Annotated in this window: 100 protein-coding genes, 1 tRNA gene and 1 pseudogene (2 of these 102 cut by a window edge); 54 read left to right on the top strand and 48 right to left on the bottom strand. The window is 65.4% G+C overall.

What is annotated here, in order from left to right:
* On the top strand, positions 1-2,542 hold the 3' portion of the coding sequence (locus X268_RS34255) for an efflux RND transporter permease subunit (RefSeq protein WP_128929039.1). Its footprint begins 608 nt before the window's first position; the window shows 2,542 of its 3,150 coding nt (coding positions 609-3,150); the start codon falls outside the window, past its left edge; the stop codon is at positions 2,540-2,542.
* A 94-nt stretch (positions 2,543-2,636) separates the two neighbouring features.
* Here the strand turns inward: X268_RS34255 and X268_RS34250 are convergent, their stop codons facing one another.
* A complete protein-coding gene (locus X268_RS34250; RefSeq protein WP_128929038.1) occupies positions 2,637-3,311 on the bottom strand; it encodes a Crp/Fnr family transcriptional regulator in 675 nt (224 codons plus the stop codon).
* Between the two features lie 237 nt (positions 3,312-3,548).
* Here X268_RS34250 and X268_RS34245 point away from each other — a divergent pair, with 237 nt between their 5' ends.
* From X268_RS34245 to X268_RS34200, 10 genes are all read left to right on the top strand, one after another.
* Positions 3,549-5,591: an AsmA family protein gene (locus X268_RS34245; RefSeq protein ID WP_128929037.1), complete on the top strand. Its 2,043-nt coding sequence runs from the start codon at positions 3,549-3,551 to the stop codon at positions 5,589-5,591.
* 249 nt (positions 5,592-5,840) lie between these two features.
* The gene (locus X268_RS34240) at positions 5,841-8,288 is read left to right on the top strand and encodes an adenylate/guanylate cyclase domain-containing protein (protein WP_128929036.1); all 2,448 of its coding nucleotides are present in this window, start codon (positions 5,841-5,843) and stop codon (positions 8,286-8,288) included.
* 180 nt (positions 8,289-8,468) lie between these two features.
* The gene (locus X268_RS34235) at positions 8,469-9,176 is read left to right on the top strand and encodes a GntR family transcriptional regulator (RefSeq protein ID WP_245477733.1); all 708 of its coding nucleotides are present in this window, start codon (positions 8,469-8,471) and stop codon (positions 9,174-9,176) included.
* Between the two features lie 48 nt (positions 9,177-9,224).
* Positions 9,225-10,187 (top strand): ABC transporter substrate-binding protein, encoded by a 963-nt coding sequence (locus tag X268_RS34230; protein ID WP_128929034.1) that lies wholly within the window; start codon positions 9,225-9,227, stop codon positions 10,185-10,187.
* Positions 10,188-10,192: 5 nt separating this feature from the next.
* Positions 10,193-10,948, top strand: coding sequence for an ABC transporter permease (locus tag X268_RS34225; protein WP_128929033.1), 756 nt, complete (start codon positions 10,193-10,195; stop codon positions 10,946-10,948).
* The gene (locus X268_RS34220) at positions 10,927-11,733 is read left to right on the top strand and encodes an ABC transporter ATP-binding protein (RefSeq protein WP_245477731.1); all 807 of its coding nucleotides are present in this window, start codon (positions 10,927-10,929) and stop codon (positions 11,731-11,733) included. Before X268_RS34225 ends, X268_RS34220 begins: the two co-directional genes overlap by 22 nt.
* Before the next feature lie 7 nt (positions 11,734-11,740).
* Positions 11,741-12,550, top strand: a complete 810-nt coding sequence (locus X268_RS34215) for an ABC transporter permease (RefSeq protein WP_128929031.1) — start codon at positions 11,741-11,743, stop codon at positions 12,548-12,550.
* Between the two features lie 12 nt (positions 12,551-12,562).
* Entirely contained in the window at positions 12,563-13,222 is a 660-nt protein-coding gene (locus X268_RS34210; protein WP_128929030.1) for a polysaccharide deacetylase family protein, read from the top strand.
* A gap of 3 nt (positions 13,223-13,225) precedes the next feature.
* Positions 13,226-14,095: a fumarylacetoacetate hydrolase family protein gene (locus X268_RS34205; protein WP_128929029.1), complete on the top strand. Its 870-nt coding sequence runs from the start codon at positions 13,226-13,228 to the stop codon at positions 14,093-14,095.
* 36 nt (positions 14,096-14,131) lie between these two features.
* On the top strand, positions 14,132-15,175 hold the full coding sequence (locus X268_RS34200; protein ID WP_208764408.1) for a uroporphyrinogen decarboxylase family protein: 1,044 nt from the start codon (positions 14,132-14,134) through the stop codon (positions 15,173-15,175).
* A 131-nt stretch (positions 15,176-15,306) separates the two neighbouring features.
* Here X268_RS34200 and X268_RS34195 read toward each other — a convergent pair whose 3' ends face one another.
* Together X268_RS34195 and X268_RS34190 are read right to left on the bottom strand one after the other, a co-directional pair.
* Positions 15,307-16,599 (bottom strand): Spy/CpxP family protein refolding chaperone, encoded by a 1,293-nt coding sequence (locus X268_RS34195; RefSeq protein WP_128929028.1) that lies wholly within the window; start codon positions 16,597-16,599, stop codon positions 15,307-15,309.
* A gap of 348 nt (positions 16,600-16,947) precedes the next feature.
* Positions 16,948-18,033, bottom strand: coding sequence for a LysM peptidoglycan-binding domain-containing protein (locus tag X268_RS34190; RefSeq protein WP_128929027.1), 1,086 nt, complete (start codon positions 18,031-18,033; stop codon positions 16,948-16,950).
* A gap of 181 nt (positions 18,034-18,214) precedes the next feature.
* On the opposite strand from X268_RS34190, the gene X268_RS34185 reads away from it, so the two are divergent.
* On the top strand, positions 18,215-18,922 hold the full coding sequence (locus X268_RS34185; RefSeq protein ID WP_430648245.1) for a hypothetical protein: 708 nt from the start codon (positions 18,215-18,217) through the stop codon (positions 18,920-18,922).
* A 149-nt stretch (positions 18,923-19,071) separates the two neighbouring features.
* Positions 19,072-21,735: a bifunctional diguanylate cyclase/phosphodiesterase gene (locus X268_RS34180; RefSeq protein ID WP_128929026.1), complete on the top strand. Its 2,664-nt coding sequence runs from the start codon at positions 19,072-19,074 to the stop codon at positions 21,733-21,735.
* 8 nt (positions 21,736-21,743) lie between these two features.
* Here X268_RS34180 and X268_RS34175 read toward each other — a convergent pair whose 3' ends face one another.
* Entirely contained in the window at positions 21,744-22,721 is a 978-nt protein-coding gene (locus X268_RS34175) for a phosphatase PAP2 family protein (RefSeq protein WP_128929025.1), read from the bottom strand.
* Positions 22,722-22,870: 149 nt separating this feature from the next.
* Between X268_RS34175 and X268_RS34170 the strand changes: the two are divergent.
* Positions 22,871-22,981: pseudogene (locus tag X268_RS34170) on the top strand (EAL domain-containing protein); the annotation flags it as partial.
* 244 nt (positions 22,982-23,225) lie between these two features.
* Positions 23,226-23,585 carry a hypothetical protein gene (locus X268_RS34165; RefSeq protein WP_128929023.1) on the top strand — a complete coding sequence of 120 codons (360 nt, stop codon included), beginning with the start codon at positions 23,226-23,228 and terminating at the stop codon, positions 23,583-23,585.
* A gap of 30 nt (positions 23,586-23,615) precedes the next feature.
* On the opposite strand, the gene X268_RS40600 is transcribed toward X268_RS34165, so the two are convergent.
* Both X268_RS40600 and X268_RS39720 read right to left on the bottom strand, forming a co-directional pair.
* Positions 23,616-23,738 (bottom strand): hypothetical protein, encoded by a 123-nt coding sequence (locus X268_RS40600; RefSeq protein WP_283818280.1) that lies wholly within the window; start codon positions 23,736-23,738, stop codon positions 23,616-23,618.
* A gap of 35 nt (positions 23,739-23,773) precedes the next feature.
* A complete protein-coding gene (locus X268_RS39720; RefSeq protein ID WP_164937441.1) occupies positions 23,774-23,950 on the bottom strand; it encodes a hypothetical protein in 177 nt (58 codons plus the stop codon).
* A gap of 290 nt (positions 23,951-24,240) precedes the next feature.
* On the opposite strand from X268_RS39720, the gene X268_RS34160 reads away from it, so the two are divergent.
* Complete coding sequence (locus X268_RS34160) at positions 24,241-25,368, top strand: lactonase family protein (protein ID WP_128929022.1); 1,128 nt, start codon at positions 24,241-24,243, stop codon at positions 25,366-25,368.
* Positions 25,369-25,710: 342 nt separating this feature from the next.
* Here the strand turns inward: X268_RS34160 and X268_RS34155 are convergent, their stop codons facing one another.
* Entirely contained in the window at positions 25,711-26,322 is a 612-nt protein-coding gene (locus X268_RS34155) for a PAS domain-containing protein (RefSeq protein ID WP_128929021.1), read from the bottom strand.
* Positions 26,323-26,609: 287 nt separating this feature from the next.
* Here X268_RS34155 and X268_RS34150 point away from each other — a divergent pair, with 287 nt between their 5' ends.
* Positions 26,610-27,500, top strand: coding sequence for an efflux RND transporter periplasmic adaptor subunit (locus tag X268_RS34150; RefSeq protein ID WP_164938070.1), 891 nt, complete (start codon positions 26,610-26,612; stop codon positions 27,498-27,500).
* A gap of 172 nt (positions 27,501-27,672) precedes the next feature.
* Here X268_RS34150 and X268_RS34145 read toward each other — a convergent pair whose 3' ends face one another.
* On the bottom strand, positions 27,673-28,521 hold the full coding sequence (locus tag X268_RS34145) for a caspase family protein (RefSeq protein ID WP_128929019.1): 849 nt from the start codon (positions 28,519-28,521) through the stop codon (positions 27,673-27,675).
* 445 nt (positions 28,522-28,966) lie between these two features.
* Between X268_RS34145 and X268_RS34140 the strand changes: the two genes are divergently transcribed.
* The 3 genes from X268_RS34140 (at position 28,967) to X268_RS34130 (ending at position 32,862) form a co-directional block, all read left to right on the top strand.
* Positions 28,967-30,694 (top strand): hypothetical protein, encoded by a 1,728-nt coding sequence (locus tag X268_RS34140; protein WP_128929018.1) that lies wholly within the window; start codon positions 28,967-28,969, stop codon positions 30,692-30,694.
* A 152-nt stretch (positions 30,695-30,846) separates the two neighbouring features.
* Positions 30,847-31,572, top strand: a complete 726-nt coding sequence (locus X268_RS34135) for a thermonuclease family protein (RefSeq protein WP_128929017.1) — start codon at positions 30,847-30,849, stop codon at positions 31,570-31,572.
* Between the two features lie 102 nt (positions 31,573-31,674).
* The gene (locus tag X268_RS34130) at positions 31,675-32,862 is read left to right on the top strand and encodes a pyridoxal-phosphate-dependent aminotransferase family protein (RefSeq protein ID WP_128929016.1); all 1,188 of its coding nucleotides are present in this window, start codon (positions 31,675-31,677) and stop codon (positions 32,860-32,862) included.
* A gap of 224 nt (positions 32,863-33,086) precedes the next feature.
* Here the strand turns inward: X268_RS34130 and X268_RS34125 are convergent, their stop codons facing one another.
* Positions 33,087-34,190, bottom strand: a complete 1,104-nt coding sequence (locus X268_RS34125) for a hypothetical protein (protein WP_128929015.1) — start codon at positions 34,188-34,190, stop codon at positions 33,087-33,089.
* Positions 34,190-35,626, bottom strand: a complete 1,437-nt coding sequence (locus X268_RS34120; protein ID WP_128929014.1) for an MBOAT family O-acyltransferase — start codon at positions 35,624-35,626, stop codon at positions 34,190-34,192. Before X268_RS34120 ends, X268_RS34125 begins: the two co-directional genes overlap by 1 nt.
* A 198-nt stretch (positions 35,627-35,824) precedes the next feature.
* Here X268_RS34120 and X268_RS34115 point away from each other — a divergent pair, with 198 nt between their 5' ends.
* The gene (locus tag X268_RS34115; RefSeq protein WP_128929013.1) at positions 35,825-37,924 is read left to right on the top strand and encodes a S9 family peptidase; all 2,100 of its coding nucleotides are present in this window, start codon (positions 35,825-35,827) and stop codon (positions 37,922-37,924) included.
* 88 nt (positions 37,925-38,012) lie between these two features.
* On the opposite strand, the gene X268_RS34110 is transcribed toward X268_RS34115, so the two are convergent.
* From X268_RS34110 to X268_RS34090, 5 genes are all read right to left on the bottom strand, one after another.
* Complete coding sequence (locus X268_RS34110) at positions 38,013-38,732, bottom strand: ribonuclease activity regulator RraA (protein WP_128929012.1); 720 nt, start codon at positions 38,730-38,732, stop codon at positions 38,013-38,015.
* Between the two features lie 97 nt (positions 38,733-38,829).
* Positions 38,830-40,566: an L-arabinonate dehydratase gene (gene araD, locus X268_RS34105; protein WP_164938069.1), complete on the bottom strand. Its 1,737-nt coding sequence runs from the start codon at positions 40,564-40,566 to the stop codon at positions 38,830-38,832.
* Positions 40,563-41,423, bottom strand: a complete 861-nt coding sequence (locus X268_RS34100; RefSeq protein WP_128929011.1) for an ABC transporter permease — start codon at positions 41,421-41,423, stop codon at positions 40,563-40,565. The genes araD and X268_RS34100 overlap by 4 nt, the downstream gene beginning before the upstream one ends.
* 11 nt (positions 41,424-41,434) lie before the next feature.
* Positions 41,435-42,196 (bottom strand): ABC transporter ATP-binding protein, encoded by a 762-nt coding sequence (locus X268_RS34095; RefSeq protein ID WP_128929010.1) that lies wholly within the window; start codon positions 42,194-42,196, stop codon positions 41,435-41,437.
* The gene (locus X268_RS34090) at positions 42,196-43,215 is read right to left on the bottom strand and encodes an ABC transporter substrate-binding protein (RefSeq protein ID WP_128929009.1); all 1,020 of its coding nucleotides are present in this window, start codon (positions 43,213-43,215) and stop codon (positions 42,196-42,198) included. The genes X268_RS34095 and X268_RS34090 overlap by 1 nt, the downstream gene beginning before the upstream one ends.
* A 94-nt stretch (positions 43,216-43,309) precedes the next feature.
* On the opposite strand from X268_RS34090, the gene X268_RS34085 reads away from it, so the two are divergent.
* On the top strand, positions 43,310-44,026 hold the full coding sequence (locus X268_RS34085; RefSeq protein WP_128929008.1) for a GntR family transcriptional regulator: 717 nt from the start codon (positions 43,310-43,312) through the stop codon (positions 44,024-44,026).
* Between the two features lie 65 nt (positions 44,027-44,091).
* Here the strand turns inward: X268_RS34085 and X268_RS34080 are convergent, their stop codons facing one another.
* Positions 44,092-46,272, bottom strand: coding sequence for a HAMP domain-containing methyl-accepting chemotaxis protein (locus X268_RS34080; protein WP_128929007.1), 2,181 nt, complete (start codon positions 46,270-46,272; stop codon positions 44,092-44,094).
* Between the two features lie 363 nt (positions 46,273-46,635).
* Between X268_RS34080 and X268_RS34075 the strand changes: the two genes are divergently transcribed.
* Together X268_RS34075 and X268_RS34070 are read left to right on the top strand one after the other, a co-directional pair.
* Positions 46,636-47,055: a response regulator gene (locus X268_RS34075; RefSeq protein ID WP_128929006.1), complete on the top strand. Its 420-nt coding sequence runs from the start codon at positions 46,636-46,638 to the stop codon at positions 47,053-47,055.
* Positions 47,033-50,626 carry a PAS domain S-box protein gene (locus X268_RS34070; RefSeq protein WP_128929005.1) on the top strand — a complete coding sequence of 1,198 codons (3,594 nt, stop codon included), beginning with the start codon at positions 47,033-47,035 and terminating at the stop codon, positions 50,624-50,626. Before X268_RS34075 ends, X268_RS34070 begins: the two co-directional genes overlap by 23 nt.
* A 153-nt stretch (positions 50,627-50,779) precedes the next feature.
* On the opposite strand, the gene X268_RS34065 is transcribed toward X268_RS34070, so the two are convergent.
* Positions 50,780-51,415, bottom strand: a complete 636-nt coding sequence (locus X268_RS34065) for a response regulator transcription factor (RefSeq protein WP_128929004.1) — start codon at positions 51,413-51,415, stop codon at positions 50,780-50,782.
* Positions 51,416-51,565: 150 nt separating this feature from the next.
* Here X268_RS34065 and X268_RS34060 point away from each other — a divergent pair, with 150 nt between their 5' ends.
* A complete protein-coding gene (locus X268_RS34060; RefSeq protein WP_128929003.1) occupies positions 51,566-51,877 on the top strand; it encodes a hypothetical protein in 312 nt (103 codons plus the stop codon).
* 156 nt (positions 51,878-52,033) lie between these two features.
* Here X268_RS34060 and X268_RS34055 read toward each other — a convergent pair whose 3' ends face one another.
* The 7 genes from X268_RS34055 to X268_RS34025 all read right to left on the bottom strand — a co-directional run bounded on the left by X268_RS34055 (position 52,034) and on the right by X268_RS34025 (position 58,619).
* Positions 52,034-52,537, bottom strand: coding sequence for a response regulator (locus X268_RS34055; RefSeq protein WP_128929002.1), 504 nt, complete (start codon positions 52,535-52,537; stop codon positions 52,034-52,036).
* Between the two features lie 142 nt (positions 52,538-52,679).
* Complete coding sequence (locus X268_RS34050; protein ID WP_128929001.1) at positions 52,680-52,997, bottom strand: PilZ domain-containing protein; 318 nt, start codon at positions 52,995-52,997, stop codon at positions 52,680-52,682.
* 2 nt (positions 52,998-52,999) lie between these two features.
* Positions 53,000-53,878, bottom strand: coding sequence for a CheR family methyltransferase (locus tag X268_RS34045; RefSeq protein ID WP_128929000.1), 879 nt, complete (start codon positions 53,876-53,878; stop codon positions 53,000-53,002).
* A gap of 60 nt (positions 53,879-53,938) precedes the next feature.
* A complete protein-coding gene (locus X268_RS34040) occupies positions 53,939-54,325 on the bottom strand; it encodes a response regulator (RefSeq protein WP_018321619.1) in 387 nt (128 codons plus the stop codon).
* A 31-nt stretch (positions 54,326-54,356) separates the two neighbouring features.
* Positions 54,357-54,830: a chemotaxis protein CheW gene (locus X268_RS34035; protein ID WP_128928999.1), complete on the bottom strand. Its 474-nt coding sequence runs from the start codon at positions 54,828-54,830 to the stop codon at positions 54,357-54,359.
* Positions 54,831-54,913: 83 nt separating this feature from the next.
* Complete coding sequence (locus X268_RS34030; RefSeq protein ID WP_128923795.1) at positions 54,914-57,709, bottom strand: hybrid sensor histidine kinase/response regulator; 2,796 nt, start codon at positions 57,707-57,709, stop codon at positions 54,914-54,916.
* Between the two features lie 427 nt (positions 57,710-58,136).
* Positions 58,137-58,619 carry a response regulator gene (locus tag X268_RS34025; RefSeq protein ID WP_128928998.1) on the bottom strand — a complete coding sequence of 161 codons (483 nt, stop codon included), beginning with the start codon at positions 58,617-58,619 and terminating at the stop codon, positions 58,137-58,139.
* Between the two features lie 436 nt (positions 58,620-59,055).
* On the opposite strand from X268_RS34025, the gene X268_RS34020 reads away from it, so the two are divergent.
* The 4 genes from X268_RS34020 (at position 59,056) to X268_RS34005 (ending at position 61,536) form a co-directional block, all read left to right on the top strand.
* Positions 59,056-59,766 carry a Crp/Fnr family transcriptional regulator gene (locus X268_RS34020; RefSeq protein WP_128928997.1) on the top strand — a complete coding sequence of 237 codons (711 nt, stop codon included), beginning with the start codon at positions 59,056-59,058 and terminating at the stop codon, positions 59,764-59,766.
* 189 nt (positions 59,767-59,955) lie between these two features.
* Complete coding sequence (locus tag X268_RS34015) at positions 59,956-60,654, top strand: Crp/Fnr family transcriptional regulator (RefSeq protein WP_208764407.1); 699 nt, start codon at positions 59,956-59,958, stop codon at positions 60,652-60,654.
* Between the two features lie 156 nt (positions 60,655-60,810).
* Complete coding sequence (locus X268_RS34010; protein WP_128928995.1) at positions 60,811-61,188, top strand: Hpt domain-containing protein; 378 nt, start codon at positions 60,811-60,813, stop codon at positions 61,186-61,188.
* 99 nt (positions 61,189-61,287) lie between these two features.
* Entirely contained in the window at positions 61,288-61,536 is a 249-nt protein-coding gene (locus X268_RS34005; protein ID WP_128928994.1) for a hypothetical protein, read from the top strand.
* Positions 61,537-61,616: 80 nt separating this feature from the next.
* Here X268_RS34005 and X268_RS34000 read toward each other — a convergent pair whose 3' ends face one another.
* Positions 61,617-62,240: a helix-turn-helix domain-containing protein gene (locus X268_RS34000; protein WP_128928993.1), complete on the bottom strand. Its 624-nt coding sequence runs from the start codon at positions 62,238-62,240 to the stop codon at positions 61,617-61,619.
* 336 nt (positions 62,241-62,576) lie between these two features.
* On the opposite strand from X268_RS34000, the gene X268_RS33995 reads away from it, so the two are divergent.
* Together X268_RS33995 and X268_RS33990 are read left to right on the top strand one after the other, a co-directional pair.
* Positions 62,577-63,740, top strand: coding sequence for a hypothetical protein (locus tag X268_RS33995; protein WP_128928992.1), 1,164 nt, complete (start codon positions 62,577-62,579; stop codon positions 63,738-63,740).
* 743 nt (positions 63,741-64,483) lie between these two features.
* On the top strand, positions 64,484-65,692 hold the full coding sequence (locus tag X268_RS33990; RefSeq protein WP_128928991.1) for an EAL domain-containing response regulator: 1,209 nt from the start codon (positions 64,484-64,486) through the stop codon (positions 65,690-65,692).
* Positions 65,693-65,733: 41 nt separating this feature from the next.
* On the opposite strand, the gene X268_RS33985 is transcribed toward X268_RS33990, so the two are convergent.
* Positions 65,734-66,615 (bottom strand): NAD(P)H-dependent oxidoreductase, encoded by an 882-nt coding sequence (locus tag X268_RS33985; protein WP_128929470.1) that lies wholly within the window; start codon positions 66,613-66,615, stop codon positions 65,734-65,736.
* Between the two features lie 90 nt (positions 66,616-66,705).
* On the opposite strand from X268_RS33985, the gene X268_RS33980 reads away from it, so the two are divergent.
* Complete coding sequence (locus X268_RS33980; RefSeq protein ID WP_128928990.1) at positions 66,706-67,647, top strand: LysR family transcriptional regulator; 942 nt, start codon at positions 66,706-66,708, stop codon at positions 67,645-67,647.
* Between the two features lie 12 nt (positions 67,648-67,659).
* Here the strand turns inward: X268_RS33980 and X268_RS33975 are convergent, their stop codons facing one another.
* Positions 67,660-68,520, bottom strand: a complete 861-nt coding sequence (locus X268_RS33975; protein ID WP_128928989.1) for a DMT family transporter — start codon at positions 68,518-68,520, stop codon at positions 67,660-67,662.
* 162 nt (positions 68,521-68,682) lie between these two features.
* Between X268_RS33975 and X268_RS33970 the strand changes: the two genes are divergently transcribed.
* Positions 68,683-70,044, top strand: a complete 1,362-nt coding sequence (locus tag X268_RS33970; protein WP_164938215.1) for an aminotransferase-like domain-containing protein — start codon at positions 68,683-68,685, stop codon at positions 70,042-70,044.
* 6 nt (positions 70,045-70,050) lie between these two features.
* Here the strand turns inward: X268_RS33970 and X268_RS33965 are convergent, their stop codons facing one another.
* From X268_RS33965 to X268_RS33950, 4 genes are all read right to left on the bottom strand, one after another.
* A complete protein-coding gene (locus tag X268_RS33965) occupies positions 70,051-70,653 on the bottom strand; it encodes a GDYXXLXY domain-containing protein (protein ID WP_430648244.1) in 603 nt (200 codons plus the stop codon).
* Entirely contained in the window at positions 70,653-71,924 is a 1,272-nt protein-coding gene (locus X268_RS33960; RefSeq protein ID WP_128928986.1) for a DUF2157 domain-containing protein, read from the bottom strand. The genes X268_RS33965 and X268_RS33960 overlap by 1 nt, the downstream gene beginning before the upstream one ends.
* Positions 71,925-72,096: 172 nt before the next feature.
* Positions 72,097-73,074 (bottom strand): Bug family tripartite tricarboxylate transporter substrate binding protein, encoded by a 978-nt coding sequence (locus X268_RS33955; protein WP_128928985.1) that lies wholly within the window; start codon positions 73,072-73,074, stop codon positions 72,097-72,099.
* Positions 73,075-73,153: 79 nt separating this feature from the next.
* Positions 73,154-74,794, bottom strand: coding sequence for an FAD-dependent oxidoreductase (locus tag X268_RS33950; RefSeq protein ID WP_128928984.1), 1,641 nt, complete (start codon positions 74,792-74,794; stop codon positions 73,154-73,156).
* A 108-nt stretch (positions 74,795-74,902) separates the two neighbouring features.
* Between X268_RS33950 and X268_RS33945 the strand changes: the two genes are divergently transcribed.
* On the top strand, positions 74,903-75,814 hold the full coding sequence (locus X268_RS33945; RefSeq protein WP_128928983.1) for a LysR family transcriptional regulator: 912 nt from the start codon (positions 74,903-74,905) through the stop codon (positions 75,812-75,814).
* 35 nt (positions 75,815-75,849) lie between these two features.
* Here the strand turns inward: X268_RS33945 and X268_RS33940 are convergent.
* Positions 75,850-75,939 (bottom strand) — tRNA-Ser (locus X268_RS33940).
* A 136-nt stretch (positions 75,940-76,075) separates the two neighbouring features.
* Here X268_RS33940 and X268_RS33935 point away from each other — a divergent pair.
* On the top strand, positions 76,076-76,939 hold the full coding sequence (locus X268_RS33935) for an alpha/beta fold hydrolase (RefSeq protein WP_128928982.1): 864 nt from the start codon (positions 76,076-76,078) through the stop codon (positions 76,937-76,939).
* Between the two features lie 170 nt (positions 76,940-77,109).
* Here the strand turns inward: X268_RS33935 and X268_RS33930 are convergent, their stop codons facing one another.
* Positions 77,110-78,237 carry an ROK family protein gene (locus X268_RS33930; protein WP_128928981.1) on the bottom strand — a complete coding sequence of 376 codons (1,128 nt, stop codon included), beginning with the start codon at positions 78,235-78,237 and terminating at the stop codon, positions 77,110-77,112.
* Positions 78,238-78,567: 330 nt separating this feature from the next.
* Here X268_RS33930 and rplU point away from each other — a divergent pair, with 330 nt between their 5' ends.
* The 3 genes from rplU (at position 78,568) to X268_RS33915 (ending at position 80,068) form a co-directional block, all read left to right on the top strand.
* A complete protein-coding gene (gene rplU, locus X268_RS33925; RefSeq protein ID WP_128928980.1) occupies positions 78,568-78,942 on the top strand; it encodes a 50S ribosomal protein L21 in 375 nt (124 codons plus the stop codon).
* 102 nt (positions 78,943-79,044) lie between these two features.
* Complete coding sequence (gene rpmA, locus X268_RS33920; RefSeq protein WP_008538809.1) at positions 79,045-79,314, top strand: 50S ribosomal protein L27; 270 nt, start codon at positions 79,045-79,047, stop codon at positions 79,312-79,314.
* Positions 79,315-79,474: 160 nt separating this feature from the next.
* Positions 79,475-80,068, top strand: a complete 594-nt coding sequence (locus X268_RS33915; RefSeq protein ID WP_164938068.1) for a GNAT family N-acetyltransferase — start codon at positions 79,475-79,477, stop codon at positions 80,066-80,068.
* Positions 80,069-80,110: 42 nt separating this feature from the next.
* On the opposite strand, the gene X268_RS33910 is transcribed toward X268_RS33915, so the two are convergent.
* Positions 80,111-81,025: a DMT family transporter gene (locus X268_RS33910; RefSeq protein WP_128928978.1), complete on the bottom strand. Its 915-nt coding sequence runs from the start codon at positions 81,023-81,025 to the stop codon at positions 80,111-80,113.
* A gap of 206 nt (positions 81,026-81,231) precedes the next feature.
* On the opposite strand from X268_RS33910, the gene X268_RS33905 reads away from it, so the two are divergent.
* Positions 81,232-81,711, top strand: a complete 480-nt coding sequence (locus X268_RS33905) for a MaoC family dehydratase (protein WP_128928977.1) — start codon at positions 81,232-81,234, stop codon at positions 81,709-81,711.
* A 3-nt stretch (positions 81,712-81,714) separates the two neighbouring features.
* On the opposite strand, the gene X268_RS33900 is transcribed toward X268_RS33905, so the two are convergent.
* Positions 81,715-82,689, bottom strand: coding sequence for an ABC transporter substrate-binding protein (locus X268_RS33900; protein ID WP_128928976.1), 975 nt, complete (start codon positions 82,687-82,689; stop codon positions 81,715-81,717).
* Positions 82,690-82,844: 155 nt separating this feature from the next.
* Here X268_RS33900 and obgE point away from each other — a divergent pair, with 155 nt between their 5' ends.
* Positions 82,845-83,885, top strand: a complete 1,041-nt coding sequence (gene obgE, locus X268_RS33895; RefSeq protein WP_128928975.1) for a GTPase ObgE — start codon at positions 82,845-82,847, stop codon at positions 83,883-83,885.
* Positions 83,886-84,110: 225 nt separating this feature from the next.
* Entirely contained in the window at positions 84,111-85,745 is a 1,635-nt protein-coding gene (locus X268_RS33890; RefSeq protein WP_128928974.1) for an alkaline phosphatase family protein, read from the top strand.
* A 140-nt stretch (positions 85,746-85,885) separates the two neighbouring features.
* Here the strand turns inward: X268_RS33890 and X268_RS33885 are convergent, their stop codons facing one another.
* The gene (locus X268_RS33885) at positions 85,886-86,851 is read right to left on the bottom strand and encodes a Bug family tripartite tricarboxylate transporter substrate binding protein (RefSeq protein WP_128928973.1); all 966 of its coding nucleotides are present in this window, start codon (positions 86,849-86,851) and stop codon (positions 85,886-85,888) included.
* Positions 86,852-87,051: 200 nt separating this feature from the next.
* On the opposite strand from X268_RS33885, the gene proB reads away from it, so the two are divergent.
* The 10 genes from proB to X268_RS33835 all read left to right on the top strand — a co-directional run bounded on the left by proB (position 87,052) and on the right by X268_RS33835 (position 96,715).
* Positions 87,052-88,173: a glutamate 5-kinase gene (gene proB, locus X268_RS33880; RefSeq protein ID WP_128928972.1), complete on the top strand. Its 1,122-nt coding sequence runs from the start codon at positions 87,052-87,054 to the stop codon at positions 88,171-88,173.
* Between the two features lie 135 nt (positions 88,174-88,308).
* On the top strand, positions 88,309-89,616 hold the full coding sequence (locus X268_RS33875) for a glutamate-5-semialdehyde dehydrogenase (RefSeq protein ID WP_128928971.1): 1,308 nt from the start codon (positions 88,309-88,311) through the stop codon (positions 89,614-89,616).
* 19 nt (positions 89,617-89,635) lie between these two features.
* On the top strand, positions 89,636-90,280 hold the full coding sequence (locus X268_RS33870) for a nicotinate-nucleotide adenylyltransferase (protein WP_164938067.1): 645 nt from the start codon (positions 89,636-89,638) through the stop codon (positions 90,278-90,280).
* 208 nt (positions 90,281-90,488) lie between these two features.
* On the top strand, positions 90,489-90,845 hold the full coding sequence (gene rsfS / locus X268_RS33865) for a ribosome silencing factor (protein ID WP_128928970.1): 357 nt from the start codon (positions 90,489-90,491) through the stop codon (positions 90,843-90,845).
* Positions 90,846-90,940: 95 nt separating this feature from the next.
* Complete coding sequence (gene rlmH, locus X268_RS33860) at positions 90,941-91,423, top strand: 23S rRNA (pseudouridine(1915)-N(3))-methyltransferase RlmH (protein ID WP_128928969.1); 483 nt, start codon at positions 90,941-90,943, stop codon at positions 91,421-91,423.
* 33 nt (positions 91,424-91,456) lie between these two features.
* Positions 91,457-92,782 (top strand): murein hydrolase activator EnvC family protein, encoded by a 1,326-nt coding sequence (locus X268_RS33855; protein WP_128928968.1) that lies wholly within the window; start codon positions 91,457-91,459, stop codon positions 92,780-92,782.
* Entirely contained in the window at positions 92,779-94,137 is a 1,359-nt protein-coding gene (locus X268_RS33850) for a S41 family peptidase (protein WP_128928967.1), read from the top strand. The genes X268_RS33855 and X268_RS33850 overlap by 4 nt, the downstream gene beginning before the upstream one ends.
* Positions 94,138-94,282: 145 nt before the next feature.
* Complete coding sequence (locus X268_RS33845; protein WP_128928966.1) at positions 94,283-95,506, top strand: divergent polysaccharide deacetylase family protein; 1,224 nt, start codon at positions 94,283-94,285, stop codon at positions 95,504-95,506.
* Between the two features lie 76 nt (positions 95,507-95,582).
* Complete coding sequence (locus X268_RS33840; protein WP_128928965.1) at positions 95,583-96,089, top strand: RNA pyrophosphohydrolase; 507 nt, start codon at positions 95,583-95,585, stop codon at positions 96,087-96,089.
* Positions 96,090-96,214: 125 nt separating this feature from the next.
* Positions 96,215-96,715, top strand: coding sequence for an RNA pyrophosphohydrolase (locus X268_RS33835; protein WP_128928964.1), 501 nt, complete (start codon positions 96,215-96,217; stop codon positions 96,713-96,715).
* 225 nt (positions 96,716-96,940) lie between these two features.
* Here X268_RS33835 and X268_RS33830 read toward each other — a convergent pair whose 3' ends face one another.
* The 6 genes from X268_RS33830 to X268_RS33805 form a co-directional block, all read right to left on the bottom strand.
* Positions 96,941-98,620, bottom strand: a complete 1,680-nt coding sequence (locus X268_RS33830) for an adenylate/guanylate cyclase domain-containing protein (protein WP_128928963.1) — start codon at positions 98,618-98,620, stop codon at positions 96,941-96,943.
* A 149-nt stretch (positions 98,621-98,769) separates the two neighbouring features.
* Positions 98,770-99,177, bottom strand: a complete 408-nt coding sequence (locus X268_RS33825; RefSeq protein ID WP_128928962.1) for a F0F1 ATP synthase subunit epsilon — start codon at positions 99,175-99,177, stop codon at positions 98,770-98,772.
* 137 nt (positions 99,178-99,314) lie between these two features.
* Positions 99,315-100,748, bottom strand: coding sequence for a F0F1 ATP synthase subunit beta (gene atpD, locus X268_RS33820; protein ID WP_027561880.1), 1,434 nt, complete (start codon positions 100,746-100,748; stop codon positions 99,315-99,317).
* 83 nt (positions 100,749-100,831) lie between these two features.
* A complete protein-coding gene (locus tag X268_RS33815; protein WP_128928961.1) occupies positions 100,832-101,704 on the bottom strand; it encodes a F0F1 ATP synthase subunit gamma in 873 nt (290 codons plus the stop codon).
* A gap of 146 nt (positions 101,705-101,850) precedes the next feature.
* Positions 101,851-103,380: a F0F1 ATP synthase subunit alpha gene (gene atpA, locus X268_RS33810; RefSeq protein ID WP_128928960.1), complete on the bottom strand. Its 1,530-nt coding sequence runs from the start codon at positions 103,378-103,380 to the stop codon at positions 101,851-101,853.
* Entirely contained in the window at positions 103,380-103,940 is a 561-nt protein-coding gene (locus X268_RS33805) for a F0F1 ATP synthase subunit delta (protein ID WP_128928959.1), read from the bottom strand. The genes atpA and X268_RS33805 overlap by 1 nt, the downstream gene beginning before the upstream one ends.
* 683 nt (positions 103,941-104,623) lie before the next feature.
* Between X268_RS33805 and X268_RS33800 the strand changes: the two genes are divergently transcribed.
* Entirely contained in the window at positions 104,624-105,121 is a 498-nt protein-coding gene (locus tag X268_RS33800) for a septal ring lytic transglycosylase RlpA family protein (protein ID WP_128928958.1), read from the top strand.
* A gap of 231 nt (positions 105,122-105,352) precedes the next feature.
* Here the strand turns inward: X268_RS33800 and X268_RS33795 are convergent, their stop codons facing one another.
* The gene (locus tag X268_RS33795) at positions 105,353-107,563 is read right to left on the bottom strand and encodes a primosomal protein N' (RefSeq protein ID WP_128928957.1); all 2,211 of its coding nucleotides are present in this window, start codon (positions 107,561-107,563) and stop codon (positions 105,353-105,355) included.
* 121 nt (positions 107,564-107,684) lie between these two features.
* Between X268_RS33795 and X268_RS33790 the strand changes: the two genes are divergently transcribed.
* Both X268_RS33790 and X268_RS33785 read left to right on the top strand, forming a co-directional pair.
* Entirely contained in the window at positions 107,685-108,650 is a 966-nt protein-coding gene (locus tag X268_RS33790) for a tyrosine recombinase XerC (protein ID WP_128928956.1), read from the top strand.
* A 100-nt stretch (positions 108,651-108,750) separates the two neighbouring features.
* Positions 108,751-109,341, top strand: coding sequence for a DUF4337 domain-containing protein (locus tag X268_RS33785; RefSeq protein ID WP_128928955.1), 591 nt, complete (start codon positions 108,751-108,753; stop codon positions 109,339-109,341).
* Between the two features lie 20 nt (positions 109,342-109,361).
* Here X268_RS33785 and X268_RS33780 read toward each other — a convergent pair whose 3' ends face one another.
* The 5 genes from X268_RS33780 to X268_RS33760 form a co-directional block, all read right to left on the bottom strand.
* Positions 109,362-109,892 carry a hypothetical protein gene (locus tag X268_RS33780; RefSeq protein ID WP_128928954.1) on the bottom strand — a complete coding sequence of 177 codons (531 nt, stop codon included), beginning with the start codon at positions 109,890-109,892 and terminating at the stop codon, positions 109,362-109,364.
* Positions 109,893-109,926: 34 nt separating this feature from the next.
* Complete coding sequence (gene lpdA, locus X268_RS33775; RefSeq protein WP_128928953.1) at positions 109,927-111,327, bottom strand: dihydrolipoyl dehydrogenase; 1,401 nt, start codon at positions 111,325-111,327, stop codon at positions 109,927-109,929.
* A 57-nt stretch (positions 111,328-111,384) separates the two neighbouring features.
* Entirely contained in the window at positions 111,385-112,146 is a 762-nt protein-coding gene (locus tag X268_RS33770; protein ID WP_128928952.1) for an SDR family oxidoreductase, read from the bottom strand.
* A gap of 52 nt (positions 112,147-112,198) precedes the next feature.
* Entirely contained in the window at positions 112,199-113,440 is a 1,242-nt protein-coding gene (gene odhB / locus X268_RS33765; protein WP_128928951.1) for a 2-oxoglutarate dehydrogenase complex dihydrolipoyllysine-residue succinyltransferase, read from the bottom strand.
* Between the two features lie 178 nt (positions 113,441-113,618).
* Positions 113,619-114,549 carry the 3' end of a 2-oxoglutarate dehydrogenase E1 component gene (locus X268_RS33760; protein ID WP_128928950.1) on the bottom strand. 2,027 nt of this gene lie beyond the right edge of the window, so 931 of the gene's 2,958 nt are visible here — the last part of the coding sequence; the start codon falls outside the window, past its right edge; the stop codon is at positions 113,619-113,621.

Below are 114,549 nucleotides of genomic sequence, written 5' to 3'. Positions count from 1 at the left end.
CAATGTCAGCCAGAGCCTGCGCGGCACCAATGTCGACGTTGCCGGCGGCCGCGCCGAGATCGGCAAGAACGATCAGGCGATCCGCACGCTCGCCGGCGCCAAGACGCTGGGTGACCTCGCCGGCACCATGATCCCGCTGTTCGGCGGCGGCGAGGTCCGGCTCGATGATCTCGGCACCGTCACCGACACCATCGCCGACCGCCGCACCTTTGCCCGCTTCAACGGTGAACCCGTGGTGGCGCTCGGCATCAAGCGTTCTAAGGGCGCCAGCGACGTGAAGGTGGCCGAGGCCGTGCAGAAGCGCATCGACGCGCTGAAAGCCGCCTATCCCGACGTCGACCTCAAGCTGATCGACACATCGGTCGAATACACCAAGGGCAATTACCACGCGGCGATCTCGACCTTGTTCGAAGGCGCCATCCTCGCCGTCGTCATCGTGCTGCTGTTCCTGCGGGACCTGCGCGCCACCATCATCGCCGCGATCTCGCTGCCGCTGTCAATCTTTCCGGCGTTCTGGGCGATGGACCTGCTCGGCTTTTCGCTGAACCTCGTCAGCTTCCTCGCCATCACGCTGTCGACAGGCATTCTCGTCGACGATGCCATCGTCGAGATCGAGAACATCGTCCGGCACATGAACATGGGCAAATCGCCCTATCGTGCCGCGCTCGAGGCCGCCGATGAGATCGGCCTCGCGGTGATCGCGATCTCGCTCACGATCATTGCGATCTTCGCGCCCGCCAGCTTCATGTCGGGCATCGCCGGACAGTTCTTCAAGCAGTTCGGCATCACCGTTTCGGTGCAGGTATTCTTCTCGCTGCTCGCGGCACGCTTCGTCACGCCGGTGCTGGCCGCCTATTTCCTCAAGCACGGCAATCACGCGGAGCCGCCGCCGGGGCGCATCTTGCGGTCCTATCATCGCATCGTGGCCTGGTCGGTGAGGCACCATTTCATCACGGTGCTGATCGGCCTCGGGGTGTTCGCCGCCTCGATCTGGAGCATCACGCTGCTGCCGCAGGGCTTCCTGCCGGCCCAGGACAGCGCCCGCTCGCTGCTTGCCCTCGAGCTGCCGCCGGGCACCCAGCTCGCCTACACCGAAAAGGTCACCGAGGACATCGTCGCGCGCCTGCGCAAGCGGCCCGAGGTGAAGAGCATCTTCGTCGACGGCGGGCGCGTCCCGCCGGGCACGCAGGAAGTCCGGCGCGCCGCCCTGATCATCAACTACACGCCCAAGGACAGCCGCGACATCACCCAGCGCGAGCTCGAATTCTCGATCAGCCAGGAGCTGGAGAACGTTCCGGACATCCGCTTCTGGTTCCTCGACGAGAACGGCCTGCGCGCGATCTCGCTGGTGGTGACCGGCATCGACCCCAACATCGTCAACAACGTCGCGAGCGAGCTTGCGACGCAGATGAAGCGGATCCCCACCATCTCCAACGTCATCTCGGAAACCTCGCTGGAGCGTCCCGAGCTGCGCATCGAACCGCGCGCGGATCTCGCCGCACGGCTCGGCGTCTCGACCGAAAGCCTGTCGCAAACCATCCGCGTCGCCACTATTGGCGACGTCGGACCCGCGCTCGCCAAATTCGACGTGGGCGATCGTTTGGTGCCGATCCGCGTGCAGCTCGAGGATGCCGCGCGCGGCAATCTGAAGACGCTGGAGCAGTTGCGCGTGCCGCTCGGCGAGCACGGCGAGAAGGGCGGCGTGCCGCTCTCCGTCATCGCCGACGTCAAGCTCGATCAGGGGCCGACCAGCATCAACCGCTACGATCGCGAGCGGCAGGCCACGGTTGCCGCCGATCTGGTCGGCTCGGCTGCGCTCGGCGATGCCACCAAGAAGATCTACGAGCTACCGGTGATGAAGAGCCTGCCGAAGGGCGTGAAGGTTTCCCCCTCCGGCGACGCCGAAAGCCTGAACGAATTGTCGGACGGCTTCGCCACCGCGATCACGGCGGGCCTGATGATGGTCTACGCCGTGCTTGTGCTGCTGTTCGGCACCTTCCTGCAGCCGATCACCATCCTGTTCTCGCTGCCGCTCTCGATCGGCGGCGCCATCGCGGCCCTGCTCGTCACCGGCAAGCAGCTCACCACGCCGGTGTGGATCGGCATCCTGATGCTGATGGGCATCGTCACCAAGAACGCGATCATGCTGGTGGAATTCGCCATCGAATCCATCCACGCCGGCAAGCCGCGCGAGGAGGCCATGATCGACGCCGGCATGAAGCGCGCCCGCCCGATCGTGATGACCACGATCGCGATGGCCGCGGGCATGATGCCGAGCGCGCTCGCGGTCGGCGCCGGCGGCGAGTTTCGCTCGCCGATGGCGCTCGCCGTGATCGGCGGCCTGATCTTTTCGACCATCCTGTCACTGGTGTTCGTGCCCGCGATGTTCATGGTGATGGACGATTTCGGCGCCCTGATCTGGCGCTTCGCCAAGCGGCTGATCGTCCACAGCGCGGATGCGGAGACGGACGGCCATCGCGGCGCGACGCCGGCGGAAGCGGGGCCGGTGCCGAAGAACGTCGTGCACCCCGCGGCGGAGTAGTAACGCTGGAGGCCGTCAAAGCATGAGTCTCCAGTTGGGGCTCTTCTGACGAGCTACCGCGCCCCGACACGATTGATGTGCGGAGATAGCGACCTCACTCGTTTCGCGCGATCGCCGTCAGCTTGGTCATGTTCCGCAGCAATATCCGGCCGCGCTGCAGATCGAGAATGGCTTCCTTGCGCCAGGCCTGCAGCTGGCGGTTGACGCTCTCGCGGGCGGCGCCGACGAACACGCCGAGCTGCTCCTGCGAGATGTGCACCTCGGAACCGAAATCGGCGGCGAGCGCGCAAAGCCGCCGCGCGAGGCGCACTGGCAGCGGCTGCAGCATGGATTCCTCCATGCGCTCGCTCTGCCAGCGGATGCGCTGGCACAGCAGCGCGATGATCTTGATCGCGACCTTCGGCTCGCGTTCGAGGAAGTTGAGGAAATCTTCCCGCCGCAGCACGAACAATTCACTGGCCTCGCCCGCGGTCGCATCCGCGGTGCGATTCTGGCCGTCCAGCACCGCGACTTCGCCGAACAGGTCGCCCGGTCCCATGAAATTCAGCGTCAGCCGGCTGCCGTCGGAGGCGCCGGTCTCGATGCGGACCTGGCCGCGGCGCACGCCAAACAGCGCGTCCCCGGGATCCCCCTTCTGGAACAGCACCTCGCCGTTCCTCAGATGCTGGGTGTGACAGAGATTGGACAGCCGCTGCAGCTCGTCTGCACCGAGATCCGCGAACATCGCGTTCATCTTCAGAATGACCGCAAATTCGGCCTGCTTGCTCATTTCAATGTCCTTGTGAACGTCTGGTCAGTCTTCTTGGAAAATCGCTTGAAACCATCAACATCAGGATCGCGTAAAACCGCGCCGGGGAAGTGTGTCATAAGTCACATAACTTTGCAGCACCCCCTGACTATTTTTACGCGCTTGGAGCCCCTTCCCGTCCGGGGATAAACTCGGCGCGCGCGAAGAATGGGTGGCCGGCGGGATTCGACGCCGACTGCCCGTCGTTGGAAAGTCGACATGAGAGCAGTGAAATTCGCCGGCGCGGCTTTAGTCGCCGTCATCATCGGGATCGCGGTCCTGTTGGTGATCGGGATCCCATCAGGCTTCCTGACCTCGATGATCGCCTCGCGCGTCGAGAGTGCCACCGGCTATCGGCTGTCGATCGACGGCACCACGAAGATCAGCCTGTGGCCGACGCTGAACGTCACCCTGAACGATCTCACGCTTGCCGACCCCCGGGATCGCAGCGGCATCACCCGCCTGACGGTTGACCGCGTGCAGGCCGACATGTCGCTCTCCAGCGTGTGGTCGGGCCGCCCTGAGATCAGCGAGCTCATCGTCACCCGTCCCGTGCTTTACCAACCGCTGCTGCGGGAGCGGCTGCCGAATGCGGGAGGCTCGTCGAAGCCGCCACTCGCGCTCGATGCCAATGGCGCGTCCATCGCCCGCGTCAAGGTCACCGACGGCGAAGTCGCATTCTCGCGCTTGCGCGACCGTGTCGAGGGCCGCATCAGCGCCATCAACGCCGACGCGATCGGTGGCCGCGATCGCAAGGTCAATGTCACCGGCACAGCGCGCGTCGGCGATCACCCGACCAAGTTCGACATCAAGGCGGCGACACCGGCTGCGCCAGGCGATCGGCCGACGATCCCGGTGGATTTCGCCATCGACATGCCCGATGTGCTGAAGTCTCAACTTACCGGCCAGGCCGAGATGCGCCTCAATGGCGACATCGTCATGATCAACAGCGTGAACGGCCGGCTTGGCGACGGCGCGTTCAACGGCTGGGCGTCGGTCGACATCGCGAGCAAGCCCCTGGTCAAGGTCGATCTCGACTTCCAGCGGCTGGCGATTCCGCTGGCAAAGACGCCGGAGGGCACGCCCGGACAGCCCTGGAGCAATGCGCCGATCGACGTCTCCGGGCTCAATTATGTCGACGCGCAGGTGCGGATCTCGGCGAACGAGGCCGTGATCGGCGATGCGCGTATCGCGCCGCTGGCGCTCGATGCCAAGCTCGCCGGCGGCGTGCTGAAGGCCGGCACGGCCAATCTCGGCGCCTATGACGGCCAGGTCTCCGGTGAGGTGATCCTGGACGCGACCACCGGCGCGCCGAGCTTTGCCATGCATTCCGATCTCGTCGGCGTGCGTGCGCTGCCGCTGCTGCAGGGCCTTGCCGAATTCGACCGCATCGACGGCAAGCTGCAGGCCAAGCTCGCTTTGCGCAGCGCCGGCACCAGCCAGCGCACGCTGATGGCGAACATGCAGGGCACGGCCTTCGTCAACTTCCAGGATGGCGCTATCCGCGGCATCAATGTCGCCCAGATGATCCGCTCGCTGACGACGGGTACGCTGTCCGGCTGGCAAGACAGCAAGGAGCAAAGCACCGACCTGTCGCAGCTCTCGGCCTCCTTCCGCATCGACAAGGGACAGGCGGTGACGACCGATCTCAACCTGATCGGGCCGCTGGTGCGGGTCACCGGCGCCGGTACCATCGCGCTCGACACCAAGATGATCGGCTTTCGCGTCGAGCCGAAGCTGGTGATGACGACCGAAGGCCAGGGCCGCACCAACGAGCCGGTCGGGTTTGGCATTCCCGTGATGATCCAGGGCTCCTGGTCGCAGCCGCGGATCTACCCTGACATGGCCGGTATGCTGGACAATCCCGATGCCGCCTACGCCAGGCTGCGCGAGATGGGCAAGGGCCTGTTCGGCCCCGACGGCGCCGGGCTCGGCAACATTCTGGGTAGCCTCGGTCTCGGCGGCACCGCCACACCGGGCGGCAATGCCAATCCGCAAGCCCAGCAGCCGGGCCAGAACAATCTGCTCGGCGGCCCGCTGGGGGAGGCGATCGGCAATTTGATTCAGCAGGGCCTGTCCAATGGCGCGGGAAGCAGCACGGGTGCCGCGCCGAGCACTGGGCGCAGCCGCAGCCTGCCGGCAACGCCCTCCACACCGGCACCGCAGGGCTCGCCCGCGGCCCCGGCCGTGGAGGACCCGCCGGTCGCGCAGCAGGACAGTCAGCCAATGAACGACGTGCTGCGACAACTCTTTAACCGGTGATTGGCGGATTGGCGGGCTGGTCTCCACGGCAATTCCCTTACATCAGCCCCCTCGCCCCCTGCTTCGTCCGAACGGATGAGGCTGCGGCAATTCATCCCGCCTTCCACCCGACCCGGCGTCCACAGAGGGTAACCACGCGCGTCGGTGCCCGGCCACGTGGCGATCCCTTGGCCCAAATTGTGATAGAACGGCTCCGCATGGGCCAACGGCCCGTAGCGCCGGCGTCGATGGCGGCGCGAGAGGATCGGGATGGCAGGAGCGAACGACAAGACACGGTTTCTGCGCGAGGGCCTATTCGCCAAATACGTCGTCTCCCTCGTCGGCCTCGTCGTGTTCGTCCTCGCCGTCAACGGCGCGATGGAGACCTGGATCTCCTACCGCGCCACCCGGACCCAGCTGACCGACGGCCTGGAGGACAAGGCGCAGGCAGCGGCCCGGCGCATCGAGCAGTCGATCTCCGAGCTCGATCGCCAGATCAGCTGGGTGACGCGGGCGAGCCAGGACACGCTCGAGAAGCGCCGCGCCGACTACGCATCGCTGCTGCACCAGGTCTCGGTGGTCAACCAGCTGTTCCAGCTCAACGGCGAAGGGCGCGAGGTGCTGCGCGTCTCGCGGCAATCGACCACGACCGGCAGCAACGCCGATCTCTCCCGCGACGCACGCTTCACCGAGACCGTTGCCCGCGGCGTCAGCTATGCGCCGGCGTGGTTCGCCGACGGCACGCCCTTGATGTCGATCTCGGTGGCGCATTCCGGCTTCAATGCCGGCGTCACCGTCGCCGAGATCGATCTCAGCTTTCTCTCCGACTTCCTGTCCGACGCGCAAGTCGGCAAGGCGGCCTTTGCCTATGTGGTCGATCCGCGCGGCCGCGTGCTGGCGACGTCCTCGAAGGGGCCCGATGTCGGCAAGGACCTGTCGAAGCTGCCGCAGGTCGCGGCCGCGATCACACCTAGCCGGGAGCCCGACACGTCGGGCACCGACTTCAACGGTCAATCGGTGATGAGCGCCGCGAGCACCGTGCCGAAGCTCGGCTGGAGTGTGCTGTTCGAGCAGCCGAGCACGCAGGCCCTGATGCCGATCCGCGACCAGCTGGTGCGCATCGCGCTGCTGATCGGCATGGGCCTGATGGTCGCGATCCTCGCCGGCACGCTGCTCGCCCGCCGCATGATCATTCCGATCACGGCGCTGCGCGACGGCGCCTACAGGCTCGGCGAAGGCGATTTCAGTCATCGCATCGACGTGCACACCTCGGACGAGCTGGAGGACCTCGCCGGCCAGTTCAACCGCATGGCCGGCCAGATCCAGGAGACTTATTCGAACCTGGAGACCAAGGTCGAGGAGCGCACGCGCGATCTGGCGCAGTCGATCAACGAGCTGAAGGTGCTGGAGGAGGTCGGCCGCGCGCTCGCCGCCTCGCTCGATCTCGACGCCGTGCTGCCAACGATCGCCGCGCGCGCGATCGAGATTACCCATGCCGATGCCGTGCTGATCTACGGCTTCGATGCCGAGCGGCGCCGCTTCAACCTGGTGGAGGCCGATGGCATCGACAAGTCCGCCGAGGGCGCGCACGTCACCATCGAGGGAGGCGAGAACATCCTGAGCGATGCCGCAGAGAGCGGCGAGCCGATCGCGCTGCCCAATCTCGACCAGGCCGCCGAGCAGCCGCTGCGCGAGGCCGCAATCGCCGCCGGCTTCCATTCGGTGCTGGTGGTGCCGCTGCTCGACCAGCAGGGCACGCTCGGCTCGCTGGTGGTGCTGCGCCGCGCCGAAGGCGAGTTCGCCGGCAGCATCATCGGCCTGATGCGCACCTTCGCCAACCAGGCCGTGCTGGCGATGCGCAATGCGCGCCTGTTCACCGAGGTCGACCACAAGGGCCGCGAGCTGGAGGCCGCCAACGCGACCGTGCGCGCCCAGGCTGACAAGCTGCGGATGCAGACCGAGCAGCTCAAGGACTGGAACAAGTCGCTGGAGGAGCGGGTCAAGACCCAGCTCGGCGAGATCGAGCGCATCCGCAAGCTCGAGCGCTTCCTGGCGCCGCAGGTGGCGCAGCTGATCGCCTCCTCCGACAGCCCCGAAGGCTTGCTCACCAGCCAGCGCCGTGAGGTGACGGTGGTGTTCTGCGATTTGCGCGGCTTCACCGCGTTCACGGAAGCGACCGAGCCGGAAGAGGCGATGAACGTGCTGCGCGAGTATCACGCCGCGCTCGGCGAGCTGATCTTCAAATATGAGGGCACGCTCGACAAATATGCCGGCGACGGCGTGATGATCCTGTTCAACGCGCCGATCCAGTTCGAGGACCACACCAAGCGCGCCGTGAAGATGGCGGTGGAGATGCGCGACACCATCGGCCCGCTGACCGAGCGCTGGCGCAACCGCGGCCACAGCCTCGGCTTCGGCATCGGCATTGCGCTCGGCTACGCCACGCTCGGCCAGGTCGGCTTCGAGCAGCGGCTGGAATATGCCGCGATCGGCAGCGTCACCAACCTCGCCTCGCGCCTGTGCGGCGAGGCCAAGCCCAACCAGATCGTGGTGAGCCGCCGCGTCTACGGCATGGTCGAGCCCTGGGTCGAGGCCCGCGCCCTCGACGATCTCCAGCTCAAGGGTTTCAATCACCCCGTGCTGGCGATGGAGATCCTGAACTGGCGCGAGCAGGTGGATAATGTGGTGGATGCCTCGGCGGTGCGGCGGCGGGGGTAGCCAAAACAAAAACTGCGAAAACAACCCCATGCACAGTAGACGGGGGTTGCAAGATCAACGGGTTACAGCGCACTCAAGATCGCAGGCCTTCGACCGATCCGGAAAATCGATTTTCGATTTTCTGTTGACCCGACGAGGGCGCCCTGCAATCATCGCCCGATGGGTCCGCTTCAGTTCGATATGTCCGGGAGCCCCGGGGACGGTCCGCGCAGCCTGACGTCGGCGCTGCATGAGCGGTTGCGCGCCGATATTTTGGCGACGCGGCTGCTGCCGGGCCAGAAGCTGCATATCGCCGGCCTCGCCAAGCAATTCTCGGTCAGCCTTGCGGCCGTGCGCGAAGCCCTGTCGCGCCTGGTCGCCGACGGCCTCGTGCAGGCCTCGGACCAGCGCGGCTTCCGCGTCAGCCCGGTGTCGCTCGCCGATCTCGCCGACGTGACCCAGACCCGGATCGACATCGAGGGGCTGGCGCTGCGCCGCTCGATCGAGCGGGGCGATGATGCCTGGCTCGCCGCGGTGAAGTCGACCTGGACGGATCTGAAAGCCGTCCCCTATCATTACCCCGACGATCCGACCGTGCATTACGAGGAGTGGGTGATCCGTCACCGCATATTCCACCGCGCGCTGGTCAACGCCTGCGGCTCGCCATGGCTGCTCGGCTTCCGCGACGTGCTGCACGAGCAAAGCGAGAGATATCGGCGTCTGTCGATCCGACGCGAGGTCGGCGGCAAGCCGCGCGATGTCGAGGCAGAGCACGAGGCGATCGTCGTGGCCGTGGTGAAGCGCGATGCCGATGCGGCCGTTCGCGCATTGTCGAAGCATTTCGGCATCACCAAGGCGTTCGTCGAGCTCGCCGCCTCGCGCATTGCGGAGGTGAGCCGCGCGACCTGACGAACCGGAAAAATCCGGGACACAAAAACAACAGACCGGGAGGAAACAATGAAGATCAATCGCCGTGACGCGTGCCTATCGCTCGTCGCCGCCGCAATTCTTGCCGGCCCCGCGAGCGCCGCCGAGACCATCCGCGTCGGCCTGCCCACGAAGACATACTGGCCGACGACGATCGCCGAAACGGCCGTGCGGCAGAAACTGTTCGAGAAGGAAGGCATCCAGGCCGAGCTCACCATCTATCGCAGCGGTGCCGAGACGTTCGAGGGCATGGCAGCAGGCGCGGCCGACATCATCCTCGATCCGCCGTCACTGGTCTCCGCCGGGCGCAAGAAGGGCGTGATGTCGCGCATCGTCGCCAATGCCGCGATGGGCAATTTCGGCTGGCAATTGATGGTGCCGACCAAATCGACGCTCGAGGTCAAGGACCTCAACGGCAAGAAGGTGGCGATCACCGCGGCCGGCTCGGGCTCTGACCTGCTTGCGCTGTGGACCATCCAGGACAAGAAGATCGACTTCACGCGCGTTCCCGTCGGCGGCGGCGGCCTGGTGCCGAACCTCCTGGCCGGCAATGTCGACGCCGCCGTGGTCTATTCGCCGCTGAGCTTCCAGATCTCGAAATCCGGCGAAGCCAAGAGCATCCTCGACTACGCGACCGCGGTGCCGCCGAACCTCACCGCAGGCTGGATTGTGCTCGACAAATTCGCCGAGGCCAAGCCTCAGCTGGTGCAGAAGGCGGTGAACGCGCTCTACGGCGCGGTCGCGTTCATGCGGGCGAACCGCGATGTCACCGTCAAGCTGATCGCCGAGCTCTACGAAATGCCGCCGGAGATCGCCGGCCTCGAATACGACAACACGATCATGAAGCTCGAGACCAGCGGCGACATGGGCGCGGCCAATGTCAGCGCGGCGGTTCAGCTCTCGCTCGATCTCGCCAAGCTCGGCGGGCTCAAGGACATCGTGCCGGCCGAGGACGTGATCTCGACCAAGTTCAAACCCGTCCCGGCCAAGTAGCAGCGATGCAGGGCTCGCTCGCCATCAACCTCGCGCGGATCGCGATCATCGTCGCGATCCTGGCGCTGTGGGAGCTGCTGTCGCGCACCGGCATCGTCAATCCGCGTCTGCTGCCGTCTGCGTCCGACACGTTCGCAACGCTCGGTGATCTCCTGCAGCGCGCGGCGGTGCAGAAGGACCTGATGGTGACTGCGACCGAGGTGTTGACGGCGTTCGCGTTGGCCGTGCCTGTCGGGACGCTGATCGGCTTCCTGGTCGCCGAGAATCGCTACTTCGCCGACGTCGCCAAGCCGCTGCTGTTCTTCGCCTTCAGCATCCCGAAATCGATCTTCCTGCCGATGTTCATCCTGGTGTTCGGCGTCGGCTTTGCCCAGAAGGTCGGCTTCGGCTTCTTCTCCACGATCTTCATCGTGATCATGTCGACCACGACGGCGGTGGAATCGGTCAAGGTCGAGCATCTGACGGTGGCGCGCTCCTACGGAGCCACGCCATGGCAGACCGCGTTCCGCGTCTATCTGCCGAGCATGCTGCCGGTGCTGCTGGAGGCGCTCAGGATCTCCATGATCTTCAACCTCACCGGCGTGATCCTCGCCGAGATGTACGCCTCGCGCGACGGCATCGGCCACCAGATCGCGACCTGGGGCGAAAATTTCCAGATGAAGCAGCTTCTCGCCGGCGTCGTGATGGTCGCTGCGATCGCCATGACCTTCAACGAACTTGTCAGATGGGTGGAAACGCGATGCAGCCATTGGCGAACGTGACCCCGTTGAAACCCGCCCCGCGCGCCGGCGCGATCGAGGTGAAGAATGTCGGCCAGGTGTTCAAGACCCGGTCGCAAGACGTCGTCGCGCTGGAGGACGTCTCGCTCGAGATCAAGCCCGGCCGCTTCGTGGTGCTGGTCGGCCCCAGCGGCTGCGGCAAGTCGACGCTTCTGATGATGATGGCGGGGCTGCGCCAGCAGACCGCGGGCACCATCACCATCAGCGGTGCGCCGATCCTGCAGCCTGATCCCGACCGGGTCGGCGTGGTGTTCCAGGAGGCGAGCCTGTTTCCGTGGCTGACCGCCGAGGAGAATGTCGAATTTCCCCTGGCGTTGCGGGGAGTCCCCAAGGCCGAGCGGCGCGCCAAGGCGCAGGATGCGCTCAAGCTGGTCGGGCTCGAAGGTTTCGGCCGGCGACATCCGCACGAATTGTCGGGCGGCATGAAGCAGCGCGTCTCGATCGCGCGCGGGCTGGTGCAGGATCCGCCGGTGCTGCTCATGGACGAGCCGTTCGCGGCACTCGACGAGCAGACGCGCATGACCATGGGCGACGAGCTGCTGCGCATCTGGGCGGCGACCGGCAAGACCGTCGTCTTCGTCACGCACAGCCTCACCGAAGCGGTCTATCTCGCCGACGAGGTGATCGTGATGTCGGCGCGGCCCGGCCGAATCGTCGACCACCTTCAGGTCCAGCTGCCGCGTCCGCGGACCTATGAGATGCTCAGCGGCGATGCCTTCGGCAGCTTGCGCGACCGCATCTGGCGGCACATCCGGAAATCGGCGTGAGACGACGATGAGCACCAGGATCAGTGCGAAGACACTGCGATATCTGATCGTGATCGGCCTGATCGCGCTGTGGGAGCTGCTGCCGCGCACCGGGCTCATTGCCGAGCTGTTTCTGCCCTCGCTATCGTCCACGCTGATCGCCGGATGGACCGACGCGGGCGAATACGGTCACGCGCTTGCGGTCACGCTTTATGAGGTCGTGGTGTCCATGGCCTTCGCCTGCGGCGGCGGAATCCTGCTCGGCGCCGTCGTCGGCAGCCTGCCGCGCCCGCGCGTCCTGATCATGCCGATGGTGTCGAGCCTCTATGCGGTGCCGCTGGTGATCCTCTATCCGGTTTTCACCGTGTGGCTCGGCATCGGCTCGGAGTCCAAGATCGCGTTCGCCTCGATCTACGGCTTTCTGCCGACGATGCTGGCGACGGCGGCCGGCATCCAGACCATCGACCCGCAGCTCCTGCTCGCGGCCCGCAGCATGGGCGCGACGCTGAGCCAGCGGCTGGTCCGCGTCATCATTCCAGCTGCGATTCCGACGGTGCTGTCGGGCCTGCGTGTTGGCGGCGCGCTGGTGATCGTCGGCGTGGTCGTTTCGGAGATGCTGATCTCCTCGGCCGGCATCGGCTATCTGATCTCGCGCTACCGCACCATACTCGACAGCGCGCACGTGTTTGCCGGCGTGCTGCTGGTGTTGTTCCTCGCGATCGGCTTCAACGCCGTGATCCGCTGGATCGAGCGCAAGGCAGCGATCTGGCAGACCGGCACCCGCGCCGGCCAGGCCAACGACGACATTGCTTCCAGCGCGATGCAGCCGGCGACGTGAGGTAGGCCCAGCGTGTACGACTTAACCCTGACATTCGACAATGGCCCCGAACCCGACGTGACGCCGCGCGTGCTCGACATTCTTTCGAAGCGCGGCATCAAGACCACCTTCTTCGTCATCGGCGAGAAGCTCGCCGATCCCAGAAGGCGCGACATCGCCGAGCGGGCGCACCAGGAAGGGCACTGGATCGGCAATCACACCTTTACCCACAGCATTCCGCTCGGCGAGCAATCAGGGCGCGACGCCGCGGAGCGCGAGATCGGCCGCACCCAGGCCGCGATTGGCCATCTCGCGCATCCGGAGCGCTGGTTCCGGCCGTTCGGCGGCGGCGGCAATCTGGACAAGCGGCTGCTCAAGCCGTCCGTGGTCGACTATCTCACCCGCAAGAAGCACAGCTGCGTGCTCTGGAATTCCATTCCGCGCGACTGGGACGATCCCGACGGCTGGACCGCGCGCGCGCTCGACCAGTGCAGCCGGCAGCCCTGGACGCTGATGGTGCTGCACGATCTGCCGACCGGCGCGATGGCGCATCTGGAGCGCTTTCTCGACCGTGCCGCCGCCGCCGGCGCCCGATTCCGCCAGGACTTCCCGCCGTCCTGCGTTCCGATCCGGGGCGGCGCGATCGCGCTCCCCATCGACGACTATGTTTCCTCCATCGAAGAGAGTGTTTGACCAATGAAAGTCGCAAGCTTCACGATATCTGGCACGGCGAGCTATGGCATCGTCACCGACCATGGCGTCATCGATGCCGGCAAGCGCCTGAAGACATATCCCACGCTGAAGGCGTTGCTTGCGAAGGGATCGCTCGACGCATTGAGGAAACTCGCCGCCGAGAAGCCCGACTACGCGCTTGCGGACGTCACGCTGCTGCCGACGGTACCCGATCCCGACAAGATCTTCTGCATCGGCGTCAACTACGCCACGCATCTGGCCGAGAGCGGCCACCCGACGCCCGCCCATCCCATGATCTTCCCCCGCTTCGCCAACAGCCAGGTCGGCCATGGCCAGCCGATGATCCGGCCGCTGGAATCCGAGCGTTTCGACTATGAGGGTGAAATGGCCGTCATCATCGGCAAGGCCGGCCGCCGCATCTCGCGCGAGGCTGCGCTCAGCCACGTCGCAGGCTATGCCTGCTATAATGACGGCAGCATCCGCGACTGGCAACGCCACACCTCGCAATTCGCGCCGGGCAAGAATTTCGTCGGCACCGGCGGCTTCGGGCCGTGGATGGTCACGACCGACGAGTTGACCGACGTCACCAAGCAGACGTTGATCACCCGGCTCAACGGCGTCGAGGTGCAGAAGGCTCCGATCTCCGACCTCGTCTTCGACGTACCGGCGCTGATCGCCTATTGCTCGACCTTCACCGAGCTCGTGCCCGGCGACGTGATCGTCACCGGCACGACCGGCGGCGTCGGCGCCTACCGCACGCCGCCGCTCTGGATGAAGGACGGTGATGTCGTGGAGATCGAGATCTCCGGCATCGGCACCCTGCGCAATCGCGTCAAGGACGAGGGATCGGTCGCGGCAACGCGCGCGGCCTGAACAGCCGCGCTCAACAACAATAAGAAGGAGAGCCCCATGCCCATGCCAGCGCACATTCTGCCGACCACGGTGGTTGGCAGCTATCCGCAGCCGGAATGGCTGGTGAATCGCGCCATGCTGTCGAAGGTGGTGCCGCGCCCCCGCCTGCACGACATGTGGCGGTTGCCACCGGAACATCTGGAAGAAGCCCAGGACGATGCAACCATCGTCGCGATCCGCGACATGGAGCGCGCCGGCATCGATATCGTGACCGACGGCGAGATCCGCCGCGAGAGCTATTCCAACCGCTTCGCCACCGCGCTCGACGGCATCGACGCCGACAATCCCGCGATGATCGTGGCGCGCACCGGCAACACCCAGACGCCCGTGCCGCGCGTCGTCGGCCCCGTCAGGCGCAGAGGCCCGGTCGAGCTGCACGACATGCAGTTCCTGCGAGAGAACACCGAGCGTGCGGCGAAGATCACCCTTCCCGGTCCCTTCACGATGAGCCAGCAGGCCAAGAACGAGTTCTACAAGGACGAGGAAGAGCTCGCGATGGCGCTTGCCGAGGCCGTCAATGCCGAGGCGCTCGATCTGCAAAAGGCCGGCGCCGATGTGATCCAGCTCGACGAGCCCTGGGTGCGCAACAACCCCGAGCTTGCCAAGCGCTATGCGGTCAAGGCGATCAACCGCGCGCTGCAGGGCATCACGGTGCCGACCGTGGTGCATCTCTGCTTTGGCTATGCCGCCGTCGTGCCCGGTTCGAACAAGCCGGCCGGCTATTCCTTCCTGGCCGAACTCGACGACACCATTGCCGACCAGATCTCGATCGAGGCGGCGCAGCCGAAGCTCGACCTCGGCGTGCTCAAGGACCTTTCGTCGAAGAAGATCATGCTCGGCGTGCTCGACCTCGCGGACCCCGCGATCGAGAGTGTCGATACCGTCGCCGACCGCATTCGCAACGGTCTCAAGCACGTGTCGCCCGATCGACTGATTGCGGCGCCCGATTGCGGCATGAAATACATGCCGCGCGCGACTGCGTTCGGAAAGCTGAAGGCCATGTGCGACGCCGCGGCGAAGGTCAGGCGGGAGATCGGTTAGAGCATGATCGGGAAAGTGCGCAGCGGCTTTCCAAAACGATCATGATCAGGAAACAATCTCAAGCGCGATGACCATCGTGATCATCTCATCGCGCTTGAGCGGCCGTCACGCGAGGCGTCTCGGCGGCGGCCTCACGCTCCGCGCTTCGGCCCGATCGCCTCGAAGCCGGCCTTCTGCTCGTCGCTCAGGTCAGCCTCGAAATCGTCGAGCGCATCGGCAACGCCGTTCACGGCGGCAAGCATCGTCTCCAACCGCGCCTTTGCGGCGGTAAGTCGGGCCTGCGGTGTCGCGGCGGCCTCCGCCGGGCAGGCGCTCAGCGTCTGCATCGTGCGCAGCGTGGTGTCCTGAAGCACCTCGAAGCGCGCGCGGGCGGTCTCGTCGAGGCGAAGCGTGGTGGCGATGTCGCCCGCGGGCCATTGCTGCTGCACCAGCTGCTCGTATTGACGCTGCAGCTTTTCGTCATAGCGGGGATCGCTGTCGGCATCGCAGGCGCTCGAAGCCTGCGCATCCTTGCTCGTATCCTTGCGCTGCATCGAGGCCAACGCGGCGCGGCGCTCATTGGCGATGGCGTTGAGCCGGGCCTTCTGGTCGTCGTCGAGCGACCCGGTGAACTTCGCCAGCGGCGGCGCGGCCGCGTCGATGGCCTTGATCATGGCTTCGAGGCGTGCGCGCATCAGGCCAAGGCGCTCGGCGGCCGTGCCAGGCGCCTGCGCCGGGCAGGCCGCACGAATGGTGTCGCGCGCATTGGCCCAGGCGGATGCGAGCTCGTCGAGCGCGGTGCGCTGCAATTCGTTGGGCGTGATGGCCGCGGCGATGCGGTCGACCGGCAGGCCGCCGGTATCGCTGGCCTCGCAGAGGCTCTCCGCAGTGGGAACGCGTCGTCCGCGCCGGCCTTGCGGCGTGGTGTAAGCCGCGAGCTCGGTCACCGCATAGGGCGCGAAGATCGCGGCATAGATATCGCCATAGCCGTAGAGCGAGAGGCTGGTCGCATCGCCGAACACCACGGCATTGGTGAGGTCGTCATGCGCAAACGGCCAGAACACCGGGCCGACCCAGCCATAGCTGCCGTCGGGATGGCGCCACCAGCCTTGCGGGCTGCGACCGCCGCGCCAGCCGGAAAGCGCGGCTTGCGCCGTGAGCGCCGCGCGCAGGACGTAGGGGTTGGCAAGCTGGCCGCGCTCGGCGCCGCGCGAATCTTGACGGGGGTCTTGCGACCTCAAGGCAGCGGAGCGATATCGGCCACCGCGCACTGCCATGCGGGAATGGCGTAGCCGCGACAGGCCGATCACGTGGCCGACGGCGAAACGTGCAACGCCGAGCGGACCGCCGCGCAATCGGAACTGTGCCTCAGCCCTCTCAGGCAGCAGCACGGCCGCAATCAAGAGAGTCGCGCCGGTCAGCGCCAGGCCCATGCGTCCCGACATGACCGCTGACCTGACCAATTTGGCCTCCTCCCAGCTGCCCACGCGCGCACTGCGTCGCACCGGGATGACGCGCGAGGGAACCAAATGTTCCGCAGGGATACAGGCAAAGCGTCGCGGGCGACGGCTAACGGAGCCCGCGGACGTCATGCTTTTGGCGGCGGCCAGGACGCGCGCCTCGTCCTTCGGGACGACCGCTGCGCGGTCCCTCAGGATGAGGCTGAGACAGATTGGCGCCTGTTGAAATTGCCGCCGCGCCCTTCGTCCTCATCCTGAGGGCCCGCCGAAGGCGGGCGTCTCGAAGGATGGCTGCAGAGAGTACGACAGCCATGCAGTCGGACGGAGCCTGCCTCACTCCGCTTTTTGCGGCATCACAAAAGTCTGGCCGGGATAGATCAGGTTGGGGTTGTGGATCTTGTCGCGATTGGCGTTGAAGATCACTGCGTAGCGGGCGCCGTCGCCATAGGCGAGCCGGCTGAGCGCCCACAGGCTGTCGCCGCGGGTGATGACCCGGCTGCCGCCTGCCTCCGGCGCGGCGTGGAGGGCGTCGGTCGGCGAGGCCGATGCAACCGTCGTCGCCGCCGGGACCCGCGCCAACACCCTGGGCTTCGGCGCGCCGGCCAATCTTGGCCGCGCCGCGGGCCGGTCGGGCGCCGACGCAAGACGCGCCGAGGCCGACGGCAGGGCAGCGACGACATCCGATTTCTCATCCGGCTTCTCGGCCTGCGTCGTGTCCTGCTTGGTCTCTTGTCTCGCAATCTGTGCCGGGCGCGCGGGCGGCGGCGCCGCCTCGGCGATGGTCACCGGCATGGTGCGGCTGGACTGCGTGACCGTGCCGTCCGGCGCCTTGGCGCGGAGCGTCAATTCATAGGAGCCGGCCGGAAGCTGCGGCGGAGTCATCACGAACTGGCCCGCGGCGTCGGCGACCACCGCATCGAGCGGCTTGCCGTCGCGCAGCAGCTCGACCCTGGCACCCGGCGCGGCCTGGCCCGCGATCACGGCCGACTCGCCGCGCTCGTCGACGCGGGCGACATCGATACGAGGCCCGGTGTCGGCCGCCGCCGGCGGCTTGACCAGTGCGAGCTCGGGCAGCGCCGCGGCCTGCTTCTCCGTCTCGGCCACCGCGCCAGGCTTCGGCTCGGGCGCCGGCGCCGGGACTGCCGCAGGTGCTGACGGCGAAACGGCGGCAAGCTTCGGCTGTTTCGGCTTGAGCTGCGCTGATTTTGGCTCTTCCGGTTTCGGCTCCGGCTTGAGATCGGCCTTGGTCTCAGCCTTGGCCTCAACCTTGGCCTCGACCTTGGCGTCCGGCTTGGCGGCGACGATGGTCTTGGTCCCATCCGGCAGCAGGCGGCGCAGCTCGGTCGGGCCGATCACCAGCACCGTGCCGGCCAGCGCGAGCAGGCAGAAAACAATGAAGGCCTTGGATGCGGTCATCATCGGAAAAGAACCTTGGGTGGCAAATCAACCGAGGGCGGCAAGGTGCGCCGATTTGGCTGCGGCAGCAAGACGGTCGATGGGATGATAGCGCCGTCCACGCGGGTCCGCGATGAACCGGCGCCACCCCACGGGCGTCAAATCGGATGAGGCCGCATCGCGGCATTTTTTGAGGAATTTTCCCGTGACCCCATTTCGCCGTCCCGCCCCCAATCTGTCATTTGGGCTGGCGCTTGCCCTGACGCTCGCCGCGTCTTCGGCGCTGGCCGCCTCCGGCCCGCCGCCGGGCTTCGTCCTCACCGACAACCCCGACCTCGCCTTCACCTCGCCCGACGGTGCCACCAAGCTCGAGCAGTACATGAAGGACAGTGAAGATCTATTCGACGTCAAATGGCAGGTCTGGGCGCGGCGCGGCGACCAGATGACGGAGCTGAAGCCGGAGCAGGGCTATGGCGCCGGCTTCCGCTTCACCAGCGACTCGCAATGGCTGGTGCGGATGCAGAAGACCGGCTCGGGCGAGCAGGACCTGTTTCTCTATCATTTCGAGAACGGCACCTTCGTGAACGCGACGAAGAAGTCGCTCAGCGACCTCGCCTGGGACTATTTCCACAGCCGGCCCGACACCAGGTCCATGAAGCTCGACTACCACATCTCGGCCAATCTGATGAAAGGCACCGAGGATGCCTATCGCTGGCTCGGCGTTGACTGGCCCAACAACCGCTATCTCCTGATCTCGCTGTCGGGCGAAATGGACAAGCATCCGAAGAACGTCGCCGTGAAGGGCCTGGCCAACTGGCGCTGTCGCTACGACCTCAAAACCGGCAAATTCGATGTCCCGGTCATGTTCGCCAAGCAAAACGCGGAAGCGCTGAGATGGGAGATCAGACGGTGAGAATGACACCGTGACGCTGCCGAGACCCCTGGTGCGCCCCGCGACGAAATTAACTCTCTGATTCAGCTTCGATTCATGTTTTCCTAACCCTCAATGGTAACCCGGTCTTGTCGGTTTTGCTGCATCTTGCATCCCACGGGAGGGCTGCAATGGGCACATCGAACCGATGGACCGCGCGTATGCGCGCGCTGCTCCGTCGCTGGCGGGGAGCGCCGCTGACATGGCTGATCGTCGGAGGGTTCGTGCTGATGGCCGCAACGGCCGTCGGCACCGCGCTCACCGTCGACCGCTTCCGGCAGAATGCGATCGAGAGCGGCCGCGACAGCCTTGAAAACTCCGTGCGCCTGCTGGCCCGGCATTTCGACCGCGAGTTCGAGGACTTCGCGGTGCTGCAGAAGAGCATCATCGCCGAGCTGGAGAGCCGCGGCACCGAATCCGCCGATGTGTTCCGCAGCGAGATGGGCACGCTGGCTATGCACGAGGTGCTGCGCGCGAAAGCCAGCGGCTGGTCCGACATTGCCGGCGCCAATCTGTTCGATTCCAGGGGCGTGCTGATCAACTCGTCGCGGCGCTGGCCGGTCGCCGACATCTCGATCGCCGACCGCCTCTATTTCAAGCGTCTCAGGGACGATCCAACCGCGCAGGAGGAGGTGGAGGTCGTGCCCGGCCGGCTCGGCAACGGACCGGCAATCGTGTTCGCGCGGCGCGTCTCCGGCCCGCACGGCGAATTCCTGGGGCTGGTCTCGCGCGCGATCACGCCCGAGCAGCTCGAATCGTTCTTCGCCTCGACCGGCCTCGGCGAGGATTCCTCGGTCGCGATGTACCACCAGAGCGGCCAGTTGCTCGCGCGCGTCCCGCGCGTCGACACGATGATCGGGCAGAATTTCCGCAAGGGCACCCCGGAGCAGATGGAGGTTTTCCAACGCACCACCGGCTCCACGCGGCTCGTGAGCCCGATCGACGGCAAGGACCGCATCGTCGCCTCGCGCCTGCTCACCGGCGAACCGCTGGTCGTGATCGCGACCAGATCGCTCGATGCGACGCTCGCGACCTGGCGCACGCAGACGAAATTCTTCGTCACCATCGCCGTGCTTTCCATCAGCCTTCTGGTGCTCACGCTGTTCCTGATCTTCCGCCAGGTGACGCACCGGCTCTCGCTCGAGAAGCAGCGGCTCGACACCGCGATGAACACGATGACGCAGGGGCTCCTGATGTTCGATCAGGACGAGCGGCTGATCGTCTGCAACCGCCGCTACATCGAGATGTACGGCTTGTCCACTGATGTGGTGAAGCCCGGCGCCAGTTTCCGCGACGTGATCCAGCATCGTCACGACACCGGCTCGTTCCACGGCGACGTCGAATCCTATTGCGACGACATCCTGCGCAACATCGACCGCACCCAGAGCACCATCGTCGAGACCGCGGACGGCCGCCTGATCGAGATCAAGAACCAGCCTGCCGACGCCGGCGGCTGGCTCGCGACCCACGACGACGTCACCGACCGCATTCGCGCCGACGAGCGCATCGCGCATATGGCGCATTACGACGCGCTAACCGACCTGCCCAACCGCGTGCTGATGCGCGGACATCTGGAGCGGCGCATCGCCGAGCTCGGCGAGGGAAAGCCGTTCGCCATCCTCTATATCGACGTCGACGAGTTCAAGGGCGTCAACGATTCGCTCGGACACGAGGTCGGCGACGAGCTGCTGCGCCAGGTCGCGAACCGCCTGCGCGCCTGCGTCAGCGGCAACGACATGGTCGCGCGGCTGGGCGGCGACGAATTCGCGATCATCAAGGCCGGCACCAACGATCAGGCCGAGCTGACGGCGCTGGCGGAGGACATCCTCAAGGCGCTGCGCGCGCCGGTGGATTGCAAGGGCCAGGACATCCCGACCGATGCCAGCATCGGCATCGCGATCGCGCCCGACCACGGCGACAATCTCGACGACCTGCTCAAGCGCGCCGATCTGGCCATGTACGCCGCGAAGTCGGAAGGGCGCCGCACCTATCGCGTCTTCGCGCCCGAATACGACGCCAAGGCGAAGGCGCGCCGCCAGCTCGAGCTCGATCTGCGTCAGGCGCTGCTCCGCGGCGAATTCGAGGTGCATTACCAGCCGCTGGTCGATCTCGCGGCCAATGTCGTCACCGGCTGCGAGGCGCTGTTGCGCTGGCGCCATCCGGAGCGCGGCATGATCTCGCCTGCGGACTTCATCCCCGTGGCGGAAGACACCGGGCTGATCGGCGAGATCGGCGAATGGGTGCTGAAGCAGGCCTGCCTCGAAGCCGCCTCCTGGTCCGGCCAGATCCACATCGCGGTCAACGTCTCGCCGGTGCAGTTCCGCTCGCGCACTCTGGCGCTCAAGGTCGCCGCGGCCCTCGCCGAATCGGGGCTGGCGCCCGGACGGCTCGAGCTCGAGATCACCGAGACCGTCCTGATCCGCGACGACGAGGAAGCTCTGACGATCCTGCAGCAGCTGCGCGAGCTCGGCGTACGCATCGCGCTCGACGATTTCGGCACCGGCTATTCGTCGCTGAGCTATCTGCACCGCTTCCCGTTCGACAAGATCAAGATCGACCGCAGCTTCATCAACGACATCGGCCGGTCAGAGGATTCCTCGCCGATCGTGCAGGCCGTGGTGCACATGGCCGCCGCCCGCCACATGGCGACCACCGCCGAAGGCGTCGAGACCGAAGCCCAGCGCGAGGTGCTGCGCCAGCTCGGCTGCAGCCAGATGCAGGGCTGGCTGTTCAGCCCGGCGGTACCGGCGGCGAAACTGAAGCAATTGCTGGCGGCGCAGGCGGTTGCGGCTTAGCAAGGCGGTTATTTCGGAACGTGGACGAATGCTGCGGCATTTTCGCCAGCCAAGGCGAGCTGCCTTCGTTCCCCCGTCAGGCGGGCGAGAGCGCGTTGCACGGCGAGCCAGCTCAAGAGCGCGATCGCCAAGCCGGCGATGACGTCACAAAAATAGTGGCTTCCATCCACCGGCGTCGCCGCGATCATCGCAACATTGAGCACGGCAGCGATGCTTCCGACATATCTGACCGGCCACAGCGCCAACAGGAAGAGCAATCCGAGTGCGGCATGCAGGCTCGGGAAGCTGATAATTCCGTCGGCGCCCTCCGCGACGAGCTGACGGACGGTTCCGTCGCGCAATCCAAAGAATACGGGAAGAGGCAGATCCCGCGTTACCGGTACGATAGCCGGAGAATTGATCGAAGATAGATTCAGGTGCCCCCAGACGCCCTGCGCCGGCATCAGGGTCGACACGCCGATCGTCACAAGGGTCGTCAGCACGAAGCTCAGCATGAAGACGCGCAATCGTGGCGCGTGCCCTGCCGCAGCCAATACGACGACGATGGCCGTCGCTTGCACGGCAAAACTCGCATAGGCTAGCGCCAGTGTCCGATGTAGAAGCGGCACGGCGTTCATTGCATCGAGCCAGGACATCCAGTCGAAACCGAGACGCCGGTCCAGCGCGGCGAACGTCCCGTCCCAGAGCGGGAATGCCGCGCTCGCCGCGACATAGGACAGAGGAGCCGCCACCGCCGCAAATGCGATGATCTGGGCTGCGCCGATCAACGCGCTGGCGAGAGCCGCGTCCTTCCTGACGGTCGCGTAGAACCAGCTCATCGACATGAGCAAGACGGCGACGAGAGCAGGTTTCCAGAATGAAATCCATTCGATCCGGAAGGGCCCCAGCATCGCCGCGATGAACACGACAGCGGCCGTGCCCCCGACTGCAATCCAGACGATGCGATCGGCGTGCTTCGAGGCGTCGGAGTCGAGGGGCTGGGTCATGGCGGCGCGATCGACCACGGCGGCGGCCAGGAACGGCCGGCGGGATGTCGTATGATACGACGACTTCAGGTGGGATTTCCTTTACCGGACGAAGACTGAAGGAATCGTTGCCCGGACCGTTTAATTGCCGTCAGCCGGCAGCCCCCCTGTCGCTGAGCTACCTGCACCGCTTCCCGTTCGACGAGATCAAGATCGACCGCAGCTGCATCAACGACATCGGCCAGTCAGAGACCTCCTCGCCGATCGTGCAGGCCGTGGTGCTGCACCAATAGCGAAAGTTGGACCCTGCCGGCCGGGAACGCTGCCACCGCGCTGATCTTCACCCGCTGCCCTCCGCCGTGTCGTCTTGAAACTTTGGATCAAACCTTCGACCTCGCGGTTATCGCCTCGCTGAGACGGCCGGGAACTCCGGCCGGTGGGCATTGGCCAACATTGCATCACGCGTATCGCAGGCGGTTTTTCGCCTGCGCGGTCGCGCGTGTGCGGGAGAGCGAGCGAGGCAGCATGGCAAGCGTGGCTTTCAGGATGATCCCTCTCGTCGCGGTGACGGCCATGATCGGCCTCACCGCGCAGGCCCGCGACGACGGCCGCTATGCAAACTCTCCCCTCAAGGGCTGGTTCGAAAGCCTGCACAGCAAGGGCGGCGGCCCCTGTTGTGCCGATGCTGACGGTACGGCGCTGGCCGATGTCGACTGGGAGACGCGGGACGGACATTACCGGGTGCGGCTCCTCGGCAACTGGATCGAGGTGCCCGACGACACCGTCATCACCGAGCCCAACCGCGCCGGGCGCACCATGGTCTGGCCCTATTACGTCAATGGCCGCCCCATGATCCGCTGCTTCATGCCTGGCAGCATGACCTGAGCCGCGACGAACTCCGCAAGGTCGGGTCGCTCACATCGACCGTCTGGCAGACTGCACTTCGACGAAATCGGCGTCGGGGTGGCTGACGATGGTGGCGACCATGATGCCGCTGATGATGAGCGACCAGGCGGTGTTCCAATAGATCCAAAACACGTACCAGCCTCCATTTGCGGCGCGCCCCCTGCGCGCTATTTTGATTTGGTCGGCGCCACCGCCCGATCGGTTTGACCGGTGTGGCGCTTTGCCACGACGTCCTCATCGCGCTCGCCGTCGCGCGGACGCGGCGGCGACTTGGGGAGGCCAGCCTGGCTGCCATGCTTGCCACCCATGTCGGGCTTACCTTCAAGATCGTTTTCGCGGGGCATACGGGTTCAATGCGCTGGCGCGACATTGGTTCGCGTTGCGCCGGCCGTTTTCAGCCCTGACCGAGATCATGAGATCGCCGCGGTTTGCAGCGCACACTTTCGGGCGCCCGGCACCTTCGGCACGCGAACGAATCCGACCAGATGCGGGAACGGCGGTGCGGTAGGTAGCCCGGCGACCGATACAATTTCGGCATCGATCAATCCCAATTCGAATTTGGTCCGGCGGTGCGCCGCCCGCTATCCTCATGGGCAAAATGACAATGCCGCGATGCGGCCTTCAGGAGGAGCGCATGTTGAGACCGACCCGACGCACCACATCCAAAGCGCCACGCGCCGCGATCGCCACCTCCCTGTTCGCTGTCCTCACCGTCATCTCTGGAGTCCACGCCGGCATGGCCGAGACCTTCGCTTATGTCGGCAACGCCGACAGCAACGACATCAGCGTGTTCAAGATGACCGAGAGCGGCGAGATGATGCCGGTGCAGACGGCCGCCTTCAAGGGCGTCGACAAGCCCGGCTCCTCGACGCCGCTCGCGATCACGCCCGACCATCGCGTGCTGATTGCCGGAATCCGCTCGCAGCCGTACCAGGCGGTGAGCTTTGCGATCGATCCCGGGACAGGCCAGCTCAGCCATATCGGCAACGGACCGCTCGCCGACAGCATGGCCAATATCGCCATCGACCGCAGCGGCAAATTCCTGTTCAGCGCCTCCTATGGCGGCAACAAGGTCGCGCTGAATCCGCTTCTTGCGAATGGCGTCGCCGGCGAGCCAAAGCAGGTGATCCCGACCGGGCTGAACGCGCACGCCTTCGTGCCCTCGCCCGACAGCCGCTTCGCGTTTGCGACCAATCTCGGCTCCGATCAGGTGTTGGCTTTCGCGTTCGACGCCACGACCGGCATCCTGACACCGAATGATCCGCCGGCCTACAAGGTGCCGGAGAAATCGGGGCCGCGGCATTTCGTGTTTCATCCGAGCGGCAAGTTCGTCTATCTCGTTCACGAGCTGAACGGCGACGTCGCCGCATTCGCCTATGAGGCCCGGAGCGGCGCCTGGACCGAGATCCAGCGCGCCACCGCGCTGCCGGAAGGTTTTTCCGGCAAACCTTGGGCCGCCGACATCCACATCACCCCGGACGGCCGCTTCCTCTACGCCTCCGAGCGCACCACGAACACTCTCGCCGCCTACAAGGTCGACGCCACCAGCGGCAAGCTGACCATGATCGGCAGCGTGCCAACCGAGAAGCAGCCGCGCGGCTTCCACATCGACCCCTCCGGCCGCTACCTCGCCGCGGTCGGCGAGCTCTCCGACAGCATGACGGTGTATGCGATCGACCAGAGCAGCGGCGCGCTGGCCAAGCTGAAATCCTACCCCACCGGCAAGAAGCCGAACTGGGTGGAATTCCTGAAGCTGCCGTAAGGGGCCGCCACGACCGACCTACGTAAACATCCGTAATTTCGGATCGCGCGCCTTGGCTTCATATCTGCGCCATGGATCGGCAAATAGTATTCAAGTGTCCCCAGACTGGCATGAACGTGCAGCATCGGCTTTGCGAGGAGCCGGCCGGGCACACGCACATTTCCGTATCCTGTCCGGCCTGCCCCCGCCTGCATCTCATTGATCGCGCCCCCGGCAAGCTGCTGGGCGAGCCTCGCCGTTGACGGGTAGCCTAAAGCGCAATGTGAATCGTCGTCGCGCTTTAGGTTATCGTTTAACCATGATCCTTTCGGAAAACCGCTGCGCACTTTTCCGGTTCATGCGTCAGGACCGCGCCGCGACCTGTGCCGTGACGTCCTCGACGTGGTGCAGCAGATAAACCAAATGCCCCGTCGTGTCGTGGATCGGCGAGTTGATCGGCTGCCAATGCCGCTCGATGAAGGTCCCGCCGGGATCGCGGATGTCGTAGCGCTGGATCGCCATGGCATGGGCCCGCCCGGTCTCGCCAACGATCCTCAAGCTGCTGTAGAGGTTGCTGACGCCATCGGCCAGTGGATCGTCGGGATTATCGGGGAATATCTCGAACAGCGACCGGCCGACGACGTCGGCCCGGTCGGTCAAGGTCGCGGCGGCATAGGCGTCGTTGATGTCGACGATCACGAGGCCCGGGCCCGGATCCAGCAGCATATAGGGATGCGGTGAGGCATCGAATTCGGGCTGGAATTGCTGGCGGATCGTGTCGGCACCACTCTGCTGCCGCCGGCGCTGGTCGATCGGCGACGTGTCGGCACCGGACTCCGCCGAGCTCAGCAGCGCCAGCTGGCGCTTCGCTGATGCCAGCAGCGCGCGCACGGTGTTCTGCACCGTCGGGTCGGCCGCTTCATTGAGCAGGCGCTCGAAATGAACGATATTCTGCTCGCAAACGAACCGTTGCATCGCCTTTCAATCGCCAGCTGTGCGGCTAGAACGCCGCCTTATTCTGATACTAGTTCCATACAGGCAGCTCCGGCACATGAGAAGACCGTGAAGTCCGCACTTTGGGAGTAGTCTTGACCCGGGCGCGCCACCGATAAGAAGCGAACCTGTTCTCTAATCCCGCGACTAATCAAAGACTTGCCGTGATGGCCCGCGGCGGTGTGGCTCCCTTTCTGGGACAACGCTGCCGTAGTCCGCAAACCTGTCATCTGCTATCGATTGGAGGCATAGAACCCGTGGAATTTCCGATGCGTCACTTGCCCCGTGCCGTCGTTCGTCGCCTGTGTCCCGCGGCCGTCGCCAGCCTGCTGGTCCTCGGTCAATCTCCCGCCAGAGCCGCCGAGGACGACGCACCCAAGGGGCCGGCGGTCACGGTGCTGAAGGTCGCAAAATCCTGCTTCTCCGACATCGTCGAGGCCACCGGCACGATCATCGCGCGCGAGGAGACGTCGGTGCGGCCCGAGCGTCCCGGCTTGAAGGTCACGGACGTGCTGGCGGAAGCCGGCGACACCACCACCGCGGGCCAGGTGCTGGCGCGGCTGGCGCTCCCCGAGGGCGGCACGCTGCAGGTCACCGCGCCGGTGGCGGGCGTGATCGCGACGTCGACCGCTCAGATCGGCAATTTCGCGTCTGCCAAGGGCGAGGCGCTGTTCACGATCGTGGCGCGCAGCGAATACGATCTCGTCGGCCTCGTGGCGACCACCGACGTGCGCAAGCTCGCCGTCAACCAGCCGGCGACCGTGCGGATCGCCGGCGCCGGCGACATCGAGGGCAAGGTGCGCCGCATCGGCCCGACCGTCGAGCCCAACATCCAGCAGGGCATGGTCTATATCGGCATCTCCTCGCAGAAGCGGCTGCTGCTGAAGGCGAGCGGGCGGGCGCTGATCAAGACCGGGCAGAGCTGCAACGTCGCGGTGCCGCTGACAGCCGTGCAATATTCCTCCGCCGGCACCGTGGTGCAGGTGATCCGCCGCAACCGCGTCGAGACCAAGCGTGTCGAGATCGGCCTGATGTCGGGCGGCAATATCGAGGTCCGCGAAGGCCTCAATGAAGGCGACGTCGTCGTCGCCCGCGCCGGCGCGCTGTTGCGTGAAGGCGATCCGGTGCGCCCGGCGATGGCCGCGGAAGCGGCGAAGTAGCGAGATGCTTCATCCTCCCCTGAGGGGGAGGGTCGCTTCGCATGCAGCGAAGCGAAATGCGACGCGGGGTGGGGTGATCTCTCGGCACGGGCACTGTTCGTGGGGAGAGATCACCCCACCCCGCTCGCGCTTGCGCGCGATCGACCCTCCCCCTCCAGAGGAGGGTAAGAAACTAGCCGCCGGCTTCGCCGAAACGGACGTCTTCGAGCAGCGAGGAGGAGACCGTCGGGACCTGGTCGCCCTCGCTGGCGCGGGAGATGGCGAGGCGGGGCTTGTTGAAGACGCTTTCGGCGCTGCCCTGCGCATTGAGGTTGTTGAGCAACTCGCCGACCAGCACGCTGTGCTCGCCCTTGCCGTCGTCGACGACCTTGCCGGGCGAGGCCGACGTGAGAACCAGCGCGTTGTCGGAGGCGCTGATCGGCGCGAGGCCGTGGCTGTAGGAGCGGAAGCGGCGCTCATAGGGATTGCGACGGGAGGCATCGACGACGACGAGCTTGGCCTTGGCGCCCTGCTCCTTCATCATGTCGAGCACGCCCTCGATCGACACGCCCTGGCGGCGGACGTCCTTTTCCTTCCAGATTACGGCATCGACCGGCAGCATGTAGCTCTCGCGGCCGGCCTGCACGCCGTAGCCGCCGAAGAACAGCATGACGACGGTATCGTGCTTGATCCGCGACTTCAGACGGCCCACGGCGCGAACCATGTCGTCGCGGGTCGCGTCTTCCACCATATCGACGTCAAAACCGTTCTTGCGCAGGGAGGAGGACAGCGCGCGGGCGTCGTTGATCGACTGCGTCAGCGGCGCGCTGGCGTCGGGGTAATGTCCATTGCCGATAACCAGGGCAAGGCGCGAGCTCTGGCCGATCGAGCCGGTGATCTGGTCGGTCGAAACAGCCTTGGCGGCATCGATTGCACGCATGTTGAGAGCAGCATGGGCGCCGATCCCCAGCGAGACCGAGCCGATCAGGGCCGCGGCCAGCGCGATGGTGCGTCGGGAAAGGTCGAGCTGCTTTACATTCATCTCGGTTCGTTTCCTGTGCCAAAGACCAGCCAAGCGCGCGCATACCGTTTGAGTAGCGCGATAGCGTCTTTAGGTTTGAGGGATTGGCCGGGGATGTGTCCCCGAATTGCGCGCAATTTGCGGCGCCGCACCAAACAAACCTTTAACCGGATATAGTGCGCCCGGCAATAGATTGCCCAAAATTTGAGCTAAGCGACTGAAGATGTTCGTTAATTCCCCCGGACAGATTTCCGCATTTTTTGCTCCCCCGGAGCTTTCCTGCGGCGGATCATGCAGCCCTCATGCCGATATCTTCCGTGACCTCCATCACATTTGTATTTCCTACGAATCCGGGTAGCCTTTTCAACGACTTGCAAGGGGGTGGCGCGTGGCTGGGAACGCGTCGGCTGGCCCCCGGCCAAGATCCCGCCGAAGACCCGCCAAAGTCCCCGCGACCAGGTATTTCATGAGCTTTCATTATTTCGCCGGCGCCGCCTGCCGGGCGCTGCTGGCGCCCAAGGACGGCCCGTCGCTTTACGATGTGTGCGATCCCGTCTTGTCGGGGCCGGCCGGGGCCGATCCGCATCTGGCCAAGTTCTACAAGACCGCGCTCGGCAATCCCGCACTGCGGGTGCTGCTGCGGCGGGCCGGGCTGCCCGAGCTGCGCGACGCGGCCCGGCTGAAGGCCCTGCGAAAGGCGCTGGCTCGCGCCCGCGACGAGGCCGAGCCCGACTGGGCGGCGGTCGGCCAGCCAGTCGCCGATCTCGTCGACAGCATCGCGCTCGATCATCCCAGGCCTCCGCCGGCGATGTTCACCGGCTCCGCGCCGCCCGCAGCGCAGATCGACGGCGTGATCCGCGACTGCGCGCAGCATCTGCTCGGCTCGTACCGCAAGAACGGATTCCTGCCGACCTACGCCGCCTTCAACCTGATCGGCGATCCCGATTTCCGCGGTCGCGAGCTGATCATGGCCCTCACCGGCCTCAACGCCCGCGGCTACAAGAATTCCTCGCTGCTGTTCAACCTCGCGCGCGTCTTCATCGCGCGCTCGAAGGCCGCCGCCGTCGTCAATCCGCCCTGGCGGGGCATCGCCGAGCCGATGTGGGAACCGGTGCAGATCCGCCACCGCTCGGCCTATTACGACGCATTCTTCATCGAGGCGCTGTTGAGCTATGGCGAGAGCGGGCTCGCCTCACAGGCCGACAAGATCGCGGCAGAGCGCGTCATCGCCGACATGGTGAATTTCTGCGTCAACATCAGTCGCGAGGAGGTCGAGGGCATCGACGGCGCGCGCTTCAACGTCGTCACCGCGCTGGCGCCCGCGCCGCATCCACGCTTCTCCCGCTATTTCGCGCAGATCAAGCAGGACCTCGGCTTCGGCATTTACGTGCCCGACTGCGACACAACGGCGTGCTCGATCTCGGCCGCGACGCAGGCCGGCTGCACCGATCCCATCATCGATCAGCCGCTGCTGGACTTCTACTCGGGTTATCAGGTCCGCGCCGGCGTCAACGAACCGCGCGTGACCGTGCCGCTCAATGACAATATCGACTATGAGGGTGGGATCGCGACCTGGATCGACAACCTCAAGGGCGAGCGCCCCTACGGCAACGACCTCGATCCGACGCTCAATCTCGACATTCTCGAGGTCAGCTTTCGCAACCTTGCGCGCTGGAAGATCCTGGAGACGCCGTCGCGGCTCGCCACGGTGCATCGCATCATCGGCTTCCAGAAGCGGCTGGCGGCGAGCGGCGCCTTCGCCAATCCGCGCTCGCACATCTATTACCTGCCGGAGCTCTACAGCGCCTATTTCGGCCGCTGCTATGCCGCCTTCCTGGCGCTGCCGCTGACGGCGCAGGCGGCGATCGACCCTGGCGGCGATTTCGACTTCATCCGTCATCGCGTGCTCTCCTACGTCAAGGGCGAGCTGATGGCCGCGGAGATGAATGCATTCGATGCAGCGCTCGCGCTGATCGCGCTCGGCCATCTCGGCGCCGATCCGCGCGCCTTCGCGCCGGCGCTGAACGTGATCGTCGGTGCCGTCGGCGAAGGCGGCCGCCGCGGCCCGTTCCGCGCCTATGAGTGGAACAAGATGAAGACGCCGACGCGGATCCTGGTGGGCGGGCCGGAGGTGACGTCGGCCTTCGTGCTGATGGGCCTTTCGATAGCGAAGCGGGCGATGGCGCGGGGGTGAGGCTTCTCTCTTACCCTCCCCTGGAGGGTAAGCGAAACCCACCACAATGACGGGAAGTTGAAAGCTCAATCGTCGGGCATAAGCTGGCCGGGCGGCCAAAAGCCGACCACAATTGCGCGGCTTATCAATCGTTTCATCACACGCGGACCGGCATGTTGCGAAAATTTCTGATTGCGCTGTCCTTGCTCGCTCTTCCCTCGCTCGTGCACGCCGCCGACATCACCGGCACGGCAAAAGTCCGCGCCGGCGATGCCGTCGTGATCGGCAACACGCGGATCCGGCTCCGCGGCATCGACGCGCCCGCGGTCGACCAGCTCTGCCTCAACACCAAGGCCGAGCGCTGGACCTGCGGCGTCGCGGCGCGCGACGAGCTCGCCAAATATGCCGACGGCAAGAATTGGGTTTGCCACACGAGGTCGATCGACCGGCGCGGCCGCACCGTGGCGCGCTGCGAGGTCGGCGGCGAGGACATCCAGAAATGGCTGGTGCGCAGCGGCTGGGCCCTGGCCTACACCCGCATCTCCAAGGACTACGAGCCCGACGAAGCCGCCGCGCGCGAGGCCAAGGCCGGGATGTGGCAGGGCGCCTTCATCGCGCCCTGGGACTGGCGCGTGCGCAACAAGAAGACCACCATCCTGGGCGCGACCAAGCCGCCCGACGGGGCGCATGCGGTGCTGCTCGCCTCGGCCTCGGGGCCGGTCGCGCCGTCCCCTGATTGCACCATCAAGGGCAACGTCAACAGCGCCGGCGAGTGCATCTATCATCAGCCGACCAGCCGCTGGTACACCCAGATCAAGATGAAGATCAGCAAGGGCACGCGCTGGTTCTGCTCGGTCGAGGAAGCCGAAGCCGCCGGCTGCCGCGAGACCAAACGATGACCCAGCCCTGCATTTTGCGTGCTTTTCTTGGCTTCCAGCAGCGCGTAAGAGTGTGACTTGGCGACCCATCAACCTGTCCTCCAGCAACAAGGACCAAGAGCAATGACCGTTCGCGCGGGCCGGGAATTTCTGGCCATCCCCGGGCCCACCACGATGCCCGACGAGGTGCTGCGGGCGATGCATCGTCCGGCGATCGACATCTATTCCAAGCAGATGCTCGATCTGACCGAGAGCCTGCTCAGCGACATCTCGAAACTGTTCGCCACCAAGGGCAAGTCCTACATCTACATCGCCAACGGTCACGGCGCCTGGGAAGCGGCGCTGAGCAACGTCTTGTCGCGCGGCGACAAGGTGCTGGTGCTGGAGAGCGGCCGGTTCGCGATCGGCTGGGGCAACGCGGCCGCGCTGATGGGCGCCGAGGTCGAGGTGCTCAAGGGCGACTGGCGCCGGGCGGTGCGACCGCACGAGGTCGAGGAGCGCCTGCGCCGCGACAAGGAGCACAGCATCAAGGCCGTCGTCGTGGTCCAAGTCGACACCGCCTCAGGCGTGCAGAACGACATTGAGGCGATCGGCAAGGCAATCAAGGCGAGCGGACATCCGGCGCTGTACATGGTCGACACCGTGGCGTCGCTCGGCTGCATGCCGTTCGAGATGGACAAATGGGGCGTGGACGTCGCGATGTCCGGCTCGCAGAAGGGCCTGATGACGCCGCCCGGCCTCGGCTTCGTCGCCGCCAATGCACGCGCGCTCGAGGTGCACAAGAAGGCCAACATGGCGACGCCCTATTGGAGCTGGAGCGAGCGCGAGGGCACCGAGAACTATCGCAAATATGCCGGCACCGCGCCGGTGCATCTGTTGTTCGCGCTGCGCCAGGCGATCGACCTCTTGCACGAGGAAGGGCTCGAGAACGCCTTCCGCCGCCACAGCCTGCTCGGCGAGGCCGCGCGCCGCGCCGTCTCGGTCTGGGCGGAAGGCCAGGTGCTCGGCTTCAACGTCGCCGAGGCCAGCGAGCGCTCCAACACCGTGACCACGGTGACCATGAGCAACGGCCATGATCCGGCCGTGCTGCAACGCTATTGCAAGGACAGATGCGGCGTCGTGCTCGGCACCGGCATCGGCGATCTCTCCGGACAGGCCTTCCGCATCGCCCATATGGGCCACGTCAACGCGCCGATGCTGCTCGGCACGCTAGGGGTGATCGAGGTCGGCCTCAACGCGCTGAAGATCCCGCACGGCAAGGGCGGGCTGGAAGCGGCGGTGTCGTATCTCGGCGACGAGGTGGCGGCGTAGGGCGCGGGCCATAATCACGGCTGTCGTCCCGGACAAGCGGAGCGCTGGCAACGCGCAGCGTTGTCAGCGTGAAGCGCAGATCCGGGCCCCATAGCCACAGGAAGTGGTTTGGCGAAGACGCGGAGTTGCCGGCGCGCGCGACAACTCTTCCCTGGAGTTATGGGTCCCGGAGCTGCGCGCGCTTGAGGCGCGCTTGTCCGGGACGACAGCGGAGCGGTTGGCTACTACTGCGGCACCCGATACGCCTCGACCTGCGACTTCAACTCTTCTAACGACTTCAACGGCGCCTTCGGATCGACGCGATACTCCCCGATTGCCAGCCACTTCAACACCTTCGTGTCCACCACCGGCGAATGGTGGATGACGTCGCCGTAATTGTCGAGATCGTGCGTCACCTGCTTGATCGCGCGAAAATCGTGCAGGCGCACGTTCGGTAGAAGCGTCAGGCGCTGCGCGATGCGCGCTGTGAGATCGGTGACGATCTTCAGCGTCTCGGGCGAGGCGTCGCGCATCGCGACGAATTGCAGGATCGAATAGGGCGGGAAGTAGACATCGAAGGTCACGTCCGGGTGGCGCGCGATCAGGCCAACGGCGTCGTGCTCGAAATGCCGGACCATGGCCTCAAGGTCGTAGCCTTCGCCGAGGAAGCGGCGGCGCGAGGGAGCAGTGATGTAAGCGAACGACGCCAGCGTCTTCGTCGCGTTGTACTCGCGCGCAACATCGAAATCCCGCGGCAGCGCGTAGATGTCGTCGACATCGGCAAGCGCGAACTTGACAGGCAGATAAGGCGCCGCGCGGGTCAGCGGCTCCCGCAGCGGCGGGACGGAGCGCAGCAAGGCGAACAAGGATTCCTTCGCCATGGCGGCACTGAACAGATAGGACGCGATACCCTTCGCCGTTGCGCGATAGAGATCGACCGAGAGATAGGGATCGGATTCGATGTCAGCTGCATCGACGAAGATGAAATCGTCCATCTCCCAGATCACGCGCCTTGCGCCGCGATCGATCGCCCGCTCCAGCACGAAGGCCTGCTGGCGCGAGTTGGACCCGGTCATCGCCAACTTGAGCGAATGGACGGCGAGTGCGCGGTCGATGTCGCTCTGGCGGAAATGGATCGCGAGCGAGGTGCCCATGAAGGCGGTGTCGAACGACTGGCTGCGGATCAGCCCGGCATTCTGCACGCGCGTGTCGTCGGAATAGAAGGCAGCCAGACGCGAGGGGCGGAACAGTTGCAAGGGATCGATGGCGTAGGTGAGCAAAGCTGCGCCGAGCACGCACGCGATGCTCGCGAGCAGAAGACGCTTCAGATGTGTGTACGTGGCGCGCATCAGAACCGGAAATAGATAAACTCGCTGTGGCTCTGGATGCCCAGGATGCCGAATGCGAGCACTAGCGACGCCGCATAGAGAAACAGCGGGCGCATCCGCCCGGCCCGCAAGGCTTCGCCGACCCTGCGGCCCGCGTGGTCGTAGCCCATCAGCGCTTGCGTGTTCGGCCCCAGCCACACCAGCGCGGCGTAGACGGCGACCATCACCAATGCGGCGATCTCCTCGCGGCCCAGCACGATATTCGAGGGATCAGCCATGGCGTGGAGCACGCGCAGCGCCCATTCCACACTCACGGCACGGAAAAACACCCAGGCGACGACGACGGCGAGGAAGGTCAGCACGGCGCCTGCGATTCGGAACGGGCGGACCAGCAAGCCAGGCACGTCAGGCACCAGCGCGTTGAACGCGTGATTGACGCAGAGATAGGCGCCGTGCAGCGCGCCCCAAATGACAAAGGTCCAGGCCGCCCCATGCCAGAGCCCGCCGAGCAGCATCGTGATCAGCAAATTGACGTAGCGCAGCACGCGGCCGCGCCGGTTGCCGCCGAGCGGGATGTAGAGATAGTCGCGCAAGAATTGCGACAGCGTCATGTGCCAGCGGCGCCAAAACTCGACGATGCTCGTCGCCTTGTAGGGCGAGTTGAAGTTTACGGGTAAGAAGATGCCGAACATCAGCGAGATTCCGATCGCCATGTCGGAATAGCCGGAGAAATCGAAATAGAGCTGGAACGTGTAGGCGAGCGCGCCGAGCCAGGCCTGGTCGAAGCTCGGCGAGCGCGCCTCGAAGGCGAGCGCGACCAGCGGCTGGATGCCGTCGGCAAGGCAAGTCTTCTTGAACAGGCCGATGGCGAAGATGATGACGCCGCACAGAATGAGATGCGGATCCGGATGCTTCGATTGTTTTCGCTCGAATTGCGGGATCATGTCCTTGTGGTGGAGGATCGGGCCCGCGATCAGGTGCGGAAAATAGGTCACGAACAGCGCGTAATGCGGCAGCGCATAGGCCGCGACCTGGCCGCGATAGGCGTCGACCAGGAACGCGATCTGGGTGAACGTGTAAAAAGAGATGCCGACCGGTAACAGGATGTGCGGCGCGACATGCGTGCCGAACAGCGCGTTGATGTTCTCTGCGGCAAAGCCGGCATATTTGAAGATGCCGAGCACAAGCAGATCGCCGGTAACGCCGAGCGCGAGCGCGGCCCTTCGTCCTGACGGGCCGAGCTTCGCCACGATCAAGAGATGGCCGATGCCGTAATTGAACGCGATCGAAAGCAGCAGCAGGACCACGAACTGCCAGCCGCCGATGGCGTAGAAGGTGATCGAACCCAGCGCCAGCCAGATCACCGGGGCCAGATTGCTGCGCCGACCCAGCCAAAAATAGCCGGCCAGCACGGTCGGCAGGAACAGCAGGACGAAGGGATAGGAATTGAACAGCATCAGGCTGGACCGGCGGCGGGAATATGAAGCCTAAAGCACACAAGGGGCCGATCAACAACCCGGTGACTTGGCGCAAGTCTTTGGCACTAGCCGCGCTGGCAATTGGTGAAATCGGGACGATATAAGACGGTGAATCTTCCACTCTCCCCGCAAGCGCGGAGAGGGGAAGGAACGCCGACGTACCTGAATGAGGACCGAGTGACACAAGCCAAGACGCCTTCGAAGCCCCCCGTCGCACCACGCCGGCCGCATTCCTTCACGCGGCACGGGATCACCGTGACCGACGACTATGCCTGGCTGAAGGACGAGAAGTGGCAGGAGGGGCTGCGGGATCCCAAAGTCCTCGACCCCGATATCCGCAAATATCTGGACGAGGAGAACGCCTACACCGAGAGCCTGCTTGGCCATACCGCGCCGTTGCAGAAGACGCTGGTGCGCGAGATGCGCGGGCGGATCAAGGAGGACGATTCCAGCGTGCCGTCACCCGACGGTCCGTTCGCCTATTTCCGCAGGTTTCGTGAAGGCGGGCAGCACGAGCTGTTCGGCCGCATGCCGCGCGATGGCGGCGACGGCGAGATCGTGCTCGACGGCGACGCGCTCGCCAAGGATCACAAATATTTCAAGTTCGGCGGCAGCCGGCACTCCTACGATCACAAGCTGCAGGCCTGGAGCGCGGACACCAAGGGCTCGGAATATTTTTCCATCCGCGTCCGCGACTGGGCGAGCGGCAGAGATCTCGACGACCTGGTCGAGGAGACCGACGGCGGCGTGGTCTGGGCCGCCGACTGCAAGAGCTTCTTCTACGTGAAGCTCGACGACAATCACCGCCCGATGCAGGTGTGGCGGCACAAGCTCGGCACCAGGCAGGCCGACGACACGCTGGTCTACGAAGAGCAGGATTCCGGCTGGTTCACCCACCTGCATGAGAGCACCAGCGGCCGCTTCTGCGTGATCGCGGGCGGCGACCACGAGACAAGCGAACAGCGGCTGATCGACCTCGCCAATCCCGAGGCGCCGCCGCGCCTCGTCGCGGCACGCGAGGAGGGCGTGCAATATTCGCTCGCCGACCGCGGCGACGAGCTGTTCATCCTCACCAATGCCGATGATGCCATCGACTTCAAGATCGTCACCGCGCCGCTTGCTTCGCCCGAGCGCAAGAACTGGCGCGATCTGATCCCGTATCGTCCCGGCATCTACCTCATCGATCTCGATCTCTATGCCGGCCATCTGGTGCGGCTCGAGCGCGCCAATGCGTTGCCGTCGATCGTGATCCGCGATCTCGCTGGCGGGGAAGAGCATGCCATCGCCTTCGACGAGGCCGCCTATTCGCTGGACACGATGGGCTCCTACGAATTCGAGACGACGAATCTGCGCTTTTCCTATTCCTCGATGACGACGCCGTCAGAGGTCTATGATTACGACATGGTCAAGCGTACGCGCACCTTGCGCAAGCGCCAGGAGATTCCGTCTGGGCATGACGCGGCCGACTACATCACCACACGTATCATGGCGAAGGCGCATGACGGCGCTGAGGTGCCGGTCTCGATCCTCTATCGCCGCGGGCTGAAGCTCGACGGCGCGGCGCCGCTGTTGCTCTACGGCTACGGCTCCTACGGCATGGCGATGCCGGCCTCGTTCAGCGCCAACCGCCTGTCGCTGGTCGATCGCGGCTTCGTCTACGCCATCGCGCATATCCGCGGTGGCGCCGACAAGGGCTGGGGCTGGTATCTCGACGGCAAGCGCGAGAAGAAGACGAACAGCTTTGACGATTTTGCCGCCAGCGCCCGCGCGCTGATCGAGGCGAAATACACCAGCGCCAGGCGCATCGTCGGCCATGGCGGCTCGGCCGGCGGCATGCTGATGGGCGCGGTCGCCAACCGCGCCGGCGAGCTGTTCGCCGGCATCGTCGCCGAGGTGCCGTTCGTCGACGTGCTCAACACCATGCTCGACGACACGCTGCCGCTGACGCCGCCGGAATGGCCGGAATGGGGCAACCCGATCGAGAGCGAGAAGGATTTTCGCACCATCCTCTCCTACTCGCCCTACGACAACGTCGCGGCGAAGGACTATCCGGCGATCCTGGCGATGGGCGGGCTGACCGATCCGCGCGTCACCTATTGGGAGCCTGCCAAATGGATCGCGCGCCTGCGCGCCACCATGACCGGCGGCGGCCCGGTCTTGCTTCGCACCAACATGGGCGCCGGCCACGGCGGCGCCTCGGGGCGCTTCGACCGGCTCGACGAGGTCGCGATCGTCTATGCGTTCGCGCTGTGGGCGGCGGGGATGGCGGAGGCGTGACCTCGTAGCCCGGAGCGCAATCCGGGATTCGCGCCGACATCAGGACTGTTCCCGGATTACGCTACGCTCCATCCGGGCTACGAGAGCGCTATCTCCCGTTCTTCTTGCGCCATTCCGCGAAGTCGGTGAGCGTCTGCGGGTCGGTGGCGGGGTAGAGACCGAAGATGCCGCGGCCCTTGCCGACTTCCTCCGTGACGAAGTCCTCGAACGCGGTCATCTCGAAGGTCTCGCTCGCGATCTCGTCGGCGAGATGCGCAGGGATGACGATGACGCCGTCGGCATCACCGAGGATGACATCGCCCGGAAACACCGGCGCATCGCCGCAGCCGATCGGCACGTTGATCTCGATCGCCTGATGCAGCGTGAGGTTGGTCGGTGCGCTGGGGCGATGGTGATAGGCGGGAATGCCGAGCTTGGCGATCTCGGCGGAATCGCGGAAGCCGCCATCGGTGACGACGCCGGCGACGCCGCGCTTCATCAAGCGCGTCACCAGGATCGCGCCGGCCGAGGCCGCGCGCGCATCCTTGCGGCTGTCCATCACCAGCACGGCGCCGGGCGGGCAATCCTCGATCGCCTTGCGCTGCGGATGCGAACGATCCCTAAAAACGTCGATGGTGTTGAGGTCCTCGCGCGCCGGCATGTAGCGCAGCGTGAAAGCCTCGCCGACCATGGTCGGCTGGCCGGGACCGACCGGATGCACATCCTGAATCATCTGAATGCGCAGGCCGCGCTTGAACAGGGCGGTGGCGACGGTGGCGGTGGAGACGGATTTGAGCTTGTTGCGGGTGGCTTCACTGAGTTTTGGCATTTGTGTATCCTCATCTGTCATTCCGGGGCGATGCGAAAGCATCGAACCCGGAATCTCGAGGTTCCGGGTTCGCTTCGCGGCCCGGAACGACGGTGAATTAGTAAATCGACGGCTCGCCGATCGGCGCGCCGAAATCGGTCTCGAGGAAGTCGAAGTCGCAGCCGTCATTGGCCTGCTTGATGTGCTTGGTGAACATCCAGCCGTAACCACGCTCGAAGCGGCGATCGGGCTGCTTCCAGGCGGCGCGGCGCTTTGCGAGCTCGGCCTCGGGGACATCGAGATTGATGGCGCGGGCGGCAACGTCGAGCGTGATGCGGTCGCCGTTCTGCACCAGCGCCAGCGGGCCGCCGATATAGGACTCCGGCGAGACGTGCAGGATGCAGGCGCCATAGCTGGTGCCGCTCATGCGCGCATCCGAGATGCGCACCATGTCGCGCACGCCCTGCTTCACCAGCTTGGTCGGGATCGGCAGCATACCCCATTCCGGCATGCCCGGCCCGCCCTGCGGCCCCGCATTGCGCAGGATGAGAATGTGATCTTCGGTGACGTCCAGATTGGGATCGTCGACCGCCTTCTTCATCGACGGATAATCGTCGAACACCAGCGCAGGACCGGTGTGCTTGAGGAAACGCGGCGCGCATGCGGAGGGCTTGATGACGCAGCCGTCGGGCGCAAGGTTGCCCTTGAGCACGGCAAGCGCGCCTTCCTTGTAGATCGGATTGTCGATTCCGCGGATGACATCGGCGTTGTGCACCTCGGCGCCCTCGATGTTCTCAGCCAGCGTCTTGCCGGTGACGGTGATGCAGTCGAGATGCAAATGCGGCTTGATCTGGCCCATCAGCGCCGGCAGACCGCCGGCGTAGAAGAAGTCCTCCATCAGATAGGTATCGCCGCTCGGGCGGACATTAGCGATCACGGGCACCTTGCGGCTCGCGATCTCGAAGTCGTCGAGGCTGATGTCCTGGCCGGCGCGGCGGGGCTGCGCGATCAGATGGATGATCGCGTTGGTGGAGCAGCCCATCGCCATCGCCACCGCGATCGCATTCTCGAACGCCTTGCGGGTCTGGATCACCTTGGGCGCCAGATCCTCCCACACCATCTCGACGATGCGGCGACCGCATTCGGATGCCATGCGGATGTGATTGGCGTCGGCGGCAGGGATCGAGGAGGCGCCGGGCAGCGTCATGCCGATCGCTTCCGCAATCGCGGTCATGGTCGAGGCGGTGCCCATGGTCATGCAGGTGCCGTAGCTGCGGGCGATGCCGGCTTCGATGTCGAGCCAGTCCTTGTCGGAGATCTTTCCGGCGCGGCGCTCGTCCCAATATTTCCAGCCGTCCGAGCCGGAGCCGAGCGTCTTGCCTTTCCAGTTGCCGCGCAGCATGGGACCTGCCGGCAGATAGATCGCCGGGATGTTCATTGAGGTCGCGCCCAAGAGCAGCGCCGGCGTGGTCTTGTCGCAGCCGCCCATCAGCACGACGCCGTCGACGGGATGGCTGCGCAGGAGCTCCTCGGCGTCCATCGCCAGCAGATTGCGATAGAGCATGGTCGTGGGCTTCAGCAGCGATTCCGACAACGACAGCGCCGGCAGCTCCAATGGCAGGCCGCCGGCCATCAGGATGCCGCGCTTGACGTCGTCCACGCGCGACTTGAAGTGCATGTGGCAGGGCTGCGCGTCCGACCAGGTGTTGAGGATCGCGATGATCGGCCGGTCCTTCCACTCCTCCGGGGCGTAGCCCATCTGCATGGCGCGGGAACGGTGGCCGAACGAGCGCAGATCGTCGGGCGAGAACCAGCGCGCGCTGCGGAGCTGGTCGGGCGTTTTCTTCTTGGTCATGATTGGGTGCCCCATTTCTGGACGGTATTCCGCTCGATGGCGCGGAAGATCAGGTTCTCGACAAAGAGCCCGATGATGATCACCGTCAAGAGGCCCGCGAACACTGCCGGTATGTCGAGGAGATTGCGGTTCTCGAAGATGAACCAGCCGAGCCCGCCCTGGCCCGATGACACGCCGAACACCAGCTCCGCCGCGATCAGCGTGCGCCAGGCAAAGGCCCAGCCGATCTTCAGGCCGGTGAGGATCGAGCCGAACGCCGCCGGGATGAGAATCTCGGCGACGTAAGGCAGCCCGCGCAGGCCGTAATTGCGGCCGACCATGCGCAGCGTGTTGGACACGCTCTTGAAGCCGGAATGAGTGTTGAGCGCGACCGGCCAAAGCACCGAATGGATCAGCACGAAGACCAGGCTGCCATTGCCGAGCCCGAACCAGATCAGCGCCAGCGGCAGCAGCGCGATTGCCGGCAGCGGGTTGAACATCGCCGTCACCGTCTCCAGGAAATCGGTCCCGATGCGGGTGGAGATGGCGAGGATCGTGAAGATCGCGGCCAGCACGATGCCGGCCGAATAGCCCATGAACAACACCTTGAGCGAAGTCCAGGCGCGCATCGGAATGGTGCCGTCCTTGACACGGTCGAACAGCGTGATCGCCGTGTCGTGCAGCGTCGGGAACAGCAGGGGATTGTCGAGGGTGACACCGTAGGCCTCCCACACCGCGGCCAGGAACAGGATGATCACGGTCTTACGGACGAAGCCGTCGTTCCACAGCAGCTCGGCCACGCTCAGCTTGCGCTCGACCTCGCCCGCGCCCGAAACAGCGGCCGGCTCGGCCCGCAGCAATATCCTGGCTTCGCCCATTTCAGGCTCCTTCAATGCGCGGTGGCTTCGCCGGCGAACAGGAGATCGTGGATCTCCTTCTCCAGCCGGCCGGCGCGGCCGTCTTGGTTCGAGACCTTGTCGACGTCGACCACCTCGGCCTTGACCCGGCCGGGATGCGGCGACAGCAGCAGGATACGGTTTCCGATGCGGATCGCCTCCGCGATGGAATGGGTCACGAACAGCACGGTGAATTTGGTCTCGCTCCAGAGCTGGAGCAGCTCGTCCTGGCAGGTACGGCGCGTCAACGCGTCGAGCGCGGCGAACGGCTCGTCCATCAGAAGAATGTCCGGCTCCATTGCCATGCCGCGCGCGATCGCGACGCGCTGCTTCATGCCACCGGACAGCGTGTGCGGATAGGCATCGACAACGCGGGTCAGGCCAACCTTCTCGATGTAGGCCCGCGCCTTTGCCTCAGCGTCCTTGCGCGACAATCTTCGCGCGGTCAGCAGCGGAAACATGACGTTGGCAAGCACGCTCTTCCAGGGCAGGAGCTGGTCGAATTCCTGGAAGATCATCATACGATCGGCGCCGGGGCCGTGAATCTCGCGGCCGCCGATCGTCATGCGGCCCTCGCTCGGGCTCATATAGCCGCCGACGGCCTTGAGCAGCGTCGACTTGCCGCAGCCGGACGGCCCGAGCAGCACGAAGCGGTCGGACTTGTCGACCGCAAAGCTCACTCTCTCCGTGGCGGTGACGACTGCGCTGGAAGTCTTGTAGCACAGCGTCACGGAACTGACGTCGAGCAGCGCCATCAGTTGCCCTTCAGGTCGTGCGCGACGGGAAGATAGTAGTCCGTCCACGCCTTGGGCTGGTTCTTCAGCGTGCCGGTCTTGAACAGATGGGCCGCGAACTTCATCGTGCCTTGCGGCTCGAGATTCCACTCCATCATGCCGGGCTCCTTCAGGAGGTCGAGCAGCTCCTCGACCGAGGTCTTGTCACCGGTGATCTCCTTGTAGATCTCGACCGCCTGCCTCGTGTCGCTGCGGATCAGGTCCTGCGCTTCCTTGGTGGCGTCCCGCACGGCCTGGATGATCTTTGGATTGGCGTCCGCAAACTTCGTGGTGGTGAAGAACTGGGCCTGGCTGAGCGGCCCGCCCATCACGTCCGGCGACGACAGCACGATATGGGCGCCCGGTACGTTCTTCAGCTCCAGGAAGGTAAACGGCGGGATCGAGAAATGGTTGTGCACCTCGTGCTTGGGATTGGACAGCGCAGCATAGGCGTCGGGATGACCGAGCTGCACGGTGTTGGCGTCCAGCTTCGACCATTGGTCGGCACCAAAAGCCTCGGCGGCCGCGATTTGCAGCACGATCGCCTGCGTGGATACCTTCACCGTCGGCACCGCGATCTTGTCGGCCGGACCAAAATCCTTGATCGATTTGATGTTGGCATCGCGGCTGATCAGCGTCATCGGCTGCGCCGAGGTGGCGACGATGCCCTTGACGCCGCCGCGGGTGCGATCCCACAGCAGCAGCAAATTGCCGGTGCCGGTATTGAGGATGTCGACACCGCCGGCGAGCAGCGCATCGGTCTGCGCGCCGCCGCCGGAGAAGGTGATCCATTTGGTGGTGACGCCGGAGACGCCGAGCGCCGCTGTGTGCTTCTCGATCAGCTTCAGCTTCTCCATGATGTGGCTCGGCATGTAGAAGATGCCGGGCTGGCGCGACAATGCGATCTCGGATTTCTGCTGCGCCGTCGCGGGCGAAGCCGCCAGCGCGGTTGCGACGATCAGGGCGATGGCGGCGACGCCACGCTGAAATGGCTTGATCATAGTTGTTGGTTTCCTCCGGCCGCCATTGACGGGCGATCTCGGTGATGCACTAATGCATTAGTGCATCAAAGGCAAGCCTGCCGGAGCCCTTCGCATGGAAACCGCCCATCCCGCGTCCCGCGCGACCGCCCGCCGGAGACCGCGCCTCGACCGGGCCCGGCAGGCCGCACCGCAGGTATTCGAGCGGCTGCGCGACGTTATTCTGGCGCTCGAGTTGCCCCCGGGCGCGCCGCTGTCGCGCACCGATCTTGCCGCGCAATTCGGCGTCAGCTCGACGCCGATCCGCGACGCCCTGATGCGGCTTGAGGAAGAAGGGCTGGTGGAGGGGTTTCCGCAGCACGCGACCGTGGTCAGCCGGATCGATGTCGGCCGCGCCGAGCAAGCGCATTTCCTGCGCCAGGCGCTCGAGCTCGAAATCGTCCGGCTGCTGGCGGAACAACATGACGCGGCTCTGGTCCTCCGCCTCGACCACGTGATCGCGCTTCAGCAGCAGTTCGCTAAGGCCGGCGACTTCGAGAGCTTTATCGCCGCCGACAATGATTTTCACGCGCAGCTCTATGCGGCGGCCGGCAAGCAGGAGCTTTGGACGCTGGTGCGCAGTCGCAGCGGACATATCGACCGGCTGCGCCGGCTGCACTTGCCCTCACCCGGCAAGGCGCAGAACATCCTTCGTCATCACAAGCTGATCACCCGCGCGATCGAAGCCGGAGATCCCGACGCCGCGCAACAACATCTTCGCAAGCATCTGTCGGGCACGCTGAGCGAGCTCGACAAGATCCGAAGCTGCTACCCGGAGTATCTGACGGATTAGAGCATGATACCATGACGCTTGGCGCTGCAGCCCGCGGCATCGATTAAAGCCTCGGTCATTCCGTTTTAGGCCGCGTTCTGGTGGCTGCGCCGCTCCGGCCCGCGGTCATCGGGATCCAGGCTCCTGCAGCGATCCATCGGGCCGTTGCGCAGCTTGACGAAGAAGGCCTGGACCTCGGCGGCGAGGCGCTCGGACGCCCCCGAGACTTCATTCGCTGCCCCCATCACTTCGTCCGCAGAGCGGCTGGGTTCCGTGATCGCGCCAGAGACGGTGCCGATGCTGGTTGCGAGCGTCTGGGTCCCCGATGCTGCCATCTGGACGTTCTGCGAAATCTCCCGCGTCGCCGCGCCCTGCTGCTCCACGGCGCTGGCGATCGCGGCGGCGACCTCGTCGATCTGGCGCATGGCGGTGGTCACCTCCTTGACGGAGGCGACCGCGCTGCCGGTCGAGTTCTGGATCGCGGCGATGTGCTGGGCGATATCCTGCGTCGCGTTGCGGGTCTGATCGGCCAGGGCCTTGACCTCGGAGGCGACCACAGCAAAGCCGCGGCCGGCCTCGCCGGCGCGCGCCGCCTCGATGGTGGCGTTGAGCGCAAGGAGGTTGGTCTGAGCCGCGATCGCCTGGATCAGATCGACCACCGAGCTGATGCTCTGCGCGGCATGCGCGAGACCCTCGATCTCCGCCTCCGAGCGCGCGGTCACCTCGCCCGCAGACCGCACCGTCTTGTTCGACAGTTCGATCTGGCGGCCGATCTCGACGATGGAGCTTGCAAGCTGCTCCGCGGCGGCGGCAACGGTCTGGACGTTGACTGCGGTCTGCTCGGACGCGGCGGCCGCGGACGTGGCCTGGTTCGTCGCATGATGGGCGATGCCGCCGAGGTTCTCCGCGGTCTGGCGCATGGTGCCCGCATTCTCGCCGACCAGCGCGAGCAGGTCGCGCGAGGTTGCGCGAAACTCCTCGACCGCGTTCTCCATGTTGCGATTGGTGGCTTCGCGCGCCTCCGCCTCGCGCGCAAGGCCTGCCGCGGCCTGCTGCTGGGCGATCACATTGTCGCGGAATTTGGCCACCGCCTGAGAGACGGTTCCGATCTCGTCACCGCGTTCGGCCGTCCTAAATTCGACGCTGGTGTCGCCGCCGGACAGACGCGCGGAATCTCCCACCAGCTCGATGATCGGGCGCGTGATGGACCGCGCAACCAGGATCGCGATCGCGGTGCCGAGCGCAAGCCCCGCGACGAGCAGGATCCATTGCAGCTGCAGCAGCCTCTCGGTCTTGTCGGCGACGCGGCGGGCATCCGCGGCGAGCTTCGACTGCTGGTCGCTCTTGAGGCCGCCGGACCGCTTGCCTTCCGCGTCCTTGCGGCCGTCGAGGAGATCGAGGATGCGGGCTGCACGAGGGGCCGCCTCGGTGGACAGGATGAACACGGGCATGTTCCATTGCGGCGTCTGGCGGATCGCGAAGATCTTTCCCGGCGATGCCGTGAAGGCTTCGTTCGCTTTCACGATGGCCTGATAGGCGGTTCTCTGGGTGGAGGTCAGCAGGGCTTGCTGCGCCCCGACCGAGGCGAGCGCGGCCCGGAATGTCGCAAGCGGCTTCTCGAATTTGTCGCGGTCGGCGGCTTCGCCGGAGGCCACATAGAGCCGCAATTGCGATCCCGCCGCGGCGAGATTGCCGCGGACGTCGGCGAAGGTCTTGAGCAAATGCTTGCGCTGCGGCGTCGCCTCAAGCATCTCCTCCTCGTCGATCATCGCGGTGATCTCGGCGAACATCGTCGCGATCAGCGGCGCGGCCTCTTTCGTCAGGAGCTCGCTGGCCGGATAGGCCGATGGGGTGAAGGCGGCCAGCTCGGCCTTGTCCTGGGCCTGGCGGAATTCCGCAATCAGCGCCCTCGCCTCGCGCCAATTGACCTTGTTCTCCGGGCTGGAAAATCCTTCGGCCATACGGTCGACCGCTTCCATGGTGCGATCGAGCTCGGCCCAGACCGCGGCGCGGTCGCGCTTACCCTGCGCGTCGCCGGTCAAGAGGTAGCCGCGCAGCGTCGAAAGCGTGGAGTAGAGATTGCCGACCAGCTCGGTGCTCGCAATCGCGACCGGCGCCCGCTGATTTGTGACGGTATTGATGCGCGAGGAGATGTCCAAGACCGCGGTGACGGTGTAGATCACGGTCGCCGCGAGCAGCATGCAGATGAGCGCGAAGCCGCCGAGCAGCCGGGTGCGAATTCCGGTATTCGCCATCGATTTGAACATAAGTCTCTCGTACTGAATTGGTCTGATCGGCGGGCCCGCTTTGGTGCCCGGACGGGGCAATGCAATCCGTGACAATTGACGTCTGGAACGGTGCCGAGTCTGGCCCGCCGCCTTTAATCTCCGGTGAAAACGGGCGCCCGTACAACTACGGCGAGAACAATAGTTCTCAGGCTACGCGCAGACTTGGGGCGTGATATGCACGGAACCATGCATAGTGAGGGCGTCTGCCATGGCCGGCCAAGCGGCCGCACGCCGCTCGCGAAGTGCTTGCAGGCTGGGCGGAATCCGCGCAACAATTTCATCTTTGATGGTTTGATTTGTGGCCGCGGGGAATGCCCCCATCCGGCCCGGAGGAATTCAGACGTGGCCAACATCCTGATCGTGGATGACGACCCGGCCGTTCAAATCACGATCCGGCTGCTCCTGGAGGGGGCCGGTCATCACGTCACCGTCGCCGGCGACGGCTGCAAGGGACTTGCTCTGTTCGAGGCCAGCCGGTTCGATCTGTTGTTTCTCGATATCTTCATGCCCGGCATGGATGGGCTGGAGACAATGCGTCATATCCGGGCGTCGGCCCCGGCCATTCCGATCATCGTCATTTCCGGCCGTTCGGCCGCGCCGGATGCCTATGCGGAGCCGGACTTCCTGAAGATGGCGACCAAGCTCGGGGCGGTGGCAAGCCTGCAGAAGCCGTTCCGACCCGGCGCGCTGCTCGCCGCGGTCGATGGCTGCCTGAAGGCCGGCGAGGCGGAGGGGTCCGATGTCCGCTCCGGCCACCGATAACGAGGGCTCATCTGCTTCAGGCCAGATCGGCCAGGATCGTGCGGGACGTCCTGTGATCATCCCGATGACGCTCGCCACGCGGCTCACCATCGCGATGATCCTGCTGGTCGCGGTCACGGTGGCCGCGGTCGGCTGGCTGGGCTACCGCAACACCACGCAGGCGGTCATTCCGCGCGTGCTGGAGCGAGTCGAGGCCCAGTCACGCCTGCTTGCGACCAGCCTGGAATCCTACGTTTCCGGAGCTCGCGGCGACCTGGTCGGCTATCGCTCCGCCGCAGCCATCAACGGTCTGATCCGCGCTCACGTCGCTGGAGGAATTGACCCTGTGGACGGCGTCTCGGAGCAGACCTGGCGCGAGCGTATCGCGACGCGGCTCGCAGCCGAGATCGAGGCCAAGCCGAGCTACGGGCAGTTTCGAATCATCGGTCTTGACGACCAGCAGCGCGAGTTGGTCCGCGTCGACCGCTCTGGTCCAAACGGAGCGGCGAGGATCGTCCCTGGCAGCGAGCTGGAGCACAAGAGCGACCGAGCCTATTTTCAGGACACGATTCGGCTGGCGCCGGGCGAGATCTACGTTTCGCCGATCGAGCTCGCGACACGCCAGGGCGGCACCATGGACTTGCACATTCCGACGCTGCGGGCCGCGACGCCCCTGTTCACGCCGGATGGCAAGCCGTTCGGCATCATTATCGCCAATATCGACATGCGTCCGGCTCTCGACCACGTCCGCGGGACGGCGAGCTCGGGTGGAGAGATCTACGTCGTCAATTCGCGCGGCGACTATCTCGTTCATCCCGATCGCGCGCGCGAATTCGGCTCGCAGCGCGGCCACGCCACCAACTGGCGCGATGATTTTCCATTCTTCTCGGCCCTGGCCGGCAGCTCGGACGTATCGACACGGCTCATGACGGATGGGTCGGGGCGGCCGAGCGGCGCGGCAATGGCGCCGGCGCTGCTGGCCGGCAAGGAATGGGTCGCAATCATCGTGACCATTCCGCCCGCCGTATTCGGCCGGGTGCCGGCCGCCATTCAAAAGACGTCCCTACTGGTCGGCGTGCTCGCCGTCCTCGCTGCGGCTTCACTCGCGGTGCTGCTGGCGCGCTCGTTGACCCGTCCGATCGGCCGCCTGACCGCGGCCGTGGAGGCGATCGGGCATGGGAAACCAGCGAACATCCCCATCGATGCCGGCGGCGAGACCGGCGTGCTGGCGCGGGCTTTCGCCCGGATGGTCGAAGAGACCCGCGTGAAGACCGCTGCTCTGGAGCGCGAGGTCCGGGAGCACCGCCGCACCGAGGCCGCGCGAAGCCATCACGCGGCGCGCGAGAGCCTGTTCAGCGCGGCGGTGGAATCGTCCGACGATGCAATCGTTATGCAGTCGCTCGATGCCGTCATAACAGGCTGGAATCCCGCCGCCGAACGCCTCTATGGCTATTCGGCGAGCGAGGCGATCGGGAAATCCACCTCGATCATCGTGCCTCCCGACCGCCGCGAGGATGGCAAGGAATATTTGCAGCGGATCGCCCGCGGCGAGACGATCGAGCGCTTCGAGACGGTGCGCTTGCGCAAGGACGGCACGCCGGTCGAGATCTCGCTCAGCCTGTCGCCGATCAAAGGTCCGTCGGGCGAGATCATCGGCGCCTCCGGCAGCGCGCGCAGCCTGACCGAGGCACGGCGCGCCGAGCGGGCGGTGCAGCAGCAGCTCGAGGAGCGGCGGCAGATCTTCGAGACGTCGCAGGACCTGATCATGATCATGAACGCGCGGGGCCATATCGCGCAGATCAGCCCGAGCAGCGAGGCCATTCTCGGCTATCGTCCGGAACAAATGATCGGCCGCAGCGGCGCCGACTTCATCCATCCTGGTCATCTGGAGCAGTCCCGCGCCGAGATGCGCGCGATGCGCCAGGGCGAGCGCGTCAAGCTCGCCGACACCCGCTGCTTCCACCATAACGGTCACGAGGTCTGGCTGTCCTGGCTCGGAAGCTGGTCCGAGCAGGCGCAGCGCTACTTCTTCGTCGGGCGCGACATGACCGAGGCGCGGCTCGCGCAGGAATCGCTGCGCGAGAGCGAGCGGCTCGCCCGCAACATCGTCGAGACGTCGCTCGACGCCTTCATCCAGACCGACGAGACCGGCAGCATCCTGAACTGGAACTCGCAGGCCGAGCAGCTGTTCGGCTGGCGCCGCGAGGAGGTGCTCGGCAAGAGCACCATCGACCTCATCGTCGCCGAGAGCGAACGCGAGAGAGTGCGGGCGGGCCTGAAGCAATTCCTAGCGAACGAGGACGGCCGGACGCTGAACCGCCGCCGCGAGCTGCTGTGCCGCCGCCGCGACGGCAAGGAATTCAAGGCCGAGCTGAGCGTCACCGCGCTGAAGCGCCGCGAAGGCCTGCTGTTCAACGTGTTCTACCGCGACCTCACCGACAAGATCGCTGCCGAGGAGCGCATCCGCCATGCCGAGAAGATGGAGGCCGTCGGCCAGCTCACCGGCGGCGTGGCGCACGACTTCAACAATATTCTCACCGTCATCACCGGGACGATCGAGATCCTCGCAGAGGCCGTCGAGAAGGAACCGCAGCTTGCGGCCATCACGAAGATGATCGACGAGGCGGCCGCGCGCGGCGCCGATCTGACCCAGCACCTGCTCGCTTTCGCGCGCAAGCAGCCGCTCCAGCCGCGCGAGATCGACATCAACTCGCTGGTCGTCGACACCGCGAAGCTGTTGCGGCCGACGCTGGGGGAGCAGATCCAGATCGAATCGGTTTTCGAGGACGAGAACTGCGTCGCGATCGTCGATCCGAACCAGCTCACCACCGCGATCCTCAACCTCGCCCTCAACGCCCGCGACGCTATGCCCGGCGGCGGCAAGCTGATCCTGGAGACCGGCGCCGCCTATCTCGACGAGGCCTATGCCAGCGCAAACGATGTGCCGCCGGGGCACTACGTTCTGATCGCCGTGAGCGATACCGGCACCGGGATCCCTGCGAGCATGTTGACGAGGGTGTTCGACCCCTTCTTCACCTCGAAGGGACCGGGCAAGGGCACCGGGCTCGGGCTCTCAATGGTCTACGGTTTCATCAAGCAGCCCGCAGGCCACATCAAGATCTACAGTGAGGAAGACCACGGCACCACGATCAAGATGTACCTGCCGCCCGGCAAGACGCCGACAGCGGTCGGCGAGGGCGTGACGCCGGCGACGATCGAGGGCGGCCACGAGACAATCCTCGTCGTCGAGGACGACCGGCTGGTGCGCGACTACGTGCTGGCGCAGCTGCATTCGCTGGGTTACGTCACCTTGCAGGCGGCGAACGCGGCGGAGGCGCTCGCGATCGTCGCCGCCGGAAAGCCGTTCGACCTTCTGTTCACCGACGTCATCATGCCCGGCAAGATGAACGGACGGCAGCTCGCCGACGAGCTTCTGAAGACGCGCCCGGACCTGAAGGTGGTCTACACCTCCGGCTACACCGAGAATGCGATCATCCATCACGGCCGGCTGGATTCCGGCGTGATGCTGCTGGCCAAGCCCTATCGCAAATCGGATCTGGCGCGGATCATCCGCAAGGCGCTGAGCGGATGAGGAGCATCTCGCGTCCCGGACGAGGCGCAGCTCGTAGCCCGGATGAGCGAAGCGGTATCCGAGACTTCCGCAGCAGCGTTCCCGGGTATCGCGGAGCCTGTCATCGGGCGGCGCTTCGCGCCGACCCGTTGGCTCACCCGGGGTACAACAGCTCTACGACGCGCGCTGAGCCGCAGTCATCACGATGCGGATCAGATCGGCGGCGTTGCGCGCGCCGAGCTTCTTCATGATGTTGGCGCGGTGATCTTCGATCGTGCGCGGGCTGATGCCGAGCGTGCGGCCGGCTTCCTTGTTGGACGCACCGGAGGCAAACTGCTCGAGCACCTCGCGCTCCCTGCGCGTCAGCGGCTCGCGTCCGGGGGAATGCAGCGAGCCGAACTTCGGCGAGGCGTTCTCCGCCTGCCTGCGCGCATAGGCGCCGATCGCCTCGTCGAGCCGACCGACGATCTCGCTGCCGCGGAACGGCTTCTCGATGAAGTCGAGTGCGCCGCTCTTGATCGCGCCGACCGCCATCGCGATGTCGCCCTGTCCCGAGATCATGAAGATCGGCGCCGGATAGTCCTCGCCGTGCAACTCCTTGAGAATGTCGAGGCCCGACTTTCCGGGAATGTGCACGTCGAGCAGGATCGCAGCAGGCGTGCGGTTTCGCGCGACGGAGAGCAGCGCTGCGCCGTCCGCGAAGCAGATCACTTCATAGCCCGCCGCCTTCAACACCATCGACAGAGTGTCGCGAACGGCAGGATCGTCGTCGACCACGAAGATTTCACCGCGAGAATTTTGTTCGGCCATGTGCCACATCCGGTTGGCATGAAGGACTCGCGTCCGCGCCAACCGTTTATGGCGTTCGGCGCGGATTCGGCCCACCCGTATTTGTACGGGACATGGACTTAACGCACAAGTAGCGGCAAGGTGCCTAATTGCGGGGTACGGAGAATATCCATGCTAAATTTCGCAGGCACATCCCCGCTTGTCGCGATGCCCGAAACCGACAGCCGTCAGTTGATCGCCGCCGATCTTCGCGCTCTGATCACACGGATCGAGAGCAGCATGCGCCTGATCGACGCAGCGATGATGGAGACCGGCGTGTTGGAAACGGGCCTGGCGCACGGCGATCCGGCCGGTTCCACCGATATTTTCGTGCTCGACGACCTCACGCCGCGCTATGCGAGGGCGAGCGCCGCCCTCAACGCCTGTCGAGCCGACCTTGGCCACGCCCTGCAATGCTTGTCAGAATCCGGCAACCCGGCATAAATCGTGATCGGCGCGTCGCGCCGGCCGCATCCCATCGCATGGCAGCTCCGCAAGACTAAAGCGCGATGAGCCTTAGATGAAGTGTCGTCGCGCTTTAGGTTGTTGTTTGCGCATGATCTTTCCGGACAGCCGCTTCGCACTTTTCCGGATCATGCCTTAAGCGCGGTGCCGTTCCACGATCGCATCGGTGGCGACACCGCCCCAGGTGTGGATCGCGGGCAGGCCCATCGCGGTCTTGCCGAGATTGGCGAGGCTGATACGCAGGGCCGCAAGATCGAGCGGCTTCGGCAGGCTCTGAAGCTCGATCCCGACGGACCGGGCGAAGCTGCGGGCGGCACTGCGGCGCTTGCCATCCATGCCGCTGACGACGATCACGGCACCGCCGAACTTCGCCGCCGCCATTTCCCGCAGCACGTCGATGCCGTCGCCGTCCTCCAGCACCAGATCCAGCGTCACGCAATCGAAGCGGGCGGCGCGCAGCTTCTCGATCGCATCCGCTACCGACGGCGCCACGGTGACTTCGTGGCCGGCCTGCTTGGCGGCGACCGTGATCAGGCTGCGCTGCGTGGCGTCGTCATCGACCACCAGGAGCTGAAGCGCACGCCGTTCGGTGCCGTCGGGCAGGTTGGACGGGATGGGGGAAAGAGAACTTCTGGGCATTTCCGTATCCTGACATTGAGACCATCAACGGATACACGGTTCGCGCTTAGGCCACGTAAAGCTGCTGTCGCGAATTCGTTCGGATGTTTTCAGAAAATGTGAAGCAAGCGGACGGAAAAAGGGCGGCAACAGACGCGGGCAATCACGCCGCAGCGTCATGGCCGCCGCCGGCACCGCGCTTCTTCCTGTTCTTGCCGCGCAGGAACTGGATGTCCATTTCGGCGCCGTTGACGCGGACCAGCTCGCAGCGGCGATATGCGAGGCCCGTGGACGACAGCAGCAGGAAGAACTCCTTCAGGTTCAACCCCTGGATCGAGCCTTCCACGGTGAGAATGGCGTCGGTGTCGGAGATCGCGTTCAGCTTGCAGTCGCGGCGCCAGGTGCCGTCGATGGCCATGATGCAGACATCATAGCCGCGACTGAAAGTTACGCGTTCCGTACCCTTGCCGTCCTCGGCCATGTCTATCGTCCTGCCACGGCCGCGAGGCGCGGCGCCGCGCCGGCGAGAGCGGGCTTGGCGGCTGCAGCACGCGGATCGTTCGGCTTGTAGAGGCCGCGCCGCTCCGCAAGCGGGCGGAACGTATCGGTCAGGCCGACCACGGTTTCAGCCGCGCCCAGCACCAGGAAGCCGTCCGGCTCGATCTGCCGCGCCAGCCGGTTGAAGATGTTGATCTTGGTGTCCTGGTCGAAATAGATCAGCACGTTGCGGCAGAAGATGACGTCGAAGGTGCCGAGCTGAGAAAAGTCATGCAGTAGGTTGAGCTGGCGATGCTGGATCATCGCCCGCAATTCGGGATTGACCTGCCAGGTCTCGCCGGTCTGCTTGAAATATTTGACCAGCATTTGGATCGGCAGGCCGCGCTGCACCTCGAACTGGCTGTAGACGCCGGCCTTGGCCTTCTCGAGCACCTCCTGCGACAGGTCGGTCGCAATGATCTCGATGCGCCAGCCGGTGAGAGCCGCGCCCATCTCCTTCAGGCACATCGCCAGCGAATAGGGCTCCTGCCCAGTCGAGCCCGCGGCGCACCAGATGCGCACGCTGCGCTTGGCCGCGCGCGCCCTGATGATCTCGGGCATGATGGTGTCGCGGAAATGATCGAACGGGACCTTGTCGCGGAAGAAGAAGGTCTCGTTGGTGGTCATGGCCTCGACCACATCGGTGATCAGTTGGCGCGAGCCGCCTTGCAGCTTCTGCACCAGCTCCGCGATGCCGGAGAGCCCGGCCTTGCGGGCGAGCGGCAGCAGGCGGCTTTCGATCAGATATTGCTTGTCTGCGGACAGGTCGAGCCCGGAATTGTCCTTCAGGAACTTACGCAGATACTCATACTCGGTCGGGGTCACGAATAGCCTCTTCGAAGCTGTACTGGAACACTCTGGCCAAAATGCGCGGGCCAGACTCACTCAGACCATGGCTTGTCCGACCGGGATCAAGCCGACCTCCGCAAACTTGTCGGCGATGATGTCTTTGTCGAAGGGCTTCATGATGTACTCGTTGGCGCCGCCGCTGAGCGCCTGGGCGATATGAGCCACATTGTTCTCGGTGGTGCAGAACACCACCTTGGGCTGGTCGCCGCCCGGCAGCCGGCGCATGTGGCCCATGAATTCGAAACCGTCCATCACGGGCATGTTCCAGTCGAGCAGCACCGCATCGGGCAGCTGCCGCTGGCAGATCTCGAGCGCCTTCGAGCCGTCCTCGGCTTCGGTCACCTCGAATTCCAGGCCTTCCAGGATCCGGCGGGCGATCTTGCGCACCACGCTGGAATCATCGACCACCAAGCAGGTCTTCATGTTGGTTCTCCGGCTCCGATGTTTCGTTGGCTCACGCAGCCATTTGGACTTTGGTTTCGAGCTCGAGGACACGGTCGACGTCGAGGACGACCATGAGCTGTCCGTCGAGGCGGTGGACGCCGCCGGCGAGCTTGGCCATGCGGGGGTCGAGGTTGACGGGGTTTTCTTCCTTGCCGTCCTCGGGCAGGCGCAGCACCTCGCCGATCTGGTCGATGAGCAGGCCATAGGATTCGCCGCGCAGATCGACGCCGACCGCCATCGCGGTCTTGCCGTCCTCAGGCTGGGGCAGGCCGAGCCGGGCGCGCATGTCGACCACGGTGACGATGCGGCCGCGCAGGTTCAGCACGCCGGCGATCTCGCGCGAGGCCAGCGGCACGCGGGTGACGCGCTCGGGCATGAACACGTCCTGGACGCGCGAGATCGGCAGGCCGAACAGCTGGCCGCCGATCATCGCGGTGACGTATTCGACCATGGCGCCTTCGCTGGACTGGGTCTTGCTGGTCATCGATCTGGCTCCTGATCCCGAACGCTCTTCTGTTTGAGCATGATCTTCTCGGAAAACCGCTTCACACTTTTCCGGATCATGCTCTACGCCGCCGCCCGGCTCAGCTCGGAGGCGCCGGCGGCGCCCGCGGTCTGCTCCTTCAGCGCCGCAATCAGACCGGGACGGTCGAACTTGGCGACATAGTCGTGGAAGCCGGCCTGACGGCCGCGCTCGATCGCCGCCGGCGACACCAGCGCGGACAGGCCGATGATCGGCGTCGCGGCGAGGTTGTTGTCGGCGCGGATAACTTCCGCGAACTCGAACCCGTTCATGTCGGGCATCTCGATGTCGGTCAGGATCACGTCGAAGCTCTGGGCCCGCAGCGCCGCCAAGCCCTCCTGCGCGGTCGGCGCGGTGCGGACGCGGTAGCCGGCGGCCTTGAGCACGGGCGCCAGCATGTTGCGGAAGAACGCAGAGTCGTCGACCAGCAGCACCGACTGCGAGTGCAGCGACGGCTTCATCTCCTTGCGGGTGAACCAGTCGGAGAACGCCATCGGCAGGAAGTGGCCGACGTCGATCACCTCGGTGGCCTGGCCCTTGATCACGGCCGAGCCGAGAATGCCGGAGGAGGAGCCGCCGACCTCGATGTTGAGCCGTTCCTCGACGATGTCGATGATCTCGTCGACCACGAGGCCCATGGAGCGGCCGTCGTCGGCGAACACCAGGATCGGCTGGGCGCCCTGGCTCGCGATGGTGACGCCTTCCATGGCCACCAGCGGCATCAGCTGCTCGCGGTACTGCACCATGTAGCGGCCGTTACTGAACTCGATCTTGTCGGCGGGCAGCTCTTCCAGGCGCGTGACGAGCCCGAGCGGGACCGCCTTGGGCTGGGACGAGCCGGCGCGGAACACCAAGAGCGAGGTGGTCTGCTCGCCCGAGCCGATGTGGTGGGCGCCGTTCTCGTCGCCCATGTCGTGGGCCGAGGAGCCGGCGGCGCCGAGCGCCTTGGCAATGCCGTTGGGGTCGATGATCATGATGACCGCGCCATCGCCCAGAATGGTGTTGCCGGAGAACATGTCGATGTGCCGCAGTTTGGTCGACATCGGCTTCACCACGATCTCTTCGGTATGGAAGACGCCATCCACCACGATGCCAAAGGTCTGGCTGCCGACCTGGGTGACCACGATGAAGCCGTTCTCGGGATCGCTGGCGGCGCCGTCGTCGATCTTGAGCAGCTTCTTCAGATGGATCAGCGGCAAGAGCTTGTTGCGCAGGCGCAGCACCGCGGTGTCCTTGATGCGCTCGATGCGGTGCTCGGAGTTGGCGCGGGCCCGCACCAGCTCGACCACCGAGAGCTGCGGGATCGCAAAACGGTCGCCGGCGGCCTCGACGATCAGGGCCGAGACGATGGCGAGCGTCAGCGGGATCTTGATGGTGACGGAGCTTCCTTCACCGGCCACGCTCTTGATGTCGATGGTGCCGCCGATCTGGTCGATATTGGTGCGCACCACGTCCATGCCGACGCCGCGGCCGGAGACCGAGGTGATGGCAGCCGCAGTCGAGAAGCCCGGCGCGAAGATGAACTTGTGGATCTGGGCTTCGCTCATCTTCTCCAGCTCGGCCTCGGTGACGAGACCGCTGGAGAGCGCCTTGGCCTTGATCTTCTCGGTGTTGAGGCCTCTGCCGTTGTCGGCGATGCAGATGATGATGTGGCCGCCCTCGTGATAGGCGGACAGGCGGATGGTGCCCTGCTCGCCCTTGCCGCTGGCCAGGCGCTCGGCGGGGGTCTCCAGGCCGTGATCGGCGGAGTTGCGCACCATGTGGGTGAGCGGGTCCTTGATCAGGTCGAGCACCTGGCGGTCGAGCTCGGTGTCGGCGCCGTGCATCTCCAGCTCGATCTGCTTGCCCAGTTCGCTCGAGAGGTCGCGGACGATGCGGGGCAGCTTCTGCCAGGCATTGCCGATCGGCTGCATGCGCGTCTTCATGACGCCTTCCTGCAGCTCGGCAGTGACGTTGGACAGGCGCTGCAACGGCACCTTGAACTCGGTGTCCTCGTTGCGGCGGGAGATCTCCAAGAGCTGGTTGCGGGTCAGCACCAGCTCGGAGACCATGGTCATCAGGTGCTCCAGCGTATCCACGTTGACGCGGATCGACTGGTTGGCGATGCGGTCGCCCTCGCTGGCGCCCTCGTCGGCCATCGACTTCTTCGGCGCGGCCTTCTCCTTGGCGGCGGGCTTTGCGGCTTCCTTTGCGGGAGCCTCTGCGGCCGGCGCGGGCTCGGCCTTCACTTCAGCCTTGGCAACCGGCGCAGGCACCGGCGCTTCGATCGCGGTCTCGCGGAAGGCGCGCTCGAGCTCGTCGAGCGAGACCTCGCCCGGACGCAAGGGGCGCTCCAGCGTCTGCTCGATCAGCGAGCCCGTGGTCATCTCCTTGGCGGGTGCGGGCGCAGCGGCCGGTGCTTCCGGCGCCAGCGGCGGGGCGTCAGCGACAGGAGCAGCAGCGCTGCCGGCCGCCATTGCCGCCATGCCCTGCTCGACCATCGCCTCCAGCTTGTCGATGAGGTCGCGGTCGTTGCCTTCGGGCTCGGCCTCGGTCGCCTCGAGCCCGGCCAGGATCTCCTTGATGCGGTCGATCGAGGACAGGATCACCGTCACCGCCTGCCCGGTCACCGGCATGCCGTCACGGAATTTGCCCATCAAGGTCTCGCCGGCATGGGCCAGCGCCTCAAGCCGGGGCAGGCCGAGGAAGCCGCACGTGCCCTTGATGGTGTGAACCAGGCGGAAGATGTTATCCAGGATCTTGGCGTTGTTCGGCTCCTGCTCGAACTTCACCAATTGATTGTCCACGGTGTCCAGGCTCTCGCTGGTCTCCGTCAAAAACTCCCGCAACAGATCATCCATGAGCGACGCCTTACTGACCTGACCCTGGACTTCGACGCCTGAGCCACCCTTGGCGCGGACGGAAGCCCTCTTCTCGATCGTTAGACATCCCCTTTCACAGTCCCGTTAATTTCATCCTCCGTGCTAATACGGATATTGAAGAGAAGTTTGCGGTTTGACGGCATGAAGCAGCACTTTTCGGCAAAGCCGTCTCAGCGTCGCGGCAGCACGCAGGCGTGAGGTGAATGGCCCGATAACGGCGGGACGTGGCGAGCGGGAAAGTCCTGCCCGCGAAGGACGATGGGCGCGGGCTGCGGGACATTGAACCGAGCCGCCCGCGATCGAGGGCGGACCCGCGGCGCTCATTTCGCCTTGCCGCCGCGATCCGCAAGGTCCGCATATGCGGTAAACGAACGGTTACCTCGCGACCATGGCGGCCCGCGGCGCGCTAACCGAATCGCGCAGCCGAGGCAATGTCGCCGTCGGGACGATGCTCTGCCAGGCAATCGTTGACGGCGGCGAGCAGCGCATGCGGCGTGAACGGCTTGCGCAGACAGCGTGCGGCACCGAGCTCCAGTGCCATCCGCAGGAAATCAGGCGCGGGCGAATTCAAATTCGCAAAGGCGTAGCCGGACATCGCGATGAGCGGAACGACTGGCGCGCGCTCGTGGAAGATCCGGATGGATTCGAACCCGCGCATGTGCGGCATGAAGATGTCGATGATCATGAGATCGAACTGTTCCTGTTCAAGGGCACGCAGCCCCGCTTCACCTCCCTCGGCAATCGTCACGCGAAAATTGTTCCGCTGAAGATAGACCTCGATGGCCATGCACACCATCGGGTCGTCGTCGACAACGAGAATATGGCGTAGACTTTCGGTCCCCGTATGAGTTTCCTGTTTCGGCGATTCAATAATTGAACCGTGGGGCACGCCTTGCTCCTTTGCTTTCAATCAAGAGGGGAATGATCGCAAACGTCTCTGGCGGTCCGATGAAAACGGAGACGACGGAGATGAGATCCGCGGTCATCGGGCGCCAAGATTCAGGGCTATGTTGGACAACTGCAAGCGCTCGTCCCACGGACGCGACGACACGGCTCGACCGGCGTCCGATGGCAGCACGGATGCCACGCTTCCGGCTCATGAAGGCCCCCTTACCGCTTTTTCCTGCATGTCCTTGCAGGATGCGCGCCCACGCGTCAGCGAATCAGCGCTGCGCCTATTTCCGCCGCAAATGCGACAGCCTGTCTGCCTCCTAACGGGTATATGGACGTCGCCACAACCTTTACTATAGTATTTACTCGTCGCGCAGCTGAACGACGAACGGACGCCGCGCCGATCGTCCATCGAACCCGTCGGACCGACCTGTATGACCGCTAGCGGCCGCCCGCCCAATCAGCTCCTGCAATTGCTCGACGCGGCGGATTTCGATCTCCTGCGTCCGCATCTTTTGACGGTCGAAATGGTCAGGAAATCTGTCTTGGCAGAGGCGGGGGCTGCGCTCAGATACGTGTACTTGCCGCATGGCGGGGCCGTTTCGATCACCGTGAGCCTGTCGGAAGGACAGATGATCGAGGTTGCAATGCTCGGCCGCGACAGCGTCGTAGGCGCCGGCGCGGCGCTTGCCGACGGCATCGCGCTGACGGACGCGGTCGTGCTATTCCCCGGGACGGCTTCGGTCCTTGAAATCGCGGCCTTCCGTGCGGTCGCTGCAACAAGCGCGTCGTTTCGCAAGCAGATGGCCCGGCATGAGCAGGCCCTGCTCGCACATGCGCAGCAATCGCTGCTCTGCAATACGCTGCACCCGGTCGAGGCGCGGCTTGCGCGCTGGCTGCTGCGCGCGCACGATCTGTCCGACAGTGAGATCCTGCCGCTCACCCAGGAGGCGCTGGCGCAGATGATCGGCGTGCGGCGCAATGCCGTCTCGCTGGTCGCGCACGCGCTGCAGCGGGCGGGCATCATCCATTACAGCCGGGGCCAGATCGAAATCGTCGATCTGCCGGCCCTGGAGATGACCTCTTGCGATTGCTATTCGGTGGTGAAGGCCCACCACCTGCGCCTGGCGGAAGCCCTGCCATGAGGAGCGCTCGGCGCAATCGACTGTGTACTGGCATGCATGCAGTGGCGCGGGAAAGATTGCTCAGTCGGGACAACTTGTCCCAATTGCCAATATATCCCGACGTGAACATGATGGAACCTGCCCGCGCGGGACGCGATTTGGCCTATAGCGCTTCGATCCTACGGGAAACGGGAGGCAGCTTTGGAAACGATGGTGCGCCCATCCAACGGTTTCCTGTCCGCACTGCCGGCAGACGATTATGAACTGCTCCGCCCGCACCTGCGAACGGCCGATCTGCCTCATGACGCGGTGCTGGTCGAGACCGGCGAGACGCTGAGGCGCGCCTATTTTCCCCACCGCGGCGTGATCTCGCTGGTGGTGAAACTCGCCAAGGGCGAGCATGTGCAGGTCGCCATGATCGGCCGTGACAGCCTGCTCGGGGCGCTCTCGACCTTGGGCGATGCATGCGCGTTGAACACCGCCATCGTGCTGGTTCCAGGCCTCGCGTCGGTGATGGATCTCGACCGGCTGCAGATGGCCGCCGACCAGAGCAGCACCCTGCGCACGTTGCTGACGCGCCATGGGCTCGCAGTCTACGCCCAGGTTCAGCAAACCGCAGGGTGCAACGCCGCCCATCCGGTGGAGTCGCGGCTGTCGCGCTGCCTGTTGCACACGCATGACCTGTCGGGCGACTACCGGCTGCTGTTGACCCAGGAGGCCATGGCGCAGATGATCGGGGCGCGGCGCAACAGCGTGTCGCTGGTCGCCAACACCTTGCAACAGGCCAATTTCATCCATTACAGCCGCGGACACATCCAGATCGTCAATCTCGACGGCCTGCGCCAGACGGCGTGCGAATGCTACGCCACGGTGAAGGCCCAGTACGACCGGCTGCTCGGCGCGCGCTGACCGCAGCGCTCGCATGGTAAATCGCTGGCTAATGCCGACGTACAAACACCCGACGTCCTGCTACCGGAACTGAAATTCGAATGCCGTAGAGACGGGACGTGCTCGCGCACCTGGACGTGCCGCGCGACGAACGACCGTGATCAAGGCAGCAAGGCCATGTTTGAAGCTCCCCTCGCGCCCGCGCAGAAGGCGCTCGATGACGAGCCCGCGCGCGAGCCGCGCGCTTACGAAGCGCTGGTACGCGAGATCGGCGAGGACGGTGCCCGTGAAGTGCGCGAGGTGTTCTGGAGCGAGACCTGCGCGCGCCTGCAACTGTTCCGCACGCTCGCGCTCGCGCAGCACCACGTCAGGATCGCGCGCGAAGCGCATTCGCTGAAGAGCGCGGCCGGAAGCTTCGGCTATGTCAGACTCGCGGCACTGGCGCTGACGCTCGAGAAGACCGCGGAGAAGCTTGGCGATGTCGAATTCCGCGAGCTTCTGGACCGGATGGATGCCGCCTATGCCGCCGCACGCACACAGGAGCCGCGGGGCTAACCGCGCGCGCGTGCATTCCCGCCGTACTTCTACGGCGTGGGATTTTTAGAGATGGCTAATCATAGGTGGCGATAGTCCCGGGAAACCAGGAGGGTTTCCATGTTCACCTACGAGACCGCGGACCAGAAAGAGGTTCGCCGCTTCCGCATCGCTCAGTTCAACGGCCGGATGGCGACGGTGAAGGCGGGCGATTCGACGGTGACCGGCTTCGTGCGTTCGGTGCTGGAGCAGGAATCGAGCATGCCTCCCCGCTGGACCATCACGATCATCCCGAACGGGCCGAAGCAAGAGATCAAGCCGCTGCGGCCCGCCTCGCGCGTGCGTCCCTTCGCCGAAGACTATTTCTGAGCGCGATCGGGTCTTAAGACATCTCGAGAGATAGCCCGGGTCGTGTCTGCATCGCCTGCCGGCGATGCAACACGCCAGCCTCAATCGATTGAATGCAGCAGCGCCGCACGGACGAGGTCCGCGGTGTTGCGCGCGCCAAGCTTGCGCATCGCCTCGGCTCGATGGCTCTCGAACGTGCGCGGACTGATCTGCATCCGAAGCGCGCCCTGCTTGTTCGAGTAGCCTTCGCTGATCAGCCTCAGCACCTCGCGCTCGCGCTTGGTCAGGCGCTTCTGGCCCGACGGGCCGGGAAGTTCGGCATTCGGCACGCGCTGGGCTTGCTGCGCGCGCACAGCCTTAGCGTCCGAGTCCTCGACGCTGGATGGAATCGGCAGGCCACCCTTTTGAGGGCCGGCAAGCTGCTTGACCAGGCCGCAGACGCGCTCGGTCTGTGCCAGCGCATTTTCGACCACCCGCTGCAGATAGGCACGGTCGCCGGTGACGGGCGCAAGCTGATCGCTGTGATGCTTGATCTCGCCCATGTAGAGCAGGAGCGCAGTGAGGGGGCCGTTGAGCTCGCGGGCAATGGCAGCCGCCATTTCGTCGGCCGCCTTGGCCCGGGCGGCGCTCAGACGGACGAAATCGAGCTCTTCAGTTGGAGCCGCGCTGCTTTCGTACCATTCCGACGGCCTCGAATCGGCGGCCGTATCATTCTGTGACCCCATGTCACTCATTTAGCGGAACCCGGGGCGATCTGTGGTTAACTTTTTGCTCCGTAAGACTACGGTGATTTTGGCGGTTTTGCGCTAAAATGGCGACGCCGGCACAATTTGTGCTTGCGCATGGCCGCGCGCGACCATGCAACGGTTGCGTTTCCAGCCGAAATCCTGGGCGAATGGGCGGAAAACTCCTTAACCGCCGCTTTCGCCGGACGGCGCCCCCCCGATTTTTACGGAATAATTAACGGCGACTTGCTTCTCTTGGCGAGGTTGAGAGCGCGCAAATGCCTCCACGCATTGAGCCCGCACGCCCGCGGGAAACGCTGCGAAAGATTGCGTGCCATGAACGAGATCGATCGGCTGTCGGAATTCTTGCAGAGGCTGACGCCGCTGTCGCGGAGCTGTTTGCTCAGCGAGCTCGAGCGGCTCGAGCTGTGCGGCATCGACATGCCGGGCTCGGCCGACATCCAGGCCCGCCTGCGCGCCGAATTTCGCAAGGACGGATCGACCCAGGCGCGCGCCACCAGCCCTTCGCGCTATTTCTTCGCGCCGCTCGAGCTGCTCCTCATCGACGGTGCGCCCGAGCACGCCAATCTGGGGCGGATCTCGCGCAACACCCTGACGCCGATCTGGGAGTGGATCTGCCGCGACCTGCTGCCGACGATGGCACGCGATTACATCAAGGCGATCAACGACCAGGTCGCCGCCAACAACCCCAAGGAAGTCCTGAAGATCGCGTCGACCTTCCAGACCAAGGTCGTCAAGGTTCTCGAGAGCACCTTCGCGTCGGCGGAGAGCACCGAATTCGCGCGCGGCAAGCTCGCGCAGTACACGGCGTCACGCAGCGCCTTCGACGATGTCAAGAAGATGCTGCAGGTGCTGCGCGCCGGCGATGCGTTGGCGAAATTCAACGAAAAGCTGCCCGAGAAGATCGCGAAGTTCGACGACAGCCGGGTAGCTCAGATCACCACGCAACTTGACGCCTTCAAGAAGACGCATCCCGAGGCGCTACCTTACGCGCTGGCGCTGGTGGCGCGGCGCCTGACGACGTCCTGGCAGTTGGCGCGCCTCGCCACCAAGGCTGCCGCCAGCAAGAGCGCCACTGATGTCGCCGCCACGCCCTATGCTTGCGTCGTTCACATGGTGCTCGACCGGCTCGACGACAAGCGTCTCGCGCTTCGCATCGCGCTCCGGCATAACCGGGTGCTCATCGCCCGCGACCTTCTCACCGAGATCTACGACACCGAATACGCGCTCAAGGTGCGCATCGACGGCATCGAACAATGCGAATGGGGCATCCGCCTTCAGCAATTGATGGACGCGATCGCGGCACTGGTGTCAGCCGAGGTGAGCCGCTTCCCTGCCAATGTCGGCCATATTCTCGGCTCACGCCGGCTGCGCAGCCACGACACGCTCGGCGGCAAGCTGACCTATCTGGCCTGGAAGGGACGCGACGCGATGCAGGATGGCGCGGCGGCGTTTCGCAAATTGATCGGGCAGACCTGACATCGCGCAACCCGCCTAAAGCATGATCCGCAAAAGTGCGAAGCGGTTCTCCCGGAAAAATCATGCGGAAACACTAGCGTGCGCGCGGCAGGCACAGGAAGCGATCGAGAAATCGCCCTGACATCACGATCCTGAACCACCAATAGATCAACCGCCGCGTCGTCATTGTCGCAAATCCTCGACAGCCCTCCACCGGCCGTGCCGAGCATTAGCGCAGGTGCAGCAATCGGCGTGTGATGCGCTTCACATTCGTACCCGCGGGCCTTGTTCGCGTTGTCGCAAAACTGTCGCGAGCGAAAACGGAACTTCACGCGCATCGCGCGAGAAGCGAAATCGCGTAAGGCACGTCCGCCGCGATACGGCCACACCCACCACGGTCGATTCGGCTCCCGTTCACCGCCTTCGTCGCGCACGATCGGTCGCACACCCCAGAAAACGCCTCCGGCAATTAATCCTCTAAGACTCCGCCGTTGCGCCGAAAGGGCACATGACTTCATTGCCGCCTGGATTCGGCGGCGAGCAGCACACACGCGATATCGCGCGAGAGAAATTCCGCATGCGCTGGCAGTCGTTGGGCATGCGGTGCTCCGGTATGCGAATTCTTTTCGAAGAATCTGTCGACAAATTAGCTCGAGTTGCAGGGTTTAACGTTACTCAAATAATTCAAGAACGATGTGAAGCTCTCCTTATTTGAACCCACGCTCGGCGTTTAAGAAACCGTCACGGAACGGGAGTGGTGTACGATGAACGATGGGATGGTTGAACTCGTCGGACGAAGGCCTGTGACCTTCGGACGGCGAAAGGTGATGCCGCGCGCCTGCGTGGCCGACAGCAAGCGTCACTTGCGCGCTTTCCTCAGCGAAGTGCTCGAGGACCTCGGATTCGTCACCAGCGAATGCGCCAGCGCGGACGAGCTGCAGACCGTGCTCGCCAGCGAATTGCCGGATCTGATCCTGCTCGGCGTGGCCACCGACGGCATCGAGCCGGGGCGGTTCCTGGAGATCTTGGTGCGCGAGGCCTTTGCGGGAAAGGTGCTGGCGGTCGGCGCCCGCGAATCGATCATCGTCAGGGCGGTGCGGCAGGTCGGCGAGGAATATGGCCTTGCCATGCTGCCGCCGCTGACCACGCCCTTTGCCGCGGAGACGCTGCGCGAGCGTGTCGCGATGCTGCTGCCGGAGGAGCCGGCGCCAAGCCCGGCCGTACATGTCGGCGAAGCCTTGCATGCCGGCTGGCTGGAGCTGTGGTACCAGTCGAAGATCGACGCACGCACGCTGGTCCGCAGCGGCGCCGAGGCGCTGGTGCGGATGCGGCATCCGACCTGGGGCGTCGTGCCGCCGGCCTATTTCATTTCGGAGCCGCACGATCCGCATCTGCGCGCTCTCTCGGAATTCGTGATCGACCGCGCCATGCAGGACTGGCACTATCTTCTGGAACAACAAAGCCCGGTCGATCTGTCGATCAATCTGCCCGCTTCCTATCTCAGGGAACCGCAGGCGGTGCGCGATCTCTGCCGCCGCGTGCCGACGCATCCGGCCTTCGGCGGGCTGACGGTCGAGATCGACAGCGAGGAGGCGATCCGCGACCTCGATCTCCTGACCGAGGTCGCGCGCGAGGTCGGCCTGCACAATATCGGCCTCTCGATCGACAATCTCGGCGCCAACTGGCCGTCGCTGATGGAGCTGGGCAGGATTCCATTCGTGAAGCTGAAGGCGGACCGGCAGTTCGTCACCGGCAGCGGCAATGATCGGCTCAAGCGCACGGTGTGCCGCCACATCGTCGAGCTCGCGCAGGGTTATGGGGCGCACGCGGTGGCGCAAGGGGTCGAGAGCCGCGCCGACCTCGTCGTGGCAAACGAACTCGGCTTCGACTTCGTGCAGGGCTTCCTCTTCGGCAAGCCGATGCCACTGAAGAAATTCGCGCGCTCGACGCTGACGAAGACGGTGATGGAGTGAGCTCGTTCACGGCTCGCACGTCGATGGACGCGCGCGAAGCGTCAATCTCGCGCGCTGCCGCCGGCCTGCTTCGGCAGTCCGTGCGCTGACGCTGCTGCGGCGCGGACATCTGGCGGCGACGGCCTGGAGATGGCCGCCTCGGCAGGCCCGAGATGAATCGCGAAGCCGCTCGCCTCGGGAGGCTCAAGCCCGGCGCGGAGCTGCATGCTCGGAATCAGGTAGTCGCCGCCGTTTTGGCGCCGATAGGGAATGCGCGAGGCCGTCGCAAGCGTTCTCATCCTCTCCCGCAGACGTTCGGCGATCGCATCGAAACCGGCTTCGTCGAGCTTGTCGGCCTTGTAGACGACGAACGGCGGAAGGACGTCATATCCCGGGTAATAGAGGATGCCGTGCTGGATCGGAAACAGCAGGTCGTCGATCGGGCCGTTGATCCCGCGGGCCGAATAATGCTCCTGCCAGCCGCCGGCTGTGACGATCAGCATCGCGCGTTTGCCGGCTAATTTGCCCTCGCCGTAGCGGTCGCCCCATCGCTTGTCACTGTGCTCGCCGACACCATAGGCGAAGCCGTAGGCAAACACGCGATCGACCCAGCCCTTGAGGATCGCCGGCATGCTGAACCACCACAGTGGGAACTGCAGAATCAGCATGTCCGCCCACAACAGCTGCCCGATCTCGCGCGTCACGTCAGGGGTGAGTGTGCCGGCTTCGAAGGCTTGCTTGGATGCAGCGGCGGGCGCGAGCCGCGCGTCCGCTGGCAGCGACGGGAAGTCGGCGCGATCGACGTCCGGCTTCCAGCCTTGGGCATAAAGGTCCGACACCCGCACCTCGTGGCCCTGGGCCTCGAGCTCTCTGACGGCAACATCGCGCAGCGCGCCGTTGAGCGAACGCTGCTCGGGATGAGCAAAGACAATCAGCACTTTCATGATCGGCACCATTCGTTGAGGGTGTCACGCAGGTAGCGCGTCGGCCCGCGATCCGGTAGATGTCGGCAATGAATAGAATTGTGCCGAAAAATGGATAAATCGGAAGTCAGCCTCGAGCGCATGCGCAGCTTCGTGCGGGTCGCCGAGCGGGGAAGCCTGTCGGCCGTCGCGCGCGAGCTTGGATTTGGCCAGTCGACGGTGACACGGCACATCAGGGAGCTGGAGCACGCCGTCGGCGTGCCGCTGCTCACGCGAACCACGCGCAGCGTGACGATGACGGACGAGGGTCGCCGCTACTATGCCGACTGCGTGCAGATCCTGCGCCTGGTCGAGCAGGCCGGCGATGAGGCGCGCAGCACGCGCGGCGCGCCCGCCGGAATGGTGCGGATCTCCTGCACCGCGGCCTTCGGCGTGCGCCACGTCAGCCGCTTCATCTTCGCCTTCCAGGACCGTTATCCCGACGTGTCGGTGGATCTCAGCCTGACCGACGAACGGATTGACCTCGTGCGGGAGGGTGTCGATGTCGCGCTCCGCCTCGGGCCGCTCGCCGAGAGCTCGATGAAGCTCAAATCCCTGGGGCTGTCGCGGCGGATGCTCGTCGCCGCCCCCGACTATCTTGCCGAGCACGGCAGGCCCGCCCGCCCGCAAGACCTCGCAAGCCACCAGGGAATCAGAATGTCCAACATCGCCGGCAGCGATGTGCTCGTCCTGCAAGGACGCCGCGGCGGACGCCACGAGGTGCCGTTCGCCGGGCGATTGCGGGTGGACCACGGGCTTGCGGCGCGCGAGGCGCTCGCGGCCGGTCGCGGCATTGGGCCCACGCATCTCTGGCTCGTCGACGATCTTCTCGCGGCCGGCAGGCTCGAACGTGTGCTCGCGGATTATTCGCCGCCTCCGGTTCCGCTCAACATGCTGATCGTGCCGGAGCGATCCGGCGTCGCGCGGGTGCGGCTGCTGGTCGATTTCCTCGCCGAGCAGATCGCGCAAATCCCCGGGATCGAAAGGCCGCAGCCGCGCGGGAGACAAAGCTAGCGAGGGCGACGGTTACGCAAATCGGCGCGCGAAGAAGACGCAGACGACGACGAGCGCAGTCGCGGCGATCATGCTCCAGGCGACGGGCTCGTCCAGCAAGAGGCCCGCGAGCGCGAGGCCGAAGAACGGCTGGAGCTGTTGCAACTGGCCGACGCGCGCAATGCCGCCGAGCGCAAGGCCGCGGTACCAGAAGATGAAGCCGACGAACATGCTGAAAATCGAGACGTAAGCGAGCCCGATCCAGGCGGGCACGCTGACGCCGCTCCAGGATGGCGGCCAGGTCCAGACTGCGATCGGGATCATCAGCGGCAGTGCAAGCAGCAGCGCCCAGGAGATCACCTGCCAGCCGCCGAGCCGGCGCGACAGCGCCGCCCCTTCGGCATAGCCGAGGCCGCACAGCACGATTGCCGCGACCATCAGGAGATCGCCGGTGAGCGAGGCCGAGCCGTCGCCGGACAAGGCAAAGCCGGCCACCGTGGCGCTGCCGAGGATCGCAAACAGCCAGAACAGCGGCTGCGGCCGCTCGCCGCCGCGCAGCACGGCGAAGATCGCCGTCGACAATGGCAGCAGGCCGATGAAGACGATCGAATGCGCCGATGTGATGTGCTGGAGCGCGAGCGCCGTCAACAGGGGGAAGCCGACCACGACGCCCACGGCGACGATGGCGAGGGAGGCGAGATCCTTGTGCTTCGGCCGGGCCTGACGGAGCAGGCCGAGCACCGCAAGACCGATCAGCGCGGCGATGACCGCGCGCACTGACGTCAGGAACAGCGCAGAGAAGCCGCCGACCGCAACGCGCGTCGCCGGCGGGGAGCCGCTGAAGATGATGACGCCGAGAAGGCCGTTGCCCCAGCCGCTGCCTGCCGATTGCATGTTCGTCCCATTCTTTTGTGTCGCGACCCTGGGCCTCCGGCGGTGGCGGGACCAGGGACAATCCAGTACAATCTGGCCAAACTGTATGGGTATGAAAGGCAATACACCTTGGCCGGCGAGGCACGCATCAGAGGTCGCAGCGGCACCCGCACTATCGACGTGATGAGCGCGATCCGCGCCAAGGTCGCCGGCCGCGCGCTCAGCGCCGGCGACCGCCTGCCGTCGATACGCAGCCTCGCAGCAGCAATGAACGTCTCGCCCTCCACGGTGGTGGACGCCTATGACCGCCTGGCCGCCGAAGGGCTGATCCGCGCCCGTCGCGGCTCGGGCTTCTATGTCTCGCCGACGATCATGCCGCCGCTTGCCCTTGCTGACGCCGAGCCGCGGCGCGACCGGGAAGTCGATCCGTTCTGGGTCTCCAGGCAATCGCTCGATGCCGACGCTGCCGTGCCGAAGCCCGGTTGCGGCTGGCTGCCGGCGAGCTGGATGCCGGAGGCGGGCTTGCGCCGCGCCGTCCGTGCATTGTCGCGGATCAAGGCGGATCTATTGACCGACTATGGCAGCACGCGGGGCGGGCTCATCCTGCGCCGGCTGCTGCTGGCGCGGCTCGCCGAGGATTCGATTCACGCGTCCGTCGATCAGCTCATGCTGACGGGCTCGGGCACGCAAGGCGCCGACCTGATCTGCCGCTTCCTGCTCCGTCCCGGCGACACGGTGCTGGTCGACGATCCCTGCTACTTCAATTTCCGCGCGCTGCTGCGGGCGCATCAGGCCCGGATCGTCGGTGTGCCCTACACGCCGTCGGGCCCGGACGTTGCGCGCTTCGAGCAGATCCTCGGCACTGAGCGGCCGCGGCTCTACATCACCAATTCAGCGCTGCACAATCCGACCGGCGCGACGCCCTCGCTTGCCGCCGCGCATCGGCTTTTGACCGCGGCCGCCGCGCACGACCTCACCATCATCGAGGACGACATCTTCGGCGACTTCGAGCCGGAGCGCTCACCGCGGCTGGCCGCGCTCGACGGGCTCACCCGCGTGATCCGCATCGGCAGCTTCTCCAAGACGCTGTCGGCCTCGGTGCGCTGCGGCTACATCGCCGCGCGAGCCGACTGGATCGAGCATCTCGTCGACCTCCAGGTCGCGACCAATTTCGGCGGCCCCAGCCCGGTCGCGACCGAGATCATCGCAAAGGTGCTGGCCGGCGGCGGCTATCGCAAGCACATGGACGAGCTCCAGCAAAGGCTCACGCGCACACGCCGCGATGTCGCGCGAAAACTTGGGGCAATCGGCGTCGAACCCTGGCTGACGCCGCGCGGCGGATTCTTCCTGTGGTGCCGCCTCACCGGCGGGCAGGACGCCACCCAGGTCGCGCGCGCCGCACTCGAGGACAACGTCGTGCTGGCGCCGGGCAACGTGTTCAGCGTGTCGCAGACGGCCTCGCACTTCATGCGTTTCAACGTGGCGCAGATGGATGACCCTCTGGTGTGGGACGTGCTGCGGCGAGCGCTGAAGGCGGCAAGATAACCGACGCTAGTACAGTGGCTCCTCGTACACCGGCTCGCCGTCGAGCAGCAGCCGCTTGATGGCGGCGCGGCCTGAGGGCAGCACAGCGGCGACGATCCGCAGCTTCTGCTGGTTGCGGGCCTGCTCGAGCTTGCCGCCCTCGCCTTCCGGCACGAAATAGCTTTCGAGGCCGTATTTGATCGTCAGCTTGTCACAGAAGATGGGGCTGGTCGAACCACAGGAATAACCGACGCGGCCGCGGATCAGGATTTCGGGAGCGGTGACCGGCACAGGCTCGGCATGCACCGAGACGGCGCCGTAAAGCCCACTGGCATTGGGCACGAGCTTGACGAACACGACGGGCTTGCGCGTCCCGGACGGCTTGCCGGCGAGCGGCCCCGCCGGCAGCTGCGAGATGTCGTAGCGGAGCACGACATAATCGCCGCGCAGGAGATCGCGCGGATCGACCGGCTGCGTCTGCAGCGTCACCTCGACGCCTTCGCGCAGGATCTGCATGCGGTCGGCAACCATCAGGACCAGCAGTGCGCATTGCAGCAGCAGGGCGATGCCGAACAGCACCGCTTTCGGGATGCGCTGCCGGAATTCGGAGAGGGATGCGATCATCTTCATCACCGCGCCGTCCTAAGCAGTGCGCGATTGAGCGCGGTTGCAAAGGCAACCGCGACGATGCCGGCCGCCGCCAGGAACGCGGAGCGGCCGAGCAGCGAGCCCTTCACCGCCCAGGTGATGCCGGCGATGACGCCGGCGATCCCGAGCCAGCCGGCGACGATGCGCGGACGCACCCCATCGAGCACGCCCGACACGACGAGGCTTAGCATGGCGCAAAGCAGCGCGGCATAAGCGAGCCATGGCTCGCCGGCCGTGGAGACCGGCCAGATCGGCGCGGCGAGCAACACCAGCCCGATCGCGCATACGGCGAGGATTTCACCCGTGCGCTTGGTGAGCGTCGCGGAGACGAGGGCGAGGATCATCCCCGCGGCCCCGCACAGGATCGCCCAGAGCGGCTGGGCGGACATGGCGCTGGTCCGAATGCGAATGATGTCGTCGACCGTCGCCACCTCCAGGGCAGCGACCGCGGCCAGCGAGAACGCACCGTAGATCGACAGGATCGACCCGAGCCGCAGCGCCCGCGGCGATGGCGCCGCCGCGATCGCAAGCCCGGCGCCGAACAGCAGGGCCGCCCCGTTCGCGAGCAGGAAGGACGGTTGCGCTCCGTCGAATTCGAAGCGCAGCGCGGTGGCGATCCACCACGGCAGCACCGCGACCGCGACGAGATGGGCGGCGACGCGGGAATGCCAGGCGAAGGCGAGGCCGGCGGCGAACAGCCAGGCCACCAGGAACGGAAGATGCAACCGGTCCGGCGCATCGTAGCTGCGCATGCTGGTCCAGATGCAGGCGGCGACGAGACCGACCGCGAGCGCCCCGCGCGAGCCGGTCAGCACTGCGGCGGCGAACGCGCCGATCGACCACAGCAGCATGCCGCCGGCAAAATCCTCGCCGAGATGATACATCTGGCCAACCAACGCGATGCCGGCGCCGAAGATGATGGCGCCGATGCTGGCGCAAAGATCGGCGAGAATGGTGCGGCCCGTCGTCGCGAACCAGGCGCCGAGGGCACAGGTCGCGGTCATGCCGGCGAGCAGGATCGCAAACCGCACCAGCCGCGCGATCTCGGTCCAGTGCGCCGCCACGAAGGCAAGGAACGCGGCCGCGATCAACAGACCGCCGACGATGCCGACAACCATTGCGATGTTGATGCCGGCTGGTAGCGGCGGCAGCGCGTTGCGGATCGCAGCGGCGGCCGCCGGCGCAATCACGCCATCGGCCTCCCATCGCGCAAGATCAGCTTCGAGGCGGTCGCGGTAGGACTTGTCGAACATGATCGTGGGTTACCTCGTTCCCGGCCGGCGGGCGAATGTTGCTTGGTCGGGTCCCGCCGATGGCGGGGTCAAGCCAGCGGCGCTATGGTAGCGGGAAGCATAGACGTTTGCTGCGCGGCGCGTCAGCGGGCAAGTCTCGCGGATTGCCTGCTCGCCCGCCAGGACACCTCGCCTAGTTCTTGATGCCGGCCTCGCTGATGAGCTTGCCCCATTTCGTGCTTTCGCTCTGAATGAAGCGGCCGAACTGCTCGGGCGCCATCGGTGCCGGCTCCGCGCCGAAGGTCCCGATCTTCTCGGCCACCGCGGGATCCTTCAAGGCTTTGGTGAAGGCTTCGTTCAGCCTGCCGATGACATCCGCGGGCGTGCCGGCGGGCGCAACGAGCCCGAACCAGCCCACGGATTCAAACCCCGCAATACCGCTCTCGGCCAGCGTCGGGACGTCGGGCAACGAGGGAAGACGGCGCGCGGAGGAAACGCCGATCGCGTTGAGCTTGCCGTCGAGGATCAATTGCCGCGACGCCGGAATGTCCAGCACCGCGAAGGGGACATGCCCGGCAAGAACATCGACCGTCGCCGGCGCGGTCCCGCGATAGGGGACCAGCTCCATGGCGATCCCGGTCCTCTGCGTGAACAGCGCAGCCGTCAAATGCATCGCCGTCGAGTTGCCGCCATGCCCGATCGACAGCGCGCCCGGCTTGGCCTTGGCCAGCGCGATCGTCTCCGCGGCGGTGTGTGCCGGGATATTGGCAGATGCGACCAGCACAAAGGGAATTTCCGCGAGCAGGGTGATGGGCGCGAGATCCTTCAGCTCGAACGGCATCGCGGCATTGAGGTGCGGGTTCACCGTGAGCGCGCCCGCCGGCGCAACACCGAGCGTGTAGCCGTCGGGCTTGGCCTGCGCGACCGCGGCCATGCCGATGTTGCCGCCGGCACCGGCGCGGTTCTCGATGACCAGGCTCTGCTTGAGCTCGGCGGTGACGAGAGGCTCGAGCGCGCGGATGACGGTGTCGGCGCTGCCGCCGGGCGGGAAGGTCACGATGACCTTGATCAATTGCTCAGGATAGCCGGCGCGGCCTGCCTGCAGCGGCAATACGGCGAAGGTCGCAGCCGTCAGCACGGCCAGGATGCGGCGCCTTGCAACGTGAACCACGTTCTCCTCCTCAAGTGTGCTCTTGTTCTTGAAACACGGCCGGCGGCTTGCGCCGCCAGGCTGTCCGCTTGAAGTCGCCTTACGCCGCAGCGCCAGTGATCCGCGCCAGCAGGCTCAGTGGATCTCTGGGCGCGATCGGCCCGCGCCAGGCGATGTGCTGATCGGGCCGCACCAGCACGAGCTTCTCGGCATAGGCGCCGTTCGCCTCCTCCGGCGCGATGTCGATCAGCGCCAGCGGCACGCTGCGCTCCCTCGCAGCGGATTGCAGCCGCGTCACGTCGATCGCCGGGTCGAAGCGCAACAATGTGTAGCCGGCGCCGAACGCATCGTAGAGCGATCGCCCGTCGCGCAGGAACAGATGCGGCGCGCGGGCACCCGGCACGGTGGAGGGCGTGAAGCTGCCCATCGCGTAGGGCGGCGGTGTCTCGCCGTCATAGGCAATGATCGGCGAGGCATCGTAGTAGTAGCCGAAGTTCAATCCGGCGCAGCAATATTGCTGCACGTTGAGGTCATAGGCCGCTCTCGCCAGCGCCGCGCGCGCGGCGTGACCGCGCGGCGTGTCGTCCTCGATCTCCGCCGAGACGCCGCCGCGCTGCGCCATCATCTTCATCGCGTGCTCCATCGCAAAGCGCGACACCTGCTCGGTGATGGGCTGACGCTCCGCCTCATAAGCATCGAGGATCGCAGCCGGCGCCCAGCCGTTCAGATGCGCCGCCAATTGCCAGCAGAGATCGACGGCGTCCGCAATGCCCGCATTCATGCCGTAGCCGGCATAGGGCATCCACAGATGCGCGGCGTCGCCGCAGATGAACACCCTGCGGTCGCGGAAGCGATCGGCCACGAGGCGACGCCCGACCCAATCCTCCTTGCTGAGCACCCGGTATTCGAAGCGCTCGTCGACGCCAAGAATGGCGCGGATGGCCCAGTCGCGATCGACCGAGTCGAATTCGGGCTCGTCGGGCTTCAGGTGATTGTGGATCAGCCAGCGGTCGTGACCGTCGATCGCAACCGTAGTGCCGGAGCGGCGCGGATTGAGCGAGAGCACCATCCAGGCCGGCTCGTGTGCGCCCATCAACTCCTTCAGTTGCGGGGCCTCGATGAAGGTCGACTGCACGCGCTGGATCACCGGCGTGCCGGACAGGCTGGCGCCGATCGATTTGCGAACAAGGGAGCGGCTGCCGTCGCAGCCGATCACGAACGACGCTTCGATGCGAAGCGAATCGCCGCTATCGAGATCGCGCGCGAGTGCGACGACATGGTCGCCGTCCTGTTCGATGTCGGTGATTTCCGTGCGTGCCAGGATCTTGATCCGCGGCTGCGCTGCGGCATGGCTGAACAGGATCGGCTCGAGATAGATCTGATTGATCCGGTGCGGCGGCTCAGGCGTTGGCCACCAGGTGTCGGGGCCGCCGGTCGCGCTGTAGCGACGCGCGCGGGAGGGAATCTCGATACGGCAGAGCTCGATGCCGGTCGCCGTGGTCCGGTAGGAGCAATCGTTGGGAAAGTCCGCAGGCAGCCCCGCATCGCGCAGCTTGGCGGCAACGCCGAGCCGCCGAAAAATCTCCATCGAGCGCGCCGACACGTGATTGCATTTGACGCTGGGCGGATCGCCGGCGTGACGGATCTCCGCGACGACGACGTCGATCCCACGCGAGGCCAGATCCATCGCCGCAGTCAACCCGACGGGCCCGGCGCCCACCACCAGTACCTGTGTCTTCATCTCGCTCCCTTCCTTGCTGCGGATTCTCCGTCCGCGCAGCCTGCATTTTATTGCAGGTTCGTTTATGCGATAAGCCGGAAAGAACTCATCAATTCATAAGCTTTTCCTATGAATCTCACGTTGCGCCAATTGCGGGCCTTCACGGCTGTGTACCGGACGCGCAGCATCACGCGGGCCGCCCGCGAGCTCGGGATCACGCAATCGGCGGCGAGCCTGTTGATCCAGCAGCTCGAGAGCCAACTCGGCGTCAAACTGTTCGACCGCTCGACCCGCTCGGTGCAGCCAACGCTGGCCGCCGAGGAGGCGCTCGACGCCGCCGAACGCATGCTGGGCGATGCGCACGGCTTGTCGCGCCGCATGCGCGACCTCGCACAGGCCCGCGCCGGCCGCGTCGCATTTCTCGCCTCGGCCGGCGCCGCGTCGGCGCTGCTGCCGCGGGTGCTGGCAAGATTCCGCGCCGGCCATCCCGACATCGAGATCGACATGCGCGATGTTGCCGCCGACGATCTTGTGCCGCGCCTGAGCGCGACCGATGCGGAGTTTGCGATCGGCAGCGTCGAGGGCGAATTCGCCGACATGACGGTCGAGACACTGACGAGCGGGCGCCTCAGCGCCATCGGCCGCCGCACCCCGGACTTCGCCACGCGCCGTTCCCTGACATGGGACGAGCTGGCGCAGCTGCCGACCATCGCGATGCGCCGCGAGAGCCGGATCCGCATGCAGATCGATCAGGCGCTGAGCGTGCAAGGCAAGCGCCTCGACCCGACCTATGAAGTAACCCTGATCAACACCGCGCTCGCCATGACCGCACAAGGCCTCGGCCTCGCCATCCTCCCCGCGACGATGCTGCCGGCCGACCAGTTCCCGACGCTGATCGCAAGACCCCTGGTCCGCCCGGCCCTCACCCGTCCGGTGTCGCTGCTGCAGCGTCAGGGGCGAACGCTGTCGCCGGCGGCGCAGGCGTTCGTGGCGACGGCACGGGCGGTGCTGGCGGGCCGAACGGCACCGGCATCAGGCTGATTTCGCGGAACTATTTGGAAGCGTCGTCGCTGAGCTGGCGGAGAGGGAGGGATTCGAACCCCCGATAGGCTTGCACCTATGCCGCATTTCGAGTGCGGTGCATTCAACCACTCTGCCACCTCTCCTGAAGGCGCCATATAGGAGCAGGGGCCCCTGTGGTTGGGGGCGTTAATAGGCGAGGATGGCGGGCCAGACAAGGCGCGAAAGGGGAAAATCCGCTGCCTCTTTCACCCCTCGCCCAGCCCTAGGGAGGGAACTGCCATGGAGCATCTGACGATCAAGGCCAATGGCGCCGATTTCCACCTGGTCCGCGCTGGAGCCGGAAAACCGCTGCTTTTGCTGCATGGTTGGCCGGAATTCTGGCTGACCTGGGAGCCGGTGATGGCCCGGCTTTCCGACCGCTTCACGCTTGTGGCGCCTGACCTGCGCGGGTTCGGCGACAGCGCCAAGCCTGACGGGCCTTATGGGCCGGACGGCCACGCTGCCGACATGCTGGCGCTGATGGATGAGCTCGGCATCGACCGATTCGGCGTGGTCGGCCACGATGTGGGCGGCGCCGTGGTGCAGCCGCTGGCCCGGCAGGCGCCTTCGCGGCTCGCCGGGCTGTTCTTGTTCGATTTCGTCTATCCCGGGATCGGGCCGCGCATGGCGGCGCCCGATCGGCTCAACCACATCTGGTACCAGTCCTTCCACCAGATGGAGATGGCACCGGCGCTGATCGGTGCGAGCCGCGAGAGCTGCCGGCTCTATATCAGCCATTTCCTGAAGGGCTGGGCGCATCGGAAGGACGCCTTCGACGACGTCCTCGAAGCCTTCGCCGACAATTTCTTCAAGCCAGGAAACCTCGCCGGCGGCTTTGCGCATTACCGCGCCTCGCATGCCGGCCGGATCGCGATGATGAAGGGCGAAGCGTCCAAGCTGCCGCCGATCGAGCTGCCGACCTGCGTGCGCTGGGCGGAGCACGATCCGCTGTTTCCCTATGCCTGGACCGATCGGCTTTCGGAGACGTTCAGCGCGCTCGACCTCGACATGTTTCCCGGCGTCGGCCACTTCCCGCATCGGGAAGAGCCGGATCGCGCGGCCGCGGAGATCGCGCGGTTCTTTCAACGTATCGGGTGGAGCTGAAAAACGGGGTGGGACCGCCAGACGCGGTAAACACTGGCGGTCCCGGTGCCGCTCATTGAAATACTGGCCGTGAAGGGCGGCTTCGCCGGCCAAGTGGAAGCGACGATTCGACCCTAGCGTGCGGCCCGCATCCCGCAACGCAATCCGGTCCTTAACCTAACCGGTCAAGGTTACTCCTTGTCCGATTTGCTCTTTTTCTTCCCATTCTCCGTGGAATCCCGGTCCTTGCCGTTCTCCTTGCGGCGATTGGTGAAGCGCGCATTGCCGAGCCCGGTGCCGATGGTGAGCACGCCCCAGCGCTCGACATCCTGCATGAACGGCACCTCGGAGAGGCCCTGCACCACGCCGTCATTGTGCATCACGATCGCGGTGTCGTGCTCGCCCATGACCGGGATGCCCTCGATCAGGCTCGCCGGCAGGTTGAACTTGCTGCTCTCCCAATTGCCCGGCAGATTTTGCGCGCCCTTCTCGATCGAGCCGTCCGCGTTGATCACGCCGGGACAGGCGATGCCGATGAACGGCGCGAGCCTGAAGCCCTCCTCCTCGGCCTCGGTGATCAGGCCCTTCAGCATCTTGGTGAGCCGCTTCACCGCGGCCTCGCGCGTCGGCTCGTCGTCGGCATGACGCCACAGCTCGGATTTCACCACCTTGGCCTTCGACAGGTCGTTGGCCTTCTTCCAGCTGGTTTCCACGAGGCCGCAGCGGATGTTGGTGCCGCCGATGTCGACGGCGAGGATGCTGTCATGGGCCTCGAAGATCCACGACGGCGCCAGATGCAGCGCGCCGATCAGGCCGGCTTCATCGGGGTGATGGCGGATCGGCATCATGTCGATCTTGAAATCCTCGGATTTCAGGATGATCTCGGTGCGCGCGATCGCGAGCTCGCCGAGCCGGGAATCGCGGAAGCCGCCGCCGACCACGATACGCTCGGTCTTGGCCCAGGCCTTGGTCTTGAGGAAGCGCCGCGTGACGTAGGCGAGCTCCTGCGCGAAGTCCTCGATGGCGCTGTGCACGACCGCGGAAGCCTCGGTGTCGTCGCCGACAAGGATCGCGTCCAGCGTCTTCTTGCTGATGCTCTCCGACGGCTCCTTGCCGAACGGGTCCTCGCCGGTCTTGCGCAGCGGCTTGCGCCAGCGGTCCAGGATGTCACGGAACGCGCCCTTGCTGGCGCGGTCGCCGAGGAAGCCGTCCTCGTCCTTCATCTCGATGTTGAAACTGTCGATGTCCACCGATGGCAGCCGCTCGGCGCCGTGATGGGCGATGCCCGTTGTCGTCTTAACCAGTTCGTCGGTTGCCATGGGAGCCCTTGCCCGCTTACGTGTGCCGGCCGGACTAACGGCGGGGGAACCGGTTTGTTGCAAAGCCGGTCGAGATTCGGCTGAAGGCCGGCGGCACGGCCAAATCCTTCAAATCCGGGCGCTTTTCGCCTGCTTTTCCTTGACTCTGAGCGTCCGGCGGCTATAAGTCCCACAGCCGGCGCGGGGCGTTTCTCGCGCCGCTTGTTTTTGCGTGGGTTTTCAAAGGGATAAGTCCCACCCGCACAAAATGCACATAAACCCATAGCGACTGACAAAAAGCCGGCCCGGACAATCCGTCACGAGGCCGGGATTGAACACGGAGAAAGAACGATGTTCGCAGTCATCAAAACCGGCGGCAAGCAATACCGCGTCGTCCCGGATGATGTTCTCGAAGTTGGCAAGATCGAAGGCGAAGTCGGCTCGATCGTGCAGTTGAATGAAGTGCTGGTGCTCGGCGGCGACACGCCGGTGCTGGGTGTTCCGACGGTCGCAGGTGCGTCCGTTGCGGTCGAGGTGCTCGACCACAAGCGCGGCCCCAAGGTCATCGCGTTCAAGAAGCGCCGCCGCAAGAATTCGCGCCGCAAGCGCGGCTATCGCGACGAGATCACGGTTCTCCGCATTTCCGAGATCCTGGCTGACGGCGCCAAGCCCACCAAGGGCCCGCGTCCGAAGAAGGAGAAGGTCGCGAAAGAGGCCGCCGAGTAACGAAAGCCGATCACGCCAATTCACGAATTGATGCGTGAGACGTTTTGAAATGATTCCGTCAAGGAATTGACCTAGAACTACGCAGGATTTCGGAGACGAGCCATGGCTCACAAAAAAGCAGGCGGTTCATCGCGTAACGGACGCGATTCCAAGGGCAAGCGCCTCGGTATCAAGGCGTTCGGCGGGGAGATCGTCACTCCCGGCAACATCATTGCGCGTCAGCGCGGCACCACCTGGCACCCCGGCCTTAATGTCGGCATGGGCACGGACCATACTCTGTTCGCCAAGATCGAGGGTCGTGTTGCGTTCCAGGCCAAAGCCAACGGCCGCACCTTCGTATCGGTACTCCCGATCGCAGAGGCTGCTGAATAGACGGTGGATCAAATTGGAGTCCGCCGGTCCCGACTGAACCGGCGGAGTCCTAGAGATCACTGAGATCGAAGGCTCCAGGGGAGGCGGGAAACCGGCCTCCCCTTTTCTTGCTCACTTCTTCTTTGCTCACTTTGAATTAGTGACTTTCACGGAGCCGGACATGTTGCAGGATTTCTCGAGCGTGACCTTGCGGGAGGCGAGACCGGGTGTCGTCGCCACCGAGCGGCTGACCTTGCGGCGGCCGACGCTGGCCGACGTCAGGACCATTGCCCGGCTCGCCAACGATCGCCGCGTCGCCGAAAACCCCCGACGCCTGCCGCATCCCTATTCCCAGGACGACGCCGCCGAATTCATCCGCGCCACCGCCGCGCTCGGCAGCGAGACCGTGTTCCTGATCGAGCACGACACCACGCCAGTCGGCATGGTCGGCATCGACTGCTCGACACCAGGCAATGCCGAGCTCGGCTACTGGCTCGGCGTCGAGCATTGGGGCCGGGGCTTTGCCACCGAGGCCGCACGCGGCGCGATCGACTTCTTCTTCGAGGAGTTCGATGACGAGCATCTCCACGCTGGCGCGCGCGTCACCAACCCCGCCTCGCGCAAGGTGCTGGAGAAGTGCGGCTTCCAGTGGAGCGGCGTGCAGCTGCACCGCTTCCTGGCGCTGGGCTCCTCGACGCCGGTCGACTGCTTCCGTCTGTCGCGCGGCGTGTGGGCGTCGCTGAAGAGCTGGAGCAGCGCGCGCCGGATGAGGTAGGGCGCTGATCACCCTCCCCTGCAGGGCAGGGGAGGGTGGGTATCACGCCGGCGGATTCACATCCTCACTCGCCCGCCCCAGATCGCGCTCGCGCAGATAGATGTAGAACCCGGCACCGATGATGATGGCCGCGCCGACGATGGTCGCAATCGACGGCGCGTCGCCGAACACGACGAAGCCGAAGATCACGGCCCAGACAATCATCGAATACTGGTACGGCACCACGACGCTGGCCGGCGCCAGCTTGAGCGAGCGGTTGACGCAGAACAGCGCGGTGACCGAAATGACGCCGGCCAGCGCGAAGAACACGAGGCTGCCGGCGGTCGGCGGCACCCAGTTGAACGCCGACAGCACCGCGCCCAGCGAGAACGTGCCGACGAATTGCGACGACGCCATCACGATATCCGGCGTCTTGCGCAGGCTGCGCGTAATCAGCATCAGGGTCGCAAATGACAGGCTGCCGCCGAGTGCGATTAGCGCCGGCAGGCTGACGGTCTGCGCCGACGGCCGCAGCGCGATCAACACGCCGCAGAAGCCGATCAGGATCGCGGTCCAGCGCCGCCAGCCGACCCTCTCGCCCAGGAAGATCGCCGACATCGCGGTGACGAAGATGGGACCGGCGAGATAATAGGTGATGACGTCGGCAAGCGGCAGATAGACCGTCGCGAGGAAGAAGGCGGCGACCTCCAGCGTCGAGAGCACGACGCGGAACAGCTGCAGGCGCGGCCGCTCCAGATGCAGGAACTGGTGACGCTGCTTCCAGATCAGCGGCGACAGCAACAAGAGCGCCGCGCAGGCGCGCAGGAACAGCAATTGCCCCACCGAATAGGTGCCCACCAGGAACTTGCCCATGGCGTCGCCGAACGAGAACATGAAGATCGACAGCACCATGAGTGCAATGCCGACGAGGCGCGCCGATCGGTCGTCATAGGCGGAGAGGTTCTTGAACAGGGGCATTGCAACGCGTCTGAGTTCGGGGGCCCGTCATTGCGAGGAGCCCGCGCTCGCAATGACGGAGGCGTCAGGAATCGGCTGGGAGAGTCGCTTGCGGTCGTTTTAATGACGTGAGCCGCCGCGACAAGCCTGCATCGCCGAATTGAACGGATTGTCGCACTCTTCGCGTCGCGGTAGCCATAGCGGCCCACGAAGGAAAGAGCTGCGACATGACCGATTTCGACCCGACCCAGCATCGCATGATCCCGACGCAACGCTGGTTTGAGGATTTCGTGGTCGGTGAGCGTTTCGTGCTGCCGAGCAGGACCCAGACGACAGCTGTGTTCGCGGCATTCCAGACCGCGAGCGGCGACACCCATCCCGTGCACTACGACGTGGAATATTGCCGCAGCCGGGGCATGCCGCAGCTGCTCGCCCACGGCTTCCAGACCCTGATCCACACCGCGCCCGGCGCCGGCCTGTTTCCGTTCATGGTCGAGGAATCCCTGGTCGGCTTCCTCGAGCAATCGAGCCGCTTCCTCAAGCCGGTGTTCGCCGACGACACCATCTATCCGGCGCTCGAGGTCACCGAGCTGGTGCCGGGCCGCACGACCGGTGCGGTGACGCTTCGCAGCATCGTGTTCAACCAGCGCAAGGAGCTGGTGCTGGAGGGGATGCAGAAATTCCTGATCCGGCGGCGGCCGGGATAGCGGCTATTCGATCACATCGTCGGCGGTCGCAAGCAGCGTCGGCGAGATCGAAAGGCCGAGGATCGCCGCGGTCTTGCGGTTGAGCACGAGCTCGAACTTGGTCGCCTGCTGCACCGGCAGCTCGGCCGGCCGCGCGCCCTTGAGTACACGCGCCGTGTATTGGCCGGCCAGCTCCATCACGTTGAAATAGTCCGAGCCGTAGCTCGCGAGCCCGCCGGCCTCGACATAGTCGCGGACGTCGAAGATGGTGGGCACCTGGTGGCGCAGCGCGAGCTCGGCAATGCGGGCGCGATAGACGTAGAAAAAACCCTCCGGGCCGAACACCAGGCCCGCCCCCCGCGCCGGCGACAGCTGCGCGAAGGCGCCATCGATCTCGGCTTCCGTATCGGCATTGAGCACCTCGACGCGGACGCCGAGCGGCGCCGCGGCGTGCTGCAGATCGGCGACAAAGGGCGCGGCCAGCGCCGAGCCGGGCTTCACCAGCGCGAAATAGCGCGACACGCCCGGCACGAGCTCGCGAAAGATGCCGAGCCGCTTGGCCGACAGCTCGGCATTGAGCGAGGTGATGCCGGTAGCATTGCCGCCTGGACGATTGAGGCTTTCGACGAGGCCGAGCGCGACCGGATCGGTGCCCGACGAAAACACGATCGGGATCGTCGCCGTCGCCTTCCGCGCCGCCACGGCCGCTGCCGTGCTTCCGGGCGTCGCGATCAGCGCGACGTTTCGGCGGACCAGATCAGCCGCGAGCGCCGGCAGTTCCTCGTTGCGGCCCGACGCCCATCGATATTCCACCGCGACGTTCTGCCCCTCGGTGAAGCCGCCGCTCGCGAGTCCCTTGCGAAACGCCGCGAGCCGCTTGACGTTCTCCTCGGCCGAGCCGGCATGGAGAAAGCCGATGACCGGCATGGCCGCTTGCGCGTGCGCACGCGACAATGCTGCGACCGCGATCGCGCCTCCGATGAACTCCCGCCGCCGCATCCGCAACGCCCGCCCCTGTTTCGGATCGGCTATATCACATCCCGGTCATGCGGATCGTGCCACCGGGTTAAGCAAGGTCGAAATTCGCGGAGATTCGGCCGATTTGCGGGGTCATCCGGGTTGCCGGAGGGGGCCGGCTGGCCTACCTATGGCCCATGAAATTCCTCGACGAAGCAAAGGTCTATATCCGCTCCGGTGACGGCGGAAACGGCTGCGTGGCGTTCCGCCGCGAGAAGTTCATCGAATTCGGCGGTCCCTCGGGCGGCAATGGCGGCCGCGGCGGCAACGTCATCATCGAGGTCGCCGACGGCCTCAACACGCTGATCGACTACCGCTACCAGCAGCACTTCAAGGCCCAGAAGGGCGAGAACGGGATGGGCTCGGACCGTCACGGCGCCAACGGCAAGAACATCGTGCTGAAAGTGCCCGTCGGCACCCAGATCTTCGACGAGGACCGCGAGACGCTGATCCACGACTTCACCAAAGTCGGCGAGAAATTCGTGCTGGCCGAGGGCGGCAATGGCGGCTTCGGCAATGCGCATTTCAAGTCGTCGACCAACCGTGCGCCGCGCAACGCCAATCCCGGCCAACCCGGCGAGGAACGCTGGATCTGGCTACGGCTGAAACTCATTGCCGACGCCGGCCTCGTCGGCATGCCCAATGCCGGCAAATCGACCTTCCTCTCCAAGGTCAGCGCGGCGCGACCGAAGATCGCCGATTATCCCTTCACCACGCTGCATCCGCAGCTTGGCGTCGTGAACGCCGACGGCCGCGAGTTCGTGCTCGCCGACATTCCCGGCCTGATCGAAGGCGCACATGAAGGCACCGGCCTCGGCGACCGCTTCCTCGGCCATGTCGAGCGCTGCCGCGTGCTGCTGCACCTGATCGATGCCACCTGCGAGCATGCCGGCAAGGCCTACAAGACGGTGCGCAAGGAGCTCGACGCCTATGGCGGCCAGCTCACCGACAAGATCGAAATCGTGGCGCTGAACAAGATCGACGCCGTCGAGCCGGACGAGCTCAAGAAGCAGAAAGACCGACTGAAGCGCGCCGCCAAGAAGACGCCGCTGCTGCTCTCCGGCGCCACCGGCCAGGGCGTGAAGGAGGCCTTGCGCGCGCTCGCGGAGGTGATCGGCGAAAGCCCGGTGTCCGCCAAGGCCAAGAGCGCGGCTGAAGCGGAGCCGTGGTCGGCTTGACTGTCGTCCCTGCGAACGCAGGGACCCATACCGCGTGATCTATCGATTGCGGATGGTCATAGTACCAAACGACGAGTCTTCGCCAAATTACTCCCTGTGGTTATGGGTCCCTGCGTTCGCAGGGACGACGGTGGAGTATATGGCTGCGGCCACACATATCACCGGCTTGTCTTCGCCAGCGCGATAGCGCAGCATCGAACAATCAAGAAACGGCAGGGATGACGCATGGCGCGCGCGAAGAACGTTCTCTGGATCATGTGCGACCAGCTTCGTTATGATTACCTCGGCTGCACCGGCCATCCCACACTGAAGACACCGAACATCGACGCCATGGCCAGGCGCGGCGTGCTGTTCAGCAAGGCCTATGTGCAATCGCCGATCTGCGGTCCCTCGCGGATGTCGTTCTACACCGGCCGCTACATGCGCTCGCACGGCTCGCACTGGAACGGCTGGCCGCTGCGCGTCGGCGAGCCCACGCTCGGCGACCACCTCAAGAAGATCGGCGTGCGCAACGTGCTGGTCGGCAAGACTCACATGGCGCCCGATCTCGAAGGCATGAAGGCGCTCGGCATTCCCCCGGAATCGATCATCGGCGTGCATGTCGCCGAATGCGGCTTCGAGCCGTATGAACGCGACGATGGGCTACATCCCACGGGGCGGCCGCGTCCGAAATACGACGAATATCTTCGCAGCCAAGGTTTTGACGCCACCAATCCCTGGGAGCACTGGGCCAATTCCGGCGCAGCGGAGGACGGCTCATTGCAGAACGGCTGGCTGCTGGTGCACGCTGACAAGGCGGCGCGCGTGCCGGAGGAGCATTCCGAGACGCCCTACATGACGCGGCGCGCGATGGACTTCATCAGCCAGGCCGAGACCGACGGCAAGCCGTGGTGCCTGCACCTGTCCTACATCAAGCCGCACTGGCCCTATATCGCGCCGGAGCCCTATGCCAGCATGTATTCGACCGACGACATGATCCCGGTGATCCGCTCGATGCGCGAGCGGCAGAATCCGCATCCGGTGTTCGGTGCCTACATGGACATGCGCTACTCCCGCAACATGGCGCGCGACGAGGCCCGCGAGAAGGTGATCCCGACCTATATGGGCCTGATCACCCAGATCGACGACCAGATGAGCGTGCTGATGAAGTTTTTGGAGGAGCGCGATCTGCTGGACAGCACCATGATCGTGTTCACGTCCGATCACGGCGATTATCTCGGCGATCACTGGATGGGCGAGAAGGATCTGTTCCACGAACAGTCGGCGAAGATTCCGCTGATCATCATCGATCCCTCGAAGGAGGCTGACGCCACGCGCGGCACACGCAGCGACGCGCTGGTCGAGGCCATCGACCTTGCGCCCACCTTCGTCGATTATTTCGGCGGCAAGGTGCCGGGCCACATTCTCGAAGGACGCTCGCTGCTGCCACTGCTGCGTGGATCGACGCCGCTAGATTGGCGCAAGGTGGCGTTCTCCGAATACGACTATGCCATGCAGGACGTGCGGCTGAAGCTGACCCAGCCGATCGAACGCTGCCGCCTGTTCATGGTGTTCGACGGCCGCTGGAAATACGTCCATGCCTCCGGCTTCCGCCCGATGCTGTACGACCTCGAAACCGATCCGCAAGAATATGTCGATCGCGGCGACGACCCGGAGTGCGCTGGCATCATCGCGCGGTTGCAGGCCGAGCTGTTCGACTGGGCCCTGCATCCGAACGACCACATCACCACTCCGCGCGAGAAGATCGCGGCCTATGCCGACAATCAGCTGCAGGTGAAGGGCGGCGTCTTGATCGGCATCTGGGATGAGGCAGAGCTCGCGGCGATCAAGGACGGCATCGCGCAGCGCGCGAAGATGTAAACCCTCATGGTGAGGAGGCGCGAAGCGCCGTCTCGAACCATGCAGGCCCGGCTGGTGCAGCGGGGGCCTTTCATCCTTCGAGAGGCGCGCAACGGCGCGCTCCTCAGGATGAGGGGATAAAGTGGAACGCGCCGCGCTTCTCAATTCTCGATCTTGTATCCCGTCGCCTTCACGATCGGCTGCCACAGCGCGGTGTTCGCGGCGAGCTCCTTCGTCAATCCATCCGCATTGCTGCCGACCGGAATGAGGCCGATCGCCGTCAGTTTCTCCTTCACCTCGGACTTGGCGAGTGCGGCGCTCGCGGCCGCGCCGAGCTTGCTTGCAAACTCCGACGGGCTGCCGGCGGGAAGCCACATGCCGTACCAGGCGTCGGCAACGAGATCGATGCCGCTCTCCCTCAGGCTTGGAACGTCAGGCGCGAACGGCGAGCGTTCGGCGCTCGACACAGCGATGATCTTCACACCCTTGGCACGATGCTGCGGCAGCGCATCGGCCAGCGTAGTGATGCCGAAAGAGATGTGGCCGCCGACGAGATCGTTGAGGATCGGCGCGCTGCCGCGATAAGGCACGCGGGTCAGGGGAATGCCGAGATCCTTCTCGAGCTTGGAGCCCATGAAATGCGGAATGGTGCCGTTGCTCGGTACGCCGAACGAGGTCTTGTCAGGATGCGCTTTCAGCCAGGCGACGAATGCCCTGAAGTCGGCGACTTCAACCCCCGGACCAATCACCACGGCGAACTCGAACCGCGCCAGCAGTGACACCGGAACGAAATCCTTGGAGGTGTCGAAGCTCGGCGTCGCCTCGACCATCGGCAGCAGGTACATGGTCGGGCCGGTCGTCACCAGCACCATGCTGCCGTCGGGGCTTGCGCCCTTCACCGCCTTGATGCCGATCAGGCCGTCGCCACCGGTGCGGTTCTCGACCACGACGGTCCGCTGCAGCACCGGCGCCATCTCCTGCGCGATCAGCCGGCACAGCGTGTCGCCGCCGGCCCCGGCGGCAAACGGGAAGACGATCTTGGTCAACCCGGCCTGCGCTCGCGCCTCACCCGTTCGAGCCAGCAGCGGCAGGGCGAGACATCCGGTCATGAATTTGCGGCGATCCATTTGACGTCCTCTCCAGCCCATTATTGGTTGCTGGCATTAGAACCGGGCCGTTGCCCAAGACAAGGCCCGTTTACCATTCCGCCTGCCTTGCGTCGGCCATCGTCCTGCTGCAAAAGCAGGCCTCGACCGGCGCCGCCCTTTCCGCTCCGCCGTTTCCAATGCAGAGCAGACCGCCCAAACGCGCCAACACACATACGCACATGGCCAGCCCCGAACTCAGTCAATTCCGCCGCATCGTCGTCAAAGTCGGCTCCGCGCTGCTGGTCGATTCCGACAAGGGCGAGGTGCGGGCGTCCTGGCTCGCCGCGCTCGCCGACGACATGGCCAAGCTGCACAAGGAAGGACGCGACGTTCTCGTGGTGTCCTCGGGCTCGATCGCGCTCGGCCGCAGCCGCCTCAAGCTGCCGCGCGGCCCGCTGAAGCTGGAAGAGAGCCAGGCCGCCGCCGCCGTCGGCCAGATCGCGCTGGCGCGGATCTGGTCCGAGGTGCTCGGGGCGCACGGCATCGGCGCCGGCCAGATCCTGGTGACGCTGCAGGACACCGAGGAGCGCCGCCGCTATCTCAACGCGCGCTCGACCATCGGCAAGCTGCTGGAATGGCGCGCCATCCCCGTGATCAACGAGAACGACACCGTGGCGACCAACGAGATCCGCTACGGCGACAACGACCGCCTCGCCGCGCGCGTCGCCACCATGGCGAGCGCCGACTTGCTCGTGCTGCTGTCCGACATCGATGGCCTCTACGACGCTCCGCCGAAGAACAACCCGGGCGCCAAGCTCATTCCGGTGGTCGAAAGCATCTCCTCGGAGATCGAGGCGGTGGCAGGCGACGCCGAGTCCGAGCTGTCGCGCGGCGGCATGCGCACCAAGGTCGAGGCTGCCAAGATCGCGACGACGGGCGGCACGCATATGCTGATCGCCTCCGGCAAGATCGAGCATCCCCTACAGGCGATCGCCGATGGCGGCCGCTGCACCTGGTTCCTGACACCGGCCAATCCCATCACATCGCGAAAGCGCTGGATCGCGGGCACGCTCGAGCCGAAGGGCACGCTGACGATCGATGCCGGGGCGGTGACGGCGCTACGCGCTGGCGCCAGCCTGCTGCCGGCCGGCGTGATCAAGGTCGAGGGCCAGTTCGCCCGCGGCGATGCCGTGATCGTGCGCGGCCCCGACACCAGCGAGATCGGCCGCGGCCTGATCGCCTACGATGCCGACGAGGCCGAGCGGATCAGGGGCCGCTCTACCCCCGACGTGATGGCGATCCTCGGCATCAGCGGGCGATCTGAGATGATCCACCGCGACGATCTGGTGGTCGGCGGGTAAGGGCCGCTACGGCCCCTTCCTGCTGGCCACTGACCCAGGAAACGGCCAGCTTGAAGCCCTGCCATACCTTCCCCGCCCTTCGCAAAAGCGGGATTTCCGTGCTAGGAGAGGCCCTTAGCAGAAGGTTGAACTCCCATGGCCGCCCCCCTCAAAGCCGTCGACGGCAATGCCGATCGGACCGGCGATCTCCAGGCGCTGATGTCCGATCTCGGAACCCGTGCGCGCGCTGCCGCGCGCGTGCTGGCGCTGGCGCCGCCGGAGCAGAAGAACCGGGCGCTCGAGGCCATGGAGCGGGCGATCCGCAGCAACACTGCGGCGATCCTCGCCGCCAATGCCGAGGACGTCGCGGAGGCCCGCGCCTCCGGCAATGCCACCTCCTCCTTCATCGACCGCCTGACGCTGACGCCAGCGCGCGTCGAGGCTATGGCCGAGGGCATCGGCATCGTGCGCGGCATTGCCGATCCCATCGGTATCGTCACCGAGAGCTGGCAGCGGCCGAACGGCATGACCATCGAGCGTGTGCGCGTGCCGCTCGGCGTCGTCGGCGTGATTTTTGAGAGCCGGCCCAATGTTGCTGCCGATGCCGGTGTGCTGTGCCTGAAATCAGGTAATGCCGTGATCCTGCGCGGCGGCTCCGACAGTTTCCGCTCCTGCCGCGCGATCCATGACTGCCTGGTGCAGGGCCTGCGCGAGGCCGGCCTGCCCGAAGCCGCGATCACGCTGGTGCCGACGCGCGACCGCGCCGCGGTCGGCATGATGCTGTCGGGCCTCAACGGCACCGTCGACGTGATCGTGCCGCGCGGAGGCAAGAGCCTCGTCGCGCGCGTCGAGCAGGAGGCGCGCGTGCCGGTGTTCGCACATCTCGAAGGCGTCAATCACGTCTATGTCGATGCCAGCGCCGACCTTGCCATGGCGAAGTCGATCGTGCTCAACGCGAAAATGCGCCGCACCGGCGTCTGCGGCGCGGCCGAGACGCTGCTGATCGATCGCGCCGCCGCCGGCAACAACCTGAAGCCGCTGGTCGAGATGCTGATCGAGGCCGGCTGCGAAGTGCGCGGCGACGATGCGGTACAGAAAGCAGACGCGCGCGTAAAACCTGCCAACGAAGACGATTGGGACACCGAATATCTCGACGCGATCATCGCCGCAAAAGTGGTGGATGGCGTCGACGGCGCCATCGCGCATATCCACAACCACGGCTCGCACCACACCGATGCGATCGTGAGCGCAGATGAAGCTGCGGCGAAGAAATTCCTCAGCGAGGTCGATTCCGCAATCGTGCTGCACAACGCCTCGACGCAGTTCGCCGATGGCGGCGAGTTCGGCTTCGGCGCCGAGATCGGCATTGCCACCGGCCGATTCCACGCCCGCGGTCCGGTCGGCGCCGAGCAATTGACGAGCTTCAAATATCGCGTCCACGGCACCGGCCAGACGCGGCCGTAAACGTCGCGAGGCGTTGGCATTGAGCAACCATTTCGTCGTGCCGCGTTTCGTGTCGCAGGCAGTCCCGCCTCACACGCAAGGCATGCGCATCGGCCTGCTCGGCGGCTCGTTCAATCCGCCGCACCAGGCGCATCGCGCCATCAGCCAGTTCGCCCTCAAGCGCTTGCAACTGGATCGCGTCTGGTGGCTGGTCACACCGGGCAATCCGCTGAAGGAGAACGGCAATCTGCATGAGCTCGGCGAGCGCATGCAGGCCGCGCGTGATGTCGCCGATGATCCACGCATCGAGGTCAGCTGTCTCGAATCCGTCATCCGTACCCGCTACACTATCGACACGATCAACCCCTTGCGCCGCCGCTTTCCCGGCTTGCGCTTTGTCTGGATCATGGGCGCCGACAATCTCGCTCAATTCCACCGGTGGCAGGACTGGCGACGCATCGCCGCTCAGGTCCCGCTCGCGGTCATCGATCGTCCGCCCCGGAGTTTTCGCGCCCTCGCCTCGCCCGCAGCCCAGGCGTTATCGCGCTACCGTCTGCCCGAGAATAAGGCAGCGCTGCTTGCAGGTCGGCCGGCGCCGGCCTGGGTGTTCCTGACCGGATTGAAGCTGAACCTGTCCTCGACGGGCTTACGGAACCCGGACGGGAGCTGGAAAGGTACGACATGAGACGGAGTGTACGGCGGTGGTGTGGGCTTCCGCCTCTCTGGCATATTGAAACCCTTAACCCCACATGATGTAGTGTAACCGGTGGGCGCCGGATTCGGCGTTCGCGATACAGTGAAAGGAATGGTCCCTGACCACATCTGTATTGTCCAAGTCTGTTTTACCCAAGGTTGCCAAGCCGACGCGTAAAACATCGACCAAAGCTGCGGCCTTGAAGGCGCAACCCGACGCCGACAAGACGCTGAGCCTGATCCTCTCCCGCCTCGAGGACATGAAGGCGGAAGAGACGGTCACCATCGACCTTCGCGGCAAATCGGCGTACTCCGACTACATGATCGTCACCACCGGCCGGGCCAACCGGCACGTCGGCGCGATCGCGGAAAACGTCACCAAGAGCCTGAAGGAAAACGGCATCAAGACCATCCATGTCGAGGGCTTGCCCAATTGCGACTGGGTGCTGATCGATTCCGGCGACGTGATCGTGCACGTGTTCAGACCCGAGGTCCGCGAGTTCTACAATCTCGAGCGATTGTACACGCAGGGCCCAGGGGCGGCGAAGGCGATCTAGGCTCGCTGAGCCGATTTCGAATCGGCTGACGCGCATGCTAGCGTCGTGCGCGCGCTTCACGCGCGCGGTGTTGAAAACGCGACCCTGAAAATATCATGCGTGTTGCTGTCATTGCGGTGGGCCGGCTGAAGCAGGGCCCCGAACGGGAGCTTGCCGACCGCTATTTCGAGCGGTTCGACGAGGTTGGCCGCAAGCTCGGATTCCGCGAGCTCACGGTCCACGAAATCCCCGAAAGCCGGGCGCGCGACACCGCGACGCGGATGGCCGAGGAGGCCGCGGCGATCTCGGCGCATATTCCTGAAAAGTCGATCCTGGTGGCGCTGGACGAGCGCGGGCAAAATCTCGATTCCACCGTATTCGCACGGCATCTGTCGCGCTGGCGAGACGAAGGCGCCGGACATACTATCTTCGTGATCGGAGGGGCGGACGGACTTTCGCCCGAATTGCGCCGTAAGGCCAAGCTCGCGATCGCGTTCGGCTCTGCGACCTGGCCGCACCAAATGGTCCGCGTCATGCTTCTGGAACAGCTTTACCGGGCCGCCACCATTCTGGCCGGCCATCCCTATCACCGCGCGTGATGCGCGCCACAACGAGCACCTTTGCCTGAAGCGATGCGAGCGCCGCTCCTCAACCTCTTGCTGATCACAAGCGTTGCCGGCGCAAGCCTCGCGCAAGCTCAGACAGCAGCGCCCGCGCCACAGACTGCAGCCGTCTCGCCCGATGCCATCAAGCAGCGCGAGCAGGAGCTGGAAGCCGCGCGCGCCAGGCAGAAGAGCGCGGAGGAGGCGCAGGCCAAGCTCAAGGCCGAGATCACCGCGCTCGGCAGGGACCGCACCCAGCTCAATCAGCAGCTGATCGACACCGCCGCCAATGTGCGCACGGTCGAAACCAAGATCGACGACACCGAAGCGCGGCTGCGAAACCTGAACGGCCGTGAGCAGGAGGTGCGCGCTTCGCTGGATTCGCGCCGCGCCGACATCGTCGAGGTATTGGCGGCGTTGCAGCGGGCTGGACGGCGCACGCCGCCCGCGCTGTTGGTGCGGCCCGAAGATGCGCTGCAATCGCTGCGCACCGCGATGCTGCTCGGCGCCGTGGTGCCGGAATTGCGCGGCCGCGCCGAAAGGATCGCGAGCGAGCTCGGCGAACTCGTGGCCTTGCGCAAGACCATCGCCACCGAGCGCGACCAGCTCGCCTCCGACCGAGACAGGGTCAGGAGCGACCAGACCCGGCTCACCGCCCTCGTCGACGAGCGGCAGCGCCAGCAGGCGGCACGCGAAAAGGACCTCGACGCGGAGAACGCGCGCGCGATCATGCTGTCAAAGCAGGTCGGCGATCTCCAGGGCCTGATCACCAAGATGGAGCAGGATCTGCAAAGCGCCGCCAAGGCCGCCGAGAAAGCCGCCGAGGCCGCGAGGCAAGCCGAGGCCAAGGCAGCCGCCAGCGCCAAGTCGGGCCCGGCTGCTTTCAAGGACCGCTCCCGCACCACACCAGCCATCGCCTTCGCCTCAGCCAAGGGTCTCCTCCCGCTTCCGGTTAACGGTAACAAGATCAGGGACTTTGGCGGTTCCGACGGAGTCGGCGGGGTCCAGAAGGGCATTTCGCTGGCGACCAAGCCCGGCTCCCAGGTCACAACGCCGTGTGACGGCTGGGTGGTCTATTCCGGCCCGTTCCGCAGCTATGGACAACTCTTGATCCTCAATGCCGGGGGCGGGTATCATGTCCTGATCGCCGGGATGGAGCGCATTTCGGTCAACATCGGACAGTTTGTGCTCACGGGGGAGCCGGTCGCGACCATGGGGTCGACATCACAAGTCGCCTCCATTCTCGCTACGAACGCGAGTCAACCTGTGCTGTATGTCGAGTTCCGTAAGGACGGCACTCCAATCGATCCAGGCCCATGGTGGGCCGCAAATGAAGGCGAGAAGGTTCGCGGATGATGCGCAAGACTTCAGTAATCCTCCTCAGCGCGGCCACCGGCGCGGCGCTGACGCTGTTCGTGACCCAGCCGCGCGCGGTGTTCATGGGCTCCAGCGCGCGAGCCGCGACCGCGGACACCTATCGCCAGCTCAATCTGTTCGGCGACGTCTTCGAGCGCGTGCGCTCCGACTATGTCGAGAAGCCCGACGACACCAAGCTGATCGAATCCGCCATCAGCGGCATGCTCACCGGCCTCGATCCGCATTCGAGCTACATGGACGCCAAGAGCTTCCGCGACATGCAGGTGCAGACCCGCGGTGAATTCGGTGGCCTCGGCATCGAAGTCACGATGGAAGACGGCCTCATCAAGGTGGTCTCGCCGATCGACGATACGCCGGCCTCGCGCGCCGGTGTCATGGCCAACGACATCATCACCAATCTCGACGACGAGGCGGTGCAGGGCCTGACCCTGAACCAGGCGGTCGAGAAGATGCGCGGCCCGGTCAACACCAAGATCAAGCTCAAGATCATCCGCAAGGGCCAGGACAATCCGATCGACGTCACCCTGGTGCGCGACAACATCCGCGTCCGCTCGGTCCGCGCGCGCGTCGAGCAGGACGACATCGCCTATATCCGCATCACCACCTTCAACGAGCAGACCACCGAAGGCCTGAAGCGCGAGGTCGCCAACCTCTCGAATCAGATTGGCGACAAGCTGAAGGGCTACATCATCGACCTCCGCAACAACCCGGGCGGCCTGCTCGAGGAAGCGGTCACCGTCTCCGACTCGTTCCTGGAGAAGGGTGAGATCGTCTCCACCCGCGGCCGCAACGCCGAGGAGACCCAGCGCCGCACCGCGCATGCGGGCGACCTCACCAAGGGCAAGCCGGTCATCGTGCTGGTCAATGGCGGCTCGGCCTCGGCATCGGAAATCGTCGCCGGCGCGCTGCAGGACCACAAGCGCGCGACCATCGTCGGCACGCGCTCGTTCGGCAAGGGCTCGGTGCAGACCATCATTCCGCTCGGAAGCGGCAACGGCGCGCTTCGGCTGACCACGGCGCGCTACTACACGCCGTCGGGCAAGTCGATCCAGGCCAAGGGCATCGTGCCCGACATCGAAGTGCTCCAGGACGTGCCGGATGAGCTGAAGTCGCGCACCGACACCAAGGGCGAGGCTTCGCTGCGCGGCCATCTGAAGAACGACGGCGACGAGAAGACCGGCTCGCAGTCCTACGTCCCGCCGGACGCCAAGGACGACAAGGCGCTCAAGCTCGCCGGCGACCTGCTCCACGGCATCAAGAACAGCGCCTCGGCCGCGCCCCCCCCGGGCGGCGACAACAAGGCGACGACCGACAAGCCGAAAGCGGCGAACTAGGTCGGCGGCGTCTCACGCGATTCCCCAAAGGGCGGCTCCGGAAGCCGCCCTTTTCGTTTGGAACTCCCGACTCCCCGGCCTATCCCGGCCTGCCGCCGCTTGACCTCGGCGTGGTATCGTCATTTGCAGTGATTCGGGATCGCGCATGACTGAAACGGCGGATGATCTGAGCGCCCCGCTCGGACAGGACAAGCCGCGCCGGAAACGCCGGCTGCGGCCACCGTTCACGGCCACGCAGCTGCTCGCGGTCCTGCTCAGCCTGTTCCTCGTCACCTTTGCCGGCTTCGCCATCTTCAACAAGGACCCGCTCGGCGGGGAGCCAATGACGCGGATCGCCATCCGCGCTCCCGATGCCACGGACGAGAAGCCGGCGGCCTCCGGCCACGGCTCGGAGAGCAAGCCGGAGGGCAAGCAAGGCACCCAGGAGGCCCCGAAGCAGGCCGCCCCCGGCGAGCACAAGACCGTCACCATGATCGACGGCTCCACCGGCGCCCGCCACGACGTGGTGATCGGGGGCGGCGATGCCGCCGACAAGGGCGAGGCGGCGTCCGCGCCGCCGCCCGTCATGGCCGGGATCAATCCGAAGCTGCTGGAGAAGTCACGCTACGGCATGATCCCGGTGGTCGCCGGCGACCTGAAGCCGTTCAACGTCTATGCGGCGGAGGCCGACCGCGCCAAGGCCGTTAAGATGCCCGTGGTGGCCATCGTGATCGGCGGGCTCGGCGTCGGCGCCGCCAAGACCCTAGATGCCATCATGAGGCTGCCGGCGGCGGTCACGCTGGCCTTCACGCCCTACGGCGCCGATCCCGGCAAGCTCGCCGAACGGGCCCGCGCGCAGCGCCACGAGATTTTCCTGCAGATTCCGATGGAGCCCTACGACTTCCCGGACAACGACCCGGGGCCGCAGACGCTGCTGACCTCGCTCAGCGCCGACCAGAACATGGACCGCCTGTACTGGCATCTGAGCCGGATGCAGGGCTATGCCGGCATCACCAATTTCATGGGCGCCCGCTTCATCGCCACGGAGCCGGCGATGCAGCCGATCATCCGCGAGGCTGCCAAGCGCGGCCTCGGCTTCTTCGACGACGGCTCCTCGCCCCGCAGCATCGCAGCCCCGGCCGCCGCGAACCAGGCCATGCCATTCGGCAAGGGCGACATCGCGATCGACGTGGTGCCGACCCCGACCGAGATCGACCGCGCCCTGAACAAGCTCGAATCGACGGCGCGCGAGCGCGGCGTCGCCGTCGGTACGGCCTCCGCGCTTCCCGTCTCGATCGAGCGTATCGCCGCCTGGACCAAAACGCTGGCCGACCGGGGTATTCTTTTGGTGCCATTGACAACCGCGATGCTGAAATCAAAATCCAGCTAAATCAACGAATTGGTCGGACACGGCTCTTCGCGGAACCGGTTAAGTCCTACCGACAGCACGCGAGAGGTCTGGCGGAATGGCGCGTTACGAGGATCTGCCCTACCGGACCTGCGTCGGCGTGATGCTGATCAATCCGAAGGGCCTGGTGTTCATCGGCCGCCGTGCCGGCGGCATCGAGCATGTCGACGACACCCATGTCTGGCAGATGCCGCAAGGCGGCGTCGATCCCGGCGAGGACACCTGGGAGGCCGCCAAGCGCGAGCTCTATGAGGAGACCAGCGTGCGCTCGGTCGAGCGGCTCGGCGAGGGCCCGGACTGGCTCACCTACGACATTCCCCGCACCGTCGCCGGGCGTGCCTGGAAAGGCCGCTACCGCGGCCAGCGCCAGAAATGGTACGCGGTGCGCTTCACCGGCAAGGACAGCGAGATCAACGTCGAGAAGCCCGGCGGCGGCGGCCACAAGGCCGAGTTCGTGAGCTGGCGCTGGGAGCCGATGCAGAACCTGACCGGACTGATCATCCCCTTCAAGCGCCCTGTCTACGAGCGCGTGGTGCAGGAATTTTCGTCGCTGGTGGAGGATTGACCTCCGCCGTCATTCCGGGGCACGCGAAGCGTGAACTATGGTGCGCAATTGCGCACCTGAGAATCTCGAGGTTCCGGGTTCGATGCTGCGCATCGCCCCGGAACGACGACGGAGAGCGAAAGCACATGCCCCATCAAAAACCCTACCGCCCCAACGTGGGCATCGCTCTCTTCAATGCCGACGGCCAAGTCCTGATCGGCCACCGCTTCAAGGGCGACGGGCCCGAGATCATCCTGCCGGGGCTCGACTGGCAGATGCCGCAGGGCGGCGTCGACGAGGGCGAGAACCTGCGCGACGCTGCGATGCGCGAGCTCTGGGAGGAGACCAACGTCGTCAGCGCGGACTATCTCGGCGAGACCGACTGGTTCACCTACGAATTCCCGCCTTACGACGGCCCGCAGACGCATCGCCTCGCCAAATTCCGCGGCCAGCGCCAGAAATGGTTCGCGCTGCGCTTCACCGGCCGCGACGAGGAGATCGACCCGCTGACACCGCGCAACGGCCAACCCGTGGAATTCGACGCCTGGCGCTGGGAGCGCCTCGACCACGTCGCCGACATCGTGGTGCCGTTCCGACGTGAGGTTTATCGGGCCGTGGCGCGAGAGTTCGCGGCCTTCGCAAACTAAAACCGCGAAAACAACCCCATGCACAGTAAGATGGGGTTTGAAATCGTTGGGGAATTTCGAACGAGATTTGGGGGGAAGGGAGCGCCGCGTTGGCTGAGGGCCAATCGGGCCAAAGCATCGCGCGCTAAAGCGCGATGAGATTTAGATGAATCGTCATCGCGCTTTAGGTTGTTGTTTGCGCATGATCTTCCCGGAAAACCGCTTCGCACTTTTCCGGATCATGCTTTAATTGATCGGACCGACCGTGAAGGGGCCGATGGCGATGACGTGGCAGTCGCTGTCGCGCTTGGCGCAATCGGCGAGCGCGGACTTGATTGCGGCCTGCTCGTCGGCGGCCTTGAGGCCGAGGCCAGGCCGGCCCGCGGTGCCGACGGCGACCGCGTTCCAGCCCATGGCATCACCGAGCTTGCGCACGACCTCGCCGCGCGCATCCACCACGATCGAGGGGTTGGCGGCGGCATTGAAGAAGCCGGTGATCCTGAACAGGGTCGGGATCGGTACGACGAAATTGTCGTCGATCGCAACCACCAGGCACGCCACGCCGGCAATCGCACCGCACGATTCCAGGGATCGCCGCGCCGCGTCCTCGGCGGACGAAGCGCCGAGCACCATGAAATATTGTCCGCCCGGTCCCAGCGCGACCGAGCGCGCCTTGGCCGCAGGCACGAAGATGTTCTCGAGCCGGACCTTCTGCGGCTCGCGCACCATCGGAAAAACCTTCGAGACAAAGGTTCGCTCGGTCATCGCATCGTGCCGGAAAAAGGGTGGCGGCGGCATCGGCGGCTTGCCATGCGCATAGACCACATTGTCGCCTACGGCGTAGAGCTCGCAGCGCCGCGGCGATTGCGCGGCATCGGCGCGCTTCTGGCACTGCTCGACCGCCATGTTGCGCGCGGCCTCCTCGCTCGCCTGGTTCAGCGCCGAGCCGGTGAAACCGCCGACATTGAGCGCGAAGGCCTTGTGGTCGCCGGAGCTCGCGTAGTCGCCGGCGAGGAAGTTGCGCACGCGCTCGTTGATGAAGGGCACGCTGTCGGCGGACAACTTTCCTGACATCGGTGAAGCCGATGGCGACGGCGTTGGCATCGGCGCCATTGCGGTGCCGGCATTCGAAGGCGTCATCGGCATCATCGGCGCCTTCACCATCTGCGTCGGCGTTGGGCTCGGCGCGGCTGCATTTGCAGTCGGCGCGGGACTGGGTGCAGAACTTGACGCCTGAGTTGGCGCCGCTGCGACACTCGCCGCCTGCTTGAGCTTGGTGTTGTAGAGAAAGCCGGTGACGCCGATCGCGACGGTCGAGACCACAGCCACCACCAGCGGCCACATCCACACCGGTGCGGCGGCCACCTTGGACGCCGCCTTCTTCAACTGCGGCTTGCCGTAGGTCCCGTCCTCGCGCCGCATCGCCACCATATAGGCATGCACCGGCGTCGGGATGTTCTTGACCTCCTGCGCGCCGATGTCGGCGAACTGCACCGAGAGCTTGTTGGCGACCTGCTCGTGCACGGCGCGCGAGACGCAGATGCCGCCGACCTCGGCGAGGCCCTCCAGCCGTGCCGCGATGTTGACGCCGTCGCCTAAGAGATCGCCGTCGCGCTCGACGACGTCGCCGATGGTGATGCCGATGCGGAACGACATCTGCCGGCTCGGCGGATAGGCCATGTTGCGGGTTCGCAGGGATTCCTGGATGTCGATCGCACAGCGCACCGCATCGACCGCGCTCGGGAATTCCGCCAGCACGGCATCGCCCGCCGTGTTGAAGATACGCCCGCCGACCTTGGCGATGAAATCGTCGACGACCTCGCGATAGGAGGCGAGGCGCCGCAGCGTCTCCTCCTCGTCTTCCGCGACCAATCTCGAATAACCGGCAATATCGGCCGCGAAAATCGCTGCGATCTTGCGTTTCATCTGCGACCGCCCCGGGACCAAATCCGCAAGGCAGAATGCCGCGATCGCCAGCGCGGTGCAACAAAGTTTCAGCGCCCGCCACGGTCGGTGACGAGCGCTGAACTATTTCAAGAATTTCGAGACTGGCCCCGGAGCGGATGCGCCGGGGCTTAGTGCATAGCCGTGGAGGTGAGCTGCTGCTGGATGCTCTTGTAGTGGTCGAGCCGCGCGATGGCGTTGTCGAGCTCGCCGCCTTCGTGCTCCTTCAGCCCCTCCTCCATCTCCGCGATCGTCTCGGCGAACTGGGCACGATCGAGCTCCTCCAGCGACGTCGCGACGTCGGCGAGCACGGTCAGGCCCTTCTCGGAGACTTCCGCGAGACCGCCGAGCACGATGATCTTCTCGTGCTTGCCGCCGGTGGTGATGGTGAGAATGCCGGGCCGGATCGCAGCCACGACCGGCGCATGCCCCGCCAGCACGCCGAAGTCACCCTCGACGCCGGGGATGTCGACCTGGTCGACCTCACCCGAGAAGGCGAGCTTTTCCGGAGAGACGAGATCGAAGTGGAAGGTGGCCATGGGCTATCCGTTGTTTTCCGCTTGTCCCCCGCGGGCTTGACCCGCGGGTCCATCCATCAAAATTCTTAACTGATGGATTGCCGGGGCTTCGGTTCGAAGACGCGCTTCGCGCTTCAGCCCGGCAATGACACCTAGAATTAGGCCGCTTCCGCCGCCAGCTTCTTGCCCTTCTCGACCGCCTCTTCGATGGTGCCGACCATGTAGAAGGCGGCTTCCGGCAGGTGGTCGTACTTGCCTTCCACCAGGCCCTTGAAGCCCTTGATGGTGTCGGCGAGGTCGACGAACTTGCCCGGCGAGCCGGTGAAGATTTCGGCGACGTGGAACGGCTGCGACATGAAGCGCTCGACCTTGCGAGCGCGGGCCACGGTCAGCTTGTCCTCTTCCGAAAGCTCGTCCATGCCGAGAATGGCGATGATGTCCTGGAGCGCCTTGTAGCGCTGCAGCACCTGCTGGACCTGGCGGGCGACGGCGTAGTGCTCCTCGCCGACGACCAGCGGCGAGAGCATGCGCGAGGTCGAGTCGAGCGGGTCCACCGCGGGGTAGATGCCCTTTTCGGCGATCGAGCGCGACAGCGTGGTGGTCGCGTCAAGATGCGCGAACGAGGTCGCCGGCGCCGGATCGGTCAAGTCGTCGGCCGGAACGTAGATGGCCTGCACCGAGGTGATCGAGCCCTTCTGCGTGGTGGTGATGCGCTCCTGCAGCGCGCCCATGTCGGTCGCGAGCGTCGGCTGATAACCCACCGCCGAAGGAATACGACCGAGGAGCGCCGACACTTCCGAGCCGGCCTGGGTGAAGCGGAAGATGTTGTCGACGAAGAACAGCACGTCCTGGCCCTGGTCGCGGAAGTCTTCCGCGATGGTGAGGCCGGTGAGCGCGACGCGGGCGCGGGCGCCGGGGGGCTCGTTCATCTGACCGAACACCAGCGCGCACTTCGACTTCACGCTCGGATCCGGGTTCTTCGGATCGGCGTTGACCTTGGACTCGATGAACTCGTGATAGAGGTCGTTGCCCTCACGAGTACGCTCGCCGACGCCGGCGAACACGGAGTAACCACCGTGCGCCTTCGCGACGTTGTTGATCAGCTCCTGAATCAGCACGGTCTTGCCGACGCCGGCGCCGCCGAACAGGCCGATCTTGCCGCCCTTGGCGTAGGGCGCGAGCAGGTCGACGACCTTGATGCCGGTGACAAGAATTTCAGCTTCGGTGGACTGGTCGGTGTAGGTCGGCGCTTCCTGGTGGATCGCGCGCAGGCCTTCGGTCTTGACCGGACCGGCTTCGTCGATCGGCTCCCCGATGACGTTGATGATGCGGCCGAGCGTGCCTTCGCCGACGGGAACGCGGATCGGCGCACCGGTGTCGGTCACTTCCTGGCCGCGGACCAGACCTTCGGTGGTGTCCATTGCGATGGTGCGCACGGTGGACTCGCCGAGATGCTGGGCGACTTCGAGGACCAGGCGGTTGCCGCCGTTCTTGGTCTCGAGCGAATTGAGAATGGCCGGGAGGTGGCCTTCGAACTGCACGTCGACGACGGCGCCGATGACCTGGGTGACGCGACCGACCTGGGCTGCCATTGAATGTCTCCTTCGATCCGAACTTTTAGTCTGCGGTCAGCTTGACCGTGATGTTGCGTTTGATGGGAACTGAAGCGCCTTGGTCAGACGGCTTCGGCGCCCGAGATGATTTCGATCAATTCCTTGGTGATCTGCGCCTGACGCGTGCGGTTGTAGACCAGCGTCTGCTTGCGGATCATTTCACCGGCGTTGCGCGTCGCGTTGTCCATCGCGCTCATCTGCGCGCCGTAGAACGAGGCGTTGTTCTCGAGCAGCGCGCGGAAGATCTGGACCGCGAGGTTGCGCGGCAGCAGGCGGGTGAGGATCTCGTCCTCCTCGGGCTCGTATTCGTAAGCCGTCGTGTTGGTGCTACCTGCCTCCTCGACCACCAGCGGGATGATCTGCTGGGCGGTCGGGATCTGCGCGATCACCGACTTGAAGCGGGAATAGAACAGCGTGCAGACGTCGAACTCACCGTTGTCGAACCGCGCCAGGACTTTCTTGGCGATGTCCTCGGCATTGACGAAGCCGAGCTGGCGGACGCTGCGCAAGTCGAGGTGTTCGATGATCTGCTTGTCGAACTGACGGCGGAGCTGCTCGTAACCCTTGCGGCCGACGCAGAAGAACTTCACGTCCTTGCCCTGCGCCATCAGCGCCAAGGCGCGCTCGCGCGCTAGGCGCACGATCGAGGAGTTGAAGGCGCCAGACAGACCGCGCTCGCCGGTGCAGACCAGCAGCAGGTGAACCTGGTCGCGGCCGGTGCCGGCCAGCAGCACGGGCGCGCCGGGCGAGCCCGCGGCGGCGCTGGCGATGTTGGAGATCACCGCGCTCATCTTGTCGGCATAGGGACGCGCCGCTTCCGCGGCGGTCTGCGCACGGCGCAGCTTGGAGGCGGCGACCATCTGCATGGCCTTGGTGATCTTCTGCGTCGCCTTGGTGGAGGCGATGCGGACGCGCATGTCTTTAAGTGACGCCATTTCTTCGTTCACCCCGGCGGTTCGACCAATATGCCGGACCGCTAGCCTGTCCCTATCGCAATGCCCGGCCGGGCGCCGGGCACGCTTCTTATTGCTTTGCTTCTCGCGAAACGGTCACGGCCGGAAGGATCCGGCCATGCCTTAAGTTACGCGAAGCTCTTCGCAAAACCTTCGACCACCGACTTCAGCTTTGCAGCCACGTCGTCGGAGAGGTCGCGGGAGTCGCGGATCGCGTTGAGGATCTCGACGTTCTTGCCGCGCAGCAGCGAGAGCAGACCGTCCTCGAACGCACGCACCTTGTTGAGCGGGAGCGGATCGAGATAGCCGTTGGTGCCGGCCCAGATCACGCAGACCTGCTCTTCCATCTTCAGCGGCGCGAACTGCGGCTGCTTCAAGAGCTCGGTGAGGCGCGAGCCGCGGTTGAGCAGGCGCTGGGTCGAGGCGTCAAGGTCGGAGCCGAACTGCGCGAACGCCGCCATTTCGCGGTACTGCGCGAGCTCGCCCTTGATCTTGCCGGCGACCTTCTTGGTGGCCTTGGTCTGCGCGGACGAACCAACGCGCGACACCGACAGACCGACGTTCACCGCGGGACGGATGCCCTGGAAGAACAGATCGGTTTCCAGGAAGATCTGGCCGTCGGTGATCGAGATGACGTTGGTCGGGATGTAGGCCGACACGTCGTTGGCCTGGGTTTCGATGACCGGCAGCGCCGTCAGCGAGCCCGAGCCCTGGTCCTTGTTCAGCTTCGCCGCGCGCTCGAGCAGGCGGGAGTGCAGATAGAACACGTCGCCGGGATAGGCTTCGCGGCCCGGCGGGCGGCGCAGCAGCAGCGACATCTGGCGGTAGGCAACGGCCTGCTTGGACAAATCGTCATAGATGATCACGGCGTGCATGCCGTTGTCGCGGAAGTACTCGCCCATGGTGCAGCCGGTGAACGGCGCGATGTACTGCATCGGCGCCGGATCGGAGGCGGTGGCGGCGACGACGATCGAATATTCGAGCGCGCCCTGCTCTTCCAGAACCTTCACGAACTGGGCGACGGTCGAACGCTTCTGGCCGACCGCGACGTAGACGCAGTACAGCTTGATGTTCTCGTCGGGCTGCGAATTGAGCGGCTTCTGGTTCAGAATGGTGTCGAGCGCGATCGCGGTCTTGCCGGTCTGACGGTCGCCGATGATCAATTCGCGCTGGCCGCGGCCGATCGGGATCAGGGCATCGATCGCCTTGAGGCCGGTCGCCATCGGCTCGTTCACCGACTTGCGCGGAATGATGCCGGGCGCCTTGACGTCGACGCGCATGCGCTTGTCAGCCTGGATCGGACCCTTGCCGTCGATGGGATTGCCGAGCGCGTCGACGACGCGGCCGAGCAGACCCTTGCCGACCGGCGCGTCCACGATGGCGCGGGTGCGCTTGACGGTCTGGCCTTCCTTGATCTCGCGGTCGGCACCGAAAATAACGACACCGACGTTATCGGTTTCGAGATTCAGCGCCATGCCGCGGGTGCCGTTCTCGAACTCGACCATTTCACCGGCCTGGACGTTGTCCAGACCGTAGACGCGGGCGATACCGTCGCCGACGGACAGCACCTGTCCGACTTCGGAGACTTCAGCTTCCTGGCCGAAATTCTTGATCTGGTCCTTGAGGATCGCGGAAATTTCCGCGGCGCGGATGTCCATCAGCCTGCCTCTTTCATCGCGTGCTTGATCGCATTGAGTTTGGTGCGAAGCGAACCATCGACCATGCGGCTGCCCAGCTTGACGACGAGGCCACCGATGATCGCGGGATCGACTTTCACGTTCAGCGCGACGTCCTTGCCGGTCACCGACTTCAGGGCAACCTTGAGGGCGTCGAGATTCTTGTCAGAGAGCGCTTCGGCCACCGTGACGTCGGCCGTCGTCTCGCCCTTGAACTTGGCGACGAGGGCGCGATAGGCGCGAATGACGTCGGCCACCGCGAACAGGCGGCGGTTGGCGGTCAGCACTTTCAGGAAATTGGCGGAGATGCCGGCGATACCGGCCTTGGCCAGGACGGCGCCGAGCGCCTTGGACTGGGCGTCGGCCGCGAACACCGGGCTGCGGACGAGGCGCTTGAGATCGGCACTCTCGTTCAGCAAGGCTTCGAATTTGTCGAGATCGGCTTTGACCTCATCGACCACCTTCTGGTCGCGGGCCAGTTCAAACAAGGCCGTTGCATAACGGCCGGACACACCTGAAACGGACGTATCTTCTGCAGCCACAGACGCGCTCTTTTTGCTGTCAAACTCGCAAGGGAAAAACCGTCGCCACAAAGCGGCGCCTAGCGATCCAAGCCCTTGGAATTCAAGCGGGACTTCGATTTTCGACCAGCACGGGACGTGCCGGGCTCGTTAAAATCGCGGCTTTGCTAACATAGCAGGCGCGCAGGTGCAACATGACGCCAAATTAAAGGCACGAGGTTCTGTCGCCAGTTCGTCGCATGTTGCGACACATCGATCACCGCCTGACCCGCAGACCGGACCGGGACTGGATCAAGGACTTGGACGACACCTGCCGCGCCGCGGAATTGGCGAGGCCGTCGCGGCCCTCCCCCGGTGTTGGTTCCTGCCCTCAGCGCATAGCGGCCATGAACACGGATCGCTGAGGCGTGATTCCGGCTCCCTCAGCTCCACTCGCTGAATACTTACCCAATTCTAAACGCGGGGGGCGATGACTTCGTTTTACAGTATTCGATAGTAATGAATAGCTTAATGAATCGTTAAAGCCGAAGATTACGGAACATCGGCTGAATATCGGCGGTCGGTAACAAGATATTTCATGGCGACACAGAACGGATTTACTGCCCAATTCACGCCGCATTGGGAATCGAAACGCCAAAGCGCTCACAAACTGATGGGGGCTCCACTAGCCACATATGTGGCAATACTAGCTTAGGGACCACTAAATGCTGTCTTTGAAGACGCTGGGCTTTGCGACCCGGCCACGCACGGCGATTGCTTTCATTGCCGCAACTCTCCTCATCGGTGGAACTGCCACCGAAGCTTCCGCCAAATCCCGCCACCACAGGCATCATCATCGCCACCACGCACAGACCGACGCCAACCCGACCTCCGACTGGCGCAACGCCAACGCGTTGATGACGCCGACCTCGGGCACGGGCCGCAGCTTCTCCGGCATGGCGTCCTATTACGGCAACGAGTCCGGCAGCCGCACGGCCTCGGGCGCGCGTTTCAATCAGAACGCCCTGACCGCGGCGCACCGCTCGCTGCCGTTCGGCACCAAGCTGCGCGTCACCCATCGTGGCCAGAGTGTCGTCGTCACCATTAATGACCGCGGCCCGTTCATTCGCGGCCGGGTTCTCGACCTCTCCACCGGTGCCGCCCGCGCCATCGGCCTCACCGGCGCCGGCGTCGGCCGCGTCACCGCGGAGGTCGTCTCCTAAGGCGCGATCCGCGTCTTGAGCGAACGCGCAGTTTTCATCAGTTTGCTGCGCACGTGAAACAAGCCCGCGGTCTTGGGGGACCGCGGGCTTTTTTACGTCCTGTCATTCCGGGGCACGCGCAGCGTGAACCCGGAATCCATCAGGCGGCAGAGTTGGTGGACGAATGGATTCCGGGCTCGCGACTTCGTCGCGCCCCGGAATGACGGAGGAGGATGTGGCTGCGGGCAGCCGTTACAAAAAACTCTGCGGATCGACGTCGACTTCGAGCTTCTGATTGCCTGTCGGCTTCGGGCAGACCGCGAGCCAGTTGCGCAAATAGTCCGACAGATCGAAACCGCGGGCCGATTTCACCAGGATGCGGAAGCGGTAGCGGCCCTTGATGACGGCGAGCGGCGCTTCCGCCGGGCCGAGCACCACGACGCGCTCGTCGCGCGGCGCCAGCGCGACGAGCCGGCGGCCGAGACCTTCGGCGCTCGGGCGATCGCCGGCGGAGATGATCAGGCTGGCGAGCCGGCCGAACGGCGGATACAGCGTCTTCTCGCGCAGCTCGATCTCGCTGTCGTAGAAGGCCTCGCGGTCGCAGGCGATCAGCGCGCGCATCACGGGATGATCGGGCTGGTGCGTCTGCAGATAGCCGACGCCGCGGCCCTGCTCGCGCCCGGCGCGGCCGATCACCTGGTTGAGCAATTGCCAGGTGCGTTCCGCCGCACGCGGATCGCCGTTGCTGAGGCCCAGATCCGCATCGACCACACCGACCAGATTGAGCCGCGGAAAATTGTGACCCTTTGCCACCAGCTGCGTGCCGATGATGATGTCGACGCGGCCTTCCGCGATCTCAGCAAGCTCGCTGCGCATCGTCTCGATCGAGGTGATGAGATCGCTCGACAGCACCATGGTGCGGGCTTGCGGAAACAGCGCAGCCGCTTCCTCCTGCAGGCGCTCGACGCCGGGCCCGACCGCGACCAGCGATTCCTCCGCCGAACAGTTCGGGCAGAGATGCGGGCGCGGCATCGAGAAGCCGCAATGGTGACAGACCAGGCGCTGGCGGAAGCGATGATCGACCAGCCAGGCATCGCAGATGGTGCAGGCGAAGCGATGGCCGCAGGCCCGGCACAGCGTCAGCGGCGCATAGCCGCGGCGGTTGAGGAACAACAGCGCCTGCTCGCGCTTCTCGATCGCGCCTCTGATCTCGCCGGCGAGGCGCGGCGAGATGAAGCGGCCGCGTGCCGGCGGCTCGCGCCGCAGGGCGATCGCCTCGATATGCGGCATGTGCTGGCCACCGAAGCGTGAGGGCAGCGCGATGCGCTGATAGCGGTTCTTGCGCGCATTGACCTCGGATTCGACCGACGGCGTCGCGGAGGCCAGCACGACCGGAATCTTGGCGATATGCGCGCGCACCACCGCCATGTCGCGGGCGTGATAATGCACGCCCTCGTCCTGCTTGTAGGCCTGATCGTGCTCTTCATCGACGACGATCAGGCCGAGATTGGCGTAAGGCAGAAACAGCGCCGAACGCGCGCCGACCACGACCGGCGCGGTTCCTTCGGAGATCGCCGCCCAATTGCGCGCGCGGGTGCGCGGGGTGAGCTCGGAATGCCACTCGATCGGCCGCACGCCGAAGCGCTGCGCGAAGCGATCGAGGAACTGGCCGGTGAGCGCGATCTCCGGCATCAAGATCAGCGATTGCCTGCCGCGGCGGATCGCTTCCGCGACCGCCTCGAAATAGACCTCTGTCTTGCCCGAGCCGGTGACGCCGTCGAGCAGCGCGACGTGGAAGGTGCCGTTGGCGGCGAGCGCGCGCATGGTGTCGACCGCGGCGCGTTGCAGCGGTGTGAAATCCGGCCGGCCGAAATCCGGATCGGGCGCGGGCGGCGGCAGCGGTGGCGGCATCGGCTCGACCGTGAGCGTGCCTTCATCGACGAGGCCGTCGATCACGCCCGAGGAGACGCCGGCTTCCTTGGCCGCTTCGGACTTGCCATGCAGCAGCCGGTCCGACAGCACCTCGATCACGCGCTGGCGGGCGGGCGTCAGCCGCCTGGGCGGATCACCGGTCAGGCGCACGCCGGGCCGCACCCGCTCGGGGCCGAGATTCTCGCCCATCCGCAGGCACATGCGCAGCACCATGCCGCGCGGGCTCAGCGTGTAATTGGCGACCCAGTCGACCACGGATCGCAGCTCGGGCTTGAGCGGCGGGATGTCGAGCTTCTCGCTGACCTCCTTGAGGCGGTTGTGCAGGCGCGGATCGGGATTGGCGTTTTCGCCCCAGACCACGGCGAGCACCTCGCGCGGCCCGAGCGGCACGCCGACGAGATCGCCCGCCTTCAGCGTCATGCCGCGCGGCACCTTGTAGGAATAGGTCTGGTCGAGCGCGACCGGCACCAGCACGTCGACCATGCCGGTCGAGTTGGTGGGGGCGGCCGTGCTGCGCGACGAATGATCCATCAACGGTCTTTGGGGGAGAATCGGAACCCGGGGCCTCAAGGCTAGCGCCCTCGCGCGGCCTTAGCGAACGATAAACGAGTGGGATGCGATATACTGAGCGGAATCATTCCGTCCAGAGCGCATGAGCAAAGCCGCCGCACCAACAATCGAGCTCGCCAGCGCCGACCCCTCGCTCGCGCAGGAGATGGCACGCTGGCTGGCGCATCTCGGCGCCGAGCGGCGGCTGTCGCCGAAGACGCTGGAGGCCTATGGCCGCGACTTAAGGCAGTGCCTGGATTTTCTCTGCAATCATTGGGGCGAGCGCGTGACGCTCAAGCGCTTCGCCGCGCTGGAGGCGACCGACGTGCGCGCCTTCATGGCGATGCGCCGCGCCGACGACATCGCCGGCCGCAGCCTGATGCGCGCGCTTGCGGGCCTGCGCTCGTTCGGCCGCTTCCTCGAACGAGAAGGCAAAGGCAAGGTCGGCGCACTCTCTGCCATTCGCGCGCCAAAAGTCGCAAAAAGCCTGCCGAAGCCGTTGCCGATGGCATCGGCAAAACGTCTTGCCGATGCCGACGAGCGCGCCGGCGAGGACCGCGAGACCTGGATCCTTGCGCGCGATGCCGCAGTGATGGCGCTCCTGTACGGCTCCGGCCTGCGCATCTCCGAAGCGCTCGGCCTGAAGCGCCGCGAGGTGCCGCGGCCCGGCGAAGGCGACGTGCTGGTCGTCACAGGCAAGGGCAACAAGACCCGCATGGTGCCGGTGCTGCAGAACGTGCTCGAGCTGGTGCACGAGTACGTTGCGATGTGCCCCTATCCGCTGCCGGCGGAAGGGCCGATCTTCGTCGGCGCGCGCGGCGGTCCCTTGAGCCCGCGCATCATCCAGCTCGCGATGGAGCGGCTGCGCGGCGCGCTCGGGCTGCCCGACAGCGCCACGCCGCACGCGCTGCGGCACTCCTTCGCCACGCATCTGCTCTCGCGCGGCGGCGACCTGCGCGCGATCCAGGAATTGCTCGGCCATTCCTCGCTCTCGACCACGCAGGTCTATACCGGCATCGATTCCGAGCGGCTGCTCGAAGTGTATGCGAGCGCGCATCCGCGGCGGTGAATGGCCGCTGAATCCTGACATGAAGCTGTCATAGCGGTCAGGCCTCTTGCGCAGGCCGCGCGGTTCGGTCAATCGTTGCGGCACCGAACCGGAGGGAATCATGAGCGCACACGAAAGCATGGAGCATGCCGAGCACGCCGAACACGCGTCCGGCTCGAACAAGAAGATCGCGCTCCTGATCGCGGTGCTGGCGCTGTTCCTGGCGGTGTCGGAGACGCTCGGCAAGGGCGCCCAGACCGAATCGATCAGCAAGAACGTCGAAGCCGCCAATCTCTGGGCGTTCTTCCAGGCCAAGAGCATCCGCCGCACCGTGGTGGTGACCGCAGCCGAGCAGGGCAAGCTGACGCTGGCTGGCACGGCCGACGACGCCATCAAGGCAACGGTGCAGAAGCAGGTCGACGACTGGACCAAGACCGCGGCACGCTACCGCTCCGAGCCGGAGACCGGTGAAGGCACCGAGCAGCTCGCGGAGAAGGCCAAGCACGCCGAGCACGACCGCGACGAGGCGACCGCGAAATACCATCATTTCGAGCTGGCCTCGGCCGCCTTCCAGATCGGCATCGTGCTGGCCTCGGCCACCATCATCACCGGCATGTTCGCGCTGGCCTATGTCAGCGGCATCCTGACGCTCGCCGGCCTGTTCATGACCGGGCTCGGCCTGTGGTGGCCGCATTTGTTGCATTTGCACTGAGGGCTGTGTGTGGCGCGCAGCTACCGCGCCTGGTGCACGCTCTTCCTGAAGCGCTGGATCAGGCGCAGCGTGCGGGAGGACCAGCCTTCGCCGTTGCCGGCGATCAGCTCGCGAATACGGCGCTTGATCGGGTCGACCAGCAGGTGCGCCTTGGCGCGGAGCTTCAGCACGAGATCGTAGATCCGCTCGAACCAGTGCATCTCCAAAAGCTTGTCGCGCGTCACGTCGAACACGAAGGCGGTGACGCCGACGCCGAGCATTTTTGCGAACAGGATCGTGAAGACTGCGCTGGTCCAGTATTCGTGCGCGAGCAGCCACAGCCCGACCAGCTTGAGCGGAAACAGCGGGATCACGGGCACGGCGAACACGATCAGCGTCATGGCCGGCGACAGCGCGTCGACGCGCTCCGTCAGCCATTGCTTGAAGCGCGCCAGCGGGATCGCCGCGACGACCTTCGCAACGATCGGCTCGAGATGGTCCCACAGCCAGGCTTCGATCAGGAAGATGATCGCAAGCAGGACCCAGACCGGTTGAAGAAGGCGGCGCAGCATATGTTTCCCGCCCGATTCGGCGCTGGGCGCGTCGCTACATATGGATGGCCCGCTTGCCGACTGCAAGCGCGGCTTCCTTGACGGCCTCCGAGCGGGTCGGATGCGCGTGGCAGGTGCGCGCGAGATCTTCCGCACTGCCGCCAAACTCCATGAGAACACAGGCTTCATGGATCATTTCGCCGGCTTCGCGGCCGATAATGTGCACGCCGAGCACGCGATCGGTCTTCGCATCTGCGAGAATCTTCACAAAACCGTCGGTGGTCTGGTTGACCTTGGAGCGGCCGTTGGCGGTGAACGGAAACTTTCCGACGGTATAAGCCGTGCCCGCCTGCTTCAGTTCCTCCTCGGTCTTGCCGACGGAGGATACTTCCGGCGTGGTATACACGACGCCCGGGATGACGTCGTAGTTCACGTGACCGGCCTGCCCTGCGATGATCTCGGCCACCGCCACGCCTTCATCCTCGGCCTTGTGCGCGAGCATCGGCCCAGCGACGACGTCGCCGATGGCATAGACGCCCTTCAGGCTGGTGGCGAAATGCGGGTCGATCTGCACGCGGCCGCGGGGGTCGAGCGCGACACCGGCTTCCTTCAGGCCGAGGCCATCGGTGTAGGGCACGCGGCCGATGCAGACGAGCACGACGTCGGCTTCGAGCGTCTCGGCGCCGCCGCCGGCGGCGGGCTCGACCGTCGCCTTCAGCATCTTGCCGGAGGTATCGACGCCCGTGACCTTGGCGCCCAGCTTGAACGCAAAGCCCTGCTTCTCGAGGATGCGCTGGAATTGCTTGGCGATCTCGCCGTCCATGCCGGGCAGGATGCGGTCGAGGAATTCGACCACGACGACTTCGGCACCTAAGCGGTGCCAGACCGAGCCGAGCTCGAGGCCGATCACGCCGGCGCCGACGATCAGCAGCTTGCCGGGGACCTTGTCGAGCGACAGCGCGCCGGTCGAGGACACGATGCGCTTCTCGTCGATCTCGATGCCCTTGAGGCGCGCGATGTCCGAGCCGGTGGCAATCACGATGTTCTTGGTTTCGACCACCTGCGACTTGCCGTCGGCGGAAACCTCGACCTTGCCGGTCCCTAAGATCTTGCCGGTGCCCTTGAGCACGTCGACCTTGTTCTTCTTCATCAGGAACTCGACGCCCTTGACGTTGCCGTCGATGCCCTGCTGCTTGAAGTTCATCATCGCCGGCAGATCGAGCTTCGGCGAGGAGACCGACACGCCCATCTTGGCGAAGGAGTGCGCGGCTTCCTCGAACATCTCGGAGGCGTGCAGCAGCGCCTTCGACGGCATGCAGCCGACGTTGAGGCAGGTGCCGCCGAGGGTTGCGTTCTTTTCGACCACGGCGACTTTCATGCCGAGCTGGCTGGCGCGCACCGCGCAGACATAACCGCCAGGTCCGGTGCCGATGACGACGAGATCGTAGGTAGCCATGAGAGGAAGTCCCGTGAGTTTAGCGTGATGAGGATGTGTCAGCGTCCGCGCGGTGCGTCAGCGTCCGCCGGACACATCGAGAGTGGCTGCGGTGACGTAGGAGGCCTCGTCCGACATCAGCCAGAGGATGGCGCTCGCGATCTCGTCGGCGGTGCCGACGCGCTTCATCGGCACCATATGAGCCAGACGATGGTGCCGGTCGGGCTCGCCGCCCGAGGCGTGGATTTCGGTGTCGATCAGGCCCGGGCGAATGCCCGCGACGCGAATGCCTTCGTTCGCGACCTCATAGCCGAGGCCGGTGGTGAAGGAATCGATCGCGCCCTTGGACGCGGCATAATCGACATAGGTGTTGGGGGCGCCGAGCCTGGCCGCGACCGACGACAAATTGACGATGACGCCGCCCTTGCCGCCATGCTTGGTCGACATCCGCTTCACGGCCTCGCGCGCGCAGAGGATCGAGCCGGTGACGTTGACCGCCAGCACGCGCTGGATGCGCTCGGCCGACATCTCGTCGACGCGCACGCCGCTGGTCCCGACGATGCCGCCATTGTTGACGAGTGCACCGAGGGTGCCGAACTTGTCGGCCTCCTTGAACAGGTTGATGATGTCGCGCTCCTCGGCGACATCGCACTTCACCGCGACGGCCTTGCCGTTGCTCGCTTCGATCTGCGAGACGACCTCGTCGGCGGCCTTCTTGTTGCTGGCGTACCCGACCACGACACGGTAGCCGCGCGCGGCCGCCGCAAGCGCGGTCGCCCGCCCGATGCCGCGGCTGCCGCCGGTGATGACAACGACTTTATCCGTCACGCGCGCCTCCATGGTTCGACACGCGCCGTCGCGAATGGCGACGGCGCTCGCAGAGCATCAGGGATCAGAGATCGAGCACCAGACGCGCCGGATCTTCCAGGCTCTCCTTGACGCGGACCAGGAAGGTAACGGCTTCCTTGCCGTCGATGACGCGGTGGTCGTAGGACAGCGCCAGATACATCATCGGGCGGACCTCGATCTTGCCGCCGACAACCATCGGCCGCTCCTGGATCTTGTGCATGCCGAGAATGCCGGACTGCGGCGCGTTCAGGATCGGGGTCGACATCAGCGAGCCGTAGATGCCGCCATTGGTGATGGTGAAGGTGCCGCCCTGCATCTCGTCGATCTTGAGCTGGCCGTCGCGGGCGCGGCGGCCGAAATCGGCGATGCTCTTCTCGATGTCGGAGATCGACTTGTGGTCGCAGTCGCGCACCACGGGCACGACGAGGCCCTTGTCGGTGCCGACGGCAACGCCGATGTGGTAGTAGTTCTTGTAGATCAGGTCGCTGCCGTCGATCTCGGCGTTGACGGCCGGGATGTCCTTCAGCGCCTGCACGACGGCCTTGGTGAAGAAGCCCATGAAGCCGAGCTTGGCGCCATGCTTCTTCTCGAACGCGTCCTTGTAATGCGCGCGCAGCGCCATGACGTTGGTCATGTCGACCTCGTTGAAGGTCGTGAGCATGGCCGCGGTGTTCTGCACGTCCTTGAGGCGGCGCGCGATGGTCTGGCGCAGCCGGGTCATCTTGACGCGCTCCTCGCGGGCGGCGTCATCGGCCGGCGAGGGCGCGCGCACCTGCACGGCGGCGGCGGGCTGGTTCACCGGGGTCGGCGCGGAGGCGGCGCGCTCGATCGCCGCGAGCATGTCGCCCTTGGTGACGCGGCCGTCCTTACCGGAGCCCGGAACGGTCGAGGCGTCGATGCCGGTCTCGGCGGAGAGCTTTCGCACGGAGGGCGCGAGCGGCGCATCGGCCGGCGGCGCCTTCGGTGCGGCGGCAGCAGCCGGAGCGGCAGCCGCGGGTGCCGGAGCAGCAGCGGGCTTGGCGGATGCCGCGGCGGGCTTGGCCGCGCCGGCGCCGTCGGTGATCTGGCCGAGCAACGCGCCCACGGCGACGGTCGCGCCGTCGGCGGCGATGATCTCGCTCAGCGTGCCCGCGGACGGCGCGGGGACTTCGATGGTGACCTTGTCGGTCTCGAGCTCAACCAAGGGCTCGTCGACGGCGACGGGGTCGCCGGCCTTCTTGAACCAGCGGCCGATGGTGGCCTCGGTGACGGATTCGCCGAGCGTCGGCACACGAATTTCAGTCATGGTCTCTTCCTTAAGGGATCGCCAATGCGGTCATAAGTCGATCGTCAACGGCCCGCGAAAAGCAGGCCATCCAGCAAGCCGGGACGCTTCGCCTTGACGCGGAGGTCACGAGTTACTGGATGCCCCGCTCCGGTGCGCTGGTTGCGCACGAGGCGGGGCCTGACGCAGTTCAAAAAGTTCAGCTCAGTGCTTCGTCCAGGAACGCCTTCAGCTGAGCCTGATGCTTGGACATCAGACCCGTGGCGGTCGCGGCGGAAGCGGCGCGGCCGACATAGCGCGGACGCCGGCTCGCGCCGTTCACCTGGTTGAGCACCCATTCCAGATAGGGCTCGATGAAATGCCAGGCACCCATGTTGCGGGGCTCTTCCTGGCACCACACCATCTCGGCCTTCTTGAAGCGCGACAGCTCGGCCACCAGCGCCTTCAGCGGCACCGGATAGAGCTGCTCGACGCGCATCAGATAGATGTCGTCGATGCCGCGCTTCTCGCGCTCCTCGTAGAGGTCGTAATAGACCTTGCCGGAGCACAGCACGATGCGGCGGATCTTCTCGTCGGGGACGAGCTTGATCGCCTCGTTCGGCAGCATCTGGGCATCATCATAGAGGATGCGGTGGAAGGTCGTGCCCTTCGCCAGCTCTTCGAGACGCGACACCGCCCGCTTGTGACGCAGCAGCGACTTCGGCGTCATCATGATCAGCGGCTTGCGGATCTCGCGGTGCAGCTGCCGGCGCAGCGCGTGAAAGTAGTTCGCCGGCGTGGTCGGGTAGACCACCTGCATGTTGTCTTCCGCGCACATCTGCAGGTAACGCTCGAGGCGCGCCGAGGAGTGCTCCGGTCCCTGGCCCTCATAGCCGTGCGGCAGCAGGCAGACGAGGCCAGACATGCGCAGCCATTTGCGCTCACCCGAGGAGATGAACTGGTCGAACACGACCTGCGCGCCGTTGGCGAAGTCGCCGAACTGGGCTTCCCACAGCGTCAGCGTGTTCGGCTCGGCGAGCGAATAGCCGTATTCGAAACCGAGCACGGCCTCTTCCGACAACAGCGAGTTGATGACCTCGTAATGGCCCTGCTCGCCACCGAGATGGTTGAACGGCGTGTAGCGGCTCTCG

The sequence above is a fragment of the Bradyrhizobium guangxiense genome, assembly GCF_004114915.1.
Taxonomy (GTDB): domain Bacteria; phylum Pseudomonadota; class Alphaproteobacteria; order Rhizobiales; family Xanthobacteraceae; genus Bradyrhizobium; species Bradyrhizobium guangxiense.
Note: the sequence above shows the minus strand (reverse complement) of the source record. Positions and strands in the feature narration are given on the sequence as shown.

What these genes read in the sequence shown, in the direction of transcription:
- X268_RS34160 (WP_128929022.1), top strand. Translation starts at nt 24,241, where the DNA reads ATGTTGAGACCGACCCGACGCACCACATCCAAAGCGCCACGCGCCGCG.
- X268_RS34065 (WP_128929004.1), bottom strand. Translation starts at nt 51,415, where the DNA reads ATGGCCGAACAAAATTCTCGCGGTGAAATCTTCGTGGTCGACGACGAT.
- X268_RS34100 (WP_128929011.1), bottom strand. Translation starts at nt 41,423, where the DNA reads ATGGGCGAAGCCAGGATATTGCTGCGGGCCGAGCCGGCCGCTGTTTCG.
- X268_RS34195 (WP_128929028.1), bottom strand. Translation starts at nt 16,599, where the DNA reads ATGTCGGGACGCATGGGCCTGGCGCTGACCGGCGCGACTCTCTTGATT.
- X268_RS33915 (WP_164938068.1), top strand. Translation starts at nt 79,475, where the DNA reads ATGTTGCAGGATTTCTCGAGCGTGACCTTGCGGGAGGCGAGACCGGGT.
- X268_RS34060 (WP_128929003.1), top strand. Translation starts at nt 51,566, where the DNA reads ATGCTAAATTTCGCAGGCACATCCCCGCTTGTCGCGATGCCCGAAACC.
- X268_RS34085 (WP_128929008.1), top strand. Translation starts at nt 43,310, where the DNA reads ATGGAAACCGCCCATCCCGCGTCCCGCGCGACCGCCCGCCGGAGACCG.
- X268_RS34005 (WP_128928994.1), top strand. Translation starts at nt 61,288, where the DNA reads ATGTTCACCTACGAGACCGCGGACCAGAAAGAGGTTCGCCGCTTCCGC.
- X268_RS34120 (WP_128929014.1), bottom strand. Translation starts at nt 35,626, where the DNA reads ATGCTGTTCAATTCCTATCCCTTCGTCCTGCTGTTCCTGCCGACCGTG.
- X268_RS34165 (WP_128929023.1), top strand. Translation starts at nt 23,226, where the DNA reads ATGGCAAGCGTGGCTTTCAGGATGATCCCTCTCGTCGCGGTGACGGCC.
- X268_RS33825 (WP_128928962.1), bottom strand. Translation starts at nt 99,177, where the DNA reads ATGGCCACCTTCCACTTCGATCTCGTCTCTCCGGAAAAGCTCGCCTTC.
- X268_RS34000 (WP_128928993.1), bottom strand. Translation starts at nt 62,240, where the DNA reads ATGGGGTCACAGAATGATACGGCCGCCGATTCGAGGCCGTCGGAATGG.
- X268_RS33995 (WP_128928992.1), top strand. Translation starts at nt 62,577, where the DNA reads ATGAACGAGATCGATCGGCTGTCGGAATTCTTGCAGAGGCTGACGCCG.
- X268_RS34080 (WP_128929007.1), bottom strand. Translation starts at nt 46,272, where the DNA reads ATGTTCAAATCGATGGCGAATACCGGAATTCGCACCCGGCTGCTCGGC.
- X268_RS39720 (WP_164937441.1), bottom strand. Translation starts at nt 23,950, where the DNA reads ATGCCCCGCGAAAACGATCTTGAAGGTAAGCCCGACATGGGTGGCAAG.
- X268_RS34030 (WP_128923795.1), bottom strand. Translation starts at nt 57,709, where the DNA reads ATGGATGATCTGTTGCGGGAGTTTTTGACGGAGACCAGCGAGAGCCTG.
- proB (WP_128928972.1), top strand. Translation starts at nt 87,052, where the DNA reads ATGGCCAGCCCCGAACTCAGTCAATTCCGCCGCATCGTCGTCAAAGTC.
- X268_RS34225 (WP_128929033.1), top strand. Translation starts at nt 10,193, where the DNA reads ATGCAGGGCTCGCTCGCCATCAACCTCGCGCGGATCGCGATCATCGTC.
- X268_RS33985 (WP_128929470.1), bottom strand. Translation starts at nt 66,615, where the DNA reads ATGAAAGTGCTGATTGTCTTTGCTCATCCCGAGCAGCGTTCGCTCAAC.
- X268_RS33990 (WP_128928991.1), top strand. Translation starts at nt 64,484, where the DNA reads ATGAACGATGGGATGGTTGAACTCGTCGGACGAAGGCCTGTGACCTTC.
- X268_RS34245 (WP_128929037.1), top strand. Translation starts at nt 3,549, where the DNA reads ATGAGAGCAGTGAAATTCGCCGGCGCGGCTTTAGTCGCCGTCATCATC.
- X268_RS34150 (WP_164938070.1), top strand. Translation starts at nt 26,610, where the DNA reads ATGCGTCACTTGCCCCGTGCCGTCGTTCGTCGCCTGTGTCCCGCGGCC.
- X268_RS34095 (WP_128929010.1), bottom strand. Translation starts at nt 42,196, where the DNA reads ATGGCGCTGCTCGACGTCAGTTCCGTGACGCTGTGCTACAAGACTTCC.
- atpA (WP_128928960.1), bottom strand. Translation starts at nt 103,380, where the DNA reads ATGGACATCCGCGCCGCGGAAATTTCCGCGATCCTCAAGGACCAGATC.
- X268_RS33845 (WP_128928966.1), top strand. Translation starts at nt 94,283, where the DNA reads ATGACTGAAACGGCGGATGATCTGAGCGCCCCGCTCGGACAGGACAAG.
- X268_RS33950 (WP_128928984.1), bottom strand. Translation starts at nt 74,794, where the DNA reads ATGAAGACACAGGTACTGGTGGTGGGCGCCGGGCCCGTCGGGTTGACT.
- araD (WP_164938069.1), bottom strand. Translation starts at nt 40,566, where the DNA reads ATGACCAAGAAGAAAACGCCCGACCAGCTCCGCAGCGCGCGCTGGTTC.
- X268_RS34250 (WP_128929038.1), bottom strand. Translation starts at nt 3,311, where the DNA reads ATGAGCAAGCAGGCCGAATTTGCGGTCATTCTGAAGATGAACGCGATG.
- X268_RS34125 (WP_128929015.1), bottom strand. Translation starts at nt 34,190, where the DNA reads ATGCGCGCCACGTACACACATCTGAAGCGTCTTCTGCTCGCGAGCATC.
- X268_RS34090 (WP_128929009.1), bottom strand. Translation starts at nt 43,215, where the DNA reads ATGATCAAGCCATTTCAGCGTGGCGTCGCCGCCATCGCCCTGATCGTC.
- X268_RS34070 (WP_128929005.1), top strand. Translation starts at nt 47,033, where the DNA reads ATGTCCGCTCCGGCCACCGATAACGAGGGCTCATCTGCTTCAGGCCAG.
- X268_RS33975 (WP_128928989.1), bottom strand. Translation starts at nt 68,520, where the DNA reads ATGCAATCGGCAGGCAGCGGCTGGGGCAACGGCCTTCTCGGCGTCATC.
- X268_RS34230 (WP_128929034.1), top strand. Translation starts at nt 9,225, where the DNA reads ATGAAGATCAATCGCCGTGACGCGTGCCTATCGCTCGTCGCCGCCGCA.
- X268_RS34235 (WP_245477733.1), top strand. Translation starts at nt 8,469, where the DNA reads ATGTCCGGGAGCCCCGGGGACGGTCCGCGCAGCCTGACGTCGGCGCTG.
- rplU (WP_128928980.1), top strand. Translation starts at nt 78,568, where the DNA reads ATGTTCGCAGTCATCAAAACCGGCGGCAAGCAATACCGCGTCGTCCCG.
- X268_RS33840 (WP_128928965.1), top strand. Translation starts at nt 95,583, where the DNA reads ATGGCGCGTTACGAGGATCTGCCCTACCGGACCTGCGTCGGCGTGATG.
- obgE (WP_128928975.1), top strand. Translation starts at nt 82,845, where the DNA reads ATGAAATTCCTCGACGAAGCAAAGGTCTATATCCGCTCCGGTGACGGC.
- X268_RS33790 (WP_128928956.1), top strand. Translation starts at nt 107,685, where the DNA reads ATGAGCAAAGCCGCCGCACCAACAATCGAGCTCGCCAGCGCCGACCCC.
- X268_RS34135 (WP_128929017.1), top strand. Translation starts at nt 30,847, where the DNA reads ATGTTGCGAAAATTTCTGATTGCGCTGTCCTTGCTCGCTCTTCCCTCG.
- X268_RS34205 (WP_128929029.1), top strand. Translation starts at nt 13,226, where the DNA reads ATGAAAGTCGCAAGCTTCACGATATCTGGCACGGCGAGCTATGGCATC.
- X268_RS34050 (WP_128929001.1), bottom strand. Translation starts at nt 52,997, where the DNA reads ATGGCCGAGGACGGCAAGGGTACGGAACGCGTAACTTTCAGTCGCGGC.
- X268_RS33960 (WP_128928986.1), bottom strand. Translation starts at nt 71,924, where the DNA reads ATGTTCGACAAGTCCTACCGCGACCGCCTCGAAGCTGATCTTGCGCGA.
- X268_RS33800 (WP_128928958.1), top strand. Translation starts at nt 104,624, where the DNA reads ATGCTGTCTTTGAAGACGCTGGGCTTTGCGACCCGGCCACGCACGGCG.
- X268_RS34155 (WP_128929021.1), bottom strand. Translation starts at nt 26,322, where the DNA reads ATGCAACGGTTCGTTTGCGAGCAGAATATCGTTCATTTCGAGCGCCTG.
- X268_RS33905 (WP_128928977.1), top strand. Translation starts at nt 81,232, where the DNA reads ATGACCGATTTCGACCCGACCCAGCATCGCATGATCCCGACGCAACGC.
- X268_RS33900 (WP_128928976.1), bottom strand. Translation starts at nt 82,689, where the DNA reads ATGCGGCGGCGGGAGTTCATCGGAGGCGCGATCGCGGTCGCAGCATTG.
- X268_RS33875 (WP_128928971.1), top strand. Translation starts at nt 88,309, where the DNA reads ATGGCCGCCCCCCTCAAAGCCGTCGACGGCAATGCCGATCGGACCGGC.
- X268_RS34040 (WP_018321619.1), bottom strand. Translation starts at nt 54,325, where the DNA reads ATGAAGACCTGCTTGGTGGTCGATGATTCCAGCGTGGTGCGCAAGATC.
- X268_RS34055 (WP_128929002.1), bottom strand. Translation starts at nt 52,537, where the DNA reads ATGCCCAGAAGTTCTCTTTCCCCCATCCCGTCCAACCTGCCCGACGGC.
- X268_RS33850 (WP_128928967.1), top strand. Translation starts at nt 92,779, where the DNA reads ATGATGCGCAAGACTTCAGTAATCCTCCTCAGCGCGGCCACCGGCGCG.
- atpD (WP_027561880.1), bottom strand. Translation starts at nt 100,748, where the DNA reads ATGGCAGCCCAGGTCGGTCGCGTCACCCAGGTCATCGGCGCCGTCGTC.
- X268_RS33890 (WP_128928974.1), top strand. Translation starts at nt 84,111, where the DNA reads ATGGCGCGCGCGAAGAACGTTCTCTGGATCATGTGCGACCAGCTTCGT.
- odhB (WP_128928951.1), bottom strand. Translation starts at nt 113,440, where the DNA reads ATGACTGAAATTCGTGTGCCGACGCTCGGCGAATCCGTCACCGAGGCC.
- X268_RS34240 (WP_128929036.1), top strand. Translation starts at nt 5,841, where the DNA reads ATGGCAGGAGCGAACGACAAGACACGGTTTCTGCGCGAGGGCCTATTC.
- X268_RS34130 (WP_128929016.1), top strand. Translation starts at nt 31,675, where the DNA reads ATGACCGTTCGCGCGGGCCGGGAATTTCTGGCCATCCCCGGGCCCACC.
- X268_RS33930 (WP_128928981.1), bottom strand. Translation starts at nt 78,237, where the DNA reads ATGGCAACCGACGAACTGGTTAAGACGACAACGGGCATCGCCCATCAC.
- X268_RS33835 (WP_128928964.1), top strand. Translation starts at nt 96,215, where the DNA reads ATGCCCCATCAAAAACCCTACCGCCCCAACGTGGGCATCGCTCTCTTC.
- X268_RS33965 (WP_430648244.1), bottom strand. Translation starts at nt 70,653, where the DNA reads ATGAAGATGATCGCATCCCTCTCCGAATTCCGGCAGCGCATCCCGAAA.
- X268_RS33910 (WP_128928978.1), bottom strand. Translation starts at nt 81,025, where the DNA reads ATGCCCCTGTTCAAGAACCTCTCCGCCTATGACGACCGATCGGCGCGC.
- X268_RS33785 (WP_128928955.1), top strand. Translation starts at nt 108,751, where the DNA reads ATGAGCGCACACGAAAGCATGGAGCATGCCGAGCACGCCGAACACGCG.
- X268_RS33830 (WP_128928963.1), bottom strand. Translation starts at nt 98,620, where the DNA reads ATGAAACGCAAGATCGCAGCGATTTTCGCGGCCGATATTGCCGGTTAT.
- rlmH (WP_128928969.1), top strand. Translation starts at nt 90,941, where the DNA reads ATGCGTGTTGCTGTCATTGCGGTGGGCCGGCTGAAGCAGGGCCCCGAA.
- X268_RS33980 (WP_128928990.1), top strand. Translation starts at nt 66,706, where the DNA reads ATGGATAAATCGGAAGTCAGCCTCGAGCGCATGCGCAGCTTCGTGCGG.
- lpdA (WP_128928953.1), bottom strand. Translation starts at nt 111,327, where the DNA reads ATGGCTACCTACGATCTCGTCGTCATCGGCACCGGACCTGGCGGTTAT.
- X268_RS34015 (WP_208764407.1), top strand. Translation starts at nt 59,956, where the DNA reads ATGGTGCGCCCATCCAACGGTTTCCTGTCCGCACTGCCGGCAGACGAT.
- X268_RS33770 (WP_128928952.1), bottom strand. Translation starts at nt 112,146, where the DNA reads ATGGAGGCGCGCGTGACGGATAAAGTCGTTGTCATCACCGGCGGCAGC.
- X268_RS34190 (WP_128929027.1), bottom strand. Translation starts at nt 18,033, where the DNA reads ATGATGACCGCATCCAAGGCCTTCATTGTTTTCTGCCTGCTCGCGCTG.
- X268_RS33970 (WP_164938215.1), top strand. Translation starts at nt 68,683, where the DNA reads ATGAGCGCGATCCGCGCCAAGGTCGCCGGCCGCGCGCTCAGCGCCGGC.
- X268_RS34145 (WP_128929019.1), bottom strand. Translation starts at nt 28,521, where the DNA reads ATGAATGTAAAGCAGCTCGACCTTTCCCGACGCACCATCGCGCTGGCC.
- rpmA (WP_008538809.1), top strand. Translation starts at nt 79,045, where the DNA reads ATGGCTCACAAAAAAGCAGGCGGTTCATCGCGTAACGGACGCGATTCC.
- X268_RS34200 (WP_208764408.1), top strand. Translation starts at nt 14,132, where the DNA reads ATGCCCATGCCAGCGCACATTCTGCCGACCACGGTGGTTGGCAGCTAT.
- X268_RS34110 (WP_128929012.1), bottom strand. Translation starts at nt 38,732, where the DNA reads ATGCCAAAACTCAGTGAAGCCACCCGCAACAAGCTCAAATCCGTCTCC.
- X268_RS33815 (WP_128928961.1), bottom strand. Translation starts at nt 101,704, where the DNA reads ATGGCGTCACTTAAAGACATGCGCGTCCGCATCGCCTCCACCAAGGCG.
- X268_RS34140 (WP_128929018.1), top strand. Translation starts at nt 28,967, where the DNA reads ATGAGCTTTCATTATTTCGCCGGCGCCGCCTGCCGGGCGCTGCTGGCG.
- X268_RS33885 (WP_128928973.1), bottom strand. Translation starts at nt 86,851, where the DNA reads ATGGATCGCCGCAAATTCATGACCGGATGTCTCGCCCTGCCGCTGCTG.
- X268_RS33795 (WP_128928957.1), bottom strand. Translation starts at nt 107,563, where the DNA reads ATGGATCATTCGTCGCGCAGCACGGCCGCCCCCACCAACTCGACCGGC.
- X268_RS33935 (WP_128928982.1), top strand. Translation starts at nt 76,076, where the DNA reads ATGGAGCATCTGACGATCAAGGCCAATGGCGCCGATTTCCACCTGGTC.
- X268_RS34010 (WP_128928995.1), top strand. Translation starts at nt 60,811, where the DNA reads ATGTTTGAAGCTCCCCTCGCGCCCGCGCAGAAGGCGCTCGATGACGAG.
- X268_RS33945 (WP_128928983.1), top strand. Translation starts at nt 74,903, where the DNA reads ATGAATCTCACGTTGCGCCAATTGCGGGCCTTCACGGCTGTGTACCGG.
- X268_RS34220 (WP_245477731.1), top strand. Translation starts at nt 10,927, where the DNA reads ATGCAGCCATTGGCGAACGTGACCCCGTTGAAACCCGCCCCGCGCGCC.
- X268_RS34035 (WP_128928999.1), bottom strand. Translation starts at nt 54,830, where the DNA reads ATGACCAGCAAGACCCAGTCCAGCGAAGGCGCCATGGTCGAATACGTC.
- X268_RS34020 (WP_128928997.1), top strand. Translation starts at nt 59,056, where the DNA reads ATGACCGCTAGCGGCCGCCCGCCCAATCAGCTCCTGCAATTGCTCGAC.
- X268_RS33855 (WP_128928968.1), top strand. Translation starts at nt 91,457, where the DNA reads ATGCGAGCGCCGCTCCTCAACCTCTTGCTGATCACAAGCGTTGCCGGC.
- X268_RS34215 (WP_128929031.1), top strand. Translation starts at nt 11,741, where the DNA reads ATGAGCACCAGGATCAGTGCGAAGACACTGCGATATCTGATCGTGATC.
- X268_RS33780 (WP_128928954.1), bottom strand. Translation starts at nt 109,892, where the DNA reads ATGCTGCGCCGCCTTCTTCAACCGGTCTGGGTCCTGCTTGCGATCATC.
- X268_RS34180 (WP_128929026.1), top strand. Translation starts at nt 19,072, where the DNA reads ATGGGCACATCGAACCGATGGACCGCGCGTATGCGCGCGCTGCTCCGT.
- X268_RS34175 (WP_128929025.1), bottom strand. Translation starts at nt 22,721, where the DNA reads ATGACCCAGCCCCTCGACTCCGACGCCTCGAAGCACGCCGATCGCATC.